Below are 115343 nucleotides of genomic sequence, written 5' to 3' on the forward strand. Positions count from 1 at the left end.
ACAGGCACCATCATTGCTGATGGGTCGCTCACTCAAAAAACTGACAGGCCACTACTTTCGTAGCGCCTATTTCATTATTTCTTGTGAACATTTGATATTTTAAGTTTTACACTGCTTGCGCAGCGCTGCACTTACATCAAATGCCCACACTTATCGACTGTTAATTGTTAAAGAACTGTATTCGGTACTGCTTATTTACTACTCTCGCGCTATCGACAAAGCGTTGTGTTTGTCAGCTGCGAAGAAGGAAGAGTATGAAGCATTTCGCTACATCCGTCAACTCCTTTTTTTACTACTCATCGCCGTTTCCGGTGATCCTCAAGTGCCGCATTTGACTGCGTCTCATTGGGGAGGCGAACTATAGCAAAGCCACCCACGGGCGGCAAGCTTTATTTCAGCAATTCGGCAACTGCCTTACCCACCTCGGTAGTACTAGCGCTGCCGCCCATATCCGGTGTGCGCGGACCATGCTCGAGCACCTGTTCGATGGCGCGTAAAACCGCGTCATGCGCCGCCGTGTAATTGGCGTCGCCATTACCGAGGAAGTCCAGCATCATGGCGCCCGACCAGATCATGCCGATCGGGTTGGCGATATTCTGGCCATAGATATCAGGGGCGGAACCGTGTACCGGCTCAAAGACAGAGGGGAATGTGCGCTCCGGATTGATATTGGCCGATGGCGCGATGGCAATCGTCCCCGTGCAGGCAGGACCAAGATCAGACAATATGTCGCCAAACAGGTTCGACGCCACCACCACGTCGAAACGCTCGGGACTGAGCACAAAACGCGCCGCCAGAATGTCGATATGGTATTTGTCCCAGTGCACATCGGGGAAGCTCGGACCCATCGCCTCCACCCGCTCATCCCAATATGGCATGCTAATGGCAATGCCATTCGACTTTGTGGCCGATGTCAGGTGTTTTTTAGGCCGGCTTTGCGCCAGCTCGAATGCGTATTTCAATATCCGGTCGACGCCCTTGCGCGTAAACACGGATTCCTGCAGCACCGTTTCGCGCTCCGTTCCCTCGAACATGCGCCCACCCACGGATGAATATTCTCCTTCCGTATTTTCACGCACCACATAGAAGTCGATATCGCCAGGCTTCTTGTTCGCCAGCGGACACGGCACGCCCGGCATCAGGCGCACGGGGCGCAAATTGACGTATTCGTCGAATTCGCGCCGAAACTTTAATAAAGAGCCCCAAAGCGAGATATGGTCGGGTACCTTGTCCGGCCAGCCCACCGCGCCAAAATAGATGGCGTCGAAATCCTTGAGCTGCGCAAACCAGTCCGAGGGCATCATCTGCCCGTGTTCCAGGTAATAGTCGCAATTGGCCCACTCCATGGTCGTGAACTGCAGGTCGATATTGAAACGACGGGCAGCCGCTTCAATTACACGCAAGCCCTCCGGCATGACTTCATTGCCAATGCCGTCACCGGCGATGACCGCGATTTTATGTGTGCTCATGGGAAACCCTGTTGGAAATAGGCGATGGAAGCCTGTATTTACATCTGCTGCGCCACGTCCGGGTACAAGCGCGCCAGCACATCGGAAGTGATCGTCGTGAGGATTGGCTGCGTGCGTTCGGTCGCCGACTCAAGGGATTTCTCGCGGCGCACGTCTTTCCACAACTCGGCCAATACGCCCTCATGGCGCGCCACCGCTTGTTCGACCTCATCCTGCCAAAAGGCCGGCGCTTCGCTTTCCACGAAATTGCCGCGGCCACGGCCAAAATGCGCCACCGCCAAGTAACGCAGCACACCTGCTACCACCAGGGTACGCAGGAAGGCATCTGTAAATTGCATCGTGGGTTCATTGCGGTCGGTGCCGGAATTAAAACCCCAGGCGGCGCCCGCGAATGTCAGCGCACCGACCACACCGCCGAGCAAGGCGCCCGTGCCCAAGGTCAGGCCGCCGGAAATCAGGTCGGCCGACAAGCCCGTCGCCGCACCGGAAATCATGGCGCCCAATAACCCCGCCTGTGCCTTGTCGATCGGCGCACGCACAGCGAAATTTTCCCGTATCCGGCTGTTGATCTTATGCGCATCGGTAGGATCGAGTTTGTGCAAGATCAACAGTTCACGCGTCGTTTCGCCGCTGTGCGTATTGAGCCGCGCCACCAGATTGGCCATGGCCTTTTCTTGCCTTTGCTGTTCAGCATTCTTGCCGATACCCACGACCTGCAAAGCCGATTTCAGCAAGCCCTTGGCGACGGGCTCAATGGCTTCGCGATCCTGCCCAGCCATGGCCAGCTGCGTGGCCAGCAAATGCATAGCCTGCTGGAAACGTGCCGTATTCTGCGTTTGCCAGGCCGCAAACAAACGCGCATAGCCGGCTTGCTGCGATTGTGGCAACAACTTGCCCACAGCTTCGTAAAACACGCGCTCATGCACCCAGCAGCGGGCAAAGGCGTCGAGGGCCAGGACGTCGCGCACGATGGGATATTGCTCCAAATGCTCGCGCCAACGCGCCTGCTCGCCGTGCTCCTCATTGCCAGGGCGCGGCGGCCCCATCTGATTGAGCAAGACCACCACCGGCTTGCCCAGCCATTCGAGAATTTTCATTTCCGCCGGCAAGTAACCCGCATCCCTGGGGTTTTCCGAAGAATTCACCAGGTATAGCACGACGTCGGCCGCGTCCTTGGCCGTGCGCAACGCTTGCTGACTGAGCCAGAACGGACGGTCGCGATAACGGTCCAGCACTTCGCGCAGGAACCAGCCGATGGGATTGCCGGACTGCCCCAGACGCTTGAGCAAGCGCACGGAGTCGCCAAAGCCGGGGGTGTCCCACAATTGCAAGGCATCGCCCTGCGGCGTGGCCAGCAAGGTGTGCGATTCCGCAAACACGGTCACGTGGGCGGCGTCGCGCACTTCGCCGATATCCACGCCCACCAGGGTGCGCGCCAAGGTCGTCTTGCCATTATTCGTATGCGAAATCAGCGCAAACTGAATCTGCACCGCATCATCCTGGACATCTTTATTCACATTCACACTCATGCTGCGGCCGATACTTTCAAGCCGACACCGGCGTCGAGCGGGTGCAAGGCGGGATTGAGCAAATTGACCACGGTGGCCGTGGTTTGATGGAACTGGCAGAACTGTTTCCACAGAGCAACTCGCTCCGCCAGACGCGCGCCGTTATCCGCCTGCTCGCCAGCGTGCTCCAAATAGCTGGACTCATCGACCAGCACGGCGATGCCGCGTGTCGACGATTGCACCAGGTAATCGAGGAAGGCGCCGTGATTTTCCTTTTCCGGCGTCGCCGTCAGGTTGAACAGCACGGCCGTGATATTGACTTGCGGATCATTCAGGTCCGTGCCGCGCAAGACCTCCTGCGGCTCGTCGCCATACGACGTCGATGGACGCAGCATCATGCGCCCCTGCTCGCCAAACAGCATGATGGACAACTGGCCCAGGCCCTTGTGGCGCGCCTCATCGACAGTAAAGCTGTACGGCAAGACGCGCAGCATGCCGCCCGTGGCCACACCGATGCTTTCATTGAGCTTGCGGAAATACGGTTGATCAAGATCCAGCGGAAAGTGCTTGGCCAGGCGCGCGGCGCGCCAATTGTTGACCAGGGCAAGGATCAGGCGGGGGACGACGACCAGCAGGAAAATCGTTGCCGCATACAAATGCACCCAGCGCGCGCCACCTTCGACGGTCGTCGTTTGCGGGAAACGCAGCGCTTCGATTTCCGCCAGCGAAAAACCTTGCAAATGAAACAGGGCAATCGCTGGCGCAAACAGGGTCGAAAGCAGGCTGTGCACCTGGCTGGCACTCAAAAAGGTGCTCTCCCAGCCGGCCGCGTATTGCGACAGGAAACCGCGCGCATACAGCGAGGCGACGGCGCCGATGGCAAACATGGCGGCGCTCAAATGGATGGTACGGCTCAGGCGCGCGGCCGTCAGCTTGGCGCTCAGGTGCGCCCATTCCCCCATGAAACTGAGCAAGCCCGAGGACAGGGCGTGCGGCAGCTTGCGCGGCAAAGCCAGGCGGCCCACGCTCAGGTGGCGCACCAGTCCCGCTTTTGGCCAGCCCAGGGAGTGCGAGGGGATGCATAGCCAGATCAGCAAGCCCAGGTAGACCAGCACATTCCAGGCGATGATCAGCAGCAAGGGCGCCGACAGCAGGTCCACGCGGTGCGGATCGGTGATGCGGTCGAGCCCGGCGCCCAGCAGCAGGGCCAGCAAGGGCAGGGTCAGCGCCAGGGTTTTCATGCCGTTGCGACGCGTCGCAAACGCAGCGAAGGCGGGGGTGCGCTCGGTGATGCGCTTGATGATCAGTTCGGAGCGCTGCTGCAGGAAATCGTCACCCGTGACTTCGGCCTGCTTGCCCGAGGCTTGCCACTGCGCAAGCTCACGCGCGCTGCGGCTGGCATACATGCGGTCGTCCTCGCTGAGGACTTCTTTTTTCTGATCGGCCGTTTCGATAGCACGGACCAATACCACTTCTCTCGCAATCTGCTCGTTCATGGTGCTCCTGTTCTTGTATGAAACGACAACTAGACAGGCAGATTGTGACGTACTTTTGTGTTTCAGGCCAACGCGTCCTCGGCCCGGAACAAATGATGCAGCAGATATATCAGGAAAGCAGCGATCCAGGCAGACCACAAGGTGTGCGTGAAAAATTGCGTACCTTGCAACTGCTGCTGCCAGCCTGCCACCAAACCGCACAGCAGCATGATCGCTGCCAGCAGAAACGCCATGCGTGGCCGTGCTGGCAGGCAGAACAATGGTAAGGCCAGTATCCACCAGGCAGTGTTTGCCTGAGTCGCCGGCAGGCAAACCATGGCAGACGCACTGGCGGGCAATGTTTCCAGCAGACGCGCATAAGGTTCCAGTCCGCCATAGCGCAGCAAATCCGTGGGGCAAGGCACGTCGCTGAATGAAGAGAGTAAATAGATGCTTGGCGGTACCAAAACGGCCGACAGGGCCACGACGCGCAAGGCACTGCGGCGTGATGCAAGCCAGGCCAGCGGACGCAAGGTATCCCAGATGGCCAGGCCGATCACGGCGGCGCCAAGCAAGGTCATGCCAAACTGAAAACTGCCCACCAACGCGCTGTCAGCGCCGGCAAATTGCCCACGCGTCCCATCAAACATACTGTCGGCGATCATGAGGTCGAGGTTGCTGTAATTGCCGATCCAGAGGATCAGCACGGCTGACAGCATCAGGATGCTATCAATGCCTTTGGGAGTTTTGACGAGTTTAAGCTTGGCCAGCATGGGTGCACACATTACTTGATGAGATGAAAGGGACTGGCCGCACAGGACTGCAGCCATGGAAGTCATCGTACAGTGCCAATATGAAGAGAACATGACGCTGCCCACCGAGCGCAGCACGCACGATGCAAAATGAGCTTCCGGTCTCACCTTACAAGTGCCAGCATGAATTACGTGTCAACAGGGCGTTAAGTTTTCGTTAACTACACGCAAAAAGCCAGCTTAAATGAAATCAATCCGCAGCACGCTGCCCCCTGCGGGGCGGGCAGCGAATCCCAGTTCCGCGCCCAGATACAGGCAAATGCGTTGAACCAGGCCCAGCCCCAGGCCTGTACCGGATGAGCCGCTCAAATTGACCGGTATGGGTTGACGCAGCAGGCGTGCGCGGGCCGCTTCGGGCAAGCCCGGCCCCGTATCCTCGACGATCAGCGCGCGTCCGGCCAGGCGCACGGTCACTTCTCCCTGCAAGGTGTACTGGCAGGCATTGCGCACCAGGTTGCCAATGGCGGCGGCCAGCAATTCACGCGGGGCGTTGACCAGAAAATCCTCGCCATCCGCAAACACCAGGGTAAGCGGTTTGCCTGCCGTATATGATTGACAGCGCAGGCATTCCTGGCGAGCCAGTTCCGCCACGGAGAGTGACGTGCACTCCAGCAATTCCGGCGCGCGCGCCAGGCGCAGCAGCACCGTCACGGAGTCGCTCGCTTCGTGTGCAGCCCGGTAGATCCGTTCGGAGGCGGAGCGCACCAGCGGTGCATCGCCGCCGTGTTCCATCAGGATTTCCGCCGCCCCCGTGATCACGGTGAGCGGCGTGCGCAATTCATGACTGACATCGCCCGTAAAAAAGCGTTCGCGGTCAAGAACTTCGGTCAACTCCGCCGTACGTTCGGCAAAAGCGCGTGCCAATATCCCCAATTCATCGGCACTGTCCTGCAGCGGCAACGCCGCCTGCCCGGCCTTGACGGCCTGCGTCAGCGACATGATTGGCGTGATCAAGCGATTGGCGATGAAGGCGCCCAGCAGCGAAGCGCAAATCAGGAAACCGATAAAAGCGAGGGCAAACATGCTGTACACCACCAGCTCGATCTTTTCATACTCGGTGGCATGATCGATGACGACGAATTCCCCATGCACATCACTGCCGACCAGCACGTGCAAATCAACACCGTCGACGGTTTTCTCGTGCATGCCGGGCGGCAAGCCACGCAAGGGAAGCGGCGTGTCTTCAGCGTGATGAAAGCTCAAGCCGGCTGGCATTTCGACAGCCAAGCCGGCCGCATGCCTTGGCGAGGCCCAGGCCGCCACTTCTTTCAGGCGCTCGTCGACCAGGCGCACTTCAATGCCCTCGACGGCGATGGCGGCAATAATGGCAAAAAAGATGCTCGCCACAAGAGCAAACAGCAGGTAGGCAACGATGATGCGCCGCTTCAGCGATTTAAACGGGCGCATCGCTACTCAATAATTTATAGCCGATGCCGGGAATGGTGCGCAGCATGGGAAAGGCATACGGTTTGTCGAGTACTTGCCGCAGTGCATGGATGTGCGTGCGCAGGGCATCGCTGTCGGGCCGGTCGTCGCCCCAAACCTCATGCTCGAGCAGCTCGCGCGGCACCAGCTTGGGCGCTTCACTCATCAGGCATTTCAGGATGATGTAACCGGTCCTGGTCAAGGTCAGAGTCTGGCCCCCGCGTCGGACTTCAAATTTTTCCGTATCGAAACGCAACTCACCCACGGCCAGCACGGCGGTCGCCGTCGTTTGCCCGCGCGCGCGGCGCAGCAAGGCTTTCAGGCGGATTTCCAGTTCCAGCAGCGAAAATGGCTTAACCAGGTAATCATCGGCGCCGCTGTCAAAACCGGCGACCTTGTCTTGCAGGGTATCGCGCGCCGTCAGCATCAGCACTGGCGTGCTATTGCGCAATTCACTGCGCAGTTTCTGGCACAGTTCCAGTCCCGTCAGGCCGGGCAGCATGACATCGAGCACGATCACATCGTATTCATGCTGGGCCAGCAAGGCCAGGCCGGCATAGCCATTCATGGCCGAATCGAGCACATGGCCCTTCGCTTCCAGATAGGCATAGAGATTGGCGAGAATATCGGGGTTGTCTTCAATGATCAGAATGCGCATACCGCCATTGTAGGGGGAATTGAAGAATGCCAAACAAACCGCCAGACGAAAAAAAACCCGACCATTGCTGATCGGGTTTTTCTCTACTGCGTATAACAAGCCTGACGATAACCTACTTTCACACTGGTTGCAGCACTATCATCGGCGCAAAGTTGTTTCACGGTCCTGTTCGGGATGGGAAGGGGTGGGACCAACTTGCTATGGTCATCAGGCATAACTTGTACTGGCATTTGTCCTCAATGGAGCGACAAAGCCTGAATCTGGAAGAAGCAAAGATTGGGGTAATGACTGGTAGTATCAACAAACACGCAACGTTGTACCGTCTTATCCTCTGTACCTGCTAAGGTTATAGGGACAAGCCGTACGGGCAATTAGTACTGGTTAGCTTAATGCATTACTGCACTTCCACACCCAGCCTATCAACGTCCTGGTCTCGAACGACCCTTCAAAGAGCTCAAGGCTCTGGGAAATCTCATCTCAAGGCAAGTTTCCCGCTTAGATGCTTTCAGCGGTTATCTCTTCCGTATTTAGCTACCCGGCAATGCCACTGGCGTGACAACCGGTACACCAGAGATACGTCCACTCCGGTCCTCTCGTACTAGGAGCAGCCCCCTTCAAATTTCCAACGCCCACGGCAGATAGGGACCAAACTGTCTCACGACGTTTTAAACCCAGCTCACGTACCACTTTAAATGGCGAACAGCCATACCCTTGGGACCGGCTACAGCCCCAGGATGTGATGAGCCGACATCGAGGTGCCAAACTCCCCCGTCGATATGAACTCTTGGGAGGAATCAGCCTGTTATCCCCAGAGTACCTTTTATCCGTTGAGCGATGGCCCTTCCATACAGAACCACCGGATCACTATGTCCTACTTTCGTACCTGCTCGACTTGTCAGTCTCGCAGTTAAGCACGCTTATGCCATTGCACTATCAACACGATGTCCGACCGTATCTAGCGTACCTTCGAACTCCTCCGTTACACTTTAGGAGGAGACCGCCCCAGTCAAACTGCCTACCATGCACTGTCCCCGATCCGGATAACGGACCAAGGTTAGAACCTCAAACAAACCAGGGTGGTATTTCAAGGTTGGCTCCACGAGAACTAGCGTCCCCGCTTCAAAGCCTCCCACCTATCCTACACAGATTGGTTCAAAGTCCAATGCAAAGCTACAGTAAAGGTTCATGGGGTCTTTCCGTCTAGCCGCGGGTAGATTGCATCATCACAAACATTTCAACTTCGCTGAGTCTCGGGAGGAGACAGTGTGGCCATCGTTACGCCATTCGTGCAGGTCGGAACTTACCCGACAAGGAATTTCGCTACCTTAGGACCGTTATAGTTACGGCCGCCGTTTACTGGGACTTCAATCAAGAGCTTGCACCCCATCATTTAATCTTCCAGCACCGGGCAGGCGTCACACCCTATACGTCCACTTTCGTGTTTGCAGAGTGCTGTGTTTTTATTAAACAGTCGCAGCCACCAGTTTATTGCAACCCTTTCACCCTCATGGAGTAAACCAATCAAGCTACCGGGGCGTACCTTTTCCCGAAGTTACGGTACCAATTTGCCGAGTTCCTTCTCCCGAGTTCTCTCAAGCGCCTTAGAATACTCATCTCGCCCACCTGTGTCGGTTTGCGGTACGGTCTCGTATGACTGAAGCTTAGAGGCTTTTCTTGGAACCACTTCCGATTGCTTCGTGCACAAGTGCACTCGTCTCAACCCCTTGAATTCCGCACCCGGATTTGCCTAAGTGCCTTCTATGAGCCAAAAACCAACTATTCCAACAGTTGGACAACCTTCCGCGATCCGTCCCCCCATCGCATCATACGACGGTGCAGGAATATTAACCTGCTTCCCATCAGCTACGCATCTCTGCCTCGCCTTAGGGGCCGACTCACCCTGCTCCGATGAACGTTGAACAGGAAACCTTGGGCTTACGGCGTGGAGGCTTTTCACCCCCATTATCGCTACTCATGTCAGCATTCGCACTTCTGATACCTCCAGCATCCTTTACAAGACACCTTCGCAGGCTTACAGAACGCTCTCCTACCATATATATTGCTATATATCCGCAGCTTCGGTGACTGGCTTAGCCCCGTTACATCTTCCGCGCAGGACGACTCGATCAGTGAGCTATTACGCTTTCTTTAAATGATGGCTGCTTCTAAGCCAACATCCTGACTGTTTTAGCCTTCCCACTTCGTTTTCCACTTAGCCAATCTTTGGGACCTTAGCTGGCGGTCTGGGTTGTTTCCCTCTTGACGCCGGACGTTAGCACCCGACGTCTGTCTCCCAAGCTCGCACTCATCGGTATTCGGAGTTTGCAATGGTTTGGTAAGTCGCAATGACCCCCTAGCCATAACAGTGCTCTACCCCCGATGGTGATACTTGAGGCACTACCTAAATAGTTTTCGGAGAGAACCAGCTATTTCCAAGTTTGTTTAGCCTTTCACCCCTACCCACAGCTCATCCCCTAATTTTTCAACATTAGTGGGTTCGGACCTCCAGGGCGTGTTACCGCACCTTCATCCTGGCCATGAGTAGATCACTTGGTTTCGGGTCTACACCCAGCGACTGATCGCCCTATTCGGACTCGATTTCTCTACGGCTTCCCTATATGGTTAACCTTGCCACTGAATGTAAGTCGCTGACCCATTATACAAAAGGTACGCAGTCACGGAACAAGTCCGCTCCTACTGTTTGTATGCACACGGTTTCAGGATCTATTTCACTCCCCTTCCGGGGTTCTTTTCGCCTTTCCCTCACGGTACTGGTTCACTATCGGTCGATTACGAGTATTTAGCCTTGGAGGATGGTCCCCCCATATTCAGACAGGATGTCACGTGTCCCGCCCTACTTGTCGTACGCTTAGTATCACCGGTCCGATTTCACATACGGGGCTATCACCCACTATGGCTCCTATTTCCAGAGGATTCTGTTATCGGTCCGACTATCACGTACAGGCTCCTCCCATTTCGCTCGCCGCTACTTTGGGAATCTCGGTTGATTTCTTTTCCTGCAGCTACTTAGATGTTTCAGTTCGCCGCGTTCGCCTTGCATACCTATGTATTCAGTATGCAATACCCTAAAAGGGTGGGTTGCCCCATTCGGAAATCTGCGGATCAAAGTGTGTTTGCTCACTCCCCGCAGCTTATCGCAAGCTACTACGTCCTTCATCGCCTGTAATCGCCAAGGCATCCACCATGTGCACTTATTCGCTTGTCCCTATAACGTTAGCCTCTCATCATTTGCATGAGGAAAGAGCGCTACAGGGATAAGAAAGTACAACGTTGTTGCTTGTTTGTTGATACATACAATCATTACCCATCGATTCGCTTTTTACGGCAAACCGATCAATAAATAATCTTTACTTCTTCCAGATTGTTAAAGAACATACAGCACTTGATCTCGAAAAGACCAAACCTAAATCCCGGTGCACTCTCTGCACTGATTTACGTTTGAACTTTTGGTGGAGGATGACGGGATCGAACCGACGACCCCCTGCTTGCAAAGCAGGTGCTCTCCCAGCTGAGCTAATCCCCCTAGGGTATTTCCAGACTACAGAAACTGGTAGGGCTGGTTGGACTCGAACCAACGACCCCCGCGTTATCAACACGGTGCTCTAACCAGCTGAGCTACAGCCCCAAATGCTGTTCTTTATATTAACAGCCGATAAGTGTGAACATTTGATGTGTGAATCATTGCTGATTCGTGCAAACTCTAGAAAGGAGGTGATCCAGCCGCACCTTCCGATACGGCTACCTTGTTACGACTTCACCCCAGTCACGAATCCTACCGTGGTAAGCGCCCTCCTTACGGTTAAGCTACCTACTTCTGGTAAAACCCGCTCCCATGGTGTGACGGGCGGTGTGTACAAGACCCGGGAACGTATTCACCGCGACATGCTGATCCGCGATTACTAGCGATTCCAACTTCATGCAGTCGAGTTGCAGACTACAATCCGGACTACGATACACTTTCTGCGATTAGCTCCCCCTCGCGGGTTGGCGGCGCTCTGTATGTACCATTGTATGACGTGTGAAGCCCTACCCATAAGGGCCATGAGGACTTGACGTCATCCCCACCTTCCTCCGGTTTGTCACCGGCAGTCTCATTAGAGTGCCCTTTCGTAGCAACTAATGACAAGGGTTGCGCTCGTTGCGGGACTTAACCCAACATCTCACGACACGAGCTGACGACAGCCATGCAGCACCTGTGTACTGGCTCTCTTTCGAGCACTCCCCAATCTCTCGGGGATTCCAGCCATGTCAAGGGTAGGTAAGGTTTTTCGCGTTGCATCGAATTAATCCACATCATCCACCGCTTGTGCGGGTCCCCGTCAATTCCTTTGAGTTTTAATCTTGCGACCGTACTCCCCAGGCGGTCTACTTCACGCGTTAGCTGCGTTACCAAGTCAATTAAGACCCGACAACTAGTAGACATCGTTTAGGGCGTGGACTACCAGGGTATCTAATCCTGTTTGCTCCCCACGCTTTCGTGCATGAGCGTCAATCTTGACCCAGGGGGCTGCCTTCGCCATCGGTGTTCCTCCACATATCTACGCATTTCACTGCTACACGTGGAATTCTACCCCCCTCTGCCAGATTCTAGCCTTGCAGTCTCCAATGCAATTCCCAGGTTGAGCCCGGGGATTTCACATCAGACTTACAAAACCGCCTGCGCACGCTTTACGCCCAGTAATTCCGATTAACGCTTGCACCCTACGTATTACCGCGGCTGCTGGCACGTAGTTAGCCGGTGCTTATTCTTCAGGTACCGTCATTAGCAAGAGATATTAGCTCTCACCGTTTCTTCCCTGACAAAAGAGCTTTACAACCCGAAGGCCTTCTTCACTCACGCGGCATTGCTGGATCAGGCTTTCGCCCATTGTCCAAAATTCCCCACTGCTGCCTCCCGTAGGAGTCTGGACCGTGTCTCAGTTCCAGTGTGGCTGGTCGTCCTCTCAGACCAGCTACTGATCGATGCCTTGGTAGGCTTTTACCCTACCAACTAGCTAATCAGATATCGGCCGCTCCACGAGCATGAGGTCTTGCGATCCCCCACTTTCATCCTTAGATCGTATGCGGTATTAGCGTAACTTTCGCTACGTTATCCCCCACTCTAGGGTACGTTCCGATATATTACTCACCCGTTCGCCACTCGCCACCAGAGCAAGCTCCGTGCTGCCGTTCGACTTGCATGTGTAAGGCATGCCGCCAGCGTTCAATCTGAGCCAGGATCAAACTCTTCAGTTTAATCTCTGTTACTTTGCCGTTTTACCGGCATGGTCGAACTATTTAACTAGTTCAAACCCCTCGCATTGCGAGGTGTTTGCTCACTCAAAAAACTGACAGGCTACTTCCGAAGAAGTATCCTATTTCATTATTTCTTGTGAACATTTGATATTTTAAGTTAGACGCCAATCCGAAGATCGACGCTGCACTTACATCAAATGCCCACACTTATCGACTGTTAATTGTTAAAGAACTGTATTCGGTACTGCTTTCGCGTTATCGACAAAGCGTTGTGTTTGTCAGCTGCGAAGAAGGAAGATTATGAAGCATTTCATTACATCCGTCAACTCCTTCTTTTTTCTACATCGCCGTTTCCGGTGATCCTCAACTGCCGCATTTGACTGCGTCTCATTGGGGAGGCGAACTATAGCAAAGCGCCCCGGGAGTAGCAAGGCTTTTCCGGGGTATTTGCGGCCAACTGCTACAATTTCGCCCCCTCCGCGCCAAACGGCGCTTGCCTATATATAGAACCATAGAAGATTCACCATGAAACAACAAGCTCAAGGATCAGGCCTGACCCTGAAACGGGCTGGCTTTACCACTGGCTTCGGCGTGCTCGCCGCCACCCTCGGTTCCGCAGTCGGCCTCGGCAACATCTGGAAGTTCCCCTATCTGACAGGCGCCAATGGCGGCGCCGGCTTCCTGCTCATCTATCTGCTCGCTACCCTTTTAGTGGGATTGCCCGTGATGATCGCGGAAATCACCCTGGGGCGCCGCGCCAAGGTCAACCCGATTTCCACCATGGAACAGCTGGCACCGAAGGGCAAACCCTGGTGGCTGGTTGGCGTCATCGGCATGGTAGCCGCCTTCCTGATCGTCGCGTTCTATTCGGAAGTGGTGGGCTGGGTATTCGCCTATATTGCCAAGGCCATCGATGGCTCCATTCTCAGCAGCGACAAACTGGTGACGGAAGCGGCCTTCGCCTCGCTGATCAGCAATCCCCTCCAATCGCTGTTGTGGCAATGGGGCGTGCTGCTGTTTATCGGCGGCATATTGATGCTGGGCGTGACCAAGGGCATCGAGGCGATCGCCAAGAAACTCATGCCACTGCTGTTCCTGCTGCTGTTGCTACTGTGCGCGGTCAGCCTGTCGCTCGATAAAGCGGCCGAAGGACTGGTTTTCCTGTTCCGTCCTGATTTTTCCAAGCTGACGGCTTCCGTCGTACTGACGGCCATGGGCCTGGCCTTCTTTAAATTGTCCGTCGGCATGGGTACGATGATGACCTACGGCAGCTATTTCCGCGATGACCAGAATATTCCCGTCACGACTTTACGCGTGATGGCCGCCGACCTCGGCGTCTCCATGCTGGCCGGCATCGCCATCTTCCCCGCCGTGTTCACGTTTGGTTTCGCCCCCAGCGCGGGACCGTCGCTGGTGTTCATCACGATTCCGGCCGTGTTTTCGCAAATCCCGATGGGACAAGCATTGATGGTGGTGTTCTTCATTCTGGCAGCAGTCGCCGCCACGGGGGCGATGCTGTCGCTGATGGAAGTGCCCGTGGTAATCTTCCATGAACGCTTCGGCTGGACGCGCACCAAGGCCACCGTCGTGACCATGCTGCTGCTGGCCGTGCTCGGTTCCGTATGCGCCCTGAGCAACAGCACCCTGGCGGACTTCAAGCTGTTTAATTTGAATATGTTTGATCTGTTCGACTTTGTGTCATCGAATATCTTCCTGCCCGTGGGCGGCATCGCGATTGCCTTGTTTACCGGCTGGGCCTGGGGCAAGGACCATTTCATCGAGGCGATCAGCAATCATGGCCAGTTGCAGAACAGAAAATTGGCGCATGTGCTGCTGTTTCTGCTGCGCTTTGTCTCTCCCGTGCTGATCCTGATCGTCATGCTGAAGGGCCTGAAAGCCTTCTAGTCAGAGTACCCGGGTGTAGGTCTGTCGCACCAGCACCCGGTCGCCGCAATCGAAATGCCACCATTCGCTGTTGATGCCGAAGAAGCCCGCCTGGAACATGGCGTCGCGCAACAATCGGCGATGGTCGACCTGCTCCTGCGTAATTTCCCCGCTTTCCAGCAAAGCCAGCTCCAGCGCCGGGTGCGAGCGCTCACTCAAGTCGTCAAAGCCCGTGCCCATGTCGAGTTCCTGCCCATCGGGCCCGACGATGGTGATGTCGAGCGCCATGCCAAATGAGTGGATCGAGCCACGCGACGGCTCCGCAATATAACCGAGCAACTCCGTTCCCTGCAGCGCATCCCACAGTTGCTGCTGCACCCGCTGCGGACGCAGGGCATCGAGCACCAATAAATGATGCTCGGGACGCCGCGCGGCCAGCCAGGCCACGGCCCGTTCCAGGGCGGCGGCCGCATCGCGGTGCAGCCAGGCGCAATCGATGGGGCTGTATAAGTCGCGGCCGACGAAATTGTCGGGCGTGGCATAGCGCAAGTCGACGGCGATGCCGGCGATGCTGCTCAGGTGGCGAAATTGCGGATCGCTGCTCACCGCTTCCAATTGCAAACTTGCAACAGACATCAGACGCCTCTTTCCAGGCAATTACGCGCCGCCACGCCGATGCTGTCGGCCAGGCGCCGCGCGCCATGCGACAGCGGCGAATGGCTCGCCGTCAATAAATACAGTTGGATCGGGATCGTCGGTGCCCAGGGACGGCGCTGCAACAGCTCGGGCGAGCCGGACGCGGACGTAAACGGGTCGACCACGGCCATGCCGGCGCCCGCTTCCACCAGGGAACGGGCGATTTGATAAGTCTGCACCACGGTACTGAAGACGGGGTGGATATCCTGCGCTTCGCAGGCGGCGATCACCAATTCGCCCAGCGGATCGTTGTCAGCATGGCCGATCAGCTCGCCATTCAGGCCATGCGCCGTCAGCGGTGTGCCGCAATCGGCCGCGCGCCAAGTGCCGGCCGGCGCGATCACCGTCATGACGCCGTGCGCCAGCGGTTCGGCCACGATGCCCGGATGGCGCGGGTCTTGCAGCGACACGGCCAGGTCCGCTTCACCGAGGCGCAAGGTATTGACGATCTCGCCCGTGTGGTGGGTAGCCAGCTGGCAACGCGTGTGGGGGAAGTCGCGCCGCCACTGCGTCATGGCGAAGGGCAAGACGCTGATGGCAATCGTCGGCGTGGAGACCAGACGGATGGTTTCCACCGCGTGGCCCTTCAGGCTGGCCGCCAGACGGCGGATGCCCAGTAAATCGCGGTTGAGCTTTTCCGTTTCGACAAACAGGCGGTGCGCCTCCGGTTTCGGGTACAGCTTGCCCCGCACGCGCTCGAACAGCGGCATGCCCAGTTGCAACTCGCAATGTTGCAAGACCTTGGTCACGGCCGGTTGCGAGATGTGCAGCACCTGGGCGGCGCCGCTGATGGTGCCAACTTGCATGATGGCGTGAAACACTTCGATATGACGCAGCCGCATGAGCTATTCCTTTACCTTGCCGTGGCCGCCTGGGCCGTCAACGTTCAGCATATAAGAAAAAGTCATGGGCTGGAACGGCCATGCTACTTTGCAACAACAGCTGGGGCCGGCATCGTCAGCACTTCCAGCAGGGCCGCCGTTTCGCCGTCGGGCGTGCCGTCAAACAAGGTGTTGCGGTATTTCATCTGGAAGGCGATCAGCACATTGCGCGTCGCTTCATCGAAGATGCCCGTGTTCGGCGTCGCATAGCCGTGCTGGGCCAGCTTTTTCTGGAACCAGACGGCGTCCGGCACTTGCTGCTCAAACATGATTCGCTGCGCGGCCACACGGTTCGCATCGGGCCAGACGATCAGGCCGGCATTGGCCAGCTGGCGCCAAGGAAACAGCGGTCCCGGGTCCTGCTTGCGCTGCGGGGCGATCTCGTTATGACCGAGGATATTTTCCGGTGCGATGTTGTAGCGGGCCTGGATATCTTTCAACAGCGGAATCAACTCATCGATCTGTGCCTGCGGGAACGGATACCAGAGGCGGCCTTCCGGCGTGTCCTTGTAGCCGGGGTTGACGATCTCGATGCCGATCGAGCTGACATTCAACTGTGTATAAGTCTTCCAGTTACTCACACCCGCGTGATTGGCTTGGCGAGATTCGTCGACCAGCACGTAAAACTTCGGCTTGTCCGTGTCCGTCAGCAAATAATGGCTGCTGACCACTTGTTCCGTCAGAATCTTGATCGAGCGGGGCAGGTCGCTGACCGTGTAATGGATGACGATAAATTTCACGCGCGGGCTCTGGCTGCGCGCCGTCAAGCTATGGTCGAGGTGCGGCGCGGGCGTGGTACAGGCGGAGAGCAGGGCCACCAGCAGGGCGAGGGCGATTTTTTTCATGAAAGATCCGTGTTCGGGTTAATAAAATGTTCAGTCTTAGCCTGTATCTTGAGCGCCGTCTTAACGGCGATCCTGGCCGCCGCTTCATGTGGACGGGCAACTTTCTGTTCCATCGTCAACGATACAGGCAAAGCGGCGCGCATGGCTGAAGCAATGGCCGGGTGCAATTGCGCCGCGCGCCCCGCCAGCACCACGGGACGCGGACCATGGCGAGATACCAGTGCCAAGGCCAGGCGTGCCAGCTCCTGTCCCGCACGCTGCAAGATATCCAGCGCCAGCGGGTCGGCATCGGCACTGGCAGCCACGGCCAGCGCCAGCCGGCCGATGGCGCCCCGGTCCTGGCCATACATGAAGGCGCGCGACAGCGACCATTCGCTACCGCCGATATGCGCAAACACGGCCTCGGCCATGGGCGACGCTTGCCAGTTGCCGGGCGCCTCGTCTTCGCGGCGCCAGATGTGGCGCAAGGCTTCGCGCGCGATCCAGTAACCGCCGCCGCCATCGTCAAGCAACACGCCGCGCCCGCCTGCGCGGTGAAACACGCCATCCGCATCGATCCAGGCGGCAATCGAGCCCGTGCCTGCGTAGACCAGATAACCTTCGCCGGGTTCAAAACTGTCGCGATAGGCGATGTCGATATCGTTGCCCAAGCGGACGTCGACGGCGTCCAGCGCCAGCAAGGTGGCCAGCGTTTGCGCCAGCGTCACATCATCGCCGCCAAAGCCCGTCAAGCCCGCCACCACGGCGCGCGGCTGGCCGATAGCCAGCACAGCCTGAGACAGTTTCGCAAACGTGGCGTGCACGGCGGCGCGGCCCGCGTCACTGCTCATTTGCAAGGCAGACAAGCCTTCCACGGCCCCGTAGGCCACGATGACGCCATCAACGGTGGCCAGGGCCCAGCGCGTCTGCGTGCCGCCCGCGTCGATGCCCAGCCCGAGCACGGCAGTGTCAGTATTAGTTGCGGGGAAGGAAATCATGGCATGAGTGTAAAGCCAAGCTGAGCTTGCAGGCATGAAAGCTTGCGCATGTTTCATGCCTGCAGGTTATGGATTGCCGGTAAACCGGCAAAATTACTTGGCGGCGACCGTAAACGGTGCGCGCACGGTAACGCGCGGGCTTTCATTGCCGAGGCGGTCCACGGCGCTGACCACCACCGCGTTGACTTTACCGGTGGCATCGTCAACCAGGGTCAGCTCTCCCTGCACGCCTGTGACCACAGTAAAACGCCAGTCTTCGCCGTAGCGGGCCCAGACGGCGTACTGCGCCACAGCTTTGCCGCCGCCCGACGTCAATTTGACGTTCAGGCTGGTGGAATCGCGGCGCAAGGCCAGCACGGGCGTACCCGGCGCTTCCTTGCCCAGCCACGGCGTGGCGGGAATCAGGGCAGGACTTTGGTAGACGGTCGCCTTGAGTTGCTCGCTGACACCCTTACGGTTCTGCATCAGGGGCACCATGCTGAAATGCACTTGGCCATTCGCGCCGGGGCGCGTGCGCGTCACTTCGATTTGCTTAATGATCTCTTGCGGCGTGAAGGACTTGGCGGAATTGTCGATGCGGCTCGTGTACAGGCCCGGCCACACGTGGCGGCCATACGGGTTTTGCGCCAGCCAATAATCGAGCAGCACGCCAAACGCTTGCGGCGCCTGCGCCACGGGCCAGTACAGCTGCGGCGACAGGTAATCGAGCCAGCCCTTGGCCAGCCACAGTTCCGCATCCGCATACAATTTATCGTACTGGCTGAAGCCGACGATGCCGGCAGGGCGGCGGTCCGGACGGCCGATGCCGAACGGGCTGATGCCAAAGCGCACCCAGCTCTTTTCGCGGTGGATGCCTGTATATAAGGCTTCGATCAGCTGGTTGACGTTCTGGCGGCGCCAGGAAGGGCGGTCCAGTTGGCCACCGGCCAGCAGATATTGCTGCCAGGAAGGCTCATCGGGAAACGGCAGTTCGCGCTTGGCGCCGCCATTGCCCGCGTCCAGCGCGGCTGTTTCCGCACCGGCACCGGCGCCGGGCGCATCGATCGGGTATGGATAAAAGTAATCGTCGATGTGCACGCCATCGATATCGTAGCGGCGCACCACGTCGAGCACCACGTCCGTCGTGTGCTTCGAGGCGGCGGCGTCGCCCGGGTCCATCCACAGGTAGCGGCCGTATTGCTTGACGGACGCCGGGTTGGTGGAAGCGAAACTATCGCGCGCCAGCGGCGACTTGGCCGTCGCGTGGCGGGCCCTGTACGGGTTGAACCAGGCGTGCAATTCCAGGCCGCGCGCATGCGCCTGCGCCACCCAGAAAGCCAGCGGGTCATACATGGGCAATGGCGGCTGACCTTGCTTGCCGGTCAGAAACTCCGACCACGGTTCCAGCTGCGACGGGTAAATCGTGTCGGCACTGGGCCGCACCTGCAGCACAATCGCGTTCAGATTCAAGGACTTGGCGCGGTCGAGAATGGCCAGCGCTTCCGCTTGCTGCTTGGCAACCGGCAAATTGCTGCGGCTGGGCCAGTCGATATTGGCGACCGTCGAGACCCAGGCGGCGCGGAACTCGCGCGGCGCCGGCGGCGGCACTTCGCCCGTGATGTGCTGCACGGGCGGCACGGCCGGCAAGCCCGCTTCGCCTGGCGTCACTGCGGAGGGCATTTTGGTGCTGGTACAGCTGCTGAGCAATGTGGCGGCGGCCAGCGCGGCCAGCACGCCAGCGCTGGCGCCCAGGCGTTTTTTGAAAGTAGACAACAAAACAATTCCTTGCAGTGGTGAAGCGCAGGTCTATCGGTGCGGGCATTTTACTGTGCGCTCGCCATCCTTGCGGGCGCACGGTTCAAAAGAATCAGGCCTCGGCCTTCTTGCCAAATTCGGGATCGATCTTGACCAGCGCGGCCATGATGAAAGCAGGAATGGTGGCGATGCAGACCCAGATGAAGAAGTGCTGGTAGCCGAGCATTTGCTGGATCCAGCCGCTGGCCATGCCGGGCAACATCATGCCCAGGGCCATGAAACCCGTGCAAATGGCGTAATGGGCCGTTTTATGTGCGCCATCAGACACCATGATCATGTACAACATATAAGAAGCGAAACCGAAGCCATAGCCAAATTGCTCCAGCGCGATGCCACCGGCGATCACATAGATGCTGCTGGGCAAGGCGCTGGCCAGGTAAACGAAGACCAGGTCGGGCAAGTGCACGGACAGCACCATGATCCACAAACAGCGCTTCAAGCCGAAGCGGGAAATGATGAATCCGCCCAGCAAGCCACCGAGGGTCAGGGCGATCACGCCGATGGTGCCGTAGACCAGGCCCACCTGTTCCGTGCTGAGGCCCAGGCCGCCCTTGGCGACAGGGTCGAGCAGAAAGGGCGCGGCCAATTTGAGCAGTTGCGCTTCGCCGAGGCGGAACAGCAGCAAAAAGCCCAGGATGACGACAATATCCTTCTTCTTGAAAAACGCGGCAAAAGTGGCGACGAATTCTTGCATCGGGGAAATACCAGCGTCCTGGATGCTGGGGCGGTCATCCTTGGGTTTCGGCAAGACAAAATAGTGGTACAGGAAGAGGGCGATGAACAGGCCCGCCAGAATGGCGAACACGACGGACCAGGCCAGCTGCACATTGCCCGTCGCATGCGTCAGATAGCCGGCCAGAAACACCAGGCCGCCCTGGCCCGCGATCATGGCCAGGCGATAAAAGGTGCTGCGTACGCCGACAAAGGCCGCCTGCTGGTGCCCTTCCAGGCCCAGCATATAAAAACCGTCGGCGGCAATATCATGCGTGGCGGAACTGAAGGCCATCAGCCAGAAGATGGCCAGGCTGATCTGGAAAAAATGCGGCAAGGAGGTCGTCAGGGCCACCAGCGCCAGCGCGGCGCCGATCACCAGCTGCAAGCCGACGATCCAGAAGCGTTTGGTGCGGTACATGTCGATGAAGGGCGACCACAGGGGCTTGATGACCCACGGCAAGTACAGCCAACTGGTGTACAGGGCAATATCGGTATTGCTGAAACCGTAGTTCTTGTACATGATCACGGACAAGGTCATGACCACGACATAGGGGATACCCTGGCCGAAATACAGGGAAGGGATCCACAGCCACGGCTTATTTGACGGCTTATTCGCGCGCGCCGGGGCGGTTTGTTTCACTAGCTCCATACATCCTTCTTTGTCTCCCAGACAGAAGAATGCCGCGCCATCGGATCACGCCGCCAGTGCCGCCCGCACACTGCCGTCCGCGCCGGCCAACAATGCCTGTGCCTGGTTTGTGTTGATTTTTTTGATCAAGGCAACAATCGCCACCTTGACGTGATAGTGGCATTGCTCCAGCACGGTCCTGGCCTGCGCCTCGCTGGCGCCCGTGGCGTGCATGGTCAGACGCACCGCCCGCCAGATCAGCTTGGCGTTGGTCGGCTTCAAGTCTACCATCAAGTTTCCGTAAGTTTTGTGCAAACCCACCATCAAGGCGCTGGAAATCGTGTTCAGGGTGATTTTTTGCGCCGTGCCTGCTTTCAAGCGCGTGCTGCCGGAAATGACTTCCGTACCCGTGTCGAGCACGATGCCACATTGCGCCTCGTGCGCTACGGGGGCGCCCACATTGTTGGCGATGCCTATAGTCAAGGCGCCCGCCGTGCGTGCGGCCAGCAAGGCGCCCAGCACATACGGTGTGGCGCCGGAGGCGGCCAGCAGGATCACCACATCGTTGACCTGCGGCTGCAGGGCCAACAAATCGCGCTCGCCTTGCTGTAGATCATCTTCGGCCCCTTCGACGGCCGTAAACATGGCGCCCGTGCCGCCGGCCAGGATGGCGACGGCCCGCTCGGGCGGCCAGGAAAACGTGGGATTGAGTTCAACACTGTCGAGTACGCCCAGGCGGCCCGAGGTGCCGGCCCCCACATACAGCAGCCGCCCACCGGACGCGATGCGGGGCAGGGCGGCCGTGATGGCGGCGGCGATGTCGGGCGAGGCCAACCGGACGGCCTCGACGGCCCAGAACTGGTCATCAACCAGCACCGCGACCAGTTGCTCCACCGGATACAGGTCCAGATCCGGATGCCGCCGGCTCGGAGTTTCAGTTTTCAACATGATTTCAGAACATGGTTGAAGGTGAAACCAGTTTAATACCGATGTGCAAGATCAGCCATGAAAGCTTGGCGTGCAGGCATAACGGAAGCTTATGCCCCGGCTGTCGACAATATATGCCACTCCTGCAAGCTCATAAGGATAACTTGGCAAGGAACAGCAGTTTTCTGCCTTACGCTTCAGCCGCGGGTTCGGAGGTAGTTAGCTTCACGTACTGAACGTTAAGAGTCTTTACATCCTGGTACCGAAGCACGAAAGAATCGCCATCAATGTTGTAGAACCGCTCGTCGCTGGCGCCACCTTCCTGGGAAGCCATACTTTTATCAGCACTCAACGGACGTCTTGCCACACCCTGCAAGATCAAGCGATCAAGGTTACCTTCTGAATCGAAAAAAAAGTCATCCAGTACGCCGACATAGAGCACAGCATCCTTCGCCACTTCTACAATTGCGGAGATCATGATGAGGTCGGGCTTCTCGTCCTGTGAAAAATCGGCTCCAGTCAACAGGTAGTACCAAGGCGCGTCGTGAAACCGGAAGATCGAACTAAAGCGGGCAGTCGCACGGTCCAACCTATGTTTCGCAATTTGAGAACGTAAAACGACGGGAGCTATAAGTGCAACAACAAGCAAGCTGCCGAAGTAACTCGCTATCCACCCGAAATCCCGACCTACCGCTGATATGGCTTCAGACTGGCTTGTCGGTGAGGAAGACAACAACTTCAAAAGTACTGCAGGCTCGAAACGCTGAGAGCATACGAAAAAGGAGAGAAACAACCACAGAAGGTGTGCGAATAGCGCACACAGTATTGCGTCAGCAGCGACGCGGCCGAACGGAGAAAAGTCGAGCGAAGTCCGCTCTGCCAGTTTAAGGCGAGCGCGAAAAATAAATCCGGGAAGTAATAACAAAAATGCGACGAGTGCGGGAAGGGCGATATTCATTCAGAATGAAACTATGCCGTTTTTGCTTTGGGTACCAGCACCGCCGTAACGGAACCTCCACTCTCACGTTCGATTCCGATAGCGTCTTTTACCGGCTGGCTCTGCGCCGCAGCAGAACCGAGACGCTTGGCGATCATGAACCGCCTAAGCTGATCTCTCGCCTTGGGGTCGGCGAGCAATTCCGACGCGAGCTGGCTTTTGAGTGCTTTCATGCGCCTACTATGCCATAAGACGAAAAAATGCGCAGCAAAGCTTGATTGACTCCGGTTGACTAGCAAGAGCGTCGTCGCCCATGCAGCCTCAAGAAGTGTCCACAAAACCATACCCTCGCCCCGTTTGCGCTGCCATTCGACAAGTGTCACATTGCCCCCCAAACAACGTGGAGTACTACGCGTACTTCGATACGACGGTAAACCAGTTGCTGAATTTGTTAATTCAGGGGCCCGGAGCCAAGTTTTAGACCCGTTTGTATCTGTGAAAGGAAGTCTTGGCACCTGCCGAGCCGAAGCAGAGATACCAGAATAGTCGCCTGACGCACAACGATGCGCTTGCCGTGCTCACTGCGCTGGAACAACTGATGACCGAACAGAAATCCTATCTGAGTCCGAACCTGACCCAACTCGTCAAGCCGGCGGGATGCACCCAGGCGAAAGTGTCGCAGCTGAGCAAGAGCTTCAATACCTACGCCAACGAATACTGTATCAGCGAAGCCAATCAGTTATTGACCGACGAGATGCAACTGAACATGGATACCGTTGCCGTGCGCTGTGGGTTCAATTCCAGCCAGGTTGAACAGTAGATTTATGGAGCGCGGCGCATTTCGGCGACAAAGTCGTAATGGTCGCTGCGGCAATACGAATGCGTCAGTTCCACCGCTTCGCCCGTCTCCAGGTAGGCGATGCGCGTGATGAACAGCACGGCCTGGCCATCGGGGATGCCCAGTTGCTTGGCCAGCACGTCCGTCGCATTCATGGCGCGGATGTGCTGCAAGGCGCGCACGGGAGCCTTCTTGATGCTGCTCAGGTATTCATACAGCGAGTCGCCCATGGTGGCCGGGTCCGGCACCACGCTGAAGGGCAGCACGCTCACTTCATACGCCATCACGACATCGTCAGCCAGGCGCAAGCGTTCGAGGCGCGCCACTTTCGTGTTCTGCGCCAGGCCCAGGCTCAGCTGTTCATCGCTGCTGGCGATGACGACTTCGCGCTTGAGCCAGCGCGAGCCGGGGCGGTAGCCGCGCTGCTGCAGCTGCTCGGAAAAGCTCGACAGGTTCGACAGCGGCTGCTCGATGCGCGGGGCAATATAGTTGCCCGAACCACGGCGGCGCACGACGAGGCCTTGCTCGACCAATTGATCGATGGCCTTGCGGGCAGTCACGCGCGATACGTCGAGCAGTTCGGACAGGGTACGTTCGGATGGCAGGGCCTGGTCTACCTGGTAGCGGCCGTTGCGTACGTCATCGCTCAGCTTGCGGGCGATCTGCATATATAAAGGCGAATTGTCATTTAAATCGACCTTGAGTTCTACGCTGGTCTGGCTCATACAGTTCTCCTTGTATGACTAGTGTAATAGCGATGGCGCTTGCGCGTAGCCCGTCCACCCATGAATAAATGGAAAATGGCCATAAATAACGGTTATACACTTAAAAAAACAATGTTTTACCGTACGTATAGCTTTGCATTATAGATAAATAAGCAATTTTCATTAGCCTTGGAAACGATCCCACCCTATGCTGGCGAAGTCCCCACCACACCGCGAAACAGGAAAACATGCACACTAAAATGACGGGTTTGTTGGCCTTGCTGCTGCTGGGCACGACCTGGAGCACACTGGCCGCCCCGCACGGCGGCGGCAAGGACCAGCAGCGCGCGCTCGATGCCACGCTATCGGCCATCGTCGATGATCCGCTCCACCCGCTGGCCAGCCTGTCCGTGCTGGCCATCCGCCACGGCAAGGTGTCGTATGAGCAACAATTTGGCTACCGGCACATCGGCGCCACGCCGGCTGACAGCTTGCCCGTGACGCCGGCCACCCTGTTTCGCATCGCCTCCGTCTCGAAGATGATGACCACTGTGGGCCTGATGCGGCTGGTCGAGCAGAGCAAGCTGAGCCTGGATCAGGACGTCAGCATCTACCTGGGCTTTTCCCTGCGCAACCCGCATTTCCCCCAGCAAGCGCTGACCTTGCGCAGCCTGCTCAGCCACACTTCCTCGCTGCGCGACGCGGGCGGCTACGCGTGGGGACCGGAACGCAGCCTGCGCGACGTGTTGACGGCCGGCAGCGACAGCATGTGGGACAAGCAAAAGGCGCCGGGCCGCTATTTTACGTATGCCAACCTGAACTGGGGCGTGATCGGCACCGTGATGGAAAAAGTCACGGGCGAGCGCTTCGACTTGCTGATGCGGCGTTTGCTGCTCGATCCCCTCGATGTGCGCGGCGGCTACCACCCGGCGGCATTTTCGGCGGAAGATGTGGCAAACACGGCCACCCTGTACCGCAAGCGCACCCTGGACACGGAAACCTGGCAGCCGCAAGGTCCCTGGATCGCCCAGACCGACGATGTTTACCAGCGTCCACCGGCCGCGCCGGCCGGCCTTGCCAACTATGTGATCGGCAGCAATGCCACCGTCTTCAGTCCCACGGGCGGCTTGCGCATTTCCGCCGCGGGACTGGGCAAGGTCATGCAAATGCTGCTCGACGGTGGCCGCTACCGGAATCAGCAGTTGTTGCAACCAGCCAGCATCGCGCTGATGTTTGGCCGCCAATGGCAGCTGGCGCCCGATGGCGGCAATGGCGACAGCGAGCGGGGCCTGTATCGCGCCTGGGGACTGGGCAACCAGCAGTTCGATGCGCTGGCGGGGCAGGGCAATGGCCTGGTCGAGGGCGCCAGTTTTCATGCGGTTGGCCACCTGGGCGACGCGTATGGCCTCGTCTCCGCTTTCGTGCTCGATTTCAAGCACAAGAATGGCATGGTGATGCTGGTGGGCGGCACGGGCAGCGATCCCGCGCAGTATCCGGGCACGTATTCCGCCATGGGGCGCAGCGAGGAACGGATACTCACCACCTTATACCGTGGCGCGATTGACAAGCATGAATAATTTGCACTGAAACAGTGCATTCCTGAAAGTTATGGCTGCACCATGATGTTTCATTGGCTGCCTTGGCGGCCAGCCTCTAAGCTCTTCCCGAATGCTCCCGCACCATGGAGCGCAACGCAGCGAGGCAACATGCAGCAACACGTCATCATCATCGGCGGCGGCGTCGTCGGTCTGACATCGGCCTGGTGGCTGGCCGAGGCCGGCTACAAGGTCACGGTACTGGAACGCAATGAACAGGTGGCGGTCGCCGCCAGCTACCGCAATGGCGGCCAGCTCAGCTATCGCTATGTGGCACCGCTGGCCGACGCGGGCGTGCCCTTCAAAGCCCTGCAATGGCTGCTGCAGAAAGATGGTCCGCTGCGCTTCCGTCCCGAAGCGGACTGGCGCCAGTGGCGCTGGATGGCCAACTTCTTGCGCAATTGCAACAGCGCCAGCAACGCCCGCACGACGGCGAAACTGTTGCAATTGGGTGAACTGAGCCGCGCCGGCATGGCCCAGCTGGAGTTGACCGTGGCGCCGGAAGCGTATGCCCGGCGCGATGCGGGCAAACTCATCGTCTACCGCTCGCCCACCATCTTTCAGCGGGCCGTGGCGCGGCCCGAGTCGGAAGAAGCGCGCATCGTCTTGTCTCCCGCAGAAGCCGTGCAGCGCGAGCCGGCGCTAGCCGCCCTGCAGAATTCATTGGCGGGCGGCATTTTTACGCCCGGCGAAGCGGTGGCCGATTGCCACGCCTTTTGCCTGGCGCTGGAAGCGCGCCTGCTGCAGCATGCGAATTGTTCGCTCCTGTTAAAAGGCGAGGCGCGCCGCCTCGTCACGCACAAGGGCAGGATCACGGGCGTCGACACCAGCCTGGGCCTGTTGCAAGCGGACCACTATGTGCTGGCGGCCGGCATCCAGAGCCGCGACCTGGCCGCCACGGCAGGCATCTACCTGCCCCTGTACCCGTTGAAAGGCTACAGCCTGACGGCGCCCATCCGCGCGCAAGACAAGGCGCCGGAGATCAGCATCACGGATTTCGAGCGCAAGGTGCTGTATGCGCGCATCGGCGGCGACCTGCGCGTGGCCGCCATGGTCGACATGGTGGGCGCCGACAACAGCATCGATTGGGACCGCATCGCCGGCCTGACGCGGCTGGCGCGCGAAGCCATGCCACAGGCAGCCGATTACGAACAGGCCACGGCCTGGGCCGGTTTGCGTCCTGCCACGCCGAACAGCGCGCCACTGGTGGGCGCCAGCAAAGTGGCGAACTTGTGGCTCAATGTGGGCCATGGCCCGCTGGGCTTTACCTTTGCCGCCGGCACGGCGCGCATCCTGGCCGACCTGATGGCCGGCAAGGCGCCGCCGTTCGCGCTGGACTTCCTCAGCCCCCCAAAATAGCCGGCCAAGGCGGCGCGCACGCGCCGCTGCCGATATGGCGGATAATTGCGGAACTTTTCAGCTCCCTTATTTTCCAGCGCATGCCCACACCCTCGACATCTGCCGCCTGCCCCTGTGGCGGCGCCTCCTACGCCAGCTGCTGCGGCCCGTATATCGCGGGCGACGCCTTGCCGCCCACGGCCGAAACGCTGATGCGCTCGCGCTACACGGCGTTTACCTTGCGCGACGAGCCGTATCTGCTTGCCACCTGGCATGCCAGCACCCGTCCCACCGATGCTTTATTTGCCGAAGAAGAAAAAGTCCACTGGCTGGGACTTGATGTAAAATCTGCTTTACGTTTACGTCAACGTAAAGCAGTATCAGCAGATCAAGCCGAAGAGATACACCGCGACAGCGTCGAATTCGTGGCCCGCTACAAGGTCAACGGCCGCGCGCACCGCCTGCATGAAGTGAGCCGCTTCGTGCGTGAAGCTGGTGACGGCGGCGCCCTGCGCTGGTTTTATCTCGACGGCAGTTTTCCCGAATAGCGCGACCCGAGAGACCGGGCGATCATAAAAAGGAACCGCAATGCCGCACATCGAAAGCAAACTCAATCCGCGCAGTGAAGATTTCAAGGCCAATGCCGCGGCCATGCAAGCCATCGTCGACGATTTGCGCGACAAAGTGGAAAAGATCGCGGCCGGCGGCGGCGAAACGGCTGCCGCCAAGCACCTGGCACGCGGCAAACTGCTGCCGCGCGACCGTGTGCAGATGCTGCTCGATCCCGGCACGCCCTTCCTCGAGTTTTCCCAGATGGCGGCTTACGCCATGTACCAGGACGCCAAGGGCGTCGATGCGGCCCCTTCCGCCGGCATCATCACCGGCATCGGCAGGGTCTCGGGCCAGGAATGCGTCATCGTGTGTAACGACGCTACCGTCAAGGGCGGCACGTATTACCCGATGACGGTGAAAAAGCACTTGCGCGCCCAGGAAATCGCCGACCAGAACAACCTGCCGTGCATCTACCTGGTCGACTCGGGCGGCGCCAATCTGCCGAACCAGGACGACGTCTTCCCGGACCGCGACCATTTCGGCCGCATCTTCTACAACCAGGCAAATCTGTCGGCCAAGGGCATCCCGCAGATCGCCGTCGTGATGGGCTCTTGCACGGCCGGCGGCGCCTACGTGCCGGCCATGAGCGATGAATCGATCATCGTCAAGGAGCAGGGCACGATTTTCCTCGGCGGCCCGCCGCTGGTGAAAGCGGCGACAGGTGAAGTGGTGACGGCCGAAGACCTGGGTGGCGGCGACGTGCACACGCGCTTGTCCGGCGTGGTCGACCACCTGGCGCAGAACGATCTGCATGCGCTGTCGCTGGCGCGCACCATCGTCTCGAACCTGAACCGTCAAAAACCGCAGCAGATGGCGCTGCGTGAATCCGTCGAACCGAAATACCCGACGCAGGAACTGTATGGCGTGATCCCCGTCGATACGCGCAAGCCGTTCGACGTGAGGGAAGTGATCGCGCGCATCGTCGACGGCAGCGATTTCGACGAATTCAAGGCCCGCTACGGCACCACCCTGATCTGCGGCTTCGCGCACATCTATGGCGTCAAAGTCGGCATCATCGCCAATAACGGCATCTTGTTCTCGGAATCGGCGCTGAAAGGCACGCATTTCATCGAATTGTGCTGCCAGCGCAAGATCCCGCTCGTGTTTTTGCAAAACATCACGGGCTTCATGGTGGGCCGCAAATACGAAAACGAAGGTATCGCCCGCAATGGCGCCAAGATGGTGACGGCCGTGGCCACGGCCGCCGTGCCGAAATTCACCGTCATCATCGGCGGCAGCTTCGGCGCCGGCAATTACGGCATGTGCGGCCGCGCGTTTTCTCCCCGCTTCATGTGGATGTGGCCGAATGCGCGCATCTCCGTCATGGGCGGCGACCAGGCCGCTTCCGTGCTGGCGACCGTCAAGCGCGACGGCATCGAGGGCAAGGGCGGGCAGTGGAGCGCGGACGAGGAAGCGGCCTTCAAGCAGCCGATCAAGGATCAATACGAACACCAGGGCCACCCATACTATGCCACCGCGCGCCTGTGGGACGACGGCGTGATCGACCCGGCCGACACCCGCATGGTGCTGGGCCTGGGCCTGTCGGCCGCGCTCAACGCGGAAATCCCGGACACGAAGTTCGGCGTATTCCGCATGTAAGCGGCACTCAGGGAGAAGAGCATGGAATTTGAAACCTTAAAGCTGGTCATCGAGGGCAATGTCGCCACCGTGACCCTGAACCGTCCCGACGTGCGCAACGCCTTCAACGAGACGACGATCGCCGAACTGGCGCGCGCCTTCGAGGGGCTGGGACGCAGCGACATGGTGCGCGCCATCGTGCTGGCGGCAAATGGCGCGGCCTTTTGCGCCGGTGCAGACTTGAACTGGATGAAGAAGATGGCAGGCTACACGCATGCCGAAAACCAGGCCGACGCGCTGCAGCTGGCGCAGATGCTGCGCACGATTTACCTGTGTCCCAAGCCCGTCGTGGCGAAGATCCAGGGCGACTGCTATGCGGGCGGCATGGGCCTGGTCGCCGCATGCGATATCATTCTGGTTGCGGAAGACGTGCATTTCTGCCTGAGCGAAGTGCGGCTGGGACTGATCCCGGCCACTATTTCACCGTATGTCATCAAGGCCATGGGCGAAAACGCGGCACGCCGCTATTTCCTGACCGCGGAGCGATTCTCCGCCCAGGAAGCGCTGCGCATCGGCTTTGCCCACGAGGTAGTCGAAGCAAGTGCGCTGGACGCGAAAACGGCGGAGGTGCTCAAAGCGCTGACGGGCAACAGCCCGCACGCCGTGGCGCAAGCGAAAACGCTGGTGCGCGAGATCGTCGGCCAGCCGGTCGACGACGCGCTGCTGGCGGACACCGCCGAGCGCATCGCGCAGATCCGCGCGTCGGAACAGGGACGCGAAGGCGTGCAATCGTTCCTCGACAAGCGCAAGCCGGGTTGGCTCATGGGCTAGTGAATAGTCCAAAGCCCATGGTCTAAGAATATCATTGGAGCAGTTTTGAAAGCAGAAAAACAATCGGGCTGGGTCGAACGCAGTCTGCGCAGCGTGTGGCATCCGTGCACGCAAATGCAGCACCACGAGACTGTACCGCTCATCCCCGTCAGCCATGGCCGCGGCGCCTGGCTGTATGACCACGAAGGCCGACGCTACCTGGACGCCATCAGCTCCTGGTGGGTGAACCTGTTCGGCCATGCGAATCCGCGCATCAATGCGGAACTCAAGGATCAGCTGGACCGCCTGGAACACGCCATGCTGGCCGGTTTCACGCATGAACCGGTGATCGAACTGTCGGAAAAGCTCTCTGCGCTCACCGGCGGCGTGCTCGGTCACAGCTTTTACGCGTCCGACGGGGCGTCGGCCGTGGAAATCGCCCTGAAAATGAGTTTTCATGCGTGGCGCAACAGCGGCAAGAGCGAGAAACAGGAATTCGTCTGTTTAAAGGGCAGCTACCACGGCGAAACCATCGGCGCCCTGGCCGTCACCGACGTCGCCCTGTTCAAGGATGCCTACGGCCCCCTGCTGCGCGCCACGCAGACGGTGATGTCGCCCGACTTCCGCCAGGCGGCCGAGGGCGAGACCGCCGAGGACGTGGCGCGCCGCGCGGCCTTTGAGGTAGAACAGCTGTTCCAGCAAAAAGCCGACAAAATCGCCGCCATCATCATCGAACCATTGGTCCAATGCGCCACCGGCATGGCCATGCACGACCCCCTGTATTTGTCCTTGGTCCGCGCCCTGTGCGACCGCTATCAGGTGCATTTGATACTCGATGAAATCGCCGTCGGCTGCGGTCGCACGGGCACTTTCTTTGCGTGCGAGCAGGCCGGCATCTGGCCCGATTTCGTCTGTCTGTCGAAGGGCATCAGTGGCGGCTATTTGCCTTTATCGCTGGTGATGACGCGCGAAGACATCTACCAGGCGTTCTACAGCACCGACGTGCGGCGCGGCTTCTTGCATTCGCACTCGTACACGGGAAACCCGCTGGCCTGCCGCGCGGCGCTGGCGACCTTGTCGATTTTCGAGGAAGACGATGTGCTGGTGGCCAACCGCGTGCGCGCCGAAAAAATCACGCGCGCCCTGGCGCCGCTGGCGCAGCATGAAAAAGTAAAACACTTCCGCCAGCAGGGCATGATCTGGGCCTTCGATGCGGTCGACGCGGCACCCGATTTTTCGCGCCGCTTCTTCAGCACGGCGCTGGAACACGAACTGTTGATGCGCCCCATCGGCTCGACCGTCTACCTGATGCCGCCGTACATCCTCGACGACGAAGAGATCGCGGGCCTGGGCCAGCAGACCCTGGCCGTTTTCAATCACGTGATCGGGGCCTGAGATGGAACTGATCGCGCGATTACAACAGCAACTGCAAGGGCTGGAAGAGCGTAGCCTGATCCGCCGCCGCCGCACCGTCGACACGCCGTGCGCGCCGCGCCTGACGGTCGATGGCCGCGCCATGCTGGCCTTTTGCAGCAATGACTACCTGGGCCTGGCCGCGCATCCGCGCATCGTCGCCGCGCTGAAAGAAGGCGCCGACCTGTATGGCGCCGGCAGCGGCGCTTCGCATTTGATCAGTGGCCACAGCCGCGCCCACGCGCAGCTGGAAGAGCGGCTGGCCGCTTTCGTCGGCGCCAACCTGGAAAACGCCCGCGCCCTGTATTTCTGCACCGGCTACATGGCTAATCTGGCTGTGCTGACGGCCCTGTCGGCGGGCGACGCGGACGCCGAGATTTTTTCGGAAGCGCTGAACCACGCCTCGCTGATCGATGGCACGCGCCTGGCCCGCGTCAAGACGCGCGTGTATCCGCACGCGGACCTCGATGCCCTGGCGGCGCTGCTCGCGGCCAGCACGGCACAAACGAAAATCGTCGTCACCGACAGCGTCTTCAGCATGGATGGCGACCTGGCGCCGCTGCCAGCGCTGCTGGCCCTGTGCGAGCATTACGGCGCCTGGCTGGTGGTCGACGACGCGCACGGCTTTGGCGCGCTGGGAGCCAACGGCCGCGGCGCGCTCGAACACTTCGACCTGCGTTCGCCCTACCTCGTGTACGTGGGCACCCTGGGCAAATCGGCCGGCGTGGGCGGCGCCTTTGTGTGCGCGCACGAAGCCGTGATCGACACCCTGATCCAGAAGGCGCGCCCCTACATCTTCACGACGGCGGCCGCGCCCGCGCTCGCGCATGCGCTCTTGGCCAGCCTGGACATCATCGCCGGGGACGAAGGAAAACAACGCCGCGCTCACCTGGCGGCGCTGGTGGCGCAATGGAACGAGGGCTTGCAACTGCAGCGCTGGCAAGCCTTGCCCTCCGTGACCGCCATCCAGCCCGTCATCATCGGCGAGAATGCGGACATGCTGGCCGTCGCCGCGCAACTGTACCAGCAGGGCCTGTGGGTCGGTGCCATCCGCCCGCCCACCGTGCCAGCGGGTACGGCGCGCCTGCGCGTGACCCTGTCGGCCGGCCACACGGCGCAGGAAGTGGCGCAATTGATCAACGCAGTCAACACCCTGGAAAGGACTCGCCATGAGCCTTGATGACCCTATCGTGGCGGCAGTGCTGGCGGATCTGGCGCCAGCCGTGCAGCCGGCGCCGGCAACCACCGGCCTGCCATCGCGCTTTGCCTGTTTCGTCACCGGCACCGACACGGAAATCGGCAAGACATTGACGTCGTCGGCCCTGCTGCACGCGCTGGTGGCGCGCGGCGTGCGCGCCTGCGGCATGAAGCCGGTCGCCGCCGGTGCCGAGATGCGCGACGGCGAGCTGCATAATGAAGATGCCGACAGCCTGATCGCCGCCGGCAACGTCACCATGCTGCGCAGTCTGACGACGCCCTACATGCTGAAGGAAGCGGCGGCGCCGCACATCGCCGCCGCGCTCGAAGGCGTGAGCATTGAATCCGTGCCGATCCTGGCAGCCTACCTGGAAATCGCCGCCGCCTCGGACGCCGTCGTGGTCGAAGGCGTGGGTGGTTTCCGCGTGCCGCTCTCCAGCGATTTCGACTCGGCCGACCTGGCGCAGCAGCTCGACCTGCCCGTGATTCTCGTCGTCGGCATGCGTCTGGGCTGCATCAGCCAGGCCTTGCTGACGCTGGAAGCCATCGAAGCGCGCGGCTTGACGGTGATCGGCTGGGTCGCCAACACTTTGGCCGTGGAAATGCGCTTCCTCGACGAAAATATCGATGCGCTGATCGAGCGCATCCCGGCGCCGCTGCTGGGCAGGGTGCCGCGCCTGGCGCAGCCGAGCGCGCAAGCGGCGGCGTCCTATCTCGATTTCACCGGCTTGCCGAACTGGCCGGCGCAGCACCCCAACACTTAAAACGTATCCAAAAATAGAAGCGAAGGAATCACCATGTCCGTAGTCCAAGAAGCAGCAAAAACCGTCGAACTGCACCGCCCTGCGGCGCGCATCACCCTGCCCGAAGCGGCCACCTGGCCCATCGATGATGTGCTGGCCCTGTTCGACCTGCCATTCAATGACCTGATGTTCAAGGCCCAGCAAACCCACCGCGTCAACTTCCCCGATGGCGACGTGGAACTGGCGACCCTGCTGTCGATCAAGACGGGCGGATGCGAAGAAGACTGCGGCTATTGCCCGCAGGCGGCCCGCTACGACACCGGCGTGGAAGCGAAAAAAATCCTCGACATCGACACGGTGCTCGACGCGGCCCGCCAGGCGAAAGCCAACGGCGCCACGCGCTTCTGCATGGGCGCCGCCTGGCGCGGCCCGAAAGACCGCGACATGGACAAGGTCGAAGAGATGGTGACCAAGGTGAAGGCGCTGGGCCTGGAAACCTGCGCCACCCTGGGCATGCTGGAAGAGGGACAAGCGGACCGCCTGAAAAACGCGGGCCTGGACTTCTACAACCACAACCTGGACACGGCGCCCGAGTTCTACGACAACGTCATCTCGACGCGCGAATACCAGGACCGCCTCGATACCTTGGGCCGCGTGCGCGAAGCTGGCTTGAAAGTATGCTGCGGCGGCATCGTCGGCATGGGCGAGACGCGCCTGCAACGCGCGGGCCTGATCGCCCAGCTGGCGAACCTCAATCCATATCCGGAATCGGTGCCCGTCAACCACCTGGTGCAGGTGGAAGGCACGCCGTTGTTTGGCCTGGAAGCGCTGGACCCGTTCGAATTCGTGCGCACGATCGCCGTGGCCCGCATCACCATGCCGAAAGCGCGCGTGCGTTTGTCGGCCGGCCGCCGCCAGATGGGCGAAGCCGTGCAGGCGATGTGCTTCCTGGCTGGCGCCAACTCCATCTTCTACGGCGACAAGCTGCTCACCACCGACAACCCGGAAGCGGAAGACGACCGCGTCTTGCTCGGCAAACTGGGCTTGCAGACGCGCGGCGCCATGCTCGAATCGGTACAGAAAGAGAAGTGCGGCTGCTGATGACAGCCTTGTCGGGTTACGCCGTGCCGGCTAACCCGACCTACGATATCCAGCCTCACCATGCGTAGGTCGGTTTAGCGCGTAGCGCGTAAACCGACACACCAGCAGACAAGGTCCGCCAAGAGACAGCTGCCCCTTTTTGAGAGAATAGAGAGAGACCATGTTCACTAAAATCCTGATCGCCAACCGCGGCGAAATCGCTTGCCGTGTCGCCGCTACCGCGCGCCGCATGGGTATCCAGACCGTCGCCGTATATTCGGAAGCGGACGCCAATGCCAAGCACGTCGCCGTGTGCGACGAAGCCGTCTTGATCGGCCCCGCGCCGGCCAAGGAAAGCTATCTGTGCGGCGACAAGATCATCGCCGTGGCGCTGGCCACGGGCGCGCAGGCGATCCACCCAGGCTATGGCTTTTTGTCCGAGAACGCCGACTTCGCCGACGCCTGCCACGCGGCGGGCCTGGTCTTCATCGGCCCACCGGCGTCCGCCATGCGCGCCATGGGTTCGAAGTCGGCCGCCAAGTCGCTGATGGAAAAGGCGAATGTCCCCCTGGTGCCCGGCTACCACGGCGAGAATCAGGATGCGGACTTTTTGCACACGCAGGCCGACAAGATCGGCTACCCCGTGCTGCTGAAAGCCTCGGCTGGCGGCGGCGGCAAGGGCATGCGCGTCATTGAAAACAGCGCCGACTTCAAGGCCGCGCTGGCCTCGTGCAAGCGCGAAGCGATCAGCTCTTTCGGCGACGACAAGGTGCTGGCCGAAAAATACCTGTCGCGTCCGCGGCATATCGAAATCCAGGTGTTCGCCGACACGCTCGGCAACTGCATCTACCTGTTCGAGCGCGATTGCTCGGTGCAGCGCCGTCATCAAAAGGTGCTGGAAGAAGCGCCTGCGCCGGGCATGCCGACTGAGCGCCGCGCGGCCATGGGCGAGGCGGCCGTTGCCGCCGCCAAGGCCGTCGGCTACGTCGGTGCGGGCACGGTGGAATTCATCGCCAACCAGGATGGCTCGTTCTACTTCATGGAGATGAACACGCGCTTGCAGGTGGAACATCCGGTAACGGAAATGATCACCGGCACCGACCTGGTGGAATGGCAGTTGCGCGTCGCCTTTGGCGAGCCGCTGCCGAAAAAACAAAGCGAACTAGCGATCCACGGCCACGCCATCGAGGCGCGCATCTATGCGGAAAATCCGGAGAAGGGCTTTTTGCCGTCGATCGGCACCCTGCGCCACATGCAGTCGCCTTCCGCCGTCACGTTCGAACTGGGTGGCACGGTGGTTCCGGCGTCCGTGCGCATCGATTCGGGCGTGCGCGAAGGCGATGCGATCTCGCCATTCTACGACCCGATGATCGCCAAGCTGATCGTCTGGGGCGCGGACCGCCGCGAAGCGCTGGCGCGCATGGCGCAGGCGCTGTCCGAATACCAGATCGTCGGCCTGGCCAGCAATATCGCCTTTTTGAAACGCCTCGTCGAAGGCCAGGCATTCAGCTCTGCCGATCTCGATACGGGCCTCATCGAGCGCAATCAGGCATCGCTGTTCCCCGCCCTGCAGGCGGCGCCCGACACGGCCCTGGCGCTGGCGTCCGTCGCCCTGCTGCTGGAAGAAAAAGCAGCGGCCGAAACGCAATCGGCCAACCGCGCCGACCCGTGGGGCAATGCGCTCGGCTGGCGTCTGAACAGCACCCTGGGCCGCAGCCTGGCGTTCGCCGATGAATTCACCTTGGCCGGCGAGGGCAAGGCCTACGCGGCGCGCGTTGCCTACAAAACGGATGGCTGGCTGTTCAACGGCCAAGCCCTCACCCTGACGGCACACCAAGGCAACGAGCTGCACATCAAGCTCGGCGAGCGTGCCGTGCATGGCACCGTGCTGCGCGACGGCGAACAGTTCCACGTGTTTACCGGCGGCTTGCACCATACCCTGCATTACAGCGATCCGATGGCGCATGCGGGCGAGGTGGAAGCGGAAGGCGGACGCCTGACGGCACCGATGCCGGGCAAGGTCGTCGCCGTGCTGGTGAACAAGGGCCAGGACGTCAAGAAGGGCGAGCCTCTGGTCATCATGGAAGCGATGAAGATGGAGCACACGATCGCCGCGCCGCACGACGGCCTGGTGGAAGACGTGCTGTATGCGGTCGGCGACCAGGTGGCCGATGGCGCGCCGCTGCTGGCCTTCAAGGCTGCCGCATAGAGGTAAGCACATGCGCATCCTGTTACAACGCTCGGACGGCAAGGAAGCGGCGTGGATCAGCGACTTCCGCGACTTGCTGCCCGAAGCCGACATTATCTTCTGGCGCGAAGGCGAGGCGGCTCCGCCGTGCGACTACGCCGTCGTGTGGCAGCCACCCGCCGCCATGCTGCCCGAGCTGGCGAACGTCAAAGCCATCTTCAACACGGGCGCCGGCGTCGACGCGCTGTTGAAATTCGGCGACGCGCTGCCGGCCCGCGTGCCGCTGATCCGTCTCGATGACGCGGGCATGGGCGTGCAGATGGCCGAATATGTGAGCCACGCCGTGCTGCGCCACTTCCGCCGTTTCGACGACTACGAAGCGCAGGGCCGCGCCGGCATCTGGCAGCCACTGCCCGCGTTCGACAAGGCGGATTTCCCCGTCGGCGTGCTGGGCATGGGCGTGCTGGGCACGCGCGTGCTCGATGCGCTGGCACAGTTCGAATTCCCCTTGCGGGGATGGAGCCGCAGCCAGAAGCACATCGATGGCGTCGAATGCTTTGCGGGCGAAGAGGGGCTGGAAGCATTCTTGCGCGGCACGCGCGTGCTGATATGCATGCTGCCGCTCACGCCCGACACACACAACCTGCTCGATCGCACCCGCCTGTCGATGCTGCTGCCGGGCGCCTATGTCATCAACGTGGCGCGCGGCGCGCATATCGCCGAACCGGATTTATTGACCCTGATCCGCTCCGGGCATATCGCCGGGGCGACACTGGACGTATTCCGCAACGAGCCGCTGCCGCAGCAGCACCCGTTCTGGCAAGAACCCCGCATCACCATCACGCCGCATATTTCGGCGACCACCCTGCGCCGCGAAAGCGTGGCGCAGATCGCCGCCAAGATGCGCCGCCTGCACGCCGGAGACTCTGTCGCCGGCATCGTCAACCGTTTGCAAGGATATTGAGATGAACCCTATTACCAGTTTGCCCAGGCAGGTCAAGATCGTCGAAGTGGGTCCGCGCGACGGCCTGCAAAACGAAAAGGAAACCATCAGCGCCGCCGTCAAGATCGAACTGGTCGACCGCCTGACCCTGGCCGGCTTCGTCAATATCGAGGCGGCGTCCTTCGTTTCGCCGAAATGGGTGCCGCAGATGGCCACCAGCGCAGAAGTGATGGACAAGATCGCGCGCCGCGCTGGCACCATCTATTCGGCGCTGACGCCGAACATGCAAGGCTTTGACGCAGCGCTGGCAGCAAAAGCCGATGAAGTGGTGATCTTCGGTTCCGCGTCGGAGGCGTTCTCGCAAAAGAACATCAACTGCTCGATCGCCGAATCGATTGCCCGCTTCGAAGGCGTGGCGAAGGCGGCCAAGGAACACGGCCTGCGCCTGCGCGGCAGCATCAGCTGCGCCTTCGGCTGCCCCTACCAAGGGGACGTGCCGCTGGACGCCGTGGCCGACGTGGTGGGCCGCATGCGCGACCTCGGTTGCGACGAGATCGACATCGCCGACACCATCGGCGTGGCCACGCCGCGCAAGACGCAGGCGGTGATGCAGCGCGCCATTGCCGCCTTCCACGTGGGCGGGCTGTCCGGCCACTTCCACGATACCTACGGCCAGGCGCTGGCGAACATCTACGCCAGCCTGGAAACGGGCATCGCGATCTATCACTCGTCCGTGTCGGGCCTGGGAGGCTGCCCGTACGCCAAGGGCGCCACCGGCAATGTCGCCACCGAAGACGTGCTGTACATGATGCAGGGGCTGGGTATTGCCACCGGCATCGACCTGGACCTGGTGGTCGATGCGGGGCAGTTCATTTCGCAGCAGCTGGGACGCAAGGGCTCGAGCCGCGCGGGCAACGCCATCGCGGCGAAACGCGCCGCTGTTTGAGGTAGGTCGGATTAGCGTGGCAACGCCACGCGTAATCCGACGCCACCAGAGCCATGGCCAACACTGTTGTCGGGTTACGCGCTGCGCGCTAACCCGACCTACGTGAACTGTACAGACGAAAAAAAACCCAAGAGCCTAAACTCTTGGGTTTTTTTCTACAAATTTGGTCGGAGTACAAGGATTCGAACCTTGGACCCCCTGGTCCCAAACCAGGTGCGCTACCGGGCTGCGCCACACTCCGAAGACCAAGATAATACAGACCGTATCGACTTCGGTCAAGGGTCAGGTGAAACTCTGTGTAAATTATTTACAGACGACACTGGAACCCATGTATTTTTCAAAACGATTGAAGTATGCGACACTGGCTTGGCAAGTTTTCCCGATCAGACATGAAGGCGACGACGGCAATGGAGTTCAGGATAGAAAGAAACGACGGTGGCCGGCCCATGCCGAACCGCCGCGGCATCGCGCTGGGCATCGCCGTGTCCTTGCTGCTGCATGGCGCCTTGATCACTCTGTGGCGCCACGTGCAGCCGGCCGCGCGGATGGACACGGCCCCGCGCGTGGAATCGATCGCCGTATGGATACGTCCGCTGGCCGCCAAGCCGCCCCCGCCGCCCGTCGAAGTCGTCAAGCCGAAGCGCGAACCAAAACCCATCAGCAAGCCGACACGCGCCACTGTCCGGGAAACGCCGGCGGCCGCCACGACGCCAGCATCGAGCCCGCAAGCCATCACGGTGGTGCCGGCATCACCGGCCACGCCGGCGGCCAGCGCCGATACCATCACGCAAGAGACGCCAAAGTTCGACATGGACGCGGCCAGAAGGACGGCGCGCAAGATGGCGGGCGAACGCGACCCGTCCAAGGTAGGCACGGCCGTGGGGCAAATCCCCGACAAGCCGCTGCAAACGGAAACCCAGCTGGCGCGCGACATCGCGCAAGGCAAGCGCGGCGATTGCCGCACCGCCTACTCAGGCGCAGGCTTGCTGGCGCCCGTGATGATGTTGCTCGACAAGAAGGATAGCGGTTGCAAGTGGTGACAATTTAACAACCGACCTATTTGGGACAGGCCGCAATCAAATTATTCCTGCCCCTTCAACTGCAACGCCCGCTCATACAGGGCATTCTTCTTGCGCCCCGTGATCTGCGCCGTCAGGTTCGCCGCCTGCTTGACGCTGCATTCGGCCAGCAGGATGTTGAGGATGCGCTCCGCTTCCACGTCTTCCGCGTCCTGCGCCTCCGTCGCGCCTTCGAGCAGCACGACGAACTCTCCCTTTTCGCGGTGCGCATCGGCGCGTATCCACGCCTCCGCTTCGGACAAGGGGCAGCGGTGGATTTCCTCGAACATTTTCGTCAGTTCGCGCGCGAACACCACCTGGCGCGTGGGCTCGAACGCTTCCACCAGGGCCGTGGCGCAATCGAGGATGCGGTGCGGCGCTTCATAAAACACCATCGTCGCCGTCACGCCGCGCAGGCTGTGCAGCATGTTTTCGCGCTGCTTGGCCTTCGCCGGCAAGAAGCCGACGAAGTAAAACTGGTCGTTCAACAAGCCGCTGGCGGAAATGGCGGTGATCGCCGCCGACGGGCCGGGCAGGGGCAGCACGCGCAAGCCGGCCGCGCGCACGGCGTCGACGATGCGCGCGCCCGGGTCGGACACGGCCGGCGTGCCGGCATCGGAAACGAGGGCGATGCGCTCGCCAGCGTGCAGGCGGGCGATCAGCGTCTGCGCCACTTCACGCTCATTATGTTGATGCGCCGCAATTAACGGCTTGTTCAAGCCGAAGCGCGTCAGCAGGTGCGCCGTGTTGCGCGTATCTTCACAGGCGACGGCATCGGCAAGGCTCAGCAGATGCAGCGCGCGCAGGCTGATATCGGTCACATTGCCGATGGGCGTGGCCACTATATACAATGTTGCGATAGGATAGACCTGATGCGCCGCCTCTGTCATGATGGGCAGGCTGGCGATGGAACTGATTTCTTGTACGGTCATTTTGGAGGTTAAATGCTTGCTAATAGTGTGAAGTTACTGCTTGTTTGTGCCGCGACCGGCATGCTGAGCGCTTGCAGCACGCCTTGCGACGCGCCCGGGCAATTGTGCGCGCCTATTGAATCTAACACAAGGGCGCTGCCGCCACCGAAGCCGCTGCCACCACCCGTGCCGCCCAAGCCGCCCGCGCCCGAACCGGTGACGTTTGCCGTGGCCGTGCCCGATATTACCGCCTACGACGGCAACGGCGCCCCATTGTCTCCCATCACCACCAGGCCGGCCACCGGCACGCCGCAAGACATGCCGGCCGCCACGGCGCCGGCGCCGTCCGACGGCAAGGTTCACCACATCGGCCTGCTGCTGCCGCTGCGCTCCGCTTCCCTGGGCCCGGCCGCCGAATTGCTGCGCGCCGGCTTCATGGCCGCGTACGAGCGCGACCGCAGCGGCTTTGAAGTGACGGTGATCGACACGGGCGACGGCAGCAGCGACGTGCTGAACAAGTTTGCGCAAGCGCAAGAAGAACAGGACATCGTCGTGGGGCCTTTGTCGCGCTCGGCCGTCACGGCCGTGGCCAACAGCGATCTGGTGCGCAAACCAACGATCGCCCTGAACCACCCGGACAACCGCGGCGAGGCGCGCCTGCCGGCCAAGCTGCTGGTGATGGGCCTGTCGATCGAGGCGGAAGCGCGCCAGGTCGCCGCCTGGGCCGCCAGCGAACAGCCGGGCGCCGGCGCGCTGATCCTGTCGGCCGGTTCGCCCTCGCAGCGCCGCATCAGCGCCGCCTTCAAGCAGGAATGGCTGCGCCAGGGCGGCAAGGTCAATGTGATGGACTTGACGGCCACGAACGGCTACCTGAGCGATGCAGAACTGGTGCAACTGCGCGCGCGCCTGGCCGCCACGCCGCCGGGCCTGCTGTTTGTCGCGCTCGACGCCGACCAGGCGCGCCAGCTGCGCGTGGCCATCGGCAGCGATCTGCCCCTGTATGGCACCTCGTCCTTGAATCCCGGCGCCGGGCGCGGCGCCAGCGGCCCCGAGCTCGACGGCGCGCGGCTGCTGGACTTGCCATGGCAAGTGCAGCGCGACCATCCGCAAGTGATGGTGTATCCACAGCCCGAGCAACCTGCCGAACGCCGCCTGACGGCCGACATGGAACGCCTGTATGCACTGGGCATCGATGCCTTCCGCGTGGCCCGCGAAGTGGCGCTGCGGCCGAACGCGCCGTTCACGCTCGATGGCGTGACGGGTCGCCTGGCCGTGCGCTTTGATGATAATCAAAGCGTGTTCGAACGCACGGAACAAGCCGCCACCTACCAGCAGGGCGTGCTGGGCACCTGGCCACCGGCCGCGCCAGCCACGCCACCGGTCCAGTAAGGACATGCGCCATGCGGCCCTTCGCTTTCTGGAACAAACGGGAACGGGGACGGCAGGGGGAGGACGATGCGCTCGCGTATCTGCTGCTGCAAGGCCTGGTGCTGCTGCAACGCAATTATCTGTGCAAGGGCGGCGAGCTGGACCTGATCATGCGCGATGGCGCATCAGTCGTTTTCGTCGAAGTGCGGCTGCGCAGCAGTGCAGCCTACGGCGGCGCCCTGGCCAGCATCACGCCAGCCAAGCAGCGGCGCATGGTGGTTGCCGCGCAAACCTGGCTGCAGGGGCAAACGACTTTGCCGCCTTGTCGCTTCGACGCGCTGGCCATCGATGGCGGGCACATCAGCTGGCTGCAGAACATCCTCGATATGTAAGCATTTTTAACAGTGCTTGTCCGCCATGCCGCGTGCCTGCACTATAATCGGCAGACTATGAATAATCAACGCATCCTCTCGCACTTCCACGAAAGTGCCGAACTCAAGATCCAGGCCGCTACCGTACTGGCGCAACCGATTGCGCAGGCGATCGACCTGATGTTTTATGCATTGTCCAACGGCAACAAGATCCTCGCCTGCGGCAATGGCGGTTCCGCCGCCGACTGCCAGCATTTCGCGGCCGAGCTGGTGGGACGCTTCGAACGCGAACGCTTTCCGCTGCCGGCCCTGGCGCTGACGACGGATACGTCGATCCTGACGGCCGTGGCCAACGACTACAGCTACCGCGAGATCTTCTCGAAGCAGGTGCAGGCCTTCGGCCAGGCTGGCGACATCCTGCTGGCCATCTCCACGTCGGGCAATTCGGCCAACGTGATGGCCGCCGTGGAAGCGGCGCTCGAACGCGAAATGCGCGTCGTGGCGCTGACGGGCAAGGACGGCGGCGCCATCGGCAAGATGCTGACGGACGCCGACGTGCATATCTGCGTGCCGGCCGAGCGCACGGCGCGCATCCAGGAAGTCCATCTGACCACCATACATTGCATCTGCGACGGCATCGACGTCGCGCTATTCGGAGGAGACGTGAATGACTAAATTCGGTACTGGCCCAGGCTGGAAACGCGTACAACGCCCATTGGCTACCGCATTGCTGTGCGGCGCCATGCTCACCTCGCTCACCGGCTGCATCGAACTGATGGTCGGCGGCGCAGTGATGGGCGGCGTTGCCGCAGCGGACCGCCGCACCCTGGGCGCGCAGACCGAAGACAAGTCGATCGCCCTGAAAGGCGAGTCGCGCATCCCCTCCATCACCGGCGATGCGGGCCATGTGAATGTCACCAGCTTCAACCGCCGCGTCCTGCTGACGGGCGAAGTGCGCGACGAGGCGATGAAAAATGCCGTCGAACGCGAAGTGCGCAATATCGAGGGCGTGGAATCGGTGGCCAATGAACTGATCATCGCCGGCCCGGCCAGCTACACCTCGCGCTCGAACGATGCGCTGATCACGACCAAGGTCAAGGCCAGCCTGATCGATATGAAAACCATCTCGGCCGCCTCGTTCAAGGTCGTCACGGAAAACGCCACCGTCTTCCTGATGGGCCGCGTTACCCAGCGCGAAGGCACGGTGGCGGCCGACGTGGCGCGCGGCGTGGGCGGCGTGCAGAAAGTGGTCAAGCTGTTCGACTACATTTCGGAAGCGGAACTGAAGCAATTGCAGCCCGATCCGGCGCCAGCACGCACCACCAGCACTGGCGACACGGCGCAGCAATAAACGCCTCCTCCGTTTGACCTACGGCTTTGATGCGGCGATATGGCTATAATGGCCGCATCGCCGCGCTTTTCAAGTAAAAACCATGTCAACTTCGCCCTCCGCAAGCAAGTCCTGGATCAAGCCAGCCCTGATCGCCGTCTTCGTGGCGGGCGTGGCGGCAGCCGGCTATCTGTCGCTGAATGACAAGCAAAGCGCGCCGGACGTGACTTTCCACGGCATCCATGGCGAGAAAATCACTTCAAGCAGCCTGCGCGGTAAGGTCGTGATGGTCAATTTCTGGGCCACCTCGTGCACCACCTGCGTGGCGGAAATGCCGGAGATGGTCGATACCTACAACAAGTACAAGGGACAGGGACTGGAATTCGTGGCCGTGGCCATGAAATACGATCCGGCCAACTACGTGCTCAATTTCGCCGAAACGCGCCAGCTGCCGTTCAAGGTGGCGCTCGACGTGACGGGCGAAGCGGCCAAGGCCTATGGCGACGTGGCCCTCACGCCCACCACCTTCGTGCTCGACAAGCAGGGCAAGATCCTCAAGCGCTACGTGGGCAAGCCGGAATTCGCGGAGCTGCACAAGTTGCTGGAATCGGCCATCGCGGGATAACACGGCACAAAACCTTGTTGCCAAGTGTTATCAACCTGTTATAACCTTCCCAGGCGTGATCCCACTCACCTTGTGAAGGCCAGCCGTGCCCCTAGCAGCTCAATCGCTCGACCCGCAACAACTCAAAACCTGGCTGCTCGCCACCGGCAACAAGGACGCCACGGCGTTCCGCCAGCTCTATATCTCCACCGCATCGAAACTGTTTGGCTACACCCTGCGTATATTGCATAAGCAAGAGCTCGCTGAAGAAGCCTTGCAAGAGGGTTTCGTCGCCATCTGGAACAACGCCGCCACGTATCAAAGCCACCTGGCGGCGCCGATGACCTGGATGGCCACCATCGTGCGCAACAAGGCGTTCGATGTGCTGCGGCGCAGCGACGATAGCGTGGAAATCGATGCCGACCAGTTTGATAGCGAAGTCATGAACGCACTGCGGGATCCCCAGGCCACGCCGATCGAATCGCTGCAGCTGAGCGGTGACGCCAAGGCGCTGGCGTTTTGCATGTCGGCCCTGGAAGGGCTGCACCGGCAGGTGGTGGCGCTGGCGTTCTATCACGACCTGTCGCACAGCGAAGTGGCGCAGCAGATGTCGCTGCCGATCGGCACCGTGAAGACCTGGATACGCCGCAGCCTGGAACGGCTGCGCACGTGTCTGGCGAAACGGGAGGCACCATGAATATCCGCGGCAATGACGTGCTGCGCCAGAAACTGGCGTCCGAATACGTGCTGGGCACCCTGAAAGGGGGCGCACGGCGGCGTTTCGAAGGCTGGCTGCACAATGACGCCGACTTGCGCAATATCACGGCCGAATGGCGCCAGCGCCTGGAACCGATGGCCGAATTTGCCACGCCCGTGGCGCCGCCCAAGCGCGTGTGGCAACAGATCGAGCAGCGCCTGCACCTGAAGCCGCAGGGCGGCTGGTCGTGGTTGCGCGATTCGCTGTCGTTCTGGCGTGGTCTGGGCATGGCGTCGAGCGCCATCGCCGCGCTGCTGGTGATCGTCGTGGCCACGCGCGTGATGGACGCGCCGCAGATCAGCCATGTGGCCAGCCTGACGGACGAGAAAGCGCAAACGGCCCTGCTGCTGACGGCCGACAGCCGCCACGGCGCCCTCGAAGTGCGCATGGTGGGCAACGCGCCCGTGCCGAGCGATAAGGATCTGGAACTGTGGGCCGTACCGAAGAGCGGCAACCCGCGCTCCCTCGGCTTACTGGCCGACAAGGGCAACGTGACACTGGCCCTGTCCCAGCGCGCCATCGGCAACGACGTGGCCCTGCTGGCCGTCACGCTGGAACCGAAAGGCGGTTCGCCGAATCCGAACGGACCGACGGGACCGATTCTCTACAAGGGCAACTGGGTGAAGATTTAAGCTTGTTTGGGATACAGAATCATCTGCGTGCAACGGAACAAGGCAATCGTCTTGCCCGTGTCCTTGCTTTTCACCACGGCATCCCACACTTGCGTGTTGCGGCCCTTGTGCTCGACCTTGGCCGTGCAGGTGAGCGTGCCTTCGCGGGCCGTGCCCAGGTGATTCGATTTCAATTCGATGGTCGTGAAATTGCTCGCGCCCTCGGGCAGGTTGACGATGCAGCCATAGCCGGACGCCGTGTCGGCCAGGGTCACCACGCTGCCCGCGTGCAGGTAGCCATTCGGCGCCAGCAGATGCGGCAGCACGGGCAATTCCGCCGTCAGCTGACCGTCGCCCACTTCCGTGATGACGATGCCCAGGTGGCCGGGCAGGCGGCCCGTGCCGCGTTCATTCAACATTGCTACGGTGATGTCGGGATTGCTCATGCTGGTCCTTGTGCGGGTGAGTCCGTGATACGCCGGAAAATACTATGATGATAGCAACTTTTTCCGCCTCGGTTTGGCGGTCGCTTATTTCCGGCCGCGCCGCCGTTTCCACCACACCAAACTGCCCGTCAGCAGGAACAGCAGCGGCATCAAGCCAAAGACGGTAATGAAGGCGCGCCCGGCCACGCCGAACGCCTGGCCCGAATGCAGGGGGAATTGCCAGCCCAGGAAGACGTCGCCGGCCGGCGCCCGCAAGGGATCGCGTATGCGCAGGGGCAAGCCGCTGCGCGCGTCCAGGGTAATGCGCGTGGCGCCGTCGCCGTGGGCGATTTCACCGGGCTGGCGCACGCGCACGTCATATGGCTGATCCTTTTTCGCCGGTAGCACGATGCGCGACACGCGCGCCTGCGGATACAGCTGTTGCGCGGCGGCCATGGCCTGACCCGCATCGAGCAGCTCGCCATCCTGCTGCAGATTTTTCAGTTTGACCTTGTCCGGCGCCGTCGACACGAGTTCCACCAAGGGCACGATCAATTGCGGCAAATTGAAATAAATGCCGGAAAAGGCGAGCATGGCCAGCACAGGCGCGGCAAAAAAGCCGGCCGCCTTATGCAAGGTGTAATTGAAACGGGGCCAGGAACCGCCATGCGACACCGTCAGCGCGCGCTTGACCGCCGTCCACTGCAGGCGCGGCCACCACAGATAGATGCCGCTCAAGGCCATCAGCAACAGCATCACGCCCGAGATACCGGTAATCGTCTTGCCCACTTCGCCGGACAATACATAGCGGTGCAAATGAAACATGCCCGACATCAGCAGCGGACGCGTGAGGCCGAAACGCCCCCAGTCGCGCTCGCCTTTGACTTGCAAGGTGTAGGGGTCGACCATCACCTGGCGCACGATGGCCTGGCTGAAGGGGGACGGCTTGCCCGCCTGGCGATACGAAGCCACGTAGACATCGCGCGCATCGGCGGGCGGATTGAGCTGGCTCGGCTTGCCGTAGGCGGGGTCGGCCGCAAGAGTGTCCACCACCGCTTGCAGCGTGCGCGGCGTCACCTGGAACACCTGGCCGGGCGCGGGCGTGCTCGCCTGCAACAAGGTCGGATTCAGATACGCGTCGAGCTCCGGCATCCAGGCGATGGCGGAACCCGTCAAGCCCAGCAGGACGAACAGGGCGCCAAACCACAGGCCCGCATACAGATGCAGTTTACTGAGCAAGCACTTGATCGGGCGTTGGGACATGGACACTTTGGGAAATTTTGGCTGCGAAACGATAGCATGAAAGACAAACACAATCGGCCTCACAGCGAACAACACGCTCATGGCAACGGCGGATTCAGATAAAAACGAGCGTTTCGGCACCATCAGCGAGCGCATCGGCATCGCGGGTAACTGTTGCACGACATACACTTTCCCCTATACTTCATCGAAAGGAAAACCATGACCACCTCCCGTTTGCTCGCCGCCACTTTGGGTCTCGCTTTGCACCTGGGCGCCCACGCCGCCGACTTTACCGTCACCAGCAGCGACATCGCGCCGGGCCAAACCCTGGCGCCGGCGCAAGTATTCCAGGGCTTCGGCTGCACGGGCGGCAACCTGTCGCCGCAATTGTCGTGGCACGGCGCGCCAGCCGGCACCAAAAGCTACGCCGTCACCCTGTACGACCCGGACGCGCCCACGGGCAGCGGCTGGTGGCACTGGAGCGTGTTCAATGTGCCTGCCAGCACAACATCCTTGGCTGCGGGAACGACCACGTCCACCTTGCCGGCCGGCGCCATGCAAGGACGCAACGATTACGGTGACAGCGCCTACGGCGGCGCTTGCCCGCCACCGGGCGACAAGGCGCACCGCTACCAGATCACGGTATGGGCCTTGAGCGTGGAGAAACTGCCGCTGGACCAGCACGCCAGCGGCGCCATGCTCGGTTACATGCTCAACGCCAACGCGCTGGGCAAGGCGCAGCTGACGGGACTGTATGGCCGATGACATGGACGCGGTGGCCCTGAGCGAACTGCGCATCGCCCACGGCACCATCGAAGCGCGCCGCGCGCAAACCCTGCGCCGCGTGCCCGTCTTCCAGAGCGCCCTGTGCCGCGTGCGGCAGGGAACGAAGCTGCTGGAATGGGGCGCGCGCCAGGCGCGCGCCGGCACGCACGACGTGGTGCTGATGCCGGCGGGACAGGAACTGGGCGTGGCCAACCTGCCCGGCGCGCAAGGCTACCGGGCAGAAGTGCTGAGCTTTTCACCGGCCCTGATCGCCCGTTTCCGCGCGCGCCATGGCAGCCTCGTCGATATCCAGCTGCGCCAGGCGGCCACGGCCAGCCTGTGCGTGCCGCTCGATACCCACGCGGCGCAGGCCTGGGACCAGCTGATGGCCAGCCTGGCGGGTAGCGCACCGCCCGCGCTGCTGGCGCACCAGGCGGAAGGCTTGCTGCTGGCCCTGGCCCTGGGCGGCCATTGCGGCCCGCTGTTGCTGGACCGCCGCGATCCGCTGGCCGCGCGCGTGCAGCAAGTGCTGCTACTGGACCCGGGCGCCGACTGGAGCGTGGCCAAGGTGGCGTCGAAACTCCATGTGGGCGCGTCCACCTTGCGCCGCCAGCTGGCCCTGGAGCAGCGCCACTTCCGCACCATCCTGGAAGACGTACGGCTGGGACTGGCCTTGCAGGAATTGCAATCTGGCATCTTACCCATCGGCGACATCGCGGCCGCCTGCGGCTACGCCTCGCCCTCGCGCTTCGCGGCCCGTTTCCGCCAGCACTACGGCCTGTCGCCGCGCGAGCTGCGCGCCACCCTGTGACGCCGCTCTGGCGCAAATGACGCAACAAGCGCTGACAGCGGGGCGATTTTCTTGCTACTATGCGCCCATGTCTTCCCGCCAGCCCACCCGCAAGCCTTACCTGACGTCCGCCCTCGCGCGCACGCCGTGGCAGCTGTGCGTGGCGCTGTTCAGTGCGCTGGCCCTCGTGTTCCTGCTGTCGACGGCCGCCTCGCACCTGCACAAGACGACGCTCGACGCGGAAGAGTGCGCGCTGTGCGCCACGGCCATCGACAAGGTGGCCGACATCGCCGTGCCGCCGGCCATCGTCGAGCCGCCCGCCCAGTTATTGCCGTACCGCTTGCTGGCCATCGCGCCCGCCCCCCTGGCGCCCGTCGCCACCCTGATCCTGCCGCCCGTGCGCGGCCCGCCTGCCGCCTCACTGTAATTCCACGCTGTTTTATCCATTTTTCAGGCTGCACCGCCGTGTTCTGACACGCCGGGCCGCCTGGCGTTGACTATTTTCGAGGTTTACCATGCAACACACTCCACGTCTGAGCGCGCTGTCGCTCGCCCTTGCCAGCCTGTTTAGCGTTTCCGCGCATGCCGCCGAAGCCACCGCTGCGGCAGATGCCGCACCACAAGAGATGCAAAAGGTCGAAGTCACCTCCGCCCATCTGAAAAGCGCGCGCATCGAACTGTCGCCGAAAGTCGGCACCACCATCTACAGCATCGACAGCCACATGGTCGACATGCTGGGCCAGGGCGACAACACGCCCTTCAATGAAGTGCTGCTGCGTTTGCCGGGCGTCTCGCAGGATTCGAAAGGTTCGGGCGCCCTGCACGTGCGCGACGACCATGCCAACGTGCAATACCGCATCAACGGCGTGCAGTTGCCAGAAAGCATCAGCGGCTTCGGCCAGTCGATCGACACGCGCTTGATCGACAAGACGGATTTCATGACGGGCGCCTTGCCGGCCCAGTTCGGCCTGCGCACGGCGGGCATCGTCGATATTGAAACGAAAGAGGGCGGATTGAGCCCGGGTGGGCGCATCGGCATCATGCTCGGCAGCCACGATCACGTGGAGCCGAGTGCTGAATTTTTCGGCAGCGTGGGCAAGTTCAATTACTACCTGTCCGGCAGCTACCTCGGCAATTCCCTGGGCGTGGAAAACCCGCAAGCCACGCGCAGCGCCCTGCATGACAAGACGCGCCAGAACAAATCGTTCGGCAGCCTGTCATATTTCCTTGATGACAACACGCGCCTGGGCGCCATGTTCGGCACGTATAACGGCCGCTTCCAGATCCCGAACAACCCGGACCAGGCGCCGGCCTTCTCGCTGGCTGGCCACAGCGATGCGCAGGCGGGCACGTCCACGTTGCCGTCGTCGCAGCTCAATGAAAACCAGCGCGAAGTGAACCGATTTCTGGTGCTGTCGCTGCAAAAAAGCCTGGGCGACGTCAATTACCAGGTATCGGCCTTCCACCAGTATTCGGAACTGCACTTCACGCCCGACGCCATCGGCGACCTGATCTACAACGGCGTGGCTTCCGACTCGCGCCGCGCCAACAGCGCTTCCGGCTTTCAATTCGACGCCAGCTACAAATGGCACCAGGACCATACCGTGCGCGCGGGCCTGGCCTACACGCGCCAGAAAACGACGAGCGACAACACGGTGGCCGTCTTCCCCGCGATGGACGGCGCGCAAACGTCCAGCACGCCCATGTCGATACTCGACAACAGCGGCAAGACGGGCACCCTGGCCAGTGTTTACCTGCAGGATGAATGGCACATCAGCAAGCCTTTGACCTTGAACTATGGCGCCCGCTTCGACAAAGTCTCGGCCTACACGAGCGAGCAGCAATGGAGCCCGCGCGTGAATCTGGCCTACAAAATCGCGCCGGGCACGGCCCTGCACGCCGGCTATTCGCGCTACTTCACGCCGCCGCCGCAGGAACTGGCGGCGCAAGCCAGCATCGACCTGTATGCGAACACGACGAATGCGCCGGAAATCGGCCAGTCCGACAACGTCAAGGCCGAGCGCACGCATTACTACGACGTGGGCATCAGCCACCAGGTCAATTCGAAACTGACCGTGACAGCCGATGTGTACTATAAAAAGATCAGCAACCTGCTCGACGAAGGCCAGTTCGGCCAGGCATTGATTTTGACGCCGTTCAACTACGCGGACGGCTACGCCAAGGGCCTGGAGTTATCGGCCATCTACAGCGAGAAAAACTGGGGCCTGTTCCTCAACGCCAGCACGCAAAAGGCGCAGGGACGCAACATCAATTCGGGCCAGGCCCTGTTTGGCGCCGATGAGCTGAACTACATCAGCCAACACTATGTCTACCTCGATCATGACCAGAAATACACCTTGTCCGGTGGCGGCCATTATCACTTCGGCGATTCGCAAGTGAGCGCTGACTTCCTGTACGGCAGCGGCCTGCGCATGACGCCGGACGGCGGCGCGCCCAATTCCGGCCATCTGCCGAGCTACTTCACCGTCAACACGGCGCTCACGCATACGTGGAAGAACACGCCCGTGGGCAAGGTGGAAGGACGGCTGGCCCTGATCAACCTGTTCGACAAGTCGTATCTGCTGCGCGACGGTTCCGGCGTGGGCGTGGGAGCGCCGCAATACGGCGCCCGCCGCAGCATCTATGCCGGCCTGTCGACCAGCTTTTAACCGTTACGCGCGAAGACAGCGGCAGGGTGCAACGCCTGCCGCTGTCGGTTGCCGTTGAGAAACGATCTCGTGGCGTCTATCGGGATGCCGTTTTAATGAGGAATATCGGCGATGGGTAGCAGCATGGTCAGCGGATCATCGGGGAGGGGCGTAAAACCATACTGCTGATAAAACTGCGTACCTTGCGCTTCTTTGGCATCGGCAAACAGGGCAAAGCCGCCCACTTCCGCTGCGACGGCTTTCACGCGCTTCATGGCAGCGACCAGCAACAATGCGCCAAAGCCGCGACGCTGATGTCGCTGCGCGACAGCAAGCCGCGCCAAGGTAAAGCCGGGCACGTTGCTGGGCAGCTTCTTCATCATGGCGACGGGAATAGCTTCCCTTGGGGTCATGCTACGAATGGCCAATGAAAAATAGCCAATAATTTCCGCAGGATCAGCTTCATCGACCAGCACGAACGTGCGCGATGCGCCATGTTGCTGATGCTGCCTTGCGGTTGTCTGCAACCACGTATCCAATACTGCTGTACCGCAATGAAACCTTGTTACATCATGTATTGCTTTCAGTACTGTCACGAAGTACGCCATTCTCTACTTTCTGTGCATAATTTTCGAAAGCCTTCGTCAAAGCCGCATTCGGCCCCTGCGCTTTTTCCAGCAAATCGATCATCATGGCGGCGTCGCGACGGGAGTAGCGAATCAGGTATTCGCGATCGATGATCATTTCCGCCTTTTCCAATGCAGCTTGCACGAGGAATTGATTCAAGGTAGCGCCGGTCAGCTCAGCCGCTTCTTGAAGTTTCTCGGCAATTGAGCTGGAAACCCTGGCCGTAATACGGCCGCGTTCTTCAGTCACACTCATTATTTAGCTCGTGTCTTCGGGTTTGTTCGGATGTCGGCGGGTATCGCAATGAGCATAGCATATGGCGGAGACAAAGCAAGCTACACTGGAGACAAAATGTCACCACTATGTCTGATCCCATCTGATTTCGGCATGTTGATGCGCCTGCAAATACGCATTCGCCTGGCTGAACGGCTTGCTGCCAAAGAAACCTTTGCTGGCCGACAACGGTGAAGGGTGCGGTGCCGCCAGCACCAGGTGCTTGCCGGGGTCGATCAGGGTGCGCTTGGCTTGCGCATAGCCGCCCCACAGGAGGAACACGAGGTGCTCGCGCTCCGTGGACAGGTGGGCAATCGCGCTATCCGTCAGCTTTTCCCAGCCCTTGGCCGCATGCGAGCCGGCTGCCCCGGCGCGCACCGTCAGCACGCTGTTGAGCAGGAACACGCCTTGCCCGGCCCAGTCGGACAAATCCGTGCGCGTGCGCGTCACGCCCAAGTCGCTCTGCAATTCCTTGAAGATATTTTGCAGGCTAGGCTGCGGCGGCGTACCTTCGGGAATCGAAAAGCACAAGCCCATGGCCGCGCCGGGCGTGTGATACGGGTCTTGCCCCAGGATCACCACCTTGACTTGCTCGAACGGCGTCAGGTCGAACGCGCGAAAAATGAGTTTACCGGGAGGACAACACGGCCCCGCCGCATATTCCGCCTTGACGAAGGCCGTCAGGCGTTCCCAGTAAGGCTGGGCAAACTCGCCCTCCAGCCGCGCCTTCCACGATGCGTCGATGCGTACGTCCATGGCTCCCCCGTCAATCATGTTTTTAAAACATCATCGATCAGTATAGCCGCGTCACGTCCGGTACCGCGTTACGGTACGGCTGGGCAAAATTTATTTATCGTCGTAGTGATAGCGGCAGGCCGCCACGTAGATGCAGCCCGCGTCGGGCAGGTACACGAGCCGGTGCTGGCGGTCGATGCGGCGCGACCAGAAACCCGTCAGATCGCCTTTCAGCGGTTCCGGCTTGCCCGTGCCTTTGAAGGGGTCGGCCAGGCATGCATCGAGCAAGTCATTGATTTTTTGCAGGATTTTCAGATCGCTCTCTTGCCAGAACAGATAATCTTCCCAGGCATGATCGGTCCAGGCCAGCACGGCGCTGCGCGCCTGCTGCTTGTTCTCAGTCTTCCTGTTTTTCATGCTGCGCCAATTCCCTGGGCGTCGCCTTGCCCGCCCTGATCTGCGCCACGGACGCCATCAGCCGGCTGGCATTCTTGGCCGTGCCCAGCAAATACAGGGTTTCCTCGATGCTGTTGTAGTCCGACAAGGACAGCATCACCACGTGTTCGCCATTCACGCGCGTGATCACCGTGGGCGTGTGGTCGTTGCAGACGTCGTCCATCACGCTTTTCAGGCCCGCGCGCGCCTCGCTGAAAGTCAGGATATTCATGCCGTGCCACCGCTCCCTTGAAAGTACATGCCAATAATTGTACAGGATGTTGTACATCATATCAATCAGGCAAAAAAAAACCGCCCGGCTAAAGCGGACGGCTTTTGATACAACTCAAGTGCTTAGAAATTCAGCGCCGATTCCACGCCGGCGCTGTGCGCCTGCTCATCCGCATGGTACGAGCTGCGCACCATGGCGCCGACGGCGGCGTGGGTGAAGCCCATCTTGTACGCTTCCGCTTCGAACATTTTAAACACGTCCGGGTGCACGTAACGGCGCACGGGCAAGTGGCTGTTCGATGGCGCCAGGTATTGGCCGATGGTCAGCATGTCGATGTCGTGCTCGCGCATGTCGCGCATCACTTGCAGGATTTCCTCGTCCGTCTCGCCCAGGCCCACCATGATGCCGGACTTGGTTTTCACGTCCGGATACATGGCCTTGAAGTCTTTCAACAGCTTCAGCGAGTGCATGTAGTCGGAACCGGGACGCGCTTCCTTGTACAGGCGCGGCGCCGTTTCCAGATTGTGGTTCATGACGTCGGGCAAGCCATCCTTGAACAGGTCCAGGGCTTTTTCCAGGCGGCCGCGGAAGTCCGGTACCAGCACTTCGATGCGGGTGTTCGGCGACAGGGCGCGCGTTTGCTGGATGCACTCGACGAAGTGGCCGGCGCCGCCGTCGCGCAAGTCATCGCGGTCGACGGAGGTGATGACGACGTAGTTCAAACGCAGCTTGGCGATGGTTTTCGACAAGTTGGCCGGCTCTTCCTTGTCCAGCGGATCCGGGCGGCCATGGCCGACGTCGCAGAACGGGCAGCGGCGCGTGCACTTGTCGCCCATGATCATGAAGGTGGCCGTGCCCTTGCCGAAACACTCGCCGATGTTCGGGCAGCTGGCTTCCTCGCACACCGTCACGAGCTTGTTTTCGCGCAGCACATCCTTGATTTCATAGAAGCGGGTCGATGCCGACGCGGCCTTGACGCGGATCCAGTCCGGCTTTTTCAGGCGCTCGACTTGCTCGATCGGAATGATCTTGATCGGGATGCGCGACGTCTTGCTGGCGCCTTTTTGCTTTTCGCTCGGATTGTAGGCGGGAGCGGCGGGGGCGGTGCTGGAAATGGTCTCAGAAGTCATGGCTGCAAGCCCTTGACGGGCATGTTGGTTTGTTTGCTCAGGCATCCGTTGCCTGAGGCGCGCCTGCGGCGCTGTTTACTTCGCTTACATCGAGTAATACGGTCAATTCCTGGGCCAGGGCCCGCTGCACCTCGGCCAGCGGCGCCACCACGCCCATGCTGCGCATGTCGACCGTCTTCAGGCCGGAATAGCCGCAAGGGTTAATCCAGGAAAACGGCGCCAGGTCCATCGCCACGTTGAGCGATACGCCATGGTAGGTGCAGCCGTTGCCGCGCACTTTCAAGCCCAGCGCGGCGATCTTCGCACCCTTGCTTGGCCCGCCGGCAATATAGATGCCAGGCGCGCCATCGATGCGCTCGCCAGCGAGATTATACGCCGCCAGCACGTTGATGATGGCTTGCTCGATTTTATGCACGAACTGGCGCGCATACAGCTTGCCACCCGGCTTGTTGCGGCGCAAGTCCATCAGCAGGTAAATCACCACCTGGCCGGGGCCGTGGAACGTCACTTCGCCGCCACGGTCCGTCTGCACCACGGGCACATTCTCGGCGCCGGCCAGCAAATGGCCGCGGTCGGCCGCCAGGCCCAACGTAAATACGGGCGGATGCTCGACGATCCACAGTTCGTCGCGCGTGTCCGTCGTGCGCGCATCGGTAAAGGCGCGCATGGCGGCAAAGGTGGGCTCGTAATCGACGCGGCCCAGTTCGCGGATCAGCGCCGTTTCGGTGCGGGTGGTGGTCATGACGGATTCTGTAATCAGCTGCCGGCGCCCTGCGGACGCTGCGGCGAAGCCGTGATTATAAGCCAGGCCGCCGTTTCATTCCGGGGCAGCCTCTGGCAACAGCAGCAATCTGCCCAATTTTTGTGCAGCGTGGCGCACCTGGGCCAGGCTTAACGCTGTGTAGCCGAGCAGCACGGCCGGCGCCAGCCTGGCGCTGTGGCAAAAGTCGCCCAGCGGCTGCAACGCCAGCCCCTCCTGCGCCGCGCGCGCACAGAACGCCCGCTCGTCGGCATCCGGCGGCAGCCACAGCACGCAATGGAAACCCGCCTGCTGGCCGGAAATGGTGTAGCGGCCGGGAGCGGTCTGTTCGAGGCAGGCCAGCAGCAGGTCGCGCCGCTCCTTGTAGGCCAGGCGCGCCAGGCGCAAATGACGCACGAAGCCGCCTTCCTCCATCCAGGCAGCCAGCGCCAGCTGCTGCGTCACACCCACGGACCTGCCCGTCAACTGCACGATGCGCAGCAGTTGCGGTCGCAAGGCGGGCGGCAGCACCATGAAGCCCACGCGCAGGCCGGCAAACAAGGTCTTGTTGAAACTGCCACAGTAGATCACGCGCTGGTACTGGTCCAGCGCCTTCAGGGCCGCCAGCGGCGCGCTCTGGTAATTGAATTCGCTGTCGTAATCGTCTTCCACCACCCAGGCGCCGCTGTCGTTGGCCCACTCCAGCAAGGCCAGGCGGCGCGTGACGGACATGGTCACGCCCAGCGGCGACTGGTGCGCCGGCGTCACGTAGGCGAGGCAGGCATCGGTGTGCGTGGCCAGCGCGGCGCAATCGATGCCTTCGGCGTCGACGGCAATGTCCACCGGCACGGCGCCGGCCAGGGCGAACAGGGCGCGCGCGGCCGGGTAGCCCGGTTCTTCCAGGCAAACTTTATCGCCATCGCGCACGATGCCGCGCGCCAGCAAGTCGATCGCGTGGCGGATGCCGGTGGTGACGACGATGTCTTGCGGGTCGCAGCGGATGCCGCGGTACTTGGCGAGGAAATCGGCGATCTGCTGGCGCAGCTGGAGCAGGCCGGCCGGATCGGCGCTGCACAGCTGCTCCGGCGTGGCGGCCGCCAGCGCCCGCGCGGCGCACTTGGACCAGGCGGCCATGGGAAACAGGCTGGCGTCGGCGCGCCGCGCCACGAACGGCAAGCCATCGCGCACGCCCGTATCGGACACGGGAACGGGAACGGGCTCGGAAAATGGCCCGGCCGGGGTGGCATCTGCCAATCCTGCCATCAAGAAGCGTTCCGGCACGACGGCGCACACATGCGTGCCGGAACCGGGCACGCGCGTCACGTACGCTTCCGCGTGCAGGCGGTCGAACACGGTTTCGATGGTGCCGCGCGACAATTCCCACCGTTCCGCCAGGGTGCGGCTGGATGGCAAACGGCTGCCCGCCGGCAGCATCTTCGTCAGGATGGCCGAGCGCAGCGCCTCATAGGCGCCGTCCTGCTTGCTGACGCCCGCCTTGTCCAGCCAGCTGGTGGGGCGGGGCAAGTCCAGGGTGTGCGGTGATTTTCCTCGCGGCATGATGATGGTCGTCCAAGTGGTCCAATGAATTTTGTGATGACTGGCACTTCGCATTACACCACAACCATCCTACTCTCACCGTTCCGCTGCGCCTGCCATCTCTTGCATACCGAAAAACATGAATCAACGAACAACACTTCCCCTGTGGGCCTGGGGCGCCATCGTGCTGCTGCTGGTCTGCCTGTCGCGCATCAGCATCGACATTTATCTGCCTTCGCTGCCGGCCATGGCCGATGCCCTGCATGCCAGCGATGCGCAATTGCAACTGACGCTGAGCCTGTTCATGGCCGGCTCGGCCGCCTCGATGCTCGCTTGCGGGCCGCTGGCCGACCGTTACGGCCGCCGTCCCGTGCTGCTGGCCGGCACGGCCATTTATGTGCTCGCCAGCATCGTCTGCAGCGTGACTTCCGACGTGCACGTGCTGATCGCCGCGCGCGTGCTGCAGGCGTTCGGCGGCTGCAGCGGCACCATCATCGGCCGGGTCATGGTGCGCGACCGGTTTGACGCCGCCACGCAGGCGCGCATGCTGGGGAAAATCTCGATGGTGATGGGTTTGTCGCCTATCGTTGCGCCGCTGGCCGGCAGCGTGCTCGACGCGGCGTTCGGCTGGCGCGCCGTGTTTGGCGTGCTGTGCCTGCTGGGCGCGCTGTCGCTGGGGCTGATCGCCGCGTATGTGCCGGAAACCAAACCGGCCAGCGTCGTGCCACAAGGAAATACCCTGGCGCTATACCGCCGCCTGCTGGGCGACCGGTATTTCCTGCGTTATGCACTGGCCATCGGCTGTGTGTATTGCACGTATTTCCCGTTCATCGCGGAATCGTCCGTGCTGTTGCAAAGGGGCATGCACCTGACGCCGCATGCGTATGCGCTGGTGTTCGCGCTGACGGTCAGCGGCTATATCGCGGGGTCGAGCCTGTTTCGCGCCCTGGGCCCGCGTCTGGGCGCCGATTACATGCTGGGCGTGGCGGTGCTGCTCAATGTGGCGGGGGCGGCGAGCCTGTTGCTGGCGGGGACGTTGGCGCCGCGGCACGTGGCCTCGCTGGTAGCGCCCATGCTGCTGGTGATGGTGTCGGTGGGCATGGCGATTCCCGCCTGCCAGCTGGCCGTGCTGCAGCCGTATGGCGACCAGGCGGGCAGCGCCTCGGGCCTGTTCTTCTTCGTGCAGATGCTCATCACGGCGGTTTGCGGCGCCGTCATCGCCGCCATCACGGATGGCAGCGAAAAGCCCCTGCTGTGGGTGACGGCGGCGGCCAGTGGCGCCTTTGCCGCCGTCTGGCTGCTCACGAAGAGCCGCGCCAGCGTGGCGGCAGCCAGCCTTACATGACGATCTTGACCATCGGGTGGCCCGACAGCGCCATGTACAGGGCGTCGAGCTGCTCGCGGCTGATGGCGCGCACGGTGACGGTCAGGCCCGTGTAATTGCCCTTGCCCGACGGACGCTCTTCCATGCGGCCCTCATGGAAGGTCGGATCGTGGCTGATCACCAGTTCCAGCATGGTCGGCGCGAAATCGACATGCGTCGGACCCATGATCTTGATGGGAAAGTCGCTCGGGTATTCGATCAGCGATTCGCTGGGAGGAATGATGTGTTCGCTGGGAGGGATGGTTTGCATGAGAATTCCAATCAGTGCCGGTCAGTGCCAAAGACGTATTGTAGCCAACTTTGGCAGCGCCTGCGCCCGCTGCCATGGCGCCAGGGGCGCGGAAAAAAAAAGCCAGCTGGGTAAGCTGGCGGAAAACTATTTCGTTTGGACAAAATAGCCGGAAAAGTCGTGCTGTCACTTGGAGGATAAGCAGTGGTCGTACTGTAAGCAAAATCCACCGGCTTTACCTCCGGCATGTGACGAACTGCGCTTTTTTCGGCCTGAACGTCGATACGGCGCGACAGGCGGTGCGGCCGTCAGCGCTCCGCTTCCTGCTGCAGCCGGTTGTTGCGGCCGGGATTGCCGCGCTCATTGCCTCTGTCATTGCTGCGTTCACGTGGCGGTCCGCTACGTTCGCTGGCGGGACGCGGCTGCGGCCGCTCGGCGCGCGATCGTTCTTCGCCACGCCACCCGGGGCGCCCCACCTGGTCTTGCACGGGCGGCAAGGCCGGCACCGCCGGCATCACGGGCTGGGCCGGCACGGGCGGCCGGTTCGGCGGCATGGGACGCGGCGCCATCTGCGTCTGGCCATCGTCCGTCTGCAGGCGGCCGGGACGGTTGACCCAGTCGCGCCGGACACCGTTGTCGCCGCGCGGCGCATCAACGGGACGCTGCCAGTTGCCCGCCGGCGCAGGCGCCGTGCTCAAGGGCATGCTTTGCAGCACGGGGGCCGGCAGGATGGTGCGGTTGCGGCGTTCGCGTTCGCCCGCCACGGAGCGGCGCCCCTCGGCCACGCGGTTGATGCGGCGTTCATAGTCCGCGCTGGCGCGGTAGCCAGGCACATAGCGTTCGTGCGGCGACAGGGGAAACCAGCCGACGCCGGGACGCTGCTCATGGTGTGTCCCGGGATGGCCGCCGACCCAGCCCACCAGGGCCGGCGCCCAGGGCACGCGGCCGCGCTCGCGCCCCGGCGCCCAGCCCCAGCGCTGGCCCAGCCGCACCCAGCGGCCGTAATGCGAGGGCGCGTAGCCCCAAGGCGCATTGTCGACCCAGGTCCAGCCCCACGGCGCGATCCACGTCCAGCGCCCGTCGCTGTACGGCGCCCAGCCGGCCGGCACCGCGCTGGGCAGCCACAGGGGGCCATATTGCGCATCGTCCTGCCAGGCGCCGTAGCGGTCCAGTTCTTCATAGCCGGTGGTATCGTCCGTGACATAGCGCAAGGCCGGCGCGGCGGCGGACAAGGCTTCGGGCCAGTTGTCGAAGGCGATCCGCTGCAAGGCACCCGTGCGCAACTCCTCGTCCGTCAATTCCGCGCGCTGGCCGGCACGCAAGGTCACGCTGCCCGTCGCGCCATCCACGTCGGCCGCCCCATCGAGCACGCTGACGACGCTGGTGCCGCTCTGGCGTCCCGCCTCGATGCGCACCCAGCCCGGCTGGGTCAGGATCACGCGGACCTGGGCGGTGGTCAGTTCGAAGCCGCGCAGCGCGTCGGTATTGCGCACGCGCACGCTGACCGCGCCATAGCTGAGGTGCAATTTGAAACTGTCGTCATCGAGCTCGCTCACTTCCAGTTCGGAATCGCCATCGAGGCGCACGGCGGCCGCGCCCACGCGCAATTCCGCCAGCGCGCCGCGCATGGTGCTCAGGCGGTTATCCGTCGTGACGGGCCAGTTCAGCAGGGCGTTTTGCGCCTCGCCATCGCCGGCGCGCACCAGCACTTGCCCTTCGACGGTGGAAATGCGCCCCACGCGGGCAGGCGGGTCCTGCGCCAGGGCGAAAGTGCATGCCGACGACAGCAACATGGCGCACACGGTGTTCAAGAGGGGGAGAGACAGGATAGGACGCATGGCAGCGCTCCAGGCAGGACGTACAAGGATGATTGCTATCGATTACATCCGCATCGTGCGGGCATCGCAAGCGGGCTTACAAATGTTTGCATGTTGACTTGCTTCAGGATGCCGCCTGGCCACCGCGCTTGACGAAGAACAGGGCGGCGCCGACGGCCATCAGCAAGCCGCCAAAGAAGCGGTTCTGCTTTTTCACGGCCTTGGCATCGCGGAAAAAGCGCTGCATCGAGGAAGCTAAAAAGGCGTAGCTGTGCATGACGATCTGATCGATCGTGCACATGGTGACGGCCAGGATCAGCAATTGCGGCAGCAGTGGCGCCGTGGGGCTGATGAATTGCGGCAACACCGCCACCATGAAGATGATGCCTTTCGGATTCGTCACGTTGGTCAGAAAACCCGTCAGCACGCGCCGGCGCCAGGACGGCACCACGGCGTCGGCGTGCAGGTCGCCGGCCACCGCCACCCTGGCGCGCCACTGCGACAGGCCCAGGTAAATCAAATACAGCGCACCCACCGTCTTGACGATGTTGAAGGCCACTTCGGAGGCCAGCAGCAAGGAACCCACGCCGGCGCCGGCGATGCCCAGCACGACCAGCAGCCCCAGTTGCAGGCCGAGAATGGTGGCGCTGGCCTTTCTGACCCCGTAAGACAGGCCGTGCGACATCGACAGCACGGCGCCCGAGCCGGGCGAAACGGCGATGATGGAAGCGGCGATGACAAAGGTGATCCAGGTGGCGAAGGGCATGCGGTGTCCAAAAAATGGTGACGATGAGCAATTTTACCCCGGTCAGTGCGGCCTTGCCGGCCCGCCCTGATGTAAGATCGCAAGGATGCCTTACCCACGTCACCCCTTGCCGTACAACCAAGAATAACATCATGAAAAACAACACTTTCCTCGCTCCACAATTGCCTGCCACCAAAGTGGGAGCGCGCTGAGATGGCCGGCTCCAGCCTGCTGGCCCTGCTCGACGACATCGCCAGCATCCTCGATGACGTTTCCCTGATGACCAAGGTGGCCGCCAAGAAGACGGCCGGCGTGCTCGGCGATGACCTGGCCCTGAACGCGCAGCAAGTGGCCGGCGTGCGCGCCGAGCGCGAACTGCCCGTGGTCTGGGCCGTCGCCGTCGGTTCGCTGAAGAACAAGGCCATCCTCGTGCCCGCCGCGCTGGCCATCAGCGCGTTTGCGCCGTGGGCCATCACACCGCTGCTGATGGTGGGCGGCGCCTACCTGTGCTTCGAGGGTTTCGAAAAGATTGCCCACAAGTATCTGCACCCGGACGACAGCCACAAGGCCGAGCTGGCACAAGCGCTGCGCGATCCACAGGTCGACCTGGTGGCGCTGGAAAAGGACAAGATCAAGGGCGCCATCCGCACCGACTTCATTCTGTCGGCGGAAATCATCGTCATCGCCCTCGGTACGGTGGCTGCGGCCACCTTCGCCGAGCAGGTGGCCGTCGTCGTCGGCATCGCCCTCATCATGACGGTGGGCGTGTATGGCCTGGTGGCCGGCATCGTCAAGCTCGACGACGCGGGCTTTTACCTGGCGGCGCGCAAGGGCGCAGGCGCGCTGATGGACGGCGTGCGTGCATTTGGCCGCATGCTCGTGTCGGCGGCGCCGAAACTGATGAAATTCCTGTCCGTGGTGGGCACGCTGGCCATGTTCATGGTCGGCGGCGGCATTTTGACGCATGGCTGGCCGTGGGCCAGCGCCATGCTGCACCATGCTGAAGAAGCCATCGGCGGCGTGGCCGGCATCGGCCCCGTGCTGGCCGCCGTCACGCCCAGCCTGATCAACGCGGTGGCCGGCCTCATCGCCGGTGGCCTGGTGCTGGCCGGCGTTACGGCCGTGTCAGCTTTATTGCGCATGATCAAGCCAGGCAAATAAACTTTCTGGTCTGATGGGGCGGCAGGCGCATCCGTGCCTGCCGCCCCGGCCATGCCGGCGGCGCCCGCTGCCCATGGAGACCCTATGCAGACTTCCCCCATCCAACGTCCCAGCAGCGCCTTCATCGGTGCCTCCTGGGCGGCACTGCTGATCGGCGCCATCACCTATTTGACCGGCCTGTGGAACGCCGGCATGGCCCTCAACGAGAAGGGCTATTACTTTACGCTCCTGATGTATGGCCTGTTCGCCGCCGTCTCGCTGCAAAAATCCGTGCGCGACCGCACGGAAGGCATCGCCGTGACGGGCATGTATTTCGGCCTGTGCTGGATTTCCGTGCTGCTGGCCTTGCTGTTACTGACGGTGGGCCTGTGGAACGCCACCCTGCACAATAGCGAGAAGGGTTTCTATGCCATGGCATTCCTGCTGAGCCTGTTTTCCGCCGTGGCCGTGCAAAAGAATGTGCGCGATGTGGCGCGCGCAACGCCGGCCACCTCCGCCGACGCGCCGGGAACTTAAACAGCAGCGGCGCATCTATTCTGTATCCATGTCGGGAGAGGATGATGGGCGACCAGCAGAAACGTTTACAGATGGCGCTGGAAGCAGCGCACATGGCCATCTGGGATTCGCGCATCGTCGATGGCCAGGTCATCGACGGCACGGTCAGCTGGTCGGCCAAGGGCGCCGCCTTGCTGGGCCTGGAAGAACATGCGCTGACGCAGCCGTTCCGCAGCTTTCTCGGCTTCGTCCATGCGGAAGACCAGGGCAAAGTACTCGAGGTGTTGCAGGATGGCGTGCGCCGGCGCGGCGGCTACGACCTGCAATACCGCGTCATCTGGCCCGACGGCAGCGAACACTGGCTGGCGGCCAAGGCGCACATCTTCACGGATGCAGAAGGCCAGCCCGACCGCACCCTGGGCATCATCTGGGATATCACCGAGCACATGGCGCGCGAGCTGATGATTGCCGAGAGTAGGGAACTGGCCGAAGTGACGCTCAGCTCCATCGGCGACGGCGTGATCACCACCGATCCGTTCGGCAAGACGCGCTACCTGAACCGCGTGGCCGAGCAATTGACGGGCTGGAGCAACGAGCTGGCCCAAGGGTTGGACATCTGGGAAACCCTCAAGCTCGTCGATGAACACACGGGTGAGCCGCTCGACCACGTGGCCATCAAGTGCTTGCACCAGCGCCAGGCCATCGGCATTTCCACGCATGCGCAGCTGGTCACGCGCGACGGGCGGCGCATCGCCGTGGAAGACTCGGCCGCGCCCATCTGGTCGCGCAATGGCAACATCCTCGGCGCCGTCGTCGTCTTCCGCGACGTCAGCCATGAGCGCAAACTGAGCCAGCAACTGTCGTGGCACGCCACGCACGACACCCTGACGGGCCTGATCAACCGGCGCGAATTCGAGCACCTGGTCGCCGGTGCCCTGCACACGGCCAAGGAAGAAGGCCACGCGCATGCGCTGCTATATCTGGACCTGGACCAGTTCAAGGTCATCAACGACACCTGCGGCCACGCCGCCGGCGATGTGCTGCTGCAGCTGCTGGCCAAGATGCTGCAGGGGAAGATGCGCGACAGCGACATCCTGGCGCGCCTGGGCGGCGATGAACTGGGCGTGCTGCTGCCGCACTGTCCGCTCGATCACGCGCGCGTGATCGGCGAACAGCTGCGCCAGTCCATCCGCGATTTTCGTTTCGCCTGGGATAGCCGCAGTTTTGAGCTGGGCGTGAGCATCGGCATCGTGGAAATCAACCAGGACAGCAAGTCCATGAGCGAGCTGCTGAGCGCCGCCGACCAGGCCTGCTACCTGGCCAAGGAACAGGGCCGCAACCGCATCCATGTCTACCAGGAGTCGGACGTCATGCTGGCGCAGCGGCATGGCGAAATGCTGTGGATCTCGCGCCTGAATGAAGCGTTCGCCCACGATTACTTCCGCCTGTACGCCATGCCCATCGTGCACCTGCACGACAGCCCGGAATACCACGACGAAGTACTGATCCGCATCCGCAACGGCAAGGGCGACCTGATCTTGCCAGGCGCCTTCATCCCCGCCGCCGAACGCTACGACATGATGCTGTCCATCGACCGCTGGGTCATCCATGCCATCTGCGCGCATATCCAGAGCGTGCGCGACAGCCTGCCGCCAATCGAAGCGATGGAGGAAAGCCGGCGCCGGACACCGGCGCTGTATTCCGTCAACCTGTCGGGCATGTCGCTGGCCGATGCCGGCTTGCACGACTACATCACCGAGCAGTTCGTGCAATTCGCCATCGCGCCAGAACAAATCTGCTTTGAAATCACGGAAACGGCCGTCATCGCCAACCTGCCCAAGGCGCAAGTATTCATGCGCCAGCTCAAGGCCATGGGTTGCCGCTTCTCGCTCGACGACTTCGGCAGCGGCTTTTCCTCGTTCGGCTACCTGCGGGCCCTGCCCGTCGACTATTTGAAGATCGACGGCATCTTCGTGCGCGGCATCGCCACCAATGCCATCAACCGCGCCATGGTCAAGGCCATCAATGAAGTTGGCCACGTGATGGGCCTGCAAACGGTGGCCGAATACGTGGAAGACGATGCCACCCTGGCCATCATCCGCGAGCTGGGCATCGATTACGCGCAAGGCTACGCCGTGGGCGGCTTGCGGCCCCTGACGGCGGGCGTGGATTAGCCTACACCGGCAACCAGTAGCTTTAAAACAATGCCGCATTGCTATCGCTAAATGCGTGCAAGCACGACCAATCTGGAGGATTTTGATCTACATCAATAAATTTGCGCAGGCGACTCCTTACACTGATCTCCATTCTTGCAATCGTGCAAGTCTTACTCACCAATTGCCTATTTAACTGATCAGGAAGCCGCGACCATGCGACAAAATTTGCCAGTGACTAACCGTGAAGTCCTCGTCTTGGACGATCAGGCCATCGTGTCGAAAACGGATATGAACGGCAATATCGTCTATGTGAACCCCTACTTCAGTCAGGTCAGCGGCTTCAGCGAGGCAGAGCTGCTCGGTTCGCCGCAGAACATCGTGCGCCACCCGGACATGCCGGCCGAAGCGTTTGCCGACCTGTGGGCCTCGATCCAGGCCGGCACGCCGTGGACGGGCCTGGTCAAGAACCGCTGCAAGAACGGCGATTTTTACTGGGTGCGCGCCAACGTCACGCCGATCCGCGAAGCGGGCAAGACCATCGGCTACATGTCGGTGCGCGTGAAGGCCGACAAAGATCAGGTCAAGGCGGCCGAGGAAGCCTACGCGGCGATCCGCAATAAAGAAGGCGGCAACATCGTCATCAAGAACGGGCAGATCGTGCGCCCGGGCCTGGCGCACCTGCTGCACAAGCTGACGCACATGTCGCTCAACCTGCGCATCTGGGCCGCCACGTCCATCGTCAACTGTTTGCAACTGCTGGTGTGCGTCATCAGCCTGTTCGCCAGCGGCGGCAAGATCACCAATTACGCCATCTTCGGCGCCACCCTGTTCGGCTTCCTGATCAACGTTTTCCTCTGGTATACCTTGCGCATGTCCGTGCTCAAGCCGCTGGGCAAGGCCCTGAACGGCGCGCGGGCGATTGCCGCCGGCGACCTGTCGGGCAGTTTCGAGACGGACAGCACGGATGAAATGGGACAATTGCTGCGCGCGCTGCAACAGATGAACAGCAATCTGATCGCCACCATCCGCGACGTGCGCATCAACGTGGAAACCATGGCCGTGGCCACCAAGCAAATCGCCGTCGGCAATATGGACCTCTCGGGCCGCACGGAATCGCAGGCCGCCAGCCTGGAAGAAACCGCCTCAAGCATCGAGGAATTCTCGTCGACGGTGAAACAGAACGCGGACAACTCGGTGCAGGCGAACGAGCTTGCCGTGGCCGCCTCGAAAGTAGCGGTGCAGGGCGGCGAGATCGTCGCCGAAGTGATCACCACCATGGACGACATCAACACCTCGTCGAAGAAAATCGTCGACATCATCGGCCTGATCGAAGGCATCGCCTTCCAGACCAACATCCTGGCCCTGAACGCGGCCGTGGAAGCGGCCCGCGCCGGCGAGCAGGGCCGGGGCTTTGCCGTCGTGGCGGGCGAAGTGCGCAACCTGGCGCAGCGCTCGTCCGTCGCAGCCAAGGACATCAAGCAACTGATTGAAATTTCCGTCGGCAAGGTGGGCGCCGGCATGCTGCAGGTGAACCGCGCCGGCGCCACCATGGAGCAGGTGGTCAGCTCCGTCAAGCAGGTGACGGCCATCATGCAGGAAATCTCCATCGCCTCGCGCGAACAGAGCATCGGCGTCGACCAGGTCAATCAGGCCATCGCCCACATGGACCAGGTGACGCAGCAAAATGCGGCCCTGGTGGAAGAAGCCGCCGCAGCCGCCACGCGCCTGGCGGAAGAAGCAGCCAGCCTGTCGCAAGCCGTAAGCCTGTTCAATTTCGGCAAGATGCCGCCACCGCGCCGCGTCGCCATGCCTGGCGGCAAGGGCGGCGCCGCGAACGCCGGCAAACCCGCCATGAAACGCCTGGCCGCCTAACACCTTTCAAGACCTTACACACACCATGCCTACACTACTCAGCAGTGCTTCCGCCGACCTGGACGCCGTCGTCGAATTCGACCCGGTCATCATCGGCAAGATGAGCCAGTCCGGCCCCCGCTACACGTCCTACCCGACCGCCGACCGTTTCAATGCCGAATTTGGCTATGGCAACTTCCTCGAAGCGCTGGCCGCATTGCGCATGCGCGGCGGCCGCCGTCCGCTGTCGCTGTACGTGCACGTGCCGTTCTGCGACACCCTGTGCTACTACTGCGCCTGCAACAAGATCATCACCAAAGACCGCAGCAAGGCCGCCACCTATCTCAGCTATCTGAAACAGGAAATCGCCATGCAGGGCAAGCTGTTTGCCGGCATGAACCAGATCGAACAGCTGCATTTCGGCGGCGGCACGCCGACTTACCTGAGCGAAAAGCAGATGGAGGAGCTGATGCTGCATTTGCGCCAGCATTTCGAGTTCGCTTCCGACGAGGACGGTGAATATTCGATCGAGATCGACCCGCGCACCGTCTCGCGCGAACGCGTGTTTTCGCTGCGCGCGCAAGGTTTCAACCGCATCAGCCTGGGCGTGCAGGATTTCGACGCCGATGTGCAAAAAGCCGTCAACCGCATCCAGCCGGAAGCGGAAACGGTGGCCATCATGCAGGCCGCGCGCGACGCCGGTTTCCGCTCGATCAGCATCGACCTGATCTACGGCTTGCCCAAGCAAAACCTGGAGACGATGACGGAAACGCTGCGCAAGGTGATCAACGCCAGCCCCGACCGCATCGCCCTGTACCACTACGCGCACATGCCGCATCTGTTCAAGCCGCAGCGCCGCATCCTCGACGCCGACATGCCTGACAGCGCCACCAAGCTGGCCATGCTGGGCCTGTGCATCGCGCGCCTGACGGCTGCCGGCTATGTGTACATCGGCATGGACCATTTCGCCAAGCCGACGGACGACCTGGCCGTGGCGCAGCGCCAGGGCCGCTTGCACCGCAACTTCCAGGGTTATTCGACGCGCGCGGAAGCCGATTTGATCGCCTGCGGCGTGTCGGCCATCAGTTCCGTCGGCGCCGTCTACAGCCAGAATGAAAAGACGCTCGACGCCTACTATGAAAAGCTCGACGAAGGCGTGCTGCCGATCGCGCGCGGCATCAAGCTCGATACGGACGATTTGTTGCGCCGTATCATCATCCAGATGCTGATGTGCAATTTCGAATTGTCGATCGCCACCATCGAGCAAGCCCACCCCGTCAAGTTCCGCAGCTATTTCGCCGCCGAGCTGGAAAAGCTGCGCGAACTGGCGCGCGATGGCTTGCTCGTCATCGAGGAAGACTGGCTGACGGTGACGCCGAAAGGGCGCTTGCTGATCCGCAATATCTGCATGGTCTTCGACCGCCACCTGATGCAGGCCCGCGCCAACGCGACGCCGGACGCGGTGCAGCCGCTGCGCTACTCGAAAACCGTGTAACGCCACCCGATGAACGCCCTCAGCCTCGTGCCCATGTTCATGGTCGGCCTGGCCGGCAGCGTGCACTGCATCGGCATGTGCGGCGGCATCGTGGGCGCCCTGTCGATCAGCGGCGGTGCGCCGGCGGCGCCTGCCCGCCCGGTCATCGCCATCGCCGTGGCGCGCCCCGCATTGCAGACAAGCTTGCAGACTAACGTCTTACGCGTGCTGGCCTACAACGGCGGGCGCATAGGCAGCTACATGCTGGCCGGCGCCCTGGCCGGCAGCCTGGGGGGTGCGGGCATGCTGCACATGGCGTCACTGCAAGTGGCCGGCTACTGGCTGGCCAACCTGATGCTCGTCGCCCTGGGCCTGTACCTGATGGATGCCTGGCGCGGCCTGGCCCACCTGGAAGCGGCCGGCAACGTCGTCTGGCGCCGCGTGCGCCCCCTGTTAAAACCGCTGATGCCGATGGATACGCCACTCAAAGCGCTGGCCGTGGGCGGCCTGTGGGGCTGGGTGCCGTGCGGCATGGTCTACAGCGCCCTGCTGACGGCCATGCTGCAGGGTTCGGCGCTGCAAGGCGCGGCCGCCATGGCCGCCTTCGGCCTGGGCACCTTGCCCATGCTGCTGAGCATGGGTTTACTGGGCACGCGCCTGCGCGCGCAGATGCAGCGCCGTCCCGTGCGCATCGCCAGCGGCTTGCTAGTGCTGGGCTTTGGCCTGCTGGGCCTGCTGCGCGCCGCGAATGGCGTGTCGCTGGGCTGGCTCGACGCCCTGTGCGTCACGGGCCATCCATGAAAAGATGCATGAAAACCAACCTATGAACGCTGTGTTACAACCGTCCGCCTGCTTCCATTGCGGCTTGCCCGTGCCAAGTGGCTCGAACTGGAACGTCACCATCGACGCGCTGCCGCGCGCCATGTGCTGCCCCGGCTGCGAAGCGGTGGCGCAAACCATCGTCGACATCGGCCAGAGCGTGTACTACCGCGACCGCGACGAATACGCCGTCAATGCAGCCGATGCGACCCTGGTGCCGCCCGAGCTGCGCCTGTACAGCAATGACGACGCGCAATTCGCACGCGACGCCAGCAGTTGCGAAGCGACCTTGTCCGTCGAAGGCATACGCTGCGCCGCCTGCGTCTGGCTGATCGAGCGCCAACTGACGCGCCTGCCCGGCGTGCAGGCCGCCAGCCTGAACGTCGCCACCGAGCGCCTGTACGTGCGCTGGAGCCGCGCCGAATGCGAGCCGGGCGACATCCTGCAAGCCGTGCGGCAAGTCGGCTACACGGCGTATCCATATGACGCCGTGCGCCATGGCGAGCGCCTGCAAAAGGCCAGCAAGACCCTGGGCCGCCAGCTGTTCGTGGCGGGCCTGTCGATGATGCAGGTGATGATGTACGTGGCGCCCGCCTACCTGGCCGCCGAGGACGGCACGCTGGACGACAGTATGGCCAGCCTGATGCGCTGGGCCAGCCTGCTGCTCACCTTACCGGCCATCTGCTATTCAGCCATGCCGTTTTTCCAGGGCGCCTGGGCCAGCCTGCGCGCGCGCACCCTGGGCATGGACGTGCCCGTCGCGCTGGGCATCCTGGCGGCCTTCTTCGGCAGCGTGGTGGCGACCTTTACGGGCCGCGGCGAGGTGTATTACGACTCGGCCACGATGTTCATCTTCCTGCTGCTGTGCAGCCGCTATTACGAGCTGCAGGCGCGCCGCAAGGCGGCCTCGGCGCTGGAGCGCTTGCAGCACGCCTTGCCCGCCTCGGCCTCGCTGATGGCGGGCTTTCCCGACCACCGCGCCACCATCCTGGTGCCGGCCGGCACGCTGGATGTGGGCGACATCATTTTGGTCAAACCGGGCGAGGCGATCGCCGCCGACAGCGTCATCATCGAAGGCACGAGCGCGCTCGATTTATCGCTGCTGACGGGTGAGAGCGCGGCCCAGCGGCGCAAGACGGGCGACCAGGTGCCGGGCGGGGCCATCAACGCCAGCGCGGCGTTGATCCTGCGCGTCTTGAAACCGGCGCGCGAAAGCACCTTGTCCGATTTATTGAAACTGATCGAGCGGGCCGGCAGCGGCAAGCCGCAGATCGCACAGTGGGCCGATAAAGTGGCCGCCTGGTTCGTGCTGGGCCTGCTGCTGTTCGCCGTCGCCGTGTTCGCTTTCTGGAGCTGGCACGATGCGTCGCGGGCCTGGCCCGTGGCGATTGCCGTGCTGGTCGTGTCGTGTCCCTGCGCGCTGTCTCTCGCCACGCCGACGGCGCTGGCGGCCGCCACCGACAGCCTGCTGCGGCGCGGCGTCTTGATCGTCCAGCCGCATGTGCTGGAAACCCTGCACCGCGCCACCCACATCGTCTTCGACAAGACGGGCACCCTGACCCTGGGCCGGCCCGTGCTGCAACAGATCGAGGGACTCGGCAGCATGACGGAGGACGCCTGCCTGCAAGTGGCAGCCGCGCTGGAAGCGGGCAGCGCCCATCCGCTGGCGCAGGCGATCCTGACAGCGGCCGAAGGCTTGCCAGGCCAGCAGCCGCGCGCGCATGCGGAACAATTGCAGGAAGTGCAGGGCCAGGGACTCGAAGGCGTGGTCAATGGCGTGCGCTACCGCCTGGGCAATGCGGCCTTTGTCGCCGCCATCGCCGGGCCGCCGCTGGGCGACACGGCCGTCGGCGTGCAGGGCATGACACCGCTGTACCTGGGCATGCAGGGGCGCTGGCTCACGCGCTTTTTACTCAGCGATGCGCTGCGCCCGGAAGCGCGTGAAGTGGTCGCATATTTCCAGCGGCGCGGCAAGCAAGTCGTGCTGCTCAGTGGCGACCAGGAAGCGCTGACGCAAAGCGTGGCGACGGAACTGGGCATCAACACGGCGTGCGGCGAATGCCTGCCCGATGAAAAGCTCGATTTCGTGCAGCAATTGCAGGCGACGGGCGCCGTCGTGGCGATGGTCGGCGACGGCATCAACGACGCCGCCGTGCTGAGCGGCGCCGACGTCTCGTTCGCCATGGGTTCCGGCGCCGCGCTGGCGCAGGCGCATGCGGACACGGTGCTGCTGTCGAGCCAATTGGTTTCCGTGCTCGACACGGCGAAGACGGCGGCGCGCAGCATGCGCATTATCCGCGAAAACCTGGGCTGGGCCACCCTGTACAATCTGACGGCCATCCCGGCCGCCGCGCTGGGTTACCTCAACCCCTGGCTGTCCGGCGTCGGCATGGCTGCCAGCTCGGCGGTCGTCATCGCCAACGCCCTGCGCCTGCGGAAAGCCTGAACATGGAAGCACTGTATCTTCTCATCCCCTTGAGCGTCGTGGTCGTCTTCATCGCGCTGTGGGTGTATTTCACGGCCTCGGACAGCGGCCAGTTCGACGACCTCGTCGGACCGGGCCTGCGCGTGCTGCAGGACGACGATACGCCGCCGGAAGCGGCCGCCCCGCCCGCGCCTCAGCGCGAATAACCTTGCGACCCCGGCCGCGCATCGAAGCGCCGGCCCCACCACGGCAAGAACACGGTGTTGCCACCGCGCGCGCGAAACCACGGCTGTTCGTGGTCGATGGGCCGCACCACGGCCGGCGGCGCCACCACCACGGCTGTCACACTTTCGCTGTCGCTGCTGCCCGCCACCAGCACGGGCCGGCCCACGTGGTTGGCATGGGCGATGGCCAGCGCCACGTTGGTCAGCGCCGTGCCGGCGCCCGTCTCGCCCAGCAAGGCTGGCATATTGAAGGTCTGCTTGTTGAAGTCGAAGTCGGGCAATTGCTGCGTCAGGCTTTGCGCCAGCGGGCCGAGCCGTTCTGACGAGACCGGATAGGTGCTGCCGGCATCGTGGATGACGTAGCCGACGGCGTCGTCGTTCAATTGCGCGTTGCGGGCGGCAGCGTCGATGGCAGCGCTCCACGCCTGCACGGCGCGCGGGGAAGCGCCCTTGCCGGCGGTGAAATCGGCGACCTGGCGCGTGGCGGGAAAACCCAGCCAGGCCAACGGCGCGCGCTCGGTCTTGTAGCCGGGGCCGGCCAGCACCAGCAAGACCATGTTTTCATTGATCTGCTCATCCTTGGGCGGATAACTGGGCGCATCCCAGTTCATCACCCACACCGTCTTGTCGGGATTGGCCTGCAGGTAGGCCAGCCCAGCCGCCAGGGACGTAAAGCCCGAGTTGGCGCCGCCCATGGTGACGCGCACGTCGGGCGGCGTGGCCGTGGTCCATGAATCGGGGAAGGAGGGATTGCCGATGCTGAAGGCGCGCCTGATTGTATCCTGCACATATTCTCCGGCTTCTATGGGATCGAGACGTCCCGCAGGCAGCGCGTATTCGACGCGAATGCCGGCCAGTTCACGGCGCGTGGATTTGTCGGTCAGTGAATGGGCATTGTAAAAATACTCTCTACTGGAAAAATAGATGTCACGAAAGCGATAAATTAACTCGGCAACGTATTGCTGATGGTAGCCTTCAAAAGTTTCGCTACCCGTATTGCCGTACGCAATCATGCCGATCGATTGCACCTTACCAAAACGCACAGGATTCTCTTTCACTTTGCTATCGTCCTTGTTTGGCTTGGCCAGCCCCAGTGTCCACAGCAGTTGCCACTCGGTCGGATAGTCGCGCCGCTGCAGCGGATTGAGCCACTGCACACCGACCACCTGCGCCATGTAGGGTTGCTGTGGCGCGGCGGACTCGACTGCGGCAATCGGTATGGCTACCGGCGCCTTGTTGGCGCAGGCTGATAGCAGCATGGTCAGCATCGTTAGCATCAAAAAACGCTTCATCGCTGCTCCTGTCGAGATTAGCGCGAGTACCCTTGCGACCCCGGCCGCGCATCGAAGCGCCGGCCCCACCACGGTAAAAACACGGTATTGCCGCCGCGTGCGCGAAACCACGGCTGTTCGTGGTCGATGGGCCGCACGACGGCCGGCGGCGCCACCACCACGGCTGTCACACTTTCGCTGTCGCTGCTGCCCGCCACCAGCACGGGCCGGCCCACGTGGTTGGCATGGGCGATGGCCAGCGCCACGTTGGTCAGCGCCGTGCCGGCGCCCGTCTCGCCCAGCAGCGCCGGCATGTTGAACGTCTGACGGTTGAAATCGAAGTCAGGCAATTGCTGCGTCAGGCTTTGCGCCAGCGGGCCTAGCCGTTCTGACGAGGCGGGATAGGTGCTGCCGGCATCGTGGATGACGTAGCCGATGGCGTCGTCATTCAATTGCGCGTTGCGGGCGGCAGCGTCGATGGCAGCGCTCCAGGCCTGCACGGTGCGCGGGGAAGCGCCCTTGTCGGCGGTGAAATCGGCGACCTGGCGCGTGGCGGGAAAGCCCAGCCACGCCAGCGGCGCGCGCTGCGTCTTGTAGCCGGGGCCGGCCAGCACCAGCAAGACCATGTTTTCATTGATCTGCTCATCCTTGGGCGGATAGCTGGGCGCATCCCAGTTCATCACCCACACCGTCTTGTCGGGATTGGCCTGCAGATAGGCCAAGCCCGCCGCCAGGGACGCAAAGCCCGCGTTGGCGCCGCCCATGGTGACGCGCACGTCGGGCGGCGTGGCCGTGGTCCAGGAATCGGGGAAGGAGGGGTTGCCGATGCTGAAGGCATCGGTGATCGTTTCAACGATATATTTTCCCGCCGCGTCCGGAGCAAGGCGTCCAGCCGGCAAGGCATATTCGACGTGAATACCCGCCAGTTCACGCCGCGTGGATTTGTCAGTCAGCGAATGGGCATTGTAAAAATACTCTTTGTTGGAAAAGTAGATATCCCGGAAAAGATAAATCAATTCTTCCACATACTTTTCATGATACCCATTGAATGTTTCCCGCCCCTTGTTGCCGGAAGCGATCATGCCAATCGATTGCACCTTGCCAAAGCGCACAGGGTTCTCTTTCACTTTGCTATCGTCCTTGTTCGGCTTGGCCAGCCCAAGTGTCCACAGCAATTGCCATTCGGTCGGATAGTCGCGTCGCTGCAGGGGATTGAGCCACTGCACGCCCACGACCTGCGCAATGTAAGGCTGCGCGGGCGCAGCAGGGATGACGGCGGCAACCGGTACTGCGACAAGCGCCTTGCTGGCGCAGGCCGAGGTCAGGAAAAGGACGGCAAGCGCCAGCAGGGCTGGCATCAATAATAGTCGTTTCATCAGCAATCCTTCTTCAAGAGGAGCGTCGACTGGAGCGGCCTGCAACATAGACCAGAGTGCGATACCAGACGCAAGACTGAAAACAAATATGCTCCAGCCCAGTCTGCGCGGAAAGGTAGCAATCAAGTTACGCATCAGGAGGTCTCCGGGCGCTTGTACATACGCTCATCCACAATTTCCGAAGGCATGCGCCCTGTGCTGCCATAACTTTGAACCCACGCCAATAACGGCTTTTTTTTAAACAAACCAAGCTTGAAATATTCAAGAAAAATTCTGTTTGAATTACCCCTTTTTTCCAACTCCTTCAACAATCGCCAATCCGCAATCACTCTCAACTCTCGCATCGCCTCCTCGCGGATATGCCCCACCCCAATCGCCACGTCATACGCCAGCGCCTTTTCCGCGTGCTGCGGATTGGTCAGGATGGTGGAATGGTCGGTCGCATGCGTGTCGCAGGTGGCCGCCAGTTGCCCCTGGATTTCCTGCTTGCGCCATTCCAAGTATTCCGGCGTGGCGGTGGACAGGTCGTCTTCCATCATGGCCTTGCCGTCATTGCCGTCCAGCTTCTCGCGGCGGGCCTTCATGCGCAGGCGGGCGTGGTCTTCGTAGCGCAATGCCGCCTCGGTATCGCGGTCGCCCTGCGGCGTGCCGCCCACGCTTGTATCGGCATACGGCTCGCCTGCCGGGCGCGCCTTGCCCGCATGGCGGTGCGTGCCGGGCGGATCGAGATTCTGGTCGAACTGCGGGCTGGGTACGCCAAAGCGCACGGCCTGCGGGGTAAACACTTCCGGCAAGGCGGGCGCCGTCACGGGAATGCGCCAGTCGTCGGGCGGGATGGCGTGGATGGGGATCTTCAGCATCCGCATGAGGGCCGAGGTGGCGGCGGCCGTGCGCCTGGTCGCTGTCCTGCCCGCCTCGCTGCTGCTGGCGCGCGCACCCTTGTTGGGATCATATTTGGAAATCGGCGAATGCGGATGCCAGAAATCGGCGCTGCCCCGTGCGGGCTGGCGATAGTGATTGCTCCAATAATCATAATCGCCGTGCTGGCCAACGGGAAAGCCCTGCGCGAAGACGCGCTGGGTAAACACGCCGTCGCCACGCGTGGCCTTGATCTCTTCGGCGCTGAGACCCAACCAGCCGATGCCCTGGATGGGCGTGGCGGAAATCACCTGGTCGTGCGGATTGCAATACAGGGTGACGCGACCGCGCGTCGTCGGCTGCGGGCCGCAGGCATAGGCGGCCCGGTCCTTGTCCAGGGTGAAATCATGGCGCACGTTGGCGGCCATGCGTGCCAAGGCGGCAGACATGGGCGGCTCCTTGGCCTGGCCACGCACGATGTCGAAAAATGCCGCCAGGGTCTGGCGGCGCGCCTTGCCGCTTTGCCGGCCCGCATTGCCATCGACATCCCTGACTTGCCCCTGCAACCAGCCTTCGGTGTCGTTTCTGCGCAACAGGCTGTACGGAGGATTGCATAAAACATACGTATCGGCCACGCAACGGCCGCTTTTGCCTGCCGCATCTTTCACGTCAGCCATCTTGTTGCCCAGAAACGCGGCCGCCATGCCTACCATATTGCCCTGGCTGTGGCAGACGAGGGTAATCGACACATCGGCCTGCTGCCGGCGAATGGCCGCTACCAGATGCGCCAGGCGCAAAGCCGCCAGCACAAAGTAGGGGCGCGGCGGGCAGGCATACACGATGCGGTCGTTGACGGGATTGAGGTGTTCGATGTGTATCCACAGGAAGAGGGCGTCCGACAAGCCCTCGCCCCACAGATCCGGCAGCGATGAGCAGCCATTCGCGAACGGGCCGCCGCCCCAGTAATCATGTTCGTTCAGGTAGACCGAATCGCCATACGCCTGCAATTCCTTGTCGCTGGCCTTGTAGCCCCAGCGAAACTGGATCACGGGCGAGAAATGCGCTGGCGGCGTGATAAAGGTGCTGGCCGTGTAGTCGGGGTCGACGTAGCCGTCATCGCTCAGTTCGCTCCGATAGCTCACCGGCGTCAGTTGCCCGCCCTGCGCCGTGGCGTGCGCCATGTGCTCGTCGCAGCGCTTCATGCGCGTGTTCAGGCCGGCGCACAGGCCTGCTTCGGCCGCGCGGTACCACTCGCCGTTGGAATTGACGCCATGCACGAAGATGACGATGCCCGGCAACGGCGCCGGCACCAGGCAAGCGAGCTTGCCGTGATCGAACAGGGTCGTGCCATCGGCCTTGCCGACGAGCAGGTCCGCCTGGGCATCCAACGGGTCGCAGCGTTCGGGGTCTTCCATGGCGGGCCTTGGGCATATCTGGACTCGCCACTGTAAGCCCTTGCCGTCATGCATGTGTTACGCCATATCAAGCCAGCTGTTGCAGGGATCTTGCATGGCTTTTTTGACCAGAATTTGACCGAAATATCACTTTATTTCGATGCCAGTTCGCTACGCTTATTTCATCCGGGGAATTTTGATCCACATCAAAGTTTTTTCGCGATCAAACACTTACTCTCTGGCCACCATCATAAATAGTAATTCCAGGGAGAGTCTTTGTGGATCAATCGCTGAACTATAACTACAAGATCGTGAAGCAATTCGCGGTCGCTACTGTGGTATGGGGCATCATCGGCATGCTGGTTGGCGTTATCATCGCCGCTCAGTTGGCCTGGCCTGCCCTGAACCTCGACATACCATGGCTGACATACGGACGCTTGCGTCCGCTGCACACGAATGCGGTGATTTTCGCCTTCGGCATCTGCGGCCTGTTCGCCACCTCGTACTACGTTGTACAACGCACCTGCCAGGTGCGCCTGTTTTCCGACAAACTGGCCGCCTTCACCTTCTGGGGCTGGCAAGCGGTGATCCTGTGCGCCGTCGTCACCCTGCCCATGGGCCTGACGCGCGGCAAGGAATACGCCGAACTGGAATGGCCTATCGCCATCCTCATCGCCGTCGTCTGGATCGCTTACGCCATCGTGTTCTTCGGCACACTGATCAAGCGCAAGGTCAAGCACATCTACGTGGCCAACTGGTTCTTCGGCGCCTACATCCTGGCCGTGACGATTTTGCACGTGGTCAATGGCGCCGTCATGCCAGCCTCGTTCACCAAGTCGTATTCCGCCTATGCGGGCGTACAGGACGCCATGATCCAGTGGTGGTACGGCCATAACGCGGTGGGTTTCATCCTGACCGCCGGCTACCTGGGCATGGTTTACTACTTCATCCCGAAACAGGCCGAGCGCCCCGTGTACTCGTACCGTTTGTCGATCGTCCACTTCTGGGCGCTGATCTTCACCTACATGTGGGCGGGCCCGCATCACCTGCACTACACGGCATTGCCTGACTGGACGCAATCGATCGGCATGGTCTTCTCGCTGGTCCTCCTGGCACCAAGCTGGGGCGGCATGATCAACGGCATCATGACCCTGTCGGGCGCCTGGCACAAGCTGCGCACCGATCCGATCCTGAAATTCATGATCGTCTCGCTGTCGTTCTACGGCATCGCCACCTTCGAAGGTCCGATGATGTCGATCAAGACCATCAACTCGCTGTCGCACTACACCGACTGGACCGTTGCCCACGTGCATGCGGGCGCCCTGGGCTGGGTGGGCTTCATCACCATGGGTTCGATCTACTATCTGCTGCCACGCCTGGCGGGCCGCACGCAGATGCACAGCACGCGTCTGGTCGACGTGCACTTCTGGGTGGCCACCATCGGCATCGTGCTGTACATCGCCGCAATGTGGATCGCCGGCGTGATGCAGGGCCTGATGTGGCGTGCGGTCAATCCGGACGGCACCCTGACCTACACCTTTGTCGAGAGCGTGAAAGCAACGTATCCGTACTACGTGGTGCGCGTGGCCGGTGGCCTGCTGTACCTGTCGGGTATGTGCATCATGGGCTACAACACCTGGATGACCTTGCGCGGCAGCAAACTCCCCGTCGCCCGCATTCCAGAACTGAACGCGGCGCACGCCTGATAGGAGCGAAAGCAAATGAAATTTTCACATGCATGGATTGAGAGAAACCCCTGGCTGCTGATCGCCCTGGTCACGGTAGTGATCAGCATCGGCGGCGCCGTCGAGATCGTTCCCCTGTTCTTCCAGAAGAGCACGACGGAGCCGGTCGCCGGCCTGAAGCCGTATTCGCCGCTGCGCCTGGCGGGCCGCGACATTTACGTGCGCGAAGGCTGCTACAACTGCCACTCGCAGATGGTGCGTCCGCTGCGCGCGGAAACGGAACGCTATGGCCACTATTCGGTCGCTGGCGAGTTCGTCTACGACCGTCCGTTCCAGTGGGGTTCCAAGCGCACGGGGCCGGATCTGGCCCGCGTGGGCGCCCGCTACAGCGACGAATGGCACCGCACGCACTTGAACAACCCGCGCGACGTGGTGCCCGAGTCGAACATGCCGGCCTACCCATGGCTGGCGAAGACCAAGCTGGTGCCTGACGACATCATGCCGAAGATGCGCGCCCTGCAACGCCTGGGCCAGCCGTACAGCGATGCGGAAATCACCGCCGGCCCGGCGCAGCTGCAGGACAAGACGGAAGAAGACGCCCTGGTCGCCTATCTGCAAGGCCTCGGTACATTAATCAAAACAAGGAATTAGCATGGCAATCGAAAACCTGTTTGACAGCGCCAGCAGCGTCATGACGGTGGTTTCCTTTACGACGTTCGTAGGCATCCTGTGGTGGACGTTCAGCCGCAGCAACAGCGACTTCGACGCGGCGGCGCGCCTGCCGTTCGACGACGAAGCGCTCGACTACGCGGCCGATGCCGCACCGGCACAAGGGGAGCGCAACCATGGCTGACTTTACCAATGGCTTCTGGAATATCTACATCGTCGTGTTGTCCTTGCTGGGCATCATCGGCTGCGGCGTGCTGCTGTACTCGCAGTCGAAAATCAAAGTGGTCGAAGGCGCGCCTGCCGACGGCACCACGGGCCACGTCTGGGACGAGGACTTGAAGGAACTCAACACGCCGATGCCGCGCTGGTGGATGTGGTTGTTCTACATCACCATCGTCTTCGCCCTGGCGTATCTGTTCCTGTATCCGGGCCTGGGCAACTATGCCGGCAGCCTGGGCTGGAAATCGACGGGCCAGTACGAGGAAGAGCTGAAGAAGGCGGAAGCCGACTACGGTCCCCTGTTCAACAAGTACCTGAGCCAGGACATCAAGACGGTGGCGGCCGATCCGCAGGCACTGGCCATCGGCCAGCGCTTGTTCCTGACCTACTGCGCGCAATGCCACGGTTCGGATGCGCGCGGCAACAAGGGCTTCCCCAACCTGACCGACAAGGACTGGCTGTATGGCGGTGAACCCGACATCATCAAGACCACCATCCTGCATGGCCGCAATGGGCAGATGCCACCGATGGGCGCCGCCCTGGGCTCCGAAAAGGATGTCGAGAACGTGGCCCATTACGTGCTGAGCCTGTCCGGTTCCACCTCGGACCCCGTCAAATCCGTGCTGGGCAAGGCCAAGTTCGGCGCCTGCATGGCCTGTCATGGCGCCGATGCGAAGGGCAATCAGATGCTCGGTTCGCCTAACCTGACGGACAAGATCTGGCTGTACGGCGGCAGTGCTGATACCATCATGGAAACCGTACGCAAGGGACGCAGCAACACCATGCCGGCCTTCAGCGATTTCCTCGGCGAGTCCAAGGTCCACGTGCTGTCAGCCTATGTCTGGAGCCTGTCGAATCCCCAGACGCCCGTGAAATGATGTAATGGAACCTCAAGTCATCAAGATGTATGCGGCCCGCGAGCAGATCTACCCTCGCGAGGCCAAAGGACGCTACGCTACCTGGCGATGGGTATGCGTATGGCTTACCCAGCTGGCGTTCTACGGCTTGCCGTGGTTGACCTGGAATGGCAGGCAAGCCCTGCTGTTCGATTTGACCACGCGCAAGTTCTACATTTTCGGCGTCGTGCTGTGGCCCCAGGATTTCATCTATCTGGCGGCCCTGCTGATCATCTGTGCGTATTTGTTGTTCCTCGTCACGGCCATTGCCGGGCGGGTGTGGTGCGGGTTCTCTTGCCCGCAAACGGTATACACGGAAATCTTCCTGTGGGTCGAACGCCGTATCGAGGGCACGCGCAGCGCGCGCATGGCCCTCGACAAGCAGGGACCCTCCGTGCGCAAGGCCTTCAAGAAGACGGCCAAGCACCTGGCATGGGGCGCCATCGCCCTGTGGACGGGCTTTACCTTTGTCGGCTACTTCACGCCGATCAAGGAACTGGCGCGCGAGGTGACCACCCTCAATTTCGGTCCCTGGGAATGGTTCTGGGTCTTGTTCTACAGCCTGGCAACCTACGGCAACGCGGGCTGGCTGCGCGAGCAGGTGTGCAAATACATGTGCCCCTACGCGCGCTTCCAGAGCGCCATGTTCGACCAGGACACCCTGATCATCACCTACGATGCCAAGCGCGGCGAACCGCGTGGCGCCATCAGCAAGAAGGCTGGCAACAACGACAAGCTGGGCGACTGCATCGACTGCACCCTGTGCGTGCAGGTGTGTCCGACCGGCATCGATATCCGCAACGGCCTGCAGTATGAATGCATCGGCTGCGCCGCCTGCGTCGATGCCTGCAACAGCGTGATGGACAAGGTCGACCGGCCGCGGGGACTGGTACGCTACAGTACCGACCATGCGATGGAAAACAACTTCAGTTCGAAGCAGATACGCCAGCGCGCCATGCGCCCGCGCGTCTTGATCTACACTTCCATCCTGGCCCTGATCATCATCGCCGTGTGTACCTCGCTGGCGCTGCGCACGCCCCTGAAAATGGACGTGATCCGCGACCGCGGTTCGATGGGACGCGAAGTGGAAGACGGCATGATCGAAAACGTCTACCGCTTGCAGATCATGAACACCTCCGAGCAAAGCCAGCATTTCAAGATCAGCGCTTCCGGTTTGCCGGGCCTGACCTTGCTGACGCGCGAAGAAGTGACCTTGCAGCCGACGGAAACGCTGGGTTGGCCGATCCGCCTGCGCGTACCGCACGGCGTGGGCGAGAAGGGTTCGAACAAGATTGCGATCGAACTGCAATCGCTGGACGACCCATCGCTGCATGTGCGTGAAAGCGCGGTATTCATCGTGCCGCGGTGATGTTGATTCGGGGTCGGACCCTCTGGGTCCGACCCCGGTATGTCGCCGTAGGGGTAGCATCAAACATGCGTTAGCTTTACTGTATTTTCAACCCAGAAGCAAAAGCTGGGGTCAGACCCAAAGGGTCTGACCCCAAGGAGAACAAAATGTCCGACAGTCTGAAACTGCAAGCCCCCGCTGCCCCGTGGTACAAGCATCGCTGGCCTTGGCTGCTGATGATCGGTCCCGGCCTGTCCGTGGTCGTCGGCAGTTTCATGGGCTATATCGCGTTTACGCAGCCCGATGCGCTGGTGGTGGGCGACTATTACAAGCAGGGCAAGGCAATCAACCAGGATTTGAAGCGCGACACGATCGCCAGCGACCTGGCGATGGATACCAGCCTGTCCTATGATGTGGCGTCAGCGCGCCTGAGTGGTTCCGTGCACAGCTTCGGCAAGGCTTACCAGGGTCCGCTGCAGCTGCACCTGGCGCATGCGACCCTGCCGGAAAAGGATATCAAGCTGCTGGTGCAGCCCGATGCGGCCGGCAATTTTTCCGTAGCGCTGCCGATGCTCGAGCGCAGCCGCTGGCAGGTACTGGTAGAAAACGACAAACGCGAGTGGCGCCTGTCCGGCATCTGGACCTGGCCGCTGCAGCGCAGCATCGCGCTGCACGCCGATGAAGAGCTGTAAGCCTTATTTACAGACGTCCGTGCCGGCGGTAATAGCTTTTAATTTGGCGGGCTGCAAGATCTCGATCTCGCGATTGGAGACGCGCAGCCAGCCTTCCTTCTTGAATTTCGACAATAAACGGCTGACGCTCTCGATGGTCAGCCCCAGGTAATTGCCGATTTCCTCGCGCGACATGCGCAGCTGGAATTTGCTGGGCGAATAACCGCGCGCTTCATAGCGCGAGGCCAGGTTGACGATAAAGGCGGCAAAACGCTGGGTCGCCTGCATATTGCCCAGCAACAGCATGACGCTTTGCTCGCGCGTGATTTCCTGGCTCATCATGCGATGGAAATGGCGCAACAGGGTCGGCATATTGCCCAGCAATTGTTCCAGGCTGGAAAACGGAATTTCACACACTTCGCTGTCTTCCAGCGCCACCGCATTACAGTGGTGGCGGTCGGCGCTGATGGCGTCCATGCCCAGCAGTTCACCCGCCATCTGGAAACCCGTCACCTGCTCTTCGCCGCCCGGATTGATCTGGTAGGTCTTGAAGTGCCCCAGGCGGATCGCATACAGGTTCTGGAACGAGTCGCCGATGCGGAACAGCGAGGCACCGCGCACGATCTTGCGGCGGCGGCCGATAATCTGGTCCAGCCTGTCCATGTCGCCCACATCGAGGCCCATTGGCAGGCACAATTGATGCATGCTGCAGGTCGAGCATCGCGCACGCAACGCTTCCACGGTCACGGTGGGCATGGTGGGAGTGAGTAGCGCTTCAGTCATGTCGGTACCTTTTAGAAAATGCAATAACAAGTTTACTGCATACAGGGTTGCCGTGTGCCAATTTCACTGCATTTCCGCTCAATAAACGACGTTCTGACTTTGATTATATGGCAACATCGTCAAAAGCCCATGCGGGGCGGGCAATTTGCGTGGTGCCGCTTGCCAAGCTGGGGCATTGATAGGAAAATTCCTGACAGCATTATCTGCCGCCTGTAGCGCCCGGTACTGAAAAGGAAATCATGAAGCCTCTCGGCATCAAAGCAAAAGTCGCGCTGGCCACCAGCCTGACCTCGATCGCCATGATCGCGCTGGTCACCATGCTACAGGTACAGCGCATGCGCGCCGACTTCACGCGAGTACTGGTGAGCCAGCAGTCTGCCCTGATCACCCGCACCGCTGCCGAACTCGACGACAAGCTGGGCATGCTGCTGCAGATCGTCACGCTGACGGCCAGGCAGCAGCCGCCGGCATTGATCGCCCAGCCCGCCCAATTGCGCGAATACTATTCGCGCCGCTCGATGCTGGTACTGTTCGACGACGTGCTGGTGCTCGATGCGCAAGGCGCCGTCGTCGCTGACATGCCGCTAGTCACGGGCCGCGCCGGCATCAACGTGGCCGAGCGCGAATATTTCCAGACCGTCTTGCGCACGCGCCAGCCCATGATCACCGAGCCGATGCTGGGCAAATCGAGCGGCATGCCCATCGTGCAGATGGTGGCGCCCGTGCTCACGGCCGATGGCCAGGTGGCCGGCGTGGTGATCGGCGTGCTGCGCCTGTACAAAGACAACTTGCTGGGCCGTTTGCGCACGGAAAAGATCGGCAAGAGCGGCTATTACTTCATCCTCACGCGCGGCGCCGTGCCGCGTTACGTGCTGCACCCCGATACCAGCCGCTTGCTGCAGCCGCGCCTGCCGAACGCCAACCGGACAACCACCGAGTTGCTGAAGCAAGATGGCGAAGGCAGCATGGTCAGCACCAACAGCCGCGGCATCACGGCCGTCAACAGCTTCAAGCGCCTGAAATCGGTGAACTGGCTGCTGGCCGCCTCGCTGCCCCTCGACGATGCCTTCGAACCGTTCGATGGCGTGCTCTACCGGCTGGTGCTGTGGAGCACCCTCGCCTCGCTGCTGGCCGCGTTTGTTCTGGGCTGGGTCACCGTGCGCCTGCTGTCGCCGCTGGTGCGCCTGCGCGACACCTTGCTGGCCCTGCGTACCAGCGGCAGCCGCTTCACCCCCGTGCCGGTGCAGCAGCGCGACGAAATCGGCGAACTGACGGAAGCGTTCAACGGCCTGATGAGCGAACGCGACCGCCTGCAGCAGGAACTCGAAGCGCGCGCGGCGGAACTGGAACAGGAGCGCGACCGGGCCGAGGCGGCCAACCGGGCAAAGAGCGATTTCGTGGCCAACATGAGCCATGAAATCCGCACGCCCCTCAATGCCGTGCTGGGCATGGTGTACTTATTGGGCAATACCAGGCTCGATACGGAACAGCGCAAGTATCTGACCATGGTGCGCGTGGCGGGCCAGTCGCTGCTGGGCATCCTCAACGATGTGCTCGACTATTCGAAGATCGAGGCGCGCCGCATGGAATTGTCGCCCGTCGAATTCGACCTCGACGAGGTCATGAACACGCTGGCCACGACGATGACGATGAATGCGGGCGAAAAGGAGCTGGAACTGGCCATCGCCGTCGAGCCCGACGTGCCGCGGCGCCTGGTGGGCGACGCCCAGCGCCTGCAGCAAATTCTCGTCAACCTGGCCGGCAACGCCATCAAGTTCACGGAAAGCGGCGAAGTGGTGGTGGCCGTCAGCCTGGCCGAGAGCAAGAGCGAGAGCGGCCGCGCCTGGCTGCGCTTCGAAGTGCGCGACACGGGCATCGGCATGACGGAACTGCAGCAACAGCAACTGTTTGCCGCATTTTCGCAGGGTGACCAGAGCATCACGCGGCGCTTCGGCGGCACGGGCCTGGGCCTGGCCATCAGCAAGCAGCTGATCCACATGATGGGCGGCGACATCGCCGTGGCCAGCAGCGAAGGCAAGGGCAGCCGCTTCTGGTTCAGCGTGCCCTTCGAGATGCTGGCGCAGCCGGCCGAAACGCGGCGCACGCCGGCCCTGGGCCAGCTGCGCCTGCTGGTGGCCGACGACAACCGCACCACGCGCGAACTGATCGTCAAGCTGATCGAGGCCTGGGGCTGGCTGGCCGACGAAGTGGACTCCGGCTTTGCCGCCATCGAACTGTACCGCGAACGCCTGGCGCAGCAGCAACCGTACGACGTGGTGCTGGCCGACTGGCACATGCCCGTCATGGACGGCCTGGCCACGGCCAAGGCCATCCGCCAGGCGGCCAGCGGCCAGCGCCAGCCCATCGTGGTGATGGTCAACGCCTTCGCCCGCAACCACCTGGAAGAAATCTCCAGCGCGGCCGAGGCCGATGTCGTGCTGATGAAGCCGATCACGGGTTCGAGCCTGTTCGACGCCCTGCACCAGGCGCTGATCGCCAAGAACGACGGCGGCGAACAGCGCATCCTGCACCAGCCGCTGGGTACGGAACTGGCCGGCGTGCATTTCCTGCTGGTGGAAGACAATCATTTGAACCAGGCCGTGGCGCGCGGCATCCTCGAACACATGGGCGCCACCCTGGACGTGGTCGGCGACGGCTTGCAAGCCGTGGAACGGCTGCGCACGGAAGCGCTGCGCTACGATATCGTGCTGATGGACATGCAAATGCCCGTCATGGACGGCTTCAGCGCGACCCACATCATCCGCACGGAACTGCGCTTGAACTTGCCCGTGATCGCCATGACCGCCGGCGTGCTGGCGTCCGAGCGCGAGCGCTGCATGACGGCAGGCATCAGCGACTTCATCGCCAAGCCCGTGGTGGTGGAAGAGATGATGGCAGTCATCCTGCGCCACCTGCCCAAGCGCCCGCCCGTGCAGACGGCCGAGCCGGTGACTGTTGCCGATGAGGAAGTATTTTCCATGGCGCCGCTGATGCGCGTGATGGGCCGCGATGCGAAGGGGCGCGGCGTGCTGCGGCGCATGGTGGAAGACGCCCTGAACAAGGGCATGACGCCCGTGCGCGACGCCGAAACCGCGTTGCAATCGGGCCGCCACAGCGACGTGGCGCGCATCCTGCACGGCGTGCGCGGCTCCGTCGGCACCCTGGGCACGAAACGCCTGATCCGCGCCGCGTTCGCCACCGAGGAAGCCATCGACGCGGGCCGCCTGGACGAGGTGCCGGCGCTGCTGGCGCACACGGCGCAGGAGCTGGAACTGGTGCTGGCGGCGGCGGCGAATTGGTTGTCCAGGCTGAAGGATTAAGCTCGCTTGAACCCAAGAGATAAATGCCGGGGTCGTACCCTCAGGGTACGACCCCAGTCCTTGCTTTGGGTTTAGGCGGGCACGCCCAGAATCACGCTCGACGCCTTGAACATCGCCGTCACGCTGCTGCCGATGGCGATGCCCAGATCGGTACTGCTCTGATTCGTGATGATGGCGGCAATCGTGCCGCCGCGCGGCAAGTCCAGCACCACTTCCGTATTGACGGCGCCCGTCTGCACGCGCGTCACGGTGCCGGCCAATTGGTTGCGCGCCGAAAAGCGCGCCCCTTCGCTGTCGGCCACGAGGATGATCGACGAGGCCTTGATCAGCGCAAACGCTTCCGCGCCCGGCGCCAGGCCCAGGCTCTCGCTGCTGCCCTGCGTGACGATGGCAACGATGTGCTGGCCACCGGGCAACTCCAGGGTCACTTCATCGTTGACGGCGCCCTGTTTCAGTTCGGCCACCTTGCCCAGGAATTGATTGCGTGCCGTGGTTTTCATGGCCATTCTCCGTATGAGTAACAAATCGTCGGCGATGCCTTCCGCCTGGCTGCCCAGCTGGCGCAGGTAGCGCGCATGCTCGCGCTCGATGATGCGAAAATTGTCGACCAGCTGGCGCCCACGCTGCGTCAGCCGCGTGCCGCCGCCACCCTTGCCGCCCGTCAAGCGCTCCACCAGCGGCTCGCCAGCCAGGTTGTTCATCGCGTCGATGGCATCCCAGGCCGCCTTGTAGCTCATCTTGACGAGCTTGGCCGCCTGCGTGATGGAGCCGCACTCGGCGATGGCGCCCAGCAATTCCACCCTGCCGGCGCCGCCCAGATTTTCTCCGCCCACCGTCATCCATACCGAACCTTGCAGGCCGATTTCCGCTGCCGCTGATTTATCCAATGCGTTCACCCAATGCCATGTGGTCTTCCCTGTTATCGATCTGTCCGTCGCGCAAGTACAGCACGTGTTCGCCCAGGATGCGCGCATCTTCCGGATCATGGGTGATCAGGATCATGGGCACGTCCAGGCGCTGCTGCCACTGGCTCAGTTCCAGGCGCATTTTGACACGCAGCGCCGGATCGAGGGCGGCAAATGGCTCGTCGAGCAGCAGCGCGCTCGGTTCGGCCACGAGTGCCCTCGCCAGCGCCACCCGCTGGCGCTGGCCTCCGGACAACTCGTCGGGGAACTGATGCGCCAGTTCCTGCAAGTGGAAAGCATCGAGCCAATGCTCGACCTTCTGCAATTTTTCGCGCGCGCGCGGATTGAACCAGCCCCGGCTCAGGCCAAAACCCACGTTCTGGCGCACCGTCAGGTGCGGGAACAGCGCGTAATCCTGGAACAGGTAGGCGACATTGCGCTGCTGCGGCGGCAAATTGATGCCGGCGGCCGAATCGAACAGGGTGCGTCCATTCAGGCGGATATGGCCTTCGTCCGGCGTAAAGAGTCCGGCAATGGCTTTCAACGTCATGCTCTTGCCAGCGCCGGAGGGGCCATACACGGCGATGCGCTGGCTGGTCGAGGTGCATTGCACGTGCATGTCGAAGCGGCGTTTTCCGGAGTGCAAGGTGGCGCGAATGTCGAGGTCGAGTTGCATGGGCGTCATCCTCAGCGTCCTTTGTGCGCGACGCGCCCGGGCGCCAGGCGGCCAGCCGACAGCAGCACCACGATGCAGACAACCGAGATGATCACGACCAGCGTATTGGCCACGTCATCCTGGCCCGCCTGCACGGCTTCATACACGGCCACCGACAGGGTCTGCGTCTTGCCGGGGATGCTGCCGGCCACCATCAGCGTGGCGCCGAATTCGCCCAGCGCGCGCACAAAACCCAGCAGCACGCCGGCGAGGATGCCGCGCCAGGCCAGCGGCAAAGTCACGCGGAAAAAGATGGCCATTTCCGAGATGCCCAGCACGCTGGCCGCCTGCTCCAGTTGCCCGTCGACGGCCTCGAAGGCGGCGCGCGCGGGCTTGAAGACGAGGGGAAAGGCCACCACGGTGGAAGCGATGACGGCGCCCTGCCAGGTAAAGATGAGGTTGATGCCGAAGTTGTCCTGCAGCCAGATGCCCAAGGTGCCGCGCCGGCCCAGCAGCACCAGCAGGTAATAGCCGAGCACGGTGGGCGGCATCACCATCGGCAGGGTCAAGAGGGCGTCGAGCAGCTCGCGCCCGGGAAAACGCGTGCGCGCCAGCAGATAGCCCGTACCGATGCCGAGCAACAAATTGAGCGCCGTGGCCCAGGCCGCTACTTTGAGCGACAGGGCCAGCGCGGTCCAGGCGATATCCATGTGCCGTCGTTTGCTTTATGGCTTTTTAAATCCGTACTTGGCGAGGATGGCTTGCGCCGGCGCCGTCTGCAGGTAGCTGACGAAGCGCTTCGCTTCGGCCGCATTGCCGCTGCCCTTGATGGTGGCGATCGGGTACAGCACGGGTGCGTCCAGAGGCACCTCCAGCACCACGTTGACCTTGTCTTTCATGATGGCCGCGTCGGTGGCGTAGACAAAGCCCGCGTCGACTTCGCCGCGCGCCACATAGTCGAGCGACTGGCGCACGTTCTGCGTGCCGATGGCTTTAGGTTGCACGGCGTCCCACAGCTTGGCCTTCTTCAGCGCGCCTTCGGAGTAACGGCCGACGGGCACGCTGGCCGGGTTGGCGATCGCCACGCGGGTCACGCCCTTGTGCGTCAGATCGGTCAGGCTCTTGATGCCCAGCTTGCTATCGTGCGGCACGATCAGCACCAGGCTGTTGCCGACGAAATCCTGGCGGTCGGCCGGCAGCACCAGGCCCTGCTTTTGCGCCGCATCCATGGTTTCCTGGTCGGCCGAAGCAAACACATCCACGGGCGCGCCCTTGACGATCTGCTGCAGCAGCACGCCCGAGGCGGCAAAGTTCAAGGACACCTTGCTGCCCGGATATTGCGCCTCATAACTTTGCGCAGCCTCCTTGAACGCATTCGTCAGGCTGGCCGCAGCCGACACCACCACTTCGCCGGCAACGGCGGAGGTGGCGGCGCTAGCGAGCAGAGCGGTGCCAAGCAGGCGGGCGAGGGAGGTGAGGCGCATGATCGTATCCTTGTAAAGTGAACGGTGAACAAGGAGCGTAATATACACGCATATACAACGTTCTGCCATGGCGCAAGTCAAGACGGCTGAACTTGCTTCAAGCGCAGTCTTAAGCGGCCACTTTCTCACTGTCCAGGTCATCCTTGCGCCGCGCATAGCGCTGCGCAATCACGGCGCAAATCATCAATTGAATCTGGTGAAACAGCATCAGCGGCAAAATCACCATGCCCAGCGAATGCGTGGCAAACAGCACCTTGGCCATCGGTACGCCGCTGGCCAGGCTTTTCTTCGAACCGCAAAAGACGATGGCGATCTCGTCTTCCTTGTTAAAACCCAGGCGGCGGCTGATGAACGTCATCAGGCCCAGGACCAGCGCCAGCAGCAAGATGCTGAACACGCCCAGCGCCACCAGCGTTTCCACCGAAATCGTGTGCCACAGGCCTTCGCTGACGGCTTCGCTGAAGGCCGTGTAGACCACCAGCAAGATTGAACCCTGGTCAACGTATTTCAGGGTGGCTTTATGGCGGTCGACCCAGCGACCGATCCAGCGGCGCAGGAACTGGCCAGCCAGGAAGGGCAGCAGCAGCTGCATGACGATGGACAGCACGGCATCGACCGACGACTTGCTTGCCCCGCCTTTCGCCACCAGCAAGCCGACCAGGATGGGGGCAAGAAAAATGCCGATGAAATTCGAGGCCGAGGCGCTGCAGATGGCGGCCGGCACATTGCCGCGCGCCATGGCCGTCAGCGCGATCGACGACTGCACGGTCGACGGCAGGGCGCACAGAAACAAGATGCCCACGTACAACTCGGGTGTGAGAAAAGTCAGCGCCAGCGGCCGCAGGGCCAGGCCCAGCAAGGGAAACAAAATGAACGTGCTAGCCAGCACCAGCAAATGCAGGCGCCAATGCATGACGCCGGCCACCACGGCTTCGCGCGACAGCTTGGCGCCATGCAGGAAGAACAGGGCGCCGATGGCGACGGTGGTGACGTGGCCGAAGACCACGGCCGTCTGGCCCGTGCAGGGCAGGAAACTGGCCAGCGCCACGGTGACGAGCAGGGCGATGGTGAAATTATCGGGTTTCAGATTGCGCAACAGGGCAGCGGGAGAAAAAGAAGACATGCGGTAGCCTGGTAGCGGCCCAGCCTTGCAACACTGCGCCATGGATGACAAAAAGCGCCGGAAACGGCGCCAGTGCTGGCTATTCTAACCCTATTGCCGAGCTACCTGCCTGTCAGCTGGCGTGGCTTGTGGACACAATGGCACAAAAAAATGCCCTGTCCGCAGACAGGGCAACCCGGAGTAAAGTACAGCGCGAGGCGTTACCGCGAGGGGATTAACCGGCGGCTTTGACTTTCAGCTCGTTCTTGATTTCTTTCACGCCGCTCACGGAAGCGACGATCTGCACGACGCGGTCACCCGCTTCGGCACTCGGCACGTCGCCCGACAGGACGACCACACCTTGCTGGGTTGCTACCTTGACTGGCAGGGCAGCGGCTTGCGCATCGGCGCTCAGGGCGGCCTTGGCCGAGGAAGTGATGGTTTCATCAGGGACGGCAGCGGCAGCGTTGGCGGCCACGACGGTGTCAGCAGGAGCTTGTGCTTTTGGGGCGGAGTCAGCTGCATGCGAAGCGGTGATCGAGGCGCCCGACAGAACGATAGCGGCAACCAGGGTATTGAACAGTTTCGATGTTTGCATGGTAGTTCCTCTCAATGAAGTTAAAAGCTTCTTACTTGGCTATAGCAATAAACAGCAACACTATGAAGCGTCACATCTACCCATACAGCAAGCACCGTGCCAGCTTTTAATTTCCCTTCAAAATCAATAACTTACATTCGACATCGATTTTTCCAGCGCGTTTCCGCCGGATCTGGCCCGAAAATCGGGGCTTTTTGTCGCCAGACAGCGACAAGGTCTCGCAACAATATCAATGTTTTAAGATAAGTCGTTGATTATGAATACTTTATTTTTGTCGCTATTCAGCGACAGGGTCGCCATCGCCGCGGAACAGGGCCGGCGTCAGCTCGTATTTCTGTAATAAACGGTAGAACTCCGTGCGGTTGCGGTCGGCCAGGCGGGCCGCGTCGGCCACGTTGCCATCCGTCAGGCGCAGCAATTGAATCAGGTAGTCGCGCTCGAAGCGCTGCTTGGCTTCGTTGTAGCTGAGCGCTTCCAGGGACGGCACGCGCAGGGCCCGCTGCACCAGCGACAAGGGCACCAGCAGCGCCGTCGCCAGCGCGCACACTTGCTCAACGACATTGACCAGCTGGCGCACATTGCCGGGCCATGGCGCGCTGACCAAGGCCGTGAGGGCATCGGGCGCGAAACCATTCAAGGGTTTTTGATACTTGGCCGCCAGCTTCTGCAGGAAATGGTTCGCCAGCAGGGAGATATCTTCGCGGCGCTCGGCCAGCGGCGGCAAGGTCAATGTCACCACGTTGAGGCGGTAATACAGGTCTTCGCGAAATTGCCCCTCGGTCATCGCCACGTCGAGGTCGCGGTGCGTGGCGGACAGCAAGCGCACGTCCACCGGCCGCGTCTGGTCCGCGCCGACGGGCCGCACGGCCCGCTCCTGCAGCACGCGCAGCAGTTTCACCTGCAGCGGCAGCGGCATGTCGCCGATCTCGTCCAAAAACAGGGTGCCGCCATCGGCCGCCTGGAACAAGCCTTCGCGGTTGCCGACGGCGCCCGTAAACGAGCCCTTCACGTGGCCGAACAATTCCGATTCCAGCAGTTGCTCGGGAATGGCGCCGCAGTTGACGGCGATGAACGGCGCCTTGGCGCGGCGGCTGGCGTTGTGCAGCGCGCGCGCCAGCAACTCCTTGCCCGTGCCACTGGGGCCACGGATCAAAATGCTGGCATCGGACCCGGCCACCAGCTTGGCCTCGGCCAGCAGCTCGGCCATCTGTGAACTACGGCTGATCAGCTCGGCACGCCAGCTTTCGTCACCGGACGCTGGCGCCGGCATGACGGTGGACAAGTTAATCGCATATGCCACTTTTTCCATGAGCAGCTTGCCGTCGAACGGTTTCGTCAGATACGCAAACGCGCCGCGCGCCGTCGCCTCGACGGCGTCGGGAATGGTGCCGTGGGCTGTGAGCAAGATGACGGGCAGGGCCGCATGCTGGCGGCGGATTTCATCGAACAGGGCCAGGCCGTCGCGGCCCGGCAATTGCACGTCGGTAATGACCAGGGCCGGCAATTCCACGGCCAGGCGCGCCAGCGCCGCTTCCGCGCTGCCCACGGCCGTCACGCGATAATTGCCCGCCTTCAGGCGGATGGTCAGCAGGCGCAGCAGGTCGGGGTCGTCGTCGACCAACAAGATGTGGGCGTGCTCGCTCATTTCGGCGCTCCCGCGGCAGGGCGCACGGACAGGCTGCGCTCGATGTTTTTCAGTGCTTCGAGTTTTTCATTGAGCAAGTCGTTGCGGCGCTGGGCGTCGCGCAGCTGCCCGTTGAGCTTGTCGATGCTCTCGTCCTGGCGGCGCAGTTCCGCATACTGGCTGCCCAGCAATTGCGCCAGCGGCGCCAGCAGTTGCGCGTCCTTGCCCGTGGCCGTGGCCAGCGGTTCCAGCAACGCTTGCGCGCGGGCCAGGTCGCCGGGGCCGCGCAAGGCCGCTTGCAGCATGGCGCGGCGTAGCGTGTTGTGCGGCGCATGGTCGGCCTTCGCCAGGTCCAGCTGCGCTTTCACCAGGTCCGACGGCGTCATCAGGCGCAAGGCGCTTTGATACGCGAGCAGTTCGGTCAGCTGGGGGTCCATCACCACCACCACGCGCGGCGGCGTTTGCACCAGCACGGGCGTCTGGGTGGAAGGCTTGGCGGCGCAAGCGCCCAAGAGCAATGCACAGGCGGCCATGCCGGCCAGGGAAATTCTCGTCATCATAAGGGCAGTTCTATCCGAAAATGCGCGCCGGCGGGGCGCGGTAAAAGAGTGACGCTGCCATCGTGGGCGGCGATATATTCGCGCACGATGGACAGGCCGATGCCATTGCCGTTGCGCGCGCCGGCCGCCTGGCGCACTCCCTGGTAAAACGGTTCAAAAATACGCGCGGCATCCTCGGGCGCCACGCCGGCGCCCTCGTCGATGCAGTCGATGCGCACGCGGCGGCCTTCGATGGACAAGCTAAAGCGCACGGTGCCGCCTTCCGGGCTGAAGCGCACGGCATTCGACAGCAGATTCGCCAGGGCGGTGGCCAGCTTGTCGCGGTCGGCTTGCACGATCAGGGATACGCCCTGCACCTCGACCGTCAAACGGCGCGCCAGCCATTGCAGGCGCTGCCCGGCCACCACATCTTGCAGCAAGACGAGCAAATCGACCTTGCTGTGCGCCAGATGCTGGGCGTCAAAAGCGGCGGTATTGTAGCGCAGCAAGTCCTCGATTTGCGTTTGCAGGGACGCCGTGTTTTGCTGCAGGATGCCGGCGATTTCGCGCTGGCTATCGCTGAGCTTGCCCGCCACCTCATCTTCCAGCAAGGCCACGCCTTCGCGCAGGGCCGCCAGCGGGGTTTTCAGCTCATGCGAAATGTGGCGCAGAAAACGTTCCTTGTCGGCATCAAGATCGGCCAGACGCTGGCGCAGCCAGTCGAGCTGCTGGCCCAGGCGGCGCGTGTCGGCCGGGCCGCCGACGACGATGGGCTGGTCGTAGCGCTTGTCGCCGAGGCGCCCGATGGCCGTCTCGATGCGGCGCAACGGGCGCGACAATAGAAAACCGAAGCAGGTGGCCAGCACGGCTGCCAGCAGCACGGCGCCGCCGACCAGCATGCCCAGCACGCGGCGCTGGCGCTCCAGCTCGGCCAGCAGGGCATCGTTGCGGCTGCCGATTTCCGTCTTGCTGTCGCGCGCCAGGCGGTCATTGATCTGCGCCATGCGGGCAAACGCGCGGTACACGACGGCATGGCCATCGCGCTTGCGGCGCTTGCCGGCTTGTAAAACTTCCCAGGCCGATTGCGCCTGCGCAGTCCATTCGTCGGCCAGCTGCGGAGCGAACTCGGGCGTGGCCCGGTTCAGCACTTGCAGCGCCGCCGTCGCTTCGTCGCGGGCCGCCGCGTAGCGTTCGCGGAACACGGGATCATCGAGCACGAGGAACTGGCGCGCGCTGCGCTCCATGGCCAGGGTGCGCTCGGACAGGCGCTGCGACTGTTCCGTCAGGGCAATCGCCTGCGCGGCCGTCTCGCGCCCCAGCCGCGCCAAGTGTTCCAGGGTCAGCAAGGCTTGCACGGAGGTGGCCGTCAAAATGCCCGTCGTCAAAATGAAGGCGGCAAATAACAGTTGGCGAAAGGAAAGTCGGGACAAGATAGGCGCCTTCGGTTCAGTCTGGGTGACAAAAGGCGCATGGTACGCTAAGCGTTCATTCGCAGACGCCACCCACCCGCGAATGATCAATTTTGCAACACTGTCGCTTTTCCGGCCGCCAGCAAGGCCCCGTCGGCGGCGCGCGAATACTCCTAGTACAATAGGGAAAAACTTCACGCAGGCATCAAAGTGACCCTCCGCCTTGGCGACAGGCCCTGGCATTGCGCCACTTTGCCCCCACATGTGATGCAGCCCCACCGACTATCCGTTTCACCTACTGAAGAGATCCCATACCGCATGAGCACATTTGAAAAAGTCAGCAGCAACTTCATTCCAGTCTTGCAGGCAACCATCGAACAATATGTCGAGCCAGCAACGGGCATGCGCCATATCCACATGCATACCGAGCAGGCTGAGATGGTGTTCCTGGTGGCCTTTCCCACTGTGCCCGAAGTGAGCGACGGACGCGCCCACATCCTGGAACACCTGGCCTTGTGCGGCTCGTCGCGCTACCCGGTGCGCGACCCGTTTTTCTCGATGCTGCGCCGCTCGACGGCCACCTTCATGAATGCGATGACCTATCCGGACCGCACCGTGTACCCGTTCGCCAGCACCGACCGCAAGGATTTCTTCAACCTGCTCGACGTGTACCTCGACGCGGCCTTCTTCCCCAACCTCGATTACCTGAATTTCCGCCAGGAAGGCTGGCGCCATGCGTTCGAAGGCGACAAACTCGTGTACCAGGGCATCGTCTTCAATGAAATGAAGGGCGCTTTCAACAGCCCCATGCGCGCGCTCGACAGCGGCATCGCCAGCGCCTTGCTCAAGGGCACGACGTATGAAGTGGAATCGGGCGGCGATCCGCTGAATATCCCCGAGTTGACGCATGACATGCTGAAAGAATTCCACGCCAGCCATTATCACCCGTCGCAAGCCGTGATCATGACTGCCGGCAATATCGAAGCGTCGGCCGTGCAGGAACAGGTAAGCGAGCGCGTGTTGTCCAAGCTCAGCGGTTTCTCCGCACGCCGCCTGCCGCAGCTGGCCCCTGCCTGGACGGCGCCGCAGGAAAATATTGTGAAAATTCCGTCGCAGGAAGCGCGCGACGATGAATTCGGCCTGCAATTTGCCTGGCTGATGGGCGAATCGAGCGACCCCATCGCCTACTACCACGCGCATCTGCTGTCGCACGGCTTGCTGGGCGAATCGTCGGCACCCGTCATGCGCGCCATGGAATCGGCCGGCTATGGCCGCCCATCGGACATGAATGGCCGCGACGCGGGCATCCGCCAGATGGTGTTCCACATCGGCATGGAAGGTTTAACCAAAGAACAGATCGCCGACGCGCACCAGCGCATCTGGACGGCGCTGGAAGAGACGGCGCAAGAGGGCATTCCCGCCGCCGTGCTGCACGCCGCCTTGCGCGACATCAAATACAGCCAGCGCGAAATCAGCAGCGGCCGCATGCCGTACGGCCTGGGCCGCTTGCTGCACGCCTTGCCGCTGGCCATGTATGGCGGCGACGTGATGGACGCCTTCGACAATGCGGCCATCCTGGAAACCTTGGAACAGCAGATCGACGATCCTGAATTCTTCAAGCAACTGGTGCGCGAACTGATCGCCAACCCGACCCGTTTGACGACGCACGTGGTACCCGACAGCGCCTACTTCACGGACCGCGCCGCCCAGGAAGACGCGAAACTGGCGGCCTTGCAGGCGACGCTGACGGATGCCGAGCGCGAGCACATCGTGGCCGAGTCCGCCGCGCTGGAAGCGCATCAGCAACTGCCATCGAATTCGGAAGTGCTGCCGCGCATCCGCCCTGGCGACGTCAGCGCCGCGCCGCGCCCGGCCCTGCCGATTCCCCCCGCCGTCGACGGCGCCGTGGCGTTTTCCATTGCCTCGAACGGCATTAGCTATGCCAATGTGCTGTACGACGTGTCGGGCTTGCCGGAAGCGTCGTGGCCATGGCTGCGTCTGTACACGGACCTGGCGCCGGAACTGGGCGTGGGCGACATGTCGTTCGACGACGCCAGCGCCTGGCGCCAGAGCATGGTCCCATCGTTCCACATCGGCCTGGAAGCCATTCCCCGCCCGCAACAGGCGATGCGCGTGGAATTGTCGTTCTCGGCCAGCGGCTTGCGCGAAGAACACGCGGCGATCGCCGCCGTGCTGTCGGCCTGGATCGCCAAGCCCCGCTTCGATGAAGAAGAGCGCCTGGCTTTCCTGATCGAAAGCCTGGTGCAAGACAAACTCTCCAGCCTGGCCGAATCGGGCAACCGCTACGCCATGCTGGCCTCGGCAGCTCCCCTGTCGCCCACGCGCCGCTTCGACGACATCGTCGGCGGCCCGGCTGCACTGCCGTTCTACCGCCGTTTGCAGCAGCTGAGCAAGACGTCGGCAGGCTTGCAGGAAATCGCGCGAGAGCTCGACACCCTGCACGCGCACATCATCGCCCAGCAGCCGACCGTGCTGTGCGCGGGCCTGGAGCACGATGGCATCACCCTGGCCCGCTTGCTGGAATTGCCAGCGGCCAGCGTCGACACGGCTGTCCCTACGGCAACGGAAGCGCCAGCAGCCTTGCCGCTGGCCAACACTGCCCTGCATGCGACGAGCCAGATCAACCATTGCTTCGTTTCCTGGGCCGTGCCCGGCGTGCACAATCCGGACGCCTCGGCCCTGGCTGTCGCCGCTGAACTGATGACCAACCAGGTGCTGCATACGGCCCTGCGCGAAAAAGGCGGCGCGTATGGCGGCAGCGCCAGCTACGCGGCCGGCGCCGGCACGTTTACATTGAGCTCCTACCGCGACCCGCGCCTGGCCGGCACGTTCGCCGACTTCGGCACGACGCTCGATCAAATCCTCGACGGCGATTTCTCGCAGGAGCAGGTGGAAGAAGCCATCATCTGCGTCATCAAGGGCCTCGACAAGCCGCATTCGCCGTACGCGGAAGCGCTGACGGCGTGGAACATGCAGCAGCGCGGCACGACGGAAGCCGTGCGCCAGCAATTCCGCACCGGCGTATTAACTTGCACCCTGGCGCAGATCAAGGCCGTCACGCGCATCTGGCTGAAAAACGGCCAGCCTAGCCGCGCCGCGTTTGCGGGCAATACGACGCAAGACCTGGCAGGCCTGGACGTGGTCGACCTGTTGGCGCTGGCCAGCTAAGCGCGCCGTACCGGATTCAATACCGCAACTATTGCGGTATTGAATCCGCTTCCATGAACATCAACTCCCATTGATGCCCATCAAGATCCTGGAAACTGTGCCCATACATGAAGCCGAAATCCATCGGCTCCTTGTAGAGGCTGCCGCCCGCCTGGACGGCTTTCGCCACCAGCGCATCGACTTCGCCGCGGCTCTCGGCCGACAAACACACGAGTACTTCCGTCGCCACGGTGGTATCGCACAGTTGCTTGGGCGTGAACTGCTTGAATTTATCGTGCGTCAACAGCATCACGAAAATGTCATCGGTGACGATCATGCACGTCGCCGTTTCATCCGTGAAATGGGCATTGAAGCTGAAGCCCAGCGCCGTGAAAAACGCCACGGAGCGTTCCAGCGACTGGACGGGCAGATTGACAAAGATTTTGCGGGCCATCATGTCTCCTTGTAGGTCGAATGCGTACAGCGTGCCCGCCGATTCTACACCGGCTTGTTACGTGCCAGCGCGTCCCACGCTCTTCGGCGCACAGCCAAAATAGCGGCTGAACGCGGCGCTGAAATTGGACGGATGGCGATAGCCCGTTTGCCAGCCCGCCTGCGCCACCTGACACCCATTTTCCAGCAGTAACTTTGCCCGCTGCATGCGCAGCGCCAGCAGGGTGCGCTGCGGACTGTCGTTGTAGCGGTAGCGCCATCCCTGCTTGAGTTTGAACAAGCTCAGGCCCGCTTGCGCACACAGGTAATCGAGCGTGAGGTCTTGCGCCATCTGTTCCTGCATCAGCGCATGGACGCGCTCCAGCTTGATGATATCGGCCTCGGACCAGCGCGGCACAGGAGCGGACGCGGGCGCGGGACGCAGTGCACGCAACTGTTCCGCCAGGATACTGAGCACGCTGATATGCACGGCCAGCGGGTCCGTCGCGCGCAGCAGCGAGCGCGCGTGCAGGGCGGCAGTGGGTGTGGTGGCCGCATGCGCCAACTGGCGCGCGCCGCCGTGGGGCAGCAGGGAAGTCAAGCCTTCCGGCCAGTAGCGCGCCAGCGCCTCTTCGCCGACCAGCACGCGCAATTGCGCCGCCCGTTGATGCGCCTCGAAACGGCGCTCGCCGCTGACGTGGTGAAACGCCGTCACCGTCGTATGCCCTCCCCGGAAATGCAATTGTTCGCCATCGCGCGTGACGTAGCCGGATGCGCCTTCCAGGCCGATGGTAATGACCAGGCCACCCGCATCGTCATGCTGCGATGGCTCGACGAGCGCAAGGCGCGGGCGGTAGTCGGAATGCACGAGCAGCAAGCCCTGGTCGACCTGGCGCTGGTCGGCGCGGCACTCTTTCAACCCCGGGTCCAGCTGGCGCCGCGTCCAGCCTGCCGCTTCCCTGTCCTGTTCCCTCATCGCTCCCCCTGTTTTCCGCGCGCCGTCGCGCATACGAAATGCGCCGTGCCGCATACAAATGCAAATGATAATTATTCTCATTGTTGCATAAAATAGGCGCACACGCCCATCTCGTCGAAAGGAACTTTCATGTTATTCACGTCACAGCATGCCTTACAGCCTTACTGGGACCTGGCCGTCGCGCCCGTGCAGGCGGACGGGCTGGCCGCCGCCCTGGAACTGGGTATTTTCGAGATGCTGGCCACGCCGCACACGCCGGCGCAGCTGGCCGACACCCTGTCGCTGCACGCGCCGCACACGGCGCTGCTGCTGGAACTGCTCTGGAGCATGCAGGTGCTGGAACGCGACGGAGCCGATGCCGATGCAGACACACAGCGCTACCGCTGCACGGCCGCCACCTTGCAGTATTTCTGCCGCAACTCGGTGGCCTTTTGCGGCGACGCCTGGCTGTACCGGCTGCATGCGCTGCGCCACTTCGCCACACAGCTCAGTACGCTGGTGCGCGAGGGTGGCAAGGCCGCGCCCTACAGCACGGCAAATGGAGTCAACTGGGCCGTTGCCGCGCAGCAGCAGATCGGCCAGGAACAACGCGCCGTCACCATGCGCGCGGCCCTGTCCGCGATGCAACGGATCGCCCCGTTTGCAGACGGCAACACGCCGCTGCGCCTGCTCGACCTGGGGGGCGGACCGGGCTGGGTTGCCATTGCGCTGGCGCAAGCTCATGCGGGCTTGCACGGCTGCGTTTTCGACTGGCCGGAAACGGTGGCCGTGGCGGCCGCCAACATCGCCCATGCGCAACTCTCTGACCGCCTGGAGACGGTGGGCGGCGACCTGGACAGCGACGATATCGGCAACGGTTACGATCTCATCTGGTGCTCGTTCGTGCTGCATTTCGTGCCCGACATGGCGGCGGCCTTGCGCAAGATCCATGCGGCCTTGAAACCGGGCGGCGTGTTCGTCTGCGTGCAAGCGGAAATCGCCCCGGCAGCCGTTGATGCGGCGCGCGTGCTGCCGTATTACTTGCCGATGCGCATGCTGGGCCGCACGGTGACGCGCCAGGGGGAATTGGCGCAATTGCTGCGCGACACGGGCTGGCGGCAAGTGGAGCAGCACGGCGCCAGCGATTTTCCCATGGCGCCCGTGCAAGTGCTGATTGCGCGCAGTTGAATGGCAGGCGTTTTACGCCGCATCTTGCTGCAGCGATTCGATGATCAGGCCGGCCAGGCGCTCGACGGGCGGCCTGGACACGCTGGACGCGCGCAGCAGTTCCAGCGACAACGGGGGCAGGGCGGGCAAGCCCGCCGCCGCGTGATCGAGCGCGCACACGGACGAGGGCAGGCCGTACGCCGTGCGCACCGTCACGCCCAGCCCGGCAGCGGCCGCCGCCCACAGTCCCGCCAGGCTGGGGCTGGTAAACGCCGTGCGCCAGGCGATGCCGGCATGGTCCAGCGCCTGCGTGGCGCAGCGCTGGAACAGGCAGTCGCGGTCGAACGTAATCAACGGCAGCGGTTCGCCCGATTCGGGCCGCCAGGCCAGGCTGGACGAGGCGATCCAGCGCATGGCCGGTTCGGCGATATGCTGGCGCTGCTGCGGCGGATACTCGGCCACGTCGGCGATGCAGGCGCCGCCCCACAGCAGGGCCAGGTCCAGCTGGCCCATGGCCAGCCCTTGCATCAAAGCCGTGTTGCGCGCCACGTGCGCCTCGATGCGCACTTTCGGGTGCGCGCGGGCAAAGCGCCCCAGCACGTCGGGCAGCAAGGCTTCGCCAAAATCCTCCTGCAAGCCGAGCCGTATCCAGCCTTCCAGTTCCGCGCCGCGCAAGGCGACGGCCGCCTCGTCATTGAGTTCCAGCAGGCGGCGCGCATAGCCGAGCAGGACTTCGCCGGCCGGCGTCAGCGCCAGCCCCCGGCCATCCTTGCGGAACAGCGGCATGCCGGCCTGCTCCTCAAGTTTTTTCAGCTGCGCGCTGACGGCCGAGGTGGAACGGCCCACCTTGTCGGCCGCGCGGGCAAAGCTGCGCAGCTCGATGCCAGCCACATAGCTGCGCAGGAAGGCGATGTCGAAATTCAGCAGGCTCATGGTAGCAATTCAATCGTCCGGTTTTGTGGGATGGTGCAACGTAAATTATCTGATATTCAGAATGATCGTACTGCGCAACACTGTCAGGGTCAACCACTTTCCTGTCCCTGCCATGAGCACCAATTGCCAAGCTATTCCTGTTCCTGTCCCCGTCACTGCGCCCGCACTGGGCAATGCCCACCGCTGGAAAGTGCTGGCCGTCGGTGTGGCGGCCAATGCCAGCTTTTCCGCCGCCGCCAACGGCATGCCCACCACGGCCATCTGGCTGCGCAGCGGCTATCACCTGAGTAATACGCAACTGGGGGTGGCGCTGGGCGCCATGGGCCTGGGCGTGGCCCTGACCGAATTGCCGTGGGGTATGGCCACCGACCGCTGGGGCGACCGCCCCGTGCTGCTGACCGGCTTGCTGGGCACCATGCTCGCGCTGTTGACCTTGCTGCTGTGGATCACGCCCGCTGACGGGTCCGTGCCGCCCTTATGGGCGCTGGCGGCCGGGCTGGCGCTGGTCGGCGTGCTGGGCGGCAGCGTGAATGGCGCCAGCGGCCGCGCCGTGATGCGCTGGTTCGGCCCGGGCGAACGGGGTTTCGCCATGAGCATCCGCCAGACGGCCGTGCCCATGGGCGGCGGCCTCGGCGCCCTCGTCCTGCCCAGCCTGGCATCGTCCTATGGCTTCATGCCCGTGTTTGGCGCCCTGGCCCTCGTATGCGGCCTGTCGGCGTTTTTTACGTGGCGCTGGATGCATGAGCCCGATTTCTCTGCCGAGGCCGCCACAGGGCCGCACAACGCGTCCACGGGCCTATCTGCAGTGAAGACGCCGCTGCCATTAAAAAATCGCAAAGTCTGGCGCATGGTGGCGGCCATCGGCTTGCTGTGCGTGCCGCAGTTTGCCGTGCTCAGCTATGCCACCGTGTTCCTGCACGACCATGGCCACCTGGGCCTGGCAGCCATCACGGCCGTGATGGTGGCCCTGCAGGCGGGCGCCATGGTGATGCGCATCTGGAGCGGGCGCCACACGGACCGCCACGCGAACCGGCCCGCTTACTTGCGCGGCTCGGCCTTGGTGGCGCTGGCCTCGTTCATTTTGCTGGGATGCATCGCCTGGCTGCAGGCGCCGGGCTGGCTGCTGATGGCCGCCGTGGTGCTCGCCGGCATCGCCGTGTCCGCCTGGCATGGCGTGGCCTACACGGAACTGGCCACGGAAGCGGGCGGCGCCAATGCGGGCACGGCCCTGGGCATGGCGAACACGGCCGTATATGCGGGCCTGTTCCTCACGCCGATCGCCATCCCGCATTTGCTGGCGGCCAGCAACTGGTCCGTCGTGTGGTGGCTGGCGGGGCTGGTGGCGCTTGCTACCCGCCCCTTGTTTCCGAAAGACTAGGACAGCACCCTGATCCGGTACACGCAGCGCATGGCGTTGGCCAGCACGTGCTGCTCGCGCACGATGCTGGCGTGCGGTCCCACCACTTCCTGGAACAGCTGCAGTTCGGAGCGGCAAAAGCCCTGGCAGGTGCGCGCGGCGGCGCAGATGGGGCAATGGTCTTCGATCAGCAGCCAGTCCTCGCCGTCCGCTTCCACGCGCGCCATATAGCCCTCCTCATCGCGCACGGCCGCCAGTTGCTGCAAGCGCGTGGGCAAATCCGGCGCCGAGCACGCCAGCGCATACGCGCTGCGGCTTTCCTCTTCGCGCTGCGTGATCAATTTGTCCAGCCCCGCTTCGCCGAACAGCTGGCGCACCGAACCGATCAGCTTGATCGTCAGCTGCGCATGCGTGTCGGGAAAGCGCGCATTGCCCGCTTCCGTCAAGACCCAGTTCTGGCGCGGCCGGCCGGCGCCCGCCTGCGCTTCCTGGCGTCCCTCGATCAAGCCCGCCGCCACCAGCTTTTGCACTTGCTGGCGCGCCGCCTCGCCCGTCATGTCCAGGGTCTTGGCCAGGGTCGCCGTGGAGACGGGTCCCTTGGTCTTGATGAAATACAGGATGCGCTCCGTCGTTTGCGGCGCTTCGCTATTATCCAAACGTTTACTTGTGTAATTCATTTCGCTCAACTATCATGAGGCCAGTTAACCAACTAATTGCTTGCATAATAGGCCGGTAGCTCCCCGCTGTCGAGGAGTTTCCACGTCCGCGTGCCGGCAAGACACTCTTTGGACTGGATTTCTTATGCAGCTGCAGCACTCGATCTGGCTGTTTCACGCCATCCTCGCCACCGGCCTGGCCACCTGGCTAAGCCTGGCCGCCATCAACAACCTGCACGCCTTTCACGGCTCCGTCTGGGCCATCGGCAACACCATGCGCATGGACCCGCTGCGCCAGGACCCGACCATCCAGACGCCGCTGCTGCGCCGCGCGCTCACGTCCTTGACCCTGCACCGGCTGTCGCTGGGCGTGGTGCTGGCCTTGCAGCTGCTGGCCGCCATTGCCGCCTGGACGGGCGTGACACTGTTTCTCGGCGGCGGCCTGGCCGCTGCCTTGCCCTGGCTGAACCTGGCCTTGTGCGCCATGGCCGCCTTTTTGCTGCTGATGCACCTGGGCGGCCTGTGGTTCGGCTACTGGATCGCGCAGGAAGGCTTGCAGACGACGCATTTGGTGCTGCTGCTGTGGACCATCGCGCTGTTTGTACTTTTCAACGCGCAGCGGACCTGATCAGCCTCCGCTGCGCCTCTTCTTCCCCGCTGTAAAAAGGACTTCATCATGCATACGAAACTCGTCGGCGCTTCCGCGCTGGCCATCACCCTGGCCGTCGCTGGCGCCGCGCTGTACCCGCGCGCGGATTCCCATGCGGCCGATGCCGCCGCCACTGCCGCCACCAAGGTGGCGCTGGTGCCCGTCGTGCTGGGCACGCAGGAACGCTACTTCGCCGGCGTGGGCGAGCTGGAAGCGGCGCGCCAGGTGCAGGTGGCCGCCGAAACGGGCGGACGCGTCACGCAGATCCGCTTCGCATCGGGCCAGCAGGTGGCAGCTGGCGCCGTGCTGGTACAACTGAATGACGCCCAAGAACAGGCGATGCTGCTGCGCCAGCGCGCGCAGCTGAAAAACGCGGAAAGCAGCCATGCCCGCACGGTGCAGATGGTGAAGGAAAAAGCGGCCACGCAGGAGCAGCTCGATAGCGCCCTGGCCGCGCGCGACGCGGCCCTGGGCGACGTGCGCCAGACGCAGGCGCTGATCGCGCAAAAAACCATCCGCGCGCCGTTCGCCGGGCAGCTGGGCATCCGCAAGGTGCACGCGGGCCAGTACCTGAACACGGCCGATACGGTGGCCAGCCTGATCGACACGAAGTCGCTGCTGGTGAACTTCGCGCTCGATGAACAGAGCAGCGCGAAACTGGCGCCGGGCCAGGCCGTGCAAGTGCTGGTGGACGCCTATCCCGGCGACATCTTCACGGCGAAGATCAACGCCATCGATCCGCTGATCGCCCGTTCGCGCATGGTGCAGGTGCAGGCGGCGCTGACCAATCCGCGCGGTGCGCTCAAGGCAGGCATGTACGCGAATGTGCGCGTGGCGCGCGAAGCAGGAAAACAGCTGACGGTACCGGAAACGGCCGTGACCTACAGCGCGTATGGCGACACGGTCTTCGTCGCGCAGCAGGAAGGAAAACAGCCGCTCACCGTCAAGCGCGTGGGCGTGAAACTGGGCGAGCGGGCAGGGGGCCGCGTGGCCATTCTTGACGGTTTGCGCGAAGGCCAGCGCGTGGTCGCTTCGGGCCAGCTGAAACTGGCCGACGGCATGGCCGTGCAAGCCGTCGCCAATACCCTGGACGAAGTAAAACGCGCCGCGCCCAAGGCCGGCTCGTAAAGGAAAGGCATCACCATGAAATTTACCGATTTATTCGTACGCCGCCCCGTGCTGGCGCTGGTGATCAGCACCTTGATACTGATGCTGGGCGTGATCGCCATGCTGCAGCTGCCGATCCGCCAATACCCGATGCTCGAATCGTCCACCATTACCGTGAAAACTACGTATCCGGGCGCCTCGGCGGAACTGATGCAGGGTTTTGTCACGCAGCCGATTGCGCAAGCCGTGTCATCCGTGGAAGGCATCGACTACCTCACCTCGTCGTCGGTGCAAGGCAGCAGCACGGTCACCGTGCGCATGGAATTGAACCGCGATTCCACGCAGGCGCTGACGGAAGTCATGGCCAAGGTCAACCAGGTGCGCTACAAGCTGCCCGAAGGGGCGTTTGACCCCGTCATCGAGCGCGCGGCTGGCGATTCGTCTGCCGTCGCCTATGTCGGCTTTGCCAGCGAAAGCGTCTCCGCGCCCGCGCTGACGGACTACCTGGCGCGCGTGGTGCAACCGATGTTCGCCACCATCGACGGCGTGGCAAAGGTCGACGTGTATGGCGGCCAGCAACTGGCCATGCGTTTGTGGATCGACCCGGCGAAACTGGCGGCGCGCGGCTTGACGGCGGCCGACGTGGCCGACGCCGTGCGGCGCAATAACTACCAGGCCGCGCCCGGCAAAGTGAAGGGACAATTCGTCGTCTCGAACATCAGCGTCAACACGGATCTGACCAGCGTGGCGGAGTTCCGCGACATGGTCGTCAAGCAGGGCGGCGATGACGGCACCGCCCTCGTGCGTCTGAAAGACGTGGGCACGGTGGAACTGGGCGCGGCCGCCACGGAGACGAGCGGCATCATGGACGGCGTGCCGGCCGTGTATCTGGGCCTGTCGCCCACGCCGGGCGGCAACCCGCTGGTGATCGTCGACGGCATCAAAAAGCTGCTGCCCGAGATCCAGAAAACCCTGCCGCCCGGCGTGAAAGTCGAGCTGGCGTTCGAGACGGCGCGCTTCATCCAGTCGTCCATCGACGAGGTGGCGCACACGCTGCTCGAAGCGCTGCTGATCGTCGTCATCGTCATCTACCTGTGCATGGGTTCCCTGCGCTCCGTGCTGATTCCCGTCGTGACGATTCCGCTGTCGATGCTGGGTGCGGCCGCGCTGATGCTGGCCTTCGGTTTCAGCATCAATTTGCTCACCTTGCTGGCGATGGTGCTGGCCGTGGGCCTGGTGGTCGACGACGCCATCGTCGTGGTGGAAAACGTGCACCGGCATATCGAGGAAGGCAAGACGCCCGTGGCCGCCGCCCTCGTCGGCGCGCGCGAAGTGGCCGGTCCCGTGATCGCCATGACGATCACCCTGGCCGCCGTGTATGCACCGATCGGCATGATGGGGGGACTCACGGGCGCACTGTTCAAGGAATTCGCGCTGACCCTGGCCGGCGCCGTGGTGGTGTCGGGCGTGGTGGCGCTGACCTTGTCTCCCGTGATGAGCTCCCTGCTGCTGCAGCCCAAACAATCGGAAGGGCGCATGGCGCGCGCCGCCGAGCATTTCTTCGAGGGCCTCACCAGCCGCTATGCGCGCCTGCTGGACCGCTCGCTGCACCACCGCTGGCTCAGTGCCGGTTTCGCCGCGCTGGTGATGGTCAGTTTGCCGTTTCTGTACCTGCTGCCGCAGCGCGAACTGGCGCCGGCGGAAGACCAGGCCAGCGTGCTGACGGCGATCAAGGCGCCACAACACGCCAACCTCGATTACGTGGAGCGCTTCTCGTACAAGCTCGATGCCATCTACAAAAATATCCCCGAAACGGACTCGCGCTGGATCATCAACGGCGGCGAAGGGCCGGCATCGAGCATCGGCGGCATCAACCTGACGCCGTGGGCGGAACGCGCGCGCAACGCGGCCGTCATCCAGGCCGAACTCCAGCACGCCGTGGGCGACGTGGAAGGCACCAGCATCTTTGCCTTCCAGCTGGCGCCCTTGCCCGGATCGAGCGGCGGCTTGCCCGTGCAGATGGTCTTGCGCAGCGCGCAGGATTACGCCACCCTGTTCCGCACCATGGAAGACGTCAAGCAGCGCGCGCGCGCAAGCGGCCTGTTTGCCGTCGTCGACAGCGACCTCGATTACAACAACCCGGTGGTCAAAGTGAGCGTGGACCGTTCCAAGGCGAACAGCCTGGGCATCCGCATGCAGGACATCGGCGAGTCGCTGGCCGTGCTGGTGGGCGAAAATTATCTGAACCGCTTCGGCATGGATGGCCGCGCCTACGACGTCATCGCACAGAGCCCGCGCGAACAGCGGCTCACGGCGCAAGCGCTGACGCAGCAGTACGTGCGCGCCGACGACGGCAGCCTGCTGCCCCTGTCCGCCGTCGTCTCGGTGAGCGAACAGATCGAACCGAACATGCTGACCCAGTTCAATCAGCAAAATGCGGCCACCTTCCAGGGCGTGCCGGCGCCGGGCGTGACCCTGGGCGACGCCGTCGCCTTCCTCGATGGCGTGGCCAAGACCCTGCCGCCCGGTTTCAGCTACGACTGGCAATCGGACGCGCGCCAGTTCGCCACGGAAGGCAATGCGCTGCTGCTGGCCTTTTTGGCGGCCGTCGTCGTCATCTACCTGGTGCTGGCGGCGCAGTATGAAAGCCTGACGGACCCGTTGATCATTTTGATCACCGTGCCCCTGTCGATCTGCGGCGCGCTGATTCCGCTGGCCCTCGGCTACGCCACCGTCAACATCTACACGCAGATCGGCCTCGTGACCCTGATCGGCTTGATCAGCAAGCACGGCATTTTGATGGTGGAATTCGCCAATGAATTGCAGGTGCATGAAGGGCTCGACCGCCTCAGCGCCATCCGCAAGGCGGCGCAAATCCGCTTGCGTCCGATTTTGATGACGACGGCCGCCATGGTGGTGGGCCTGGTGCCGCTGCTGTTCGCTTCCGGCGCGGGCGCCAACAGCCGCTTCGGCCTCGGCGTGGTGATCGTCTCGGGCATGCTGATCGGCACCTTCTTTACGCTGTTCGTGCTGCCCACCGTGTACACCTTTCTGGCCCGCCGCCACACGGCCGACCATGCCACGCCGCGCGCGCGCGAGCTGTCGCAGGCGCTGAAGGAATCCGTATGAAAAATTACCGCTATCTTGTCTCTCTTTTCCCCGTGCTGGCCGGCTGCGCCATCAGTCCCGCCTATGTCGCACCTGGCACGCCCGCCATCCATTTGGCCAGCCCGCAGCAAGCGCAATTCGCACCCGGCACGAGCACCGTCAGCGAAGCCGCCTGGTGGACGTTTTTCGACGATGCGCGCCTGTCGCAGCTGATCGCCAGCGCGCTCGAACACAACCTCGATATCGCCCAGGCGCAGGCGAACCTGCTGGCCGCGCGGGCCGTCTTCGACGAACGCCGGCTCGATGAACTGCCTGCCGTCACGGGACAGGCCGGCTGGCAGCGCCAGGTGCGGCAAGACACGCCAGACAGCCGCGCCGCCAGCGCCAGCACGCGCGTAGGCTTCGACGCGCAATGGGAGATTGACCTGTTCGGCCGCCTGGCGCACATGAGCCGTTCGGCGCAGGCGCGCGCCGACGCGGCGCAGGCGGACTTGCGGCAGGTGCAGCTGACGATTGCCGCCGACGTGGCGCGCAATTACTACGAGGCGCTGGGCTACCAGCACAACCTGGCGCTGACACAGGCGCAGGTGCACAGCTGGCGCGACACGGTGGCATTGACCGACGCGCGCATCCGCGCCGGCAGCGGCTTGCCGGAAGAGCGCCACAACGCGCTGGCCAACCTGGCGCGCAGTGAGGCGATGCTGCCGCCCTTGCAGGCGGGTTTGCGCCAGGCGCAGTACCGGCTCGATGTCTTGAGCGGACAAGCGCCTGGCGCCATCGCGCTGGCCACCACGCCGCGCCAGCAGGCGCCGCTGGCGGGCCAGCTGCCGCTCGGCGACGTCAACCGCCTGATCAAACAGCGTCCCGACGTGGTGCGCGCCGAGCGCCTGCTGGCCGCCTCCAGCGAAGACGTGGGGGCCGCCACGGCCGACCTGTATCCGCGCCTGAGCCTGGGCGGTTTCCTGGGCTTCTTCGCGCTGCGCGGCAGCGGCGTGTTCGACGGCGGCGCGCGCGCGTTCGAGGTGGCGCCATCGGTCAGCTATCCGGCCTTCCGCCTGGGCAGCGTGCGGGCACGCTTGCGCGGTACGCAGGCCGAAGCGCAAGGCGCGCTGGCGCGCTATGAACAAACGATACTGATGGCGCAGGAAGACGTGGAAAACGCCGTCACCCAGCTGGCCGAAAACCAGACGCGGTTGGCCGCATTGTTGGAATCGGCACGCCATGGCAACGCGGCCCTCGGCATCGCCAGCACGCGTTATCAAGGCGGTACCGGCAGCTACCAGGCGGTGCTGGAAAACCAGCGCGCCTTGTTCGATATCCGGCGCGAAGCGCTGCTGGCGGAAACGGCGTCCTACATCGATGCGATTGCCCTGTACAAGGCGCTGGGATGGGGGCAAACTATGTAGCATTTTTTGCTCATGAGGAGATGCGATGTTCACGCAAGGCAGCTGGCTCAATGCACCGGAAAACTGGTCCGCCGACGACGCGCAATTGTGCGTGACGACGGATGCCCACACGGATTTCTGGCGCAAGACCTCATACGGTTTTATCCGCGACAGCGGCCACTTTTTCGGCATGCAAATCGACGGTGATTTCACGGCGCAGCTGCATGTGGCGGCGCAGTATGCGGCGCTGTACGACCAGGCCGGCATGATGGTGCGCATCGATGCGGACAACTGGATCAAGTGCGGTGTCGAATTTTCCGATGGCCAGCTCTTGTTGAGCACCGTGCTGACGGTCGATACCTCCGATTGGGCCGTCAGCATCGCGCCCGCCATGCCGGACGGTTTCTGGCTGCGCGTGACGGTGGAAAAGGGTGCCATCCGCGTGCAGTATTCGACCGATGGCCAGCGCTGGCCGCTGCTGCGCCTGGCGCCATTTCCCATGGCATCGCGCTATCTCGTCGGCCCCATGTGCTGCACGCCGGAACGCGCTGGACTTGAAGTCGTGTTTTCGCAGTTTTCCACCGGCCCGGCGCTGCAAAAGGACTTGCACGATCTCACTTAGAACGCCACTGCGCCTTGCTTAGCTGAGCGCCGTATCGAGCACCATCATCAGCAGAAAACCGGACACCAGCGCGGCGCTGGCAAAACCGCCATTGCCGCTGCGCTGCGCCTCGGGAATGGCGTCGTGCACGATGACGAACAGCATGGCGCCGGCGGCCGCCGCCAGGCCCCACGGCAACAGGGCGGACGACAGGCCGATCAGGGCCAGGCCGGCCAGCGCCGCCACCGGTTCGACCAGTCCGGAGGCGGCGCCCATCGCCACCGACAAACGGCGGCCGTAGCCCACGCTGCGCAGCGCCAGCGCCACGACCAGGCCTTCGGGCACGTCCTGGATGGCGATGCCGGCAGCCAGCGCGTTGGCCTTGTCCAGATCGATGCCCGCATAGCCGACGCCGATCGCCAGCCCCTCGGGCAGGTTGTGCAAGGTGACGGCCAGCACAAAAATCCACACTCTTTTCAGGCTGCCGGCGGCGACGGACGCCCCACGCTGCACGCGTTCGCGCACCACCAGGTTGAGCGCGACGATCAGCAGCATGCCCAGGCCCATGGCGAAGGCCACCAGCAGGCTCGCGTGCATGGACGTTGCCACGCGCTGCCGGGCCGCCGCCAGCGCCGGCAGCACCAGAGAAAACGCGGTGGCTGCCAGCATCACGCCGGCGCCAAAACCGAGGAAGCAGTCGTAGCTGCGCTGCGAGAATTTGTGCGACAGCAGCACCGGCACGGTCCCCAGCGCCGTGGCGGCAGCGGCCATGGCGCCGCCGATCAGGGCCGACGCCAGGCTCGCATGGCGCAGCGCCAGCTGGGCCGTCAGCGCATACAGCAGCAACCACAGCGCGCCGCCGCAGCACAAGGCAACGCCCAGTGCATGGGGCCAGGACCAGTGCCTGGCCAGGGTTTGCAGCGCACGCGGCGTGTTCACGCTGGTGAAGCCCGGCCTGCGGCGCTACAAGGGCATGGACGGGGTGCCGCCATCGCGGCCGTTCGGGCGCATGCCCAGTTCCGCGCCCGTCAGCGGGTCGGCGTCCGGATTCGAAGCCGTGCGCGCGGCCATTTGCTGCACGGTGGCCAGTTCGTCCTTCGGCAATTTCACTTCCGCCTCGCCCGTGCCGCCGTCGACGGCCATCTGCTGGCGCGGGTCAGAAATATACTGCCACTTGCCGCCCTGGTTCCACGGCCCCCGCTCCTCGCCCGGCCCCTGCGACATATTGAAATACACGTCCGCATACTGCGGATCGCCCGGCAATTTGCCAGGAGGGAAATTGGGCTCGATCGAATACAGGGCTTTTTCAAACGACTTCTGGTGCGCCACTTCGCGCGTCATCAGGAAGCCCAGCGCTTCCTTCACGCCCGGATCGTCCGTCAGGTTGATCAGGCGCTCGTAGACGATCTTGGCGCGCGCCTCGGCGGCGATGTTCGAGCGCAGATCCGCCGTCGGTTCGCCGATGGTGTCGATGTAGGCGGCCGTCCACGGCACGCCGGCCGAATTGACCAGCGGGGCGCCGCCGCCGTACAGCACCTGCGTCACGTGGCTGTCGTTGCCCGCGCCCGTGATATTGCGGTATAGCTCGGCCGCCTGGTCGACGCCCTCGGCCAGCCGGCCCTTGGCGCCCTTGTTGAGCATGACGACGATATTGCCGATCACTTCCAGGTGGCTCAGTTCTTCCGTGGCGATATCGAACAGCATGTCCTTGCGGCCCGGATCGTCCTCCGACAAGGCTTGCGTGAAATAGCGGCAGGCGGCGGCCAGCTCGCCCTGCGGGCCGCCGAATTGTTCCAGCATCAGGTTGGCCAGCCCGGGATTGGGCTGCTCTACCCTGACCGTGTATTGCAGTCGCTTGTTGTGTGCAAACATGGTGTTCTCCTCATTCGCAGCACGCCGGTCTACTCGTGCTGATTCAGTGATCTGTGGATGTCCTTCGACTCGTTGCGGCCCGGCCGGTCATCGGCCAGCTTGCCCGCTTCGCTCTGCGGCCGCTGCGCCGCGCCCTTGACGTGGGCGTTGTCGTCAGATTGCGTCAGGGTGGGCAGGTTTTCCTGCTCCACCGGGTCAGGCCGGCCCTGCGGCGTGATGACGTCATTGGCCCAGTGGCCGCTGTTGGCATTGCCGCTGGCCAGCTTGCCGCCACCCTGGTTGGCGTAGGCATCGCCCTGCGACTGATTGACGTCGGTCTTGTCCATGCGCGTGTTGCGCCCCTGGTCGGCGGGGTGCTGCGGGGTGTTGCCGTGTTGGTCCTGCATGCGCTTCTCCTCGGTTGGTGGATGAAGACCCATGCTACTGGCGCGCGACCGCCGGCAAGATAGGCGCGCGGCGGGCCCGCGTGTAGGAAAGTGACTCGCGCAGCGCCTCAGCGCCGCCGCAGCCACAGCGCGCCGGCGGCCAGGCCGATGCCGAAGGCGCCGTACACCAGCAGCAGCGAGGGACGCGACAGGCGCATTTCGTAGCCGGGCTGCAAACGGTGCGGCGTCAGCTGGTAATCCGTGAAACAGGCCACGGCCGTCGCGCCGGCCGCCGCCGCGACGGTGGACGCCACCCGGCGCCGGTCGAGGATGTGGGCCGCATAGCGCTCGAACAGCACGCCCCAGAACATGGCGCTGCAATGGTGGATGACATAGCCGACCAGGGTGTGCCGGAACGTGGCGTCGTCGCGGCGCGCCGCCTGGTCGCCCCACAGCCAGTGGCTGACGGCGTTGACGGCGGCGAATACGCTGCCCGTTTCGCGCCGGCCACACAGGGCCAGGGCGGCGGCGGACAAGAGGGAGGCGAGGCTGCCCGAGAGGGCGCCGTGACGCAGGGTGGCAGGCAAGGCTGGCATGGTGGTTCTCCCATGGTAAATGCGGCAATGAACTGAAACGCAAAAGACGAATCCAACTCGCATCAGGAAAGGGCATCGATGCGCATACTGCTGACGGGGGCGAGCGGTTTCATCGGAACACATGTTTCGACCGCGCTGCTGGCCGAAGGTTTCCAGCTCACGTGCACGACACGCCGCGCGCCGCCGCACGCGCACACAGGCAAGGAGCAGCGCGTGCGCCTGATCGAGGCCGATTTTGCGCGCGACACGGCCAAGGCCGCGTGGCTGCCGCGCCTGGACGGCATCGACGTCGTCATCAACTGCGTCGGCATCATCGCCGAGCATGGCGCGCAGACGTTCGCGGCCCTGCACACGCAGGCGCCGCGCGCCCTGTTCGCCGCCTGCGCCGAGAGCGAGGTACAACTGGTGATACAGCTGTCGGCCCTGGGCGCGGACGACGGCGCCGTCTCGCCCTACCACCTGAGCAAGAAGGCGGCCGATGATTTTCTCGCCGGCCTGCCGCTGCGCGCCGTCATCGTGCAGCCTTCGCTCGTGTATGGCGACGACGGCGGCAGCGCGCGCCTGTTCCGCATGCTGGCCAGCCTGCCCGTGTATCCCCGCTTCGGCCGCGCGCCGCAGCCGGTGCAGCCCGTGCACGTGGACGACTTGAGCGACCTTGTCGTCGCACTGGTGCGCGGTGCGGGCGCGCTGGGTGGCCAGAAAACGCGCCGCGTGCCCGTCGTGGGACCGCAGGCGCTGCCGTTCACGGCCTACCTGGCGGCCCTGCGCGCGGCCATGGGGCTGGGACGGCTGCGCGTCGCGCCGCTACCGCGGCTACTGATGCCGCCCATGCTGCTGCTGGCCAGGCTACTGGGCTTTGCCATGCCGGACCGCGCCACCCTGGGCATGCTGGATCGCGGCAATACGGCCGATGCGGGGCTCACGCGGCGTTTGCTGGGGCGCGCGCCGCGGCCCGTGGCGCAGTTCATCAGCGACGCGCGCGGCGCGGCCGTGCGCGCCCAGCTGGACTGGCTGCTGCCCGTGCTGCGCATGTCGATCGCCATCGTGTGGATCGCCACGGCCATCGTCTCGGCCGGCGTCTATCCACTCGAAGACAGCTATCGCCTGCTCGAACGCAGCGGCGTACCGCCGGATTGGGCGCCGCTGCTGCTGGCCGGTGCCTGCCTGTTCGACCTGCTGCTCGGCATGGCCACCGTGGCGCTGCGCCCGCCGTGGCGGCGCTGGCTATGGCCGCTGCAGGCCGCGCTCATCGTGTTCTATACCGTCTGGATCGCCGTCTTCTTGCCGGAATTCCTGTGGCACCCCTACGGCCCCCTGACGAAAAACCTGCCCATGCTGGCGGCCCTGTGGCTGCTGTACCAACTGGAGGAAAAGCCATGGAATACCTGATCATCAAATGGCTGCACATCGTCTCGTCAACCCTGCTGTTCGGCACCGGCATCGGCTCGGCCTTCTACCTGCTGTTCGCCAGCCTGAGCCGCGACGTGCGTGCCATCGCCGTCGTCAGCCGCCACGTGGTGCGCGCCGACTGGCTGTTTACGGCCACGACGGTGGTGTTCCAGCCCCTGAGCGGCTTCTACCTGGCCCACCTGGCCGGCTTTCCCTTGAGCAGCCGCTGGATCGTCTGGTCCGTGGTGCTGTACCTGGTGGCGGGCGCCTGCTGGCTGCCCGTCGTGTGGCTGCAGATGCGCATGCGCAACATGGCGCAGGCCAGCGCGCGCGATGGCGTCGCCTTGCCCGCGCTGTACTGGCGCTACCTGCGTATCTGGGCGGCGCTGGGCGTGCCCGCCTTCTTCGCCCTCATCGTCGTGTTTTACCTGATGACGGCCAAGCCTGCCTGAGCGCGCCGTTGCCACTCAGTGTTTGCGGCCCTGCTTCTTGCCGCCACGCTGCAGGATCAATCCGCCCGCGCGGCCCACGTTTCGTGCAGGTGGCGCCACAGCAAGGC

At 62.6% G+C, this 115343-nt stretch carries 104 protein-coding genes, 3 tRNA genes and 3 rRNA genes (1 of these 110 only partly in view); 52 read left to right on the top strand and 58 right to left on the bottom strand.

Annotated elements, in window-relative coordinates; genetic code table 11:
- Positions 1-389: 389 nt before the first annotated feature.
- From CLU91_RS16010 to CLU91_RS16060, 11 genes are all read right to left on the bottom strand, one after another.
- Positions 390-1469, bottom strand: a complete 1080-nt coding sequence (locus CLU91_RS16010; protein ID WP_100874944.1) for a tartrate dehydrogenase — start codon at positions 1467-1469, stop codon at positions 390-392.
- Between the two features lie 38 nt (positions 1470-1507).
- Entirely contained in the window at positions 1508-2998 is a 1491-nt protein-coding gene (locus CLU91_RS16015) for a DUF3482 domain-containing protein (RefSeq protein WP_100874945.1), read from the bottom strand.
- On the bottom strand, positions 2995-4473 hold the full coding sequence (locus CLU91_RS16020; protein ID WP_100874946.1) for a DUF2868 domain-containing protein: 1479 nt from the start codon (positions 4471-4473) through the stop codon (positions 2995-2997). Before CLU91_RS16020 ends, CLU91_RS16015 begins: the two co-directional genes overlap by 4 nt.
- Positions 4474-4535: 62 nt before the next feature.
- The gene (locus CLU91_RS16025) at positions 4536-5225 is read right to left on the bottom strand and encodes an acid phosphatase (RefSeq protein WP_100874947.1); all 690 of its coding nucleotides are present in this window, start codon (positions 5223-5225) and stop codon (positions 4536-4538) included.
- 219 nt (positions 5226-5444) lie between these two features.
- On the bottom strand, positions 5445-6671 hold the full coding sequence (locus tag CLU91_RS16030) for a sensor histidine kinase (RefSeq protein ID WP_100874948.1): 1227 nt from the start codon (positions 6669-6671) through the stop codon (positions 5445-5447).
- Positions 6658-7347 carry a response regulator transcription factor gene (locus tag CLU91_RS16035; RefSeq protein WP_100876771.1) on the bottom strand — a complete coding sequence of 230 codons (690 nt, stop codon included), beginning with the start codon at positions 7345-7347 and terminating at the stop codon, positions 6658-6660. The genes CLU91_RS16030 and CLU91_RS16035 overlap by 14 nt, the downstream gene beginning before the upstream one ends.
- A gap of 99 nt (positions 7348-7446) precedes the next feature.
- A 5S ribosomal RNA gene (rrf, locus tag CLU91_RS16040) occupies positions 7447-7559 on the bottom strand.
- Positions 7560-7697: 138 nt separating this feature from the next.
- Positions 7698-10573 (bottom strand): 23S ribosomal RNA (locus CLU91_RS16045).
- Between the two features lie 242 nt (positions 10574-10815).
- Positions 10816-10891: transfer RNA gene (locus tag CLU91_RS16050), tRNA-Ala, on the bottom strand.
- A gap of 25 nt (positions 10892-10916) precedes the next feature.
- Positions 10917-10993: transfer RNA gene (locus CLU91_RS16055), tRNA-Ile, on the bottom strand.
- Between the two features lie 79 nt (positions 10994-11072).
- Positions 11073-12603, bottom strand: a 16S ribosomal RNA gene (locus CLU91_RS16060).
- Together the 16S, 23S and 5S rRNA genes with 2 tRNA genes alongside form the textbook arrangement of a ribosomal RNA operon.
- 525 nt (positions 12604-13128) lie before the next feature.
- Between CLU91_RS16060 and CLU91_RS16065 the strand changes: the two genes are divergently transcribed.
- The gene (locus CLU91_RS16065) at positions 13129-14508 is read left to right on the top strand and encodes a sodium-dependent transporter (RefSeq protein WP_100874949.1); all 1380 of its coding nucleotides are present in this window, start codon (positions 13129-13131) and stop codon (positions 14506-14508) included.
- Here CLU91_RS16065 and CLU91_RS16070 read toward each other — a convergent pair whose 3' ends face one another.
- From CLU91_RS16070 to CLU91_RS16110, 9 genes are all read right to left on the bottom strand, one after another.
- Complete coding sequence (locus tag CLU91_RS16070) at positions 14509-15123, bottom strand: M15 family metallopeptidase (RefSeq protein WP_100874950.1); 615 nt, start codon at positions 15121-15123, stop codon at positions 14509-14511. It lies immediately after the preceding gene.
- Positions 15123-16025, bottom strand: coding sequence for a LysR family transcriptional regulator (locus tag CLU91_RS16075; RefSeq protein ID WP_100874951.1), 903 nt, complete (start codon positions 16023-16025; stop codon positions 15123-15125). Before CLU91_RS16075 ends, CLU91_RS16070 begins: the two co-directional genes overlap by 1 nt.
- A gap of 83 nt (positions 16026-16108) precedes the next feature.
- Complete coding sequence (locus tag CLU91_RS16080) at positions 16109-16909, bottom strand: N-acetylmuramoyl-L-alanine amidase (protein WP_100874952.1); 801 nt, start codon at positions 16907-16909, stop codon at positions 16109-16111.
- Positions 16906-17886, bottom strand: coding sequence for an N-acetylglucosamine kinase (locus CLU91_RS16085; protein WP_232730775.1), 981 nt, complete (start codon positions 17884-17886; stop codon positions 16906-16908). The genes CLU91_RS16080 and CLU91_RS16085 overlap by 4 nt, the downstream gene beginning before the upstream one ends.
- A 93-nt stretch (positions 17887-17979) precedes the next feature.
- The gene (locus CLU91_RS16090) at positions 17980-19641 is read right to left on the bottom strand and encodes a glycoside hydrolase family 10 protein (RefSeq protein WP_100874954.1); all 1662 of its coding nucleotides are present in this window, start codon (positions 19639-19641) and stop codon (positions 17980-17982) included.
- A gap of 91 nt (positions 19642-19732) precedes the next feature.
- Entirely contained in the window at positions 19733-21043 is a 1311-nt protein-coding gene (locus tag CLU91_RS16095; RefSeq protein ID WP_100874955.1) for an MFS transporter, read from the bottom strand.
- Between the two features lie 45 nt (positions 21044-21088).
- A complete protein-coding gene (locus tag CLU91_RS16100) occupies positions 21089-21970 on the bottom strand; it encodes an N-acetylmuramic acid 6-phosphate etherase (RefSeq protein ID WP_100874956.1) in 882 nt (293 codons plus the stop codon).
- A gap of 169 nt (positions 21971-22139) precedes the next feature.
- Positions 22140-22907, bottom strand: coding sequence for a hypothetical protein (locus CLU91_RS16105; RefSeq protein WP_100874957.1), 768 nt, complete (start codon positions 22905-22907; stop codon positions 22140-22142).
- Positions 22908-22918: 11 nt separating this feature from the next.
- The gene (locus tag CLU91_RS16110; protein ID WP_100874958.1) at positions 22919-23119 is read right to left on the bottom strand and encodes a hypothetical protein; all 201 of its coding nucleotides are present in this window, start codon (positions 23117-23119) and stop codon (positions 22919-22921) included.
- Positions 23120-23394: 275 nt separating this feature from the next.
- On the opposite strand from CLU91_RS16110, the gene CLU91_RS16115 reads away from it, so the two are divergent.
- Entirely contained in the window at positions 23395-23706 is a 312-nt protein-coding gene (locus CLU91_RS16115) for a hypothetical protein (protein WP_100874959.1), read from the top strand.
- A gap of 2 nt (positions 23707-23708) precedes the next feature.
- Here CLU91_RS16115 and CLU91_RS16120 read toward each other — a convergent pair whose 3' ends face one another.
- Positions 23709-24449 carry a GntR family transcriptional regulator gene (locus tag CLU91_RS16120; RefSeq protein ID WP_100874960.1) on the bottom strand — a complete coding sequence of 247 codons (741 nt, stop codon included), beginning with the start codon at positions 24447-24449 and terminating at the stop codon, positions 23709-23711.
- Between the two features lie 227 nt (positions 24450-24676).
- On the opposite strand from CLU91_RS16120, the gene CLU91_RS16125 reads away from it, so the two are divergent.
- The 12 genes from CLU91_RS16125 (at position 24677) to CLU91_RS16180 (ending at position 38871) form a co-directional block, all read left to right on the top strand.
- Positions 24677-26005 carry a serine hydrolase domain-containing protein gene (locus CLU91_RS16125; protein ID WP_100874961.1) on the top strand — a complete coding sequence of 443 codons (1329 nt, stop codon included), beginning with the start codon at positions 24677-24679 and terminating at the stop codon, positions 26003-26005.
- A 45-nt stretch (positions 26006-26050) separates the two neighbouring features.
- Positions 26051-27382 (top strand): D-amino acid dehydrogenase, encoded by a 1332-nt coding sequence (locus tag CLU91_RS16130; RefSeq protein ID WP_332870905.1) that lies wholly within the window; start codon positions 26051-26053, stop codon positions 27380-27382.
- An 80-nt stretch (positions 27383-27462) separates the two neighbouring features.
- Entirely contained in the window at positions 27463-27909 is a 447-nt protein-coding gene (locus CLU91_RS16135; RefSeq protein WP_100874963.1) for a YchJ family protein, read from the top strand.
- 40 nt (positions 27910-27949) lie between these two features.
- Positions 27950-29572 carry a carboxyl transferase domain-containing protein gene (locus CLU91_RS16140; protein WP_100874964.1) on the top strand — a complete coding sequence of 541 codons (1623 nt, stop codon included), beginning with the start codon at positions 27950-27952 and terminating at the stop codon, positions 29570-29572.
- A gap of 21 nt (positions 29573-29593) precedes the next feature.
- A complete protein-coding gene (locus tag CLU91_RS16145; RefSeq protein WP_070223170.1) occupies positions 29594-30382 on the top strand; it encodes an enoyl-CoA hydratase/isomerase family protein in 789 nt (262 codons plus the stop codon).
- A gap of 45 nt (positions 30383-30427) precedes the next feature.
- Entirely contained in the window at positions 30428-31756 is a 1329-nt protein-coding gene (gene bioA / locus CLU91_RS16150; RefSeq protein ID WP_100874965.1) for an adenosylmethionine--8-amino-7-oxononanoate transaminase, read from the top strand.
- Position 31757: 1 nt separating this feature from the next.
- Positions 31758-32954, top strand: a complete 1197-nt coding sequence (gene bioF, locus CLU91_RS16155) for an 8-amino-7-oxononanoate synthase (protein ID WP_100874966.1) — start codon at positions 31758-31760, stop codon at positions 32952-32954.
- Complete coding sequence (gene bioD, locus CLU91_RS16160; protein ID WP_100874967.1) at positions 32944-33735, top strand: dethiobiotin synthase; 792 nt, start codon at positions 32944-32946, stop codon at positions 33733-33735. The genes bioF and bioD overlap by 11 nt, the downstream gene beginning before the upstream one ends.
- Positions 33736-33768: 33 nt before the next feature.
- Positions 33769-34815, top strand: coding sequence for a biotin synthase BioB (gene bioB, locus CLU91_RS16165; RefSeq protein ID WP_100874968.1), 1047 nt, complete (start codon positions 33769-33771; stop codon positions 34813-34815).
- A gap of 160 nt (positions 34816-34975) precedes the next feature.
- Positions 34976-37003, top strand: a complete 2028-nt coding sequence (locus tag CLU91_RS16170; protein WP_100874969.1) for an acetyl/propionyl/methylcrotonyl-CoA carboxylase subunit alpha — start codon at positions 34976-34978, stop codon at positions 37001-37003.
- Positions 37004-37013: 10 nt separating this feature from the next.
- Positions 37014-37946 (top strand): 2-hydroxyacid dehydrogenase, encoded by a 933-nt coding sequence (locus tag CLU91_RS16175; protein ID WP_100874970.1) that lies wholly within the window; start codon positions 37014-37016, stop codon positions 37944-37946.
- A gap of 1 nt (position 37947) precedes the next feature.
- Positions 37948-38871, top strand: coding sequence for a hydroxymethylglutaryl-CoA lyase (locus CLU91_RS16180; protein WP_100874971.1), 924 nt, complete (start codon positions 37948-37950; stop codon positions 38869-38871).
- A 164-nt stretch (positions 38872-39035) separates the two neighbouring features.
- Here CLU91_RS16180 and CLU91_RS16185 read toward each other — a convergent pair.
- Positions 39036-39112 (bottom strand) — tRNA-Pro (locus CLU91_RS16185).
- A 205-nt stretch (positions 39113-39317) separates the two neighbouring features.
- Between CLU91_RS16185 and CLU91_RS16190 the strand changes: the two genes are divergently transcribed.
- The gene (locus CLU91_RS16190) at positions 39318-39911 is read left to right on the top strand and encodes a hypothetical protein (protein WP_100874972.1); all 594 of its coding nucleotides are present in this window, start codon (positions 39318-39320) and stop codon (positions 39909-39911) included.
- Between the two features lie 41 nt (positions 39912-39952).
- Here CLU91_RS16190 and rsmI read toward each other — a convergent pair whose 3' ends face one another.
- Entirely contained in the window at positions 39953-40861 is a 909-nt protein-coding gene (gene rsmI / locus CLU91_RS16195; protein WP_100874973.1) for a 16S rRNA (cytidine(1402)-2'-O)-methyltransferase, read from the bottom strand.
- Between the two features lie 165 nt (positions 40862-41026).
- Between rsmI and CLU91_RS16200 the strand changes: the two genes are divergently transcribed.
- The 7 genes from CLU91_RS16200 to CLU91_RS16230 all read left to right on the top strand — a co-directional run bounded on the left by CLU91_RS16200 (position 41027) and on the right by CLU91_RS16230 (position 45902).
- The gene (locus CLU91_RS16200; RefSeq protein ID WP_100874974.1) at positions 41027-42229 is read left to right on the top strand and encodes a penicillin-binding protein activator; all 1203 of its coding nucleotides are present in this window, start codon (positions 41027-41029) and stop codon (positions 42227-42229) included.
- Between the two features lie 11 nt (positions 42230-42240).
- Positions 42241-42600 (top strand): YraN family protein, encoded by a 360-nt coding sequence (locus CLU91_RS16205; RefSeq protein WP_100874975.1) that lies wholly within the window; start codon positions 42241-42243, stop codon positions 42598-42600.
- 57 nt (positions 42601-42657) lie between these two features.
- Positions 42658-43254, top strand: a complete 597-nt coding sequence (locus CLU91_RS16210; RefSeq protein ID WP_034752465.1) for a phosphoheptose isomerase — start codon at positions 42658-42660, stop codon at positions 43252-43254.
- A complete protein-coding gene (locus CLU91_RS16215; RefSeq protein WP_100874976.1) occupies positions 43247-43930 on the top strand; it encodes a BON domain-containing protein in 684 nt (227 codons plus the stop codon). The genes CLU91_RS16210 and CLU91_RS16215 overlap by 8 nt, the downstream gene beginning before the upstream one ends.
- A gap of 82 nt (positions 43931-44012) precedes the next feature.
- Positions 44013-44534 (top strand): peroxiredoxin family protein, encoded by a 522-nt coding sequence (locus CLU91_RS16220; RefSeq protein ID WP_100874977.1) that lies wholly within the window; start codon positions 44013-44015, stop codon positions 44532-44534.
- An 85-nt stretch (positions 44535-44619) separates the two neighbouring features.
- Entirely contained in the window at positions 44620-45210 is a 591-nt protein-coding gene (locus CLU91_RS16225; protein ID WP_100874978.1) for a sigma-70 family RNA polymerase sigma factor, read from the top strand.
- Complete coding sequence (locus CLU91_RS16230) at positions 45207-45902, top strand: anti-sigma factor (protein WP_100874979.1); 696 nt, start codon at positions 45207-45209, stop codon at positions 45900-45902. Before CLU91_RS16225 ends, CLU91_RS16230 begins: the two co-directional genes overlap by 4 nt.
- On the opposite strand, the gene CLU91_RS16235 is transcribed toward CLU91_RS16230, so the two are convergent.
- Together CLU91_RS16235 and CLU91_RS16240 are read right to left on the bottom strand one after the other, a co-directional pair.
- Complete coding sequence (locus CLU91_RS16235) at positions 45899-46327, bottom strand: PaaI family thioesterase (RefSeq protein WP_100874980.1); 429 nt, start codon at positions 46325-46327, stop codon at positions 45899-45901. The genes CLU91_RS16230 and CLU91_RS16235 overlap by 4 nt on opposite strands.
- Before the next feature lie 84 nt (positions 46328-46411).
- Positions 46412-47569 carry a PepSY-associated TM helix domain-containing protein gene (locus CLU91_RS16240; RefSeq protein ID WP_100876772.1) on the bottom strand — a complete coding sequence of 386 codons (1158 nt, stop codon included), beginning with the start codon at positions 47567-47569 and terminating at the stop codon, positions 46412-46414.
- 198 nt (positions 47570-47767) lie between these two features.
- On the opposite strand from CLU91_RS16240, the gene CLU91_RS16245 reads away from it, so the two are divergent.
- From CLU91_RS16245 to CLU91_RS16260, 4 genes are all read left to right on the top strand, one after another.
- Positions 47768-48313, top strand: coding sequence for a YbhB/YbcL family Raf kinase inhibitor-like protein (locus CLU91_RS16245; RefSeq protein WP_100874981.1), 546 nt, complete (start codon positions 47768-47770; stop codon positions 48311-48313).
- Entirely contained in the window at positions 48303-49124 is an 822-nt protein-coding gene (locus CLU91_RS16250) for a helix-turn-helix transcriptional regulator (protein WP_198521345.1), read from the top strand. The genes CLU91_RS16245 and CLU91_RS16250 overlap by 11 nt, the downstream gene beginning before the upstream one ends.
- Before the next feature lie 67 nt (positions 49125-49191).
- Positions 49192-49530: a hypothetical protein gene (locus CLU91_RS16255; RefSeq protein ID WP_100874982.1), complete on the top strand. Its 339-nt coding sequence runs from the start codon at positions 49192-49194 to the stop codon at positions 49528-49530.
- An 88-nt stretch (positions 49531-49618) separates the two neighbouring features.
- The gene (locus CLU91_RS16260; RefSeq protein ID WP_100874983.1) at positions 49619-51772 is read left to right on the top strand and encodes a TonB-dependent receptor; all 2154 of its coding nucleotides are present in this window, start codon (positions 49619-49621) and stop codon (positions 51770-51772) included.
- A 92-nt stretch (positions 51773-51864) separates the two neighbouring features.
- Here the strand turns inward: CLU91_RS16260 and CLU91_RS16265 are convergent, their stop codons facing one another.
- From CLU91_RS16265 to pdxR, 8 genes are all read right to left on the bottom strand, one after another.
- A complete protein-coding gene (locus tag CLU91_RS16265) occupies positions 51865-52347 on the bottom strand; it encodes a GNAT family N-acetyltransferase (protein ID WP_157814711.1) in 483 nt (160 codons plus the stop codon).
- Entirely contained in the window at positions 52322-52633 is a 312-nt protein-coding gene (locus CLU91_RS16270) for a type II toxin-antitoxin system TacA family antitoxin (RefSeq protein WP_100874985.1), read from the bottom strand. The genes CLU91_RS16265 and CLU91_RS16270 overlap by 26 nt, the downstream gene beginning before the upstream one ends.
- Before the next feature lie 105 nt (positions 52634-52738).
- A complete protein-coding gene (gene ung / locus CLU91_RS16275) occupies positions 52739-53407 on the bottom strand; it encodes a uracil-DNA glycosylase (protein WP_100874986.1) in 669 nt (222 codons plus the stop codon).
- Between the two features lie 90 nt (positions 53408-53497).
- Complete coding sequence (locus CLU91_RS16280) at positions 53498-53803, bottom strand: Txe/YoeB family addiction module toxin (RefSeq protein ID WP_100874987.1); 306 nt, start codon at positions 53801-53803, stop codon at positions 53498-53500.
- On the bottom strand, positions 53784-54053 hold the full coding sequence (locus CLU91_RS16285; protein ID WP_100874988.1) for a type II toxin-antitoxin system Phd/YefM family antitoxin: 270 nt from the start codon (positions 54051-54053) through the stop codon (positions 53784-53786). Before CLU91_RS16285 ends, CLU91_RS16280 begins: the two co-directional genes overlap by 20 nt.
- Before the next feature lie 122 nt (positions 54054-54175).
- Positions 54176-55183, bottom strand: a complete 1008-nt coding sequence (gene lipA, locus CLU91_RS16290; RefSeq protein WP_100874989.1) for a lipoyl synthase — start codon at positions 55181-55183, stop codon at positions 54176-54178.
- Between the two features lie 37 nt (positions 55184-55220).
- The gene (gene lipB, locus CLU91_RS16295) at positions 55221-55925 is read right to left on the bottom strand and encodes a lipoyl(octanoyl) transferase LipB (RefSeq protein ID WP_100874990.1); all 705 of its coding nucleotides are present in this window, start codon (positions 55923-55925) and stop codon (positions 55221-55223) included.
- A gap of 75 nt (positions 55926-56000) precedes the next feature.
- Positions 56001-57479 (bottom strand): MocR-like pyridoxine biosynthesis transcription factor PdxR, encoded by a 1479-nt coding sequence (pdxR, locus tag CLU91_RS16300; RefSeq protein ID WP_100874991.1) that lies wholly within the window; start codon positions 57477-57479, stop codon positions 56001-56003.
- Positions 57480-57597: 118 nt separating this feature from the next.
- On the opposite strand from pdxR, the gene CLU91_RS16305 reads away from it, so the two are divergent.
- Complete coding sequence (locus tag CLU91_RS16305) at positions 57598-58803, top strand: multidrug effflux MFS transporter (protein ID WP_100874992.1); 1206 nt, start codon at positions 57598-57600, stop codon at positions 58801-58803.
- Here CLU91_RS16305 and CLU91_RS16310 read toward each other — a convergent pair.
- The 3 genes from CLU91_RS16310 to CLU91_RS16320 all read right to left on the bottom strand — a co-directional run bounded on the left by CLU91_RS16310 (position 58796) and on the right by CLU91_RS16320 (position 61654).
- Positions 58796-59092: a DUF493 family protein gene (locus CLU91_RS16310; RefSeq protein ID WP_100874993.1), complete on the bottom strand. Its 297-nt coding sequence runs from the start codon at positions 59090-59092 to the stop codon at positions 58796-58798. The genes CLU91_RS16305 and CLU91_RS16310 overlap by 8 nt on opposite strands.
- A 287-nt stretch (positions 59093-59379) precedes the next feature.
- On the bottom strand, positions 59380-60909 hold the full coding sequence (locus tag CLU91_RS16315; RefSeq protein WP_157814712.1) for a DUF6600 domain-containing protein: 1530 nt from the start codon (positions 60907-60909) through the stop codon (positions 59380-59382).
- Positions 60910-61012: 103 nt separating this feature from the next.
- The gene (locus CLU91_RS16320; protein WP_100874995.1) at positions 61013-61654 is read right to left on the bottom strand and encodes a LysE family transporter; all 642 of its coding nucleotides are present in this window, start codon (positions 61652-61654) and stop codon (positions 61013-61015) included.
- Positions 61655-61846: 192 nt separating this feature from the next.
- On the opposite strand from CLU91_RS16320, the gene CLU91_RS16325 reads away from it, so the two are divergent.
- From CLU91_RS16325 to ccoS, 8 genes are all read left to right on the top strand, one after another.
- Positions 61847-62794: a DUF808 domain-containing protein gene (locus CLU91_RS16325; RefSeq protein ID WP_100874996.1), complete on the top strand. Its 948-nt coding sequence runs from the start codon at positions 61847-61849 to the stop codon at positions 62792-62794.
- 84 nt (positions 62795-62878) lie between these two features.
- Positions 62879-63310 (top strand): inner membrane protein YiaA, encoded by a 432-nt coding sequence (gene yiaA / locus CLU91_RS16330; RefSeq protein ID WP_100874997.1) that lies wholly within the window; start codon positions 62879-62881, stop codon positions 63308-63310.
- A gap of 44 nt (positions 63311-63354) precedes the next feature.
- The gene (locus tag CLU91_RS16335; protein ID WP_100874998.1) at positions 63355-65463 is read left to right on the top strand and encodes an EAL domain-containing protein; all 2109 of its coding nucleotides are present in this window, start codon (positions 63355-63357) and stop codon (positions 65461-65463) included.
- Positions 65464-65658: 195 nt separating this feature from the next.
- Positions 65659-67317 (top strand): methyl-accepting chemotaxis protein, encoded by a 1659-nt coding sequence (locus CLU91_RS16340; protein ID WP_100874999.1) that lies wholly within the window; start codon positions 65659-65661, stop codon positions 67315-67317.
- Positions 67318-67342: 25 nt separating this feature from the next.
- Entirely contained in the window at positions 67343-68791 is a 1449-nt protein-coding gene (gene hemN, locus CLU91_RS16345) for an oxygen-independent coproporphyrinogen III oxidase (protein ID WP_100875000.1), read from the top strand.
- Between the two features lie 9 nt (positions 68792-68800).
- Positions 68801-69571, top strand: a complete 771-nt coding sequence (locus CLU91_RS16350; protein WP_100875001.1) for a sulfite exporter TauE/SafE family protein — start codon at positions 68801-68803, stop codon at positions 69569-69571.
- A gap of 22 nt (positions 69572-69593) precedes the next feature.
- A complete protein-coding gene (locus tag CLU91_RS16355) occupies positions 69594-72035 on the top strand; it encodes a heavy metal translocating P-type ATPase (RefSeq protein WP_100875002.1) in 2442 nt (813 codons plus the stop codon).
- Positions 72036-72037: 2 nt separating this feature from the next.
- Positions 72038-72220 (top strand): cbb3-type cytochrome oxidase assembly protein CcoS, encoded by a 183-nt coding sequence (ccoS, locus tag CLU91_RS16360; RefSeq protein ID WP_100875003.1) that lies wholly within the window; start codon positions 72038-72040, stop codon positions 72218-72220.
- Here the strand turns inward: ccoS and CLU91_RS16365 are convergent.
- Genes CLU91_RS16365 through CLU91_RS16375 form a run of 3 tightly spaced genes read right to left on the bottom strand, consistent with a single transcriptional unit; the run spans position 72208 to position 77158 of the window.
- Positions 72208-73530 (bottom strand): hypothetical protein, encoded by a 1323-nt coding sequence (locus tag CLU91_RS16365; protein ID WP_198521346.1) that lies wholly within the window; start codon positions 73528-73530, stop codon positions 72208-72210. The two genes, ccoS and CLU91_RS16365, sit on opposite strands and share 13 nt — an antisense overlap.
- A 17-nt stretch (positions 73531-73547) precedes the next feature.
- The gene (locus CLU91_RS16370; protein ID WP_198521347.1) at positions 73548-75020 is read right to left on the bottom strand and encodes a virulence factor; all 1473 of its coding nucleotides are present in this window, start codon (positions 75018-75020) and stop codon (positions 73548-73550) included.
- Positions 75020-77158 (bottom strand): T6SS effector phospholipase Tle3 domain-containing protein, encoded by a 2139-nt coding sequence (locus CLU91_RS16375; RefSeq protein ID WP_100875004.1) that lies wholly within the window; start codon positions 77156-77158, stop codon positions 75020-75022. The genes CLU91_RS16370 and CLU91_RS16375 overlap by 1 nt, the downstream gene beginning before the upstream one ends.
- A gap of 257 nt (positions 77159-77415) precedes the next feature.
- On the opposite strand from CLU91_RS16375, the gene ccoN reads away from it, so the two are divergent.
- The 6 genes from ccoN to CLU91_RS16405 all read left to right on the top strand — a co-directional run bounded on the left by ccoN (position 77416) and on the right by CLU91_RS16405 (position 82646).
- Complete coding sequence (ccoN, locus tag CLU91_RS16380) at positions 77416-78843, top strand: cytochrome-c oxidase, cbb3-type subunit I (protein ID WP_071080091.1); 1428 nt, start codon at positions 77416-77418, stop codon at positions 78841-78843.
- A gap of 15 nt (positions 78844-78858) precedes the next feature.
- Positions 78859-79473, top strand: a complete 615-nt coding sequence (gene ccoO / locus CLU91_RS16385) for a cytochrome-c oxidase, cbb3-type subunit II (protein ID WP_100875005.1) — start codon at positions 78859-78861, stop codon at positions 79471-79473.
- A gap of 1 nt (position 79474) precedes the next feature.
- Complete coding sequence (locus tag CLU91_RS16390) at positions 79475-79675, top strand: cbb3-type cytochrome oxidase subunit 3 (protein ID WP_071080089.1); 201 nt, start codon at positions 79475-79477, stop codon at positions 79673-79675.
- Positions 79668-80588, top strand: a complete 921-nt coding sequence (ccoP, locus tag CLU91_RS16395) for a cytochrome-c oxidase, cbb3-type subunit III (RefSeq protein WP_100875006.1) — start codon at positions 79668-79670, stop codon at positions 80586-80588. Before CLU91_RS16390 ends, ccoP begins: the two co-directional genes overlap by 8 nt.
- A gap of 4 nt (positions 80589-80592) precedes the next feature.
- Complete coding sequence (ccoG, locus tag CLU91_RS16400; protein ID WP_100875007.1) at positions 80593-81975, top strand: cytochrome c oxidase accessory protein CcoG; 1383 nt, start codon at positions 80593-80595, stop codon at positions 81973-81975.
- Positions 81976-82121: 146 nt separating this feature from the next.
- Complete coding sequence (locus tag CLU91_RS16405; protein ID WP_100875008.1) at positions 82122-82646, top strand: FixH family protein; 525 nt, start codon at positions 82122-82124, stop codon at positions 82644-82646.
- A 3-nt stretch (positions 82647-82649) separates the two neighbouring features.
- Here the strand turns inward: CLU91_RS16405 and fnr are convergent, their stop codons facing one another.
- Entirely contained in the window at positions 82650-83408 is a 759-nt protein-coding gene (fnr, locus tag CLU91_RS16410; RefSeq protein ID WP_100875009.1) for a fumarate/nitrate reduction transcriptional regulator Fnr, read from the bottom strand.
- 239 nt (positions 83409-83647) lie between these two features.
- Between fnr and CLU91_RS16415 the strand changes: the two genes are divergently transcribed.
- The gene (locus CLU91_RS16415; RefSeq protein ID WP_100875010.1) at positions 83648-86728 is read left to right on the top strand and encodes a hybrid sensor histidine kinase/response regulator; all 3081 of its coding nucleotides are present in this window, start codon (positions 83648-83650) and stop codon (positions 86726-86728) included.
- A gap of 71 nt (positions 86729-86799) precedes the next feature.
- Here CLU91_RS16415 and CLU91_RS16420 read toward each other — a convergent pair whose 3' ends face one another.
- The 9 genes from CLU91_RS16420 to CLU91_RS16460 all read right to left on the bottom strand — a co-directional run bounded on the left by CLU91_RS16420 (position 86800) and on the right by CLU91_RS16460 (position 95065).
- Positions 86800-87567, bottom strand: a complete 768-nt coding sequence (locus CLU91_RS16420) for a TOBE domain-containing protein (RefSeq protein WP_100875011.1) — start codon at positions 87565-87567, stop codon at positions 86800-86802.
- A 40-nt stretch (positions 87568-87607) separates the two neighbouring features.
- Entirely contained in the window at positions 87608-88309 is a 702-nt protein-coding gene (locus CLU91_RS16425; RefSeq protein ID WP_100876776.1) for a sulfate/molybdate ABC transporter ATP-binding protein, read from the bottom strand.
- An 11-nt stretch (positions 88310-88320) separates the two neighbouring features.
- On the bottom strand, positions 88321-88998 hold the full coding sequence (gene modB / locus CLU91_RS16430; RefSeq protein WP_100875012.1) for a molybdate ABC transporter permease subunit: 678 nt from the start codon (positions 88996-88998) through the stop codon (positions 88321-88323).
- A gap of 15 nt (positions 88999-89013) precedes the next feature.
- Positions 89014-89772: a molybdate ABC transporter substrate-binding protein gene (gene modA / locus CLU91_RS16435; protein ID WP_100875013.1), complete on the bottom strand. Its 759-nt coding sequence runs from the start codon at positions 89770-89772 to the stop codon at positions 89014-89016.
- 109 nt (positions 89773-89881) lie between these two features.
- A complete protein-coding gene (locus tag CLU91_RS16440; RefSeq protein WP_100875014.1) occupies positions 89882-90895 on the bottom strand; it encodes a bile acid:sodium symporter family protein in 1014 nt (337 codons plus the stop codon).
- Between the two features lie 214 nt (positions 90896-91109).
- Entirely contained in the window at positions 91110-91472 is a 363-nt protein-coding gene (locus tag CLU91_RS16445; RefSeq protein WP_034752546.1) for a BON domain-containing protein, read from the bottom strand.
- A 277-nt stretch (positions 91473-91749) separates the two neighbouring features.
- Entirely contained in the window at positions 91750-93117 is a 1368-nt protein-coding gene (locus CLU91_RS16450) for a sigma 54-interacting transcriptional regulator (RefSeq protein WP_100875015.1), read from the bottom strand.
- On the bottom strand, positions 93114-93656 hold the full coding sequence (locus CLU91_RS16455; RefSeq protein WP_232730776.1) for a hypothetical protein: 543 nt from the start codon (positions 93654-93656) through the stop codon (positions 93114-93116). The genes CLU91_RS16450 and CLU91_RS16455 overlap by 4 nt, the downstream gene beginning before the upstream one ends.
- Complete coding sequence (locus CLU91_RS16460; RefSeq protein ID WP_100875016.1) at positions 93653-95065, bottom strand: HAMP domain-containing sensor histidine kinase; 1413 nt, start codon at positions 95063-95065, stop codon at positions 93653-93655. The genes CLU91_RS16455 and CLU91_RS16460 overlap by 4 nt, the downstream gene beginning before the upstream one ends.
- Positions 95066-95362: 297 nt before the next feature.
- Here CLU91_RS16460 and CLU91_RS16465 point away from each other — a divergent pair, with 297 nt between their 5' ends.
- Positions 95363-98233: an insulinase family protein gene (locus tag CLU91_RS16465; protein ID WP_100875017.1), complete on the top strand. Its 2871-nt coding sequence runs from the start codon at positions 95363-95365 to the stop codon at positions 98231-98233.
- A gap of 28 nt (positions 98234-98261) precedes the next feature.
- Here the strand turns inward: CLU91_RS16465 and CLU91_RS16470 are convergent, their stop codons facing one another.
- Positions 98262-98666 carry a VOC family protein gene (locus tag CLU91_RS16470; RefSeq protein ID WP_100875018.1) on the bottom strand — a complete coding sequence of 135 codons (405 nt, stop codon included), beginning with the start codon at positions 98664-98666 and terminating at the stop codon, positions 98262-98264.
- 57 nt (positions 98667-98723) lie between these two features.
- Positions 98724-99620: a helix-turn-helix domain-containing protein gene (locus tag CLU91_RS16475; protein ID WP_100875019.1), complete on the bottom strand. Its 897-nt coding sequence runs from the start codon at positions 99618-99620 to the stop codon at positions 98724-98726.
- 129 nt (positions 99621-99749) lie between these two features.
- Here CLU91_RS16475 and CLU91_RS16480 point away from each other — a divergent pair, with 129 nt between their 5' ends.
- Positions 99750-100787 carry a methyltransferase domain-containing protein gene (locus CLU91_RS16480; RefSeq protein ID WP_100875020.1) on the top strand — a complete coding sequence of 346 codons (1038 nt, stop codon included), beginning with the start codon at positions 99750-99752 and terminating at the stop codon, positions 100785-100787.
- Positions 100788-100799: 12 nt separating this feature from the next.
- Here the strand turns inward: CLU91_RS16480 and CLU91_RS16485 are convergent, their stop codons facing one another.
- Entirely contained in the window at positions 100800-101699 is a 900-nt protein-coding gene (locus CLU91_RS16485; RefSeq protein WP_100875021.1) for a LysR substrate-binding domain-containing protein, read from the bottom strand.
- 112 nt (positions 101700-101811) lie between these two features.
- On the opposite strand from CLU91_RS16485, the gene CLU91_RS16490 reads away from it, so the two are divergent.
- The gene (locus CLU91_RS16490) at positions 101812-103077 is read left to right on the top strand and encodes an MFS transporter (protein ID WP_100876778.1); all 1266 of its coding nucleotides are present in this window, start codon (positions 101812-101814) and stop codon (positions 103075-103077) included.
- On the opposite strand, the gene CLU91_RS16495 is transcribed toward CLU91_RS16490, so the two are convergent.
- Positions 103074-103733, bottom strand: coding sequence for a helix-turn-helix transcriptional regulator (locus CLU91_RS16495; RefSeq protein WP_100876779.1), 660 nt, complete (start codon positions 103731-103733; stop codon positions 103074-103076). The genes CLU91_RS16490 and CLU91_RS16495 overlap by 4 nt on opposite strands.
- Positions 103734-103857: 124 nt before the next feature.
- On the opposite strand from CLU91_RS16495, the gene CLU91_RS16500 reads away from it, so the two are divergent.
- The 5 genes from CLU91_RS16500 to CLU91_RS16520 are packed head-to-tail and all read left to right on the top strand — an operon-like array spanning position 103858 to position 110583.
- A complete protein-coding gene (locus CLU91_RS16500) occupies positions 103858-104340 on the top strand; it encodes a DUF2165 family protein (protein WP_100875022.1) in 483 nt (160 codons plus the stop codon).
- Between the two features lie 48 nt (positions 104341-104388).
- The gene (locus CLU91_RS16505) at positions 104389-105489 is read left to right on the top strand and encodes an efflux RND transporter periplasmic adaptor subunit (RefSeq protein ID WP_100875023.1); all 1101 of its coding nucleotides are present in this window, start codon (positions 104389-104391) and stop codon (positions 105487-105489) included.
- A gap of 15 nt (positions 105490-105504) precedes the next feature.
- On the top strand, positions 105505-108597 hold the full coding sequence (locus tag CLU91_RS16510) for a MexW/MexI family multidrug efflux RND transporter permease subunit (protein WP_100875024.1): 3093 nt from the start codon (positions 105505-105507) through the stop codon (positions 108595-108597).
- Positions 108594-109982 (top strand): efflux transporter outer membrane subunit, encoded by a 1389-nt coding sequence (locus CLU91_RS16515; RefSeq protein WP_100875025.1) that lies wholly within the window; start codon positions 108594-108596, stop codon positions 109980-109982. The genes CLU91_RS16510 and CLU91_RS16515 overlap by 4 nt, the downstream gene beginning before the upstream one ends.
- A 25-nt stretch (positions 109983-110007) precedes the next feature.
- Positions 110008-110583 (top strand): DUF1349 domain-containing protein, encoded by a 576-nt coding sequence (locus CLU91_RS16520; protein WP_100875026.1) that lies wholly within the window; start codon positions 110008-110010, stop codon positions 110581-110583.
- An 18-nt stretch (positions 110584-110601) separates the two neighbouring features.
- Here CLU91_RS16520 and CLU91_RS16525 read toward each other — a convergent pair whose 3' ends face one another.
- The 4 genes from CLU91_RS16525 to CLU91_RS16540 all read right to left on the bottom strand — a co-directional run bounded on the left by CLU91_RS16525 (position 110602) and on the right by CLU91_RS16540 (position 113395).
- Positions 110602-111483, bottom strand: a complete 882-nt coding sequence (locus CLU91_RS16525) for a ZIP family metal transporter (RefSeq protein ID WP_442906606.1) — start codon at positions 111481-111483, stop codon at positions 110602-110604.
- Between the two features lie 42 nt (positions 111484-111525).
- Entirely contained in the window at positions 111526-112434 is a 909-nt protein-coding gene (locus CLU91_RS16530) for a manganese catalase family protein (RefSeq protein ID WP_100875028.1), read from the bottom strand.
- A 29-nt stretch (positions 112435-112463) separates the two neighbouring features.
- On the bottom strand, positions 112464-112820 hold the full coding sequence (locus tag CLU91_RS16535) for a hypothetical protein (protein WP_100875029.1): 357 nt from the start codon (positions 112818-112820) through the stop codon (positions 112464-112466).
- A gap of 107 nt (positions 112821-112927) precedes the next feature.
- On the bottom strand, positions 112928-113395 hold the full coding sequence (locus tag CLU91_RS16540; RefSeq protein WP_100875030.1) for a hypothetical protein: 468 nt from the start codon (positions 113393-113395) through the stop codon (positions 112928-112930).
- Between the two features lie 78 nt (positions 113396-113473).
- Here CLU91_RS16540 and CLU91_RS16545 point away from each other — a divergent pair, with 78 nt between their 5' ends.
- Entirely contained in the window at positions 113474-114784 is a 1311-nt protein-coding gene (locus tag CLU91_RS16545; protein ID WP_100875031.1) for an SDR family oxidoreductase, read from the top strand.
- Positions 114772-115236, top strand: coding sequence for a DUF2269 family protein (locus CLU91_RS16550; protein ID WP_100875032.1), 465 nt, complete (start codon positions 114772-114774; stop codon positions 115234-115236). The genes CLU91_RS16545 and CLU91_RS16550 overlap by 13 nt, the downstream gene beginning before the upstream one ends.
- 56 nt (positions 115237-115292) lie before the next feature.
- Here CLU91_RS16550 and CLU91_RS16555 read toward each other — a convergent pair whose 3' ends face one another.
- On the bottom strand, positions 115293-115343 hold the 3' end of the coding sequence (locus CLU91_RS16555; protein ID WP_100875033.1) for a DUF4440 domain-containing protein. It continues 357 nt past the right edge of the window; 51 of the gene's 408 nt are visible here — the last part of the coding sequence; its start codon lies beyond the right edge, outside the window; the stop codon is at positions 115293-115295.

The sequence above is a fragment of the Janthinobacterium sp. 64 genome, assembly GCF_002813325.1.
GTDB lineage: Bacteria > Pseudomonadota > Gammaproteobacteria > Burkholderiales > Burkholderiaceae_D > Janthinobacterium.

Bases quoted from the DNA above. Each gene is read 5' to 3' on its own strand.
- CLU91_RS16010 (WP_100874944.1), bottom strand. From the start codon at position 1,469: ATGAGCACACATAAAATCGCGGTCATCGCCGGTGACGGCATTGGCAAT.
- CLU91_RS16015 (WP_100874945.1), bottom strand. From the start codon at position 2,998: ATGAGTGTGAATGTGAATAAAGATGTCCAGGATGATGCGGTGCAGATT.
- CLU91_RS16020 (WP_100874946.1), bottom strand. From the start codon at position 4,473: ATGAACGAGCAGATTGCGAGAGAAGTGGTATTGGTCCGTGCTATCGAA.
- CLU91_RS16025 (WP_100874947.1), bottom strand. From the start codon at position 5,225: ATGCTGGCCAAGCTTAAACTCGTCAAAACTCCCAAAGGCATTGATAGC.
- CLU91_RS16030 (WP_100874948.1), bottom strand. From the start codon at position 6,671: ATGCGCCCGTTTAAATCGCTGAAGCGGCGCATCATCGTTGCCTACCTG.
- CLU91_RS16035 (WP_100876771.1), bottom strand. From the start codon at position 7,347: ATGCGCATTCTGATCATTGAAGACAACCCCGATATTCTCGCCAATCTC.
- CLU91_RS16065 (WP_100874949.1), top strand. From the start codon at position 13,129: ATGAAACAACAAGCTCAAGGATCAGGCCTGACCCTGAAACGGGCTGGC.
- CLU91_RS16070 (WP_100874950.1), bottom strand. From the start codon at position 15,123: ATGTCTGTTGCAAGTTTGCAATTGGAAGCGGTGAGCAGCGATCCGCAA.
- CLU91_RS16075 (WP_100874951.1), bottom strand. From the start codon at position 16,025: ATGCGGCTGCGTCATATCGAAGTGTTTCACGCCATCATGCAAGTTGGC.
- CLU91_RS16080 (WP_100874952.1), bottom strand. From the start codon at position 16,909: ATGAAAAAAATCGCCCTCGCCCTGCTGGTGGCCCTGCTCTCCGCCTGT.
- CLU91_RS16085 (WP_232730775.1), bottom strand. From the start codon at position 17,886: ATGATTTCCTTCCCCGCAACTAATACTGACACTGCCGTGCTCGGGCTG.
- CLU91_RS16095 (WP_100874955.1), bottom strand. From the start codon at position 21,043: ATGGAGCTAGTGAAACAAACCGCCCCGGCGCGCGCGAATAAGCCGTCA.
- CLU91_RS16100 (WP_100874956.1), bottom strand. From the start codon at position 21,970: ATGTTGAAAACTGAAACTCCGAGCCGGCGGCATCCGGATCTGGACCTG.
- CLU91_RS16105 (WP_100874957.1), bottom strand. From the start codon at position 22,907: ATGAATATCGCCCTTCCCGCACTCGTCGCATTTTTGTTATTACTTCCC.
- CLU91_RS16110 (WP_100874958.1), bottom strand. From the start codon at position 23,119: ATGAAAGCACTCAAAAGCCAGCTCGCGTCGGAATTGCTCGCCGACCCC.
- CLU91_RS16120 (WP_100874960.1), bottom strand. From the start codon at position 24,449: ATGAGCCAGACCAGCGTAGAACTCAAGGTCGATTTAAATGACAATTCG.
- CLU91_RS16125 (WP_100874961.1), top strand. From the start codon at position 24,677: ATGCACACTAAAATGACGGGTTTGTTGGCCTTGCTGCTGCTGGGCACG.
- CLU91_RS16130 (WP_332870905.1), top strand. From the start codon at position 26,051: ATGTTTCATTGGCTGCCTTGGCGGCCAGCCTCTAAGCTCTTCCCGAAT.
- CLU91_RS16135 (WP_100874963.1), top strand. From the start codon at position 27,463: ATGCCCACACCCTCGACATCTGCCGCCTGCCCCTGTGGCGGCGCCTCC.
- CLU91_RS16140 (WP_100874964.1), top strand. From the start codon at position 27,950: ATGCCGCACATCGAAAGCAAACTCAATCCGCGCAGTGAAGATTTCAAG.
- CLU91_RS16145 (WP_070223170.1), top strand. From the start codon at position 29,594: ATGGAATTTGAAACCTTAAAGCTGGTCATCGAGGGCAATGTCGCCACC.
- bioF (WP_100874966.1), top strand. From the start codon at position 31,758: ATGGAACTGATCGCGCGATTACAACAGCAACTGCAAGGGCTGGAAGAG.
- bioD (WP_100874967.1), top strand. From the start codon at position 32,944: ATGAGCCTTGATGACCCTATCGTGGCGGCAGTGCTGGCGGATCTGGCG.
- bioB (WP_100874968.1), top strand. From the start codon at position 33,769: ATGTCCGTAGTCCAAGAAGCAGCAAAAACCGTCGAACTGCACCGCCCT.
- CLU91_RS16170 (WP_100874969.1), top strand. From the start codon at position 34,976: ATGTTCACTAAAATCCTGATCGCCAACCGCGGCGAAATCGCTTGCCGT.
- CLU91_RS16175 (WP_100874970.1), top strand. From the start codon at position 37,014: ATGCGCATCCTGTTACAACGCTCGGACGGCAAGGAAGCGGCGTGGATC.
- CLU91_RS16180 (WP_100874971.1), top strand. From the start codon at position 37,948: ATGAACCCTATTACCAGTTTGCCCAGGCAGGTCAAGATCGTCGAAGTG.
- CLU91_RS16190 (WP_100874972.1), top strand. From the start codon at position 39,318: ATGCCGAACCGCCGCGGCATCGCGCTGGGCATCGCCGTGTCCTTGCTG.
- rsmI (WP_100874973.1), bottom strand. From the start codon at position 40,861: ATGACCGTACAAGAAATCAGTTCCATCGCCAGCCTGCCCATCATGACA.
- CLU91_RS16205 (WP_100874975.1), top strand. From the start codon at position 42,241: ATGCGGCCCTTCGCTTTCTGGAACAAACGGGAACGGGGACGGCAGGGG.
- CLU91_RS16210 (WP_034752465.1), top strand. From the start codon at position 42,658: ATGAATAATCAACGCATCCTCTCGCACTTCCACGAAAGTGCCGAACTC.
- CLU91_RS16215 (WP_100874976.1), top strand. From the start codon at position 43,247: ATGACTAAATTCGGTACTGGCCCAGGCTGGAAACGCGTACAACGCCCA.
- CLU91_RS16220 (WP_100874977.1), top strand. From the start codon at position 44,013: ATGTCAACTTCGCCCTCCGCAAGCAAGTCCTGGATCAAGCCAGCCCTG.
- CLU91_RS16230 (WP_100874979.1), top strand. From the start codon at position 45,207: ATGAATATCCGCGGCAATGACGTGCTGCGCCAGAAACTGGCGTCCGAA.
- CLU91_RS16235 (WP_100874980.1), bottom strand. From the start codon at position 46,327: ATGAGCAATCCCGACATCACCGTAGCAATGTTGAATGAACGCGGCACG.
- CLU91_RS16240 (WP_100876772.1), bottom strand. From the start codon at position 47,569: ATGTCCCAACGCCCGATCAAGTGCTTGCTCAGTAAACTGCATCTGTAT.
- CLU91_RS16245 (WP_100874981.1), top strand. From the start codon at position 47,768: ATGACCACCTCCCGTTTGCTCGCCGCCACTTTGGGTCTCGCTTTGCAC.
- CLU91_RS16250 (WP_198521345.1), top strand. From the start codon at position 48,303: ATGGCCGATGACATGGACGCGGTGGCCCTGAGCGAACTGCGCATCGCC.
- CLU91_RS16255 (WP_100874982.1), top strand. From the start codon at position 49,192: ATGTCTTCCCGCCAGCCCACCCGCAAGCCTTACCTGACGTCCGCCCTC.
- CLU91_RS16260 (WP_100874983.1), top strand. From the start codon at position 49,619: ATGCAACACACTCCACGTCTGAGCGCGCTGTCGCTCGCCCTTGCCAGC.
- CLU91_RS16270 (WP_100874985.1), bottom strand. From the start codon at position 52,633: ATGAGTGTGACTGAAGAACGCGGCCGTATTACGGCCAGGGTTTCCAGC.
- ung (WP_100874986.1), bottom strand. From the start codon at position 53,407: ATGGACGTACGCATCGACGCATCGTGGAAGGCGCGGCTGGAGGGCGAG.
- CLU91_RS16280 (WP_100874987.1), bottom strand. From the start codon at position 53,803: ATGAAAAACAGGAAGACTGAGAACAAGCAGCAGGCGCGCAGCGCCGTG.
- CLU91_RS16285 (WP_100874988.1), bottom strand. From the start codon at position 54,053: ATGAATATCCTGACTTTCAGCGAGGCGCGCGCGGGCCTGAAAAGCGTG.
- lipA (WP_100874989.1), bottom strand. From the start codon at position 55,183: ATGACTTCTGAGACCATTTCCAGCACCGCCCCCGCCGCTCCCGCCTAC.
- lipB (WP_100874990.1), bottom strand. From the start codon at position 55,925: ATGACCACCACCCGCACCGAAACGGCGCTGATCCGCGAACTGGGCCGC.
- pdxR (WP_100874991.1), bottom strand. From the start codon at position 57,479: ATGCCGCGAGGAAAATCACCGCACACCCTGGACTTGCCCCGCCCCACC.
- CLU91_RS16305 (WP_100874992.1), top strand. From the start codon at position 57,598: ATGAATCAACGAACAACACTTCCCCTGTGGGCCTGGGGCGCCATCGTG.
- CLU91_RS16310 (WP_100874993.1), bottom strand. From the start codon at position 59,092: ATGCAAACCATCCCTCCCAGCGAACACATCATTCCTCCCAGCGAATCG.
- CLU91_RS16315 (WP_157814712.1), bottom strand. From the start codon at position 60,909: ATGCGTCCTATCCTGTCTCTCCCCCTCTTGAACACCGTGTGCGCCATG.
- CLU91_RS16320 (WP_100874995.1), bottom strand. From the start codon at position 61,654: ATGCCCTTCGCCACCTGGATCACCTTTGTCATCGCCGCTTCCATCATC.
- CLU91_RS16325 (WP_100874996.1), top strand. From the start codon at position 61,847: ATGGCCGGCTCCAGCCTGCTGGCCCTGCTCGACGACATCGCCAGCATC.
- yiaA (WP_100874997.1), top strand. From the start codon at position 62,879: ATGCAGACTTCCCCCATCCAACGTCCCAGCAGCGCCTTCATCGGTGCC.
- CLU91_RS16335 (WP_100874998.1), top strand. From the start codon at position 63,355: ATGGGCGACCAGCAGAAACGTTTACAGATGGCGCTGGAAGCAGCGCAC.
- CLU91_RS16340 (WP_100874999.1), top strand. From the start codon at position 65,659: ATGCGACAAAATTTGCCAGTGACTAACCGTGAAGTCCTCGTCTTGGAC.
- hemN (WP_100875000.1), top strand. From the start codon at position 67,343: ATGCCTACACTACTCAGCAGTGCTTCCGCCGACCTGGACGCCGTCGTC.
- CLU91_RS16350 (WP_100875001.1), top strand. From the start codon at position 68,801: ATGAACGCCCTCAGCCTCGTGCCCATGTTCATGGTCGGCCTGGCCGGC.
- CLU91_RS16355 (WP_100875002.1), top strand. From the start codon at position 69,594: ATGAACGCTGTGTTACAACCGTCCGCCTGCTTCCATTGCGGCTTGCCC.
- ccoS (WP_100875003.1), top strand. From the start codon at position 72,038: ATGGAAGCACTGTATCTTCTCATCCCCTTGAGCGTCGTGGTCGTCTTC.
- CLU91_RS16365 (WP_198521346.1), bottom strand. From the start codon at position 73,530: ATGAAGCGTTTTTTGATGCTAACGATGCTGACCATGCTGCTATCAGCC.
- CLU91_RS16370 (WP_198521347.1), bottom strand. From the start codon at position 75,020: ATGCGTAACTTGATTGCTACCTTTCCGCGCAGACTGGGCTGGAGCATA.
- CLU91_RS16375 (WP_100875004.1), bottom strand. From the start codon at position 77,158: ATGGAAGACCCCGAACGCTGCGACCCGTTGGATGCCCAGGCGGACCTG.
- ccoO (WP_100875005.1), top strand. From the start codon at position 78,859: ATGAAATTTTCACATGCATGGATTGAGAGAAACCCCTGGCTGCTGATC.
- CLU91_RS16390 (WP_071080089.1), top strand. From the start codon at position 79,475: ATGGCAATCGAAAACCTGTTTGACAGCGCCAGCAGCGTCATGACGGTG.
- ccoP (WP_100875006.1), top strand. From the start codon at position 79,668: ATGGCTGACTTTACCAATGGCTTCTGGAATATCTACATCGTCGTGTTG.
- ccoG (WP_100875007.1), top strand. From the start codon at position 80,593: ATGGAACCTCAAGTCATCAAGATGTATGCGGCCCGCGAGCAGATCTAC.
- CLU91_RS16405 (WP_100875008.1), top strand. From the start codon at position 82,122: ATGTCCGACAGTCTGAAACTGCAAGCCCCCGCTGCCCCGTGGTACAAG.
- fnr (WP_100875009.1), bottom strand. From the start codon at position 83,408: ATGACTGAAGCGCTACTCACTCCCACCATGCCCACCGTGACCGTGGAA.
- CLU91_RS16415 (WP_100875010.1), top strand. From the start codon at position 83,648: ATGAAGCCTCTCGGCATCAAAGCAAAAGTCGCGCTGGCCACCAGCCTG.
- CLU91_RS16420 (WP_100875011.1), bottom strand. From the start codon at position 87,567: ATGACGGTGGGCGGAGAAAATCTGGGCGGCGCCGGCAGGGTGGAATTG.
- CLU91_RS16425 (WP_100876776.1), bottom strand. From the start codon at position 88,309: ATGCAACTCGACCTCGACATTCGCGCCACCTTGCACTCCGGAAAACGC.
- modB (WP_100875012.1), bottom strand. From the start codon at position 88,998: ATGGATATCGCCTGGACCGCGCTGGCCCTGTCGCTCAAAGTAGCGGCC.
- modA (WP_100875013.1), bottom strand. From the start codon at position 89,772: ATGCGCCTCACCTCCCTCGCCCGCCTGCTTGGCACCGCTCTGCTCGCT.
- CLU91_RS16440 (WP_100875014.1), bottom strand. From the start codon at position 90,895: ATGTCTTCTTTTTCTCCCGCTGCCCTGTTGCGCAATCTGAAACCCGAT.
- CLU91_RS16445 (WP_034752546.1), bottom strand. From the start codon at position 91,472: ATGCAAACATCGAAACTGTTCAATACCCTGGTTGCCGCTATCGTTCTG.
- CLU91_RS16450 (WP_100875015.1), bottom strand. From the start codon at position 93,117: ATGAGCGAGCACGCCCACATCTTGTTGGTCGACGACGACCCCGACCTG.
- CLU91_RS16455 (WP_232730776.1), bottom strand. From the start codon at position 93,656: ATGATGACGAGAATTTCCCTGGCCGGCATGGCCGCCTGTGCATTGCTC.
- CLU91_RS16465 (WP_100875017.1), top strand. From the start codon at position 95,363: ATGAGCACATTTGAAAAAGTCAGCAGCAACTTCATTCCAGTCTTGCAG.
- CLU91_RS16470 (WP_100875018.1), bottom strand. From the start codon at position 98,666: ATGGCCCGCAAAATCTTTGTCAATCTGCCCGTCCAGTCGCTGGAACGC.
- CLU91_RS16475 (WP_100875019.1), bottom strand. From the start codon at position 99,620: ATGAGGGAACAGGACAGGGAAGCGGCAGGCTGGACGCGGCGCCAGCTG.
- CLU91_RS16480 (WP_100875020.1), top strand. From the start codon at position 99,750: ATGTTATTCACGTCACAGCATGCCTTACAGCCTTACTGGGACCTGGCC.
- CLU91_RS16485 (WP_100875021.1), bottom strand. From the start codon at position 101,699: ATGAGCCTGCTGAATTTCGACATCGCCTTCCTGCGCAGCTATGTGGCT.
- CLU91_RS16490 (WP_100876778.1), top strand. From the start codon at position 101,812: ATGAGCACCAATTGCCAAGCTATTCCTGTTCCTGTCCCCGTCACTGCG.
- CLU91_RS16495 (WP_100876779.1), bottom strand. From the start codon at position 103,733: ATGAATTACACAAGTAAACGTTTGGATAATAGCGAAGCGCCGCAAACG.
- CLU91_RS16500 (WP_100875022.1), top strand. From the start codon at position 103,858: ATGCAGCTGCAGCACTCGATCTGGCTGTTTCACGCCATCCTCGCCACC.
- CLU91_RS16505 (WP_100875023.1), top strand. From the start codon at position 104,389: ATGCATACGAAACTCGTCGGCGCTTCCGCGCTGGCCATCACCCTGGCC.
- CLU91_RS16510 (WP_100875024.1), top strand. From the start codon at position 105,505: ATGAAATTTACCGATTTATTCGTACGCCGCCCCGTGCTGGCGCTGGTG.
- CLU91_RS16515 (WP_100875025.1), top strand. From the start codon at position 108,594: ATGAAAAATTACCGCTATCTTGTCTCTCTTTTCCCCGTGCTGGCCGGC.
- CLU91_RS16520 (WP_100875026.1), top strand. From the start codon at position 110,008: ATGTTCACGCAAGGCAGCTGGCTCAATGCACCGGAAAACTGGTCCGCC.
- CLU91_RS16530 (WP_100875028.1), bottom strand. From the start codon at position 112,434: ATGTTTGCACACAACAAGCGACTGCAATACACGGTCAGGGTAGAGCAG.
- CLU91_RS16535 (WP_100875029.1), bottom strand. From the start codon at position 112,820: ATGCAGGACCAACACGGCAACACCCCGCAGCACCCCGCCGACCAGGGG.
- CLU91_RS16540 (WP_100875030.1), bottom strand. From the start codon at position 113,395: ATGCCAGCCTTGCCTGCCACCCTGCGTCACGGCGCCCTCTCGGGCAGC.
- CLU91_RS16545 (WP_100875031.1), top strand. From the start codon at position 113,474: ATGCGCATACTGCTGACGGGGGCGAGCGGTTTCATCGGAACACATGTT.
- CLU91_RS16550 (WP_100875032.1), top strand. From the start codon at position 114,772: ATGGAATACCTGATCATCAAATGGCTGCACATCGTCTCGTCAACCCTG.